Annotated in this window: 97 protein-coding genes, 4 tRNA genes and 1 pseudogene (2 of these 102 running past the window's edge); 64 read left to right on the top strand and 38 right to left on the bottom strand. The window is 62.3% G+C overall.

From position 1 onward, the window contains the following. Both E3E12_RS00745 and E3E12_RS00740 read right to left on the bottom strand, forming a co-directional pair. On the bottom strand, positions 1-454 hold the start of the coding sequence (locus tag E3E12_RS00745; RefSeq protein ID WP_240810523.1) for a DEAD/DEAH box helicase. 2,201 nt of this gene lie to the left of the window's left edge; the window shows 454 of its 2,655 coding nt (coding positions 1-454); its start codon is at positions 452-454; its stop codon lies beyond the left edge, outside the window. Between the two features lie 327 nt (positions 455-781). Further along, the gene (locus E3E12_RS00740; RefSeq protein WP_141442611.1) at positions 782-1,237 is read right to left on the bottom strand and encodes a hypothetical protein; all 456 of its coding nucleotides are present in this window, start codon (positions 1,235-1,237) and stop codon (positions 782-784) included. 298 nt (positions 1,238-1,535) lie between these two features. On the opposite strand from E3E12_RS00740, the gene E3E12_RS00735 reads away from it, so the two are divergent. The 15 genes and pseudogenes from E3E12_RS00735 (at position 1,536) to dnaE (ending at position 21,994) form a co-directional block, all read left to right on the top strand. Next, entirely contained in the window at positions 1,536-3,158 is a 1,623-nt protein-coding gene (locus E3E12_RS00735) for an NAD(P)H-hydrate dehydratase (RefSeq protein WP_240810522.1), read from the top strand. 166 nt (positions 3,159-3,324) lie between these two features. Next, a tRNA-Leu gene (locus E3E12_RS00730) sits at positions 3,325-3,409 on the top strand. 243 nt (positions 3,410-3,652) lie between these two features. After that, positions 3,653-4,999 (top strand): trigger factor, encoded by a 1,347-nt coding sequence (gene tig, locus E3E12_RS00725; protein ID WP_141442610.1) that lies wholly within the window; start codon positions 3,653-3,655, stop codon positions 4,997-4,999. 316 nt (positions 5,000-5,315) lie between these two features. After that, on the top strand, positions 5,316-5,963 hold the full coding sequence (gene clpP / locus E3E12_RS00720) for an ATP-dependent Clp endopeptidase proteolytic subunit ClpP (RefSeq protein WP_141442609.1): 648 nt from the start codon (positions 5,316-5,318) through the stop codon (positions 5,961-5,963). A gap of 76 nt (positions 5,964-6,039) precedes the next feature. Beyond that, positions 6,040-7,284: pseudogene (clpX, locus tag E3E12_RS00715) on the top strand (ATP-dependent Clp protease ATP-binding subunit ClpX); the annotation flags it as partial. Between the two features lie 571 nt (positions 7,285-7,855). Further along, positions 7,856-10,276, top strand: a complete 2,421-nt coding sequence (lon, locus tag E3E12_RS00710) for an endopeptidase La (RefSeq protein WP_240810642.1) — start codon at positions 7,856-7,858, stop codon at positions 10,274-10,276. A 252-nt stretch (positions 10,277-10,528) separates the two neighbouring features. Further along, a complete protein-coding gene (locus tag E3E12_RS00705; protein ID WP_141442606.1) occupies positions 10,529-10,819 on the top strand; it encodes an HU family DNA-binding protein in 291 nt (96 codons plus the stop codon). Positions 10,820-11,041: 222 nt separating this feature from the next. Continuing rightward, positions 11,042-11,117, top strand: a tRNA-Val gene (locus tag E3E12_RS00700). A gap of 5 nt (positions 11,118-11,122) precedes the next feature. Then, a complete protein-coding gene (locus E3E12_RS00695) occupies positions 11,123-11,974 on the top strand; it encodes a biotin--[acetyl-CoA-carboxylase] ligase (RefSeq protein WP_141442605.1) in 852 nt (283 codons plus the stop codon). Between the two features lie 12 nt (positions 11,975-11,986). Continuing rightward, positions 11,987-12,922 carry a type III pantothenate kinase gene (locus tag E3E12_RS00690; RefSeq protein WP_141442604.1) on the top strand — a complete coding sequence of 312 codons (936 nt, stop codon included), beginning with the start codon at positions 11,987-11,989 and terminating at the stop codon, positions 12,920-12,922. Between the two features lie 102 nt (positions 12,923-13,024). Next, entirely contained in the window at positions 13,025-14,995 is a 1,971-nt protein-coding gene (locus E3E12_RS00685) for a ribonuclease J (protein WP_141442603.1), read from the top strand. Positions 14,996-15,082: 87 nt separating this feature from the next. After that, positions 15,083-16,405, top strand: coding sequence for a proline--tRNA ligase (proS, locus tag E3E12_RS00680; RefSeq protein WP_141442602.1), 1,323 nt, complete (start codon positions 15,083-15,085; stop codon positions 16,403-16,405). Positions 16,406-16,441: 36 nt separating this feature from the next. Next, a complete protein-coding gene (locus E3E12_RS00675) occupies positions 16,442-17,692 on the top strand; it encodes a lipoprotein-releasing ABC transporter permease subunit (protein WP_141442601.1) in 1,251 nt (416 codons plus the stop codon). Between the two features lie 52 nt (positions 17,693-17,744). Beyond that, a complete protein-coding gene (locus tag E3E12_RS00670) occupies positions 17,745-18,533 on the top strand; it encodes an ABC transporter ATP-binding protein (RefSeq protein ID WP_141443961.1) in 789 nt (262 codons plus the stop codon). 32 nt (positions 18,534-18,565) lie between these two features. After that, entirely contained in the window at positions 18,566-21,994 is a 3,429-nt protein-coding gene (gene dnaE, locus E3E12_RS00665) for a DNA polymerase III subunit alpha (RefSeq protein WP_141442600.1), read from the top strand. Positions 21,995-22,114: 120 nt separating this feature from the next. On the opposite strand, the gene E3E12_RS00660 is transcribed toward dnaE, so the two are convergent. The 4 genes from E3E12_RS00660 to E3E12_RS00645 form a co-directional block, all read right to left on the bottom strand. Then, entirely contained in the window at positions 22,115-23,011 is an 897-nt protein-coding gene (locus tag E3E12_RS00660) for a hypothetical protein (protein WP_149498208.1), read from the bottom strand. A 104-nt stretch (positions 23,012-23,115) separates the two neighbouring features. Further along, positions 23,116-24,897 (bottom strand): cobaltochelatase CobT-related protein, encoded by a 1,782-nt coding sequence (locus tag E3E12_RS00655; RefSeq protein ID WP_141442598.1) that lies wholly within the window; start codon positions 24,895-24,897, stop codon positions 23,116-23,118. Further along, positions 24,894-25,910, bottom strand: coding sequence for an AAA family ATPase (locus tag E3E12_RS00650; RefSeq protein ID WP_141442597.1), 1,017 nt, complete (start codon positions 25,908-25,910; stop codon positions 24,894-24,896). The genes E3E12_RS00655 and E3E12_RS00650 overlap by 4 nt, the downstream gene beginning before the upstream one ends. A 76-nt stretch (positions 25,911-25,986) precedes the next feature. After that, positions 25,987-26,562 (bottom strand): J domain-containing protein, encoded by a 576-nt coding sequence (locus E3E12_RS00645; protein ID WP_141442596.1) that lies wholly within the window; start codon positions 26,560-26,562, stop codon positions 25,987-25,989. Between the two features lie 282 nt (positions 26,563-26,844). Here E3E12_RS00645 and E3E12_RS00640 point away from each other — a divergent pair, with 282 nt between their 5' ends. Together E3E12_RS00640 and E3E12_RS00635 are read left to right on the top strand one after the other, a co-directional pair. Further along, the gene (locus tag E3E12_RS00640; protein WP_141442595.1) at positions 26,845-27,210 is read left to right on the top strand and encodes a BolA family protein; all 366 of its coding nucleotides are present in this window, start codon (positions 26,845-26,847) and stop codon (positions 27,208-27,210) included. 8 nt (positions 27,211-27,218) lie between these two features. Beyond that, positions 27,219-27,890, top strand: a complete 672-nt coding sequence (locus E3E12_RS00635; protein ID WP_141442594.1) for a LolA family protein — start codon at positions 27,219-27,221, stop codon at positions 27,888-27,890. Between the two features lie 65 nt (positions 27,891-27,955). Here the strand turns inward: E3E12_RS00635 and lipB are convergent, their stop codons facing one another. Continuing rightward, entirely contained in the window at positions 27,956-28,696 is a 741-nt protein-coding gene (gene lipB / locus E3E12_RS00630) for a lipoyl(octanoyl) transferase LipB (RefSeq protein WP_141442593.1), read from the bottom strand. Positions 28,697-28,832: 136 nt separating this feature from the next. Here lipB and E3E12_RS00625 point away from each other — a divergent pair. The 7 genes from E3E12_RS00625 (at position 28,833) to E3E12_RS00595 (ending at position 35,140) form a co-directional block, all read left to right on the top strand. Continuing rightward, a tRNA-Leu gene (locus E3E12_RS00625) sits at positions 28,833-28,919 on the top strand. Between the two features lie 388 nt (positions 28,920-29,307). Then, positions 29,308-30,177: a UTP--glucose-1-phosphate uridylyltransferase GalU gene (galU, locus tag E3E12_RS00620; protein WP_141442592.1), complete on the top strand. Its 870-nt coding sequence runs from the start codon at positions 29,308-29,310 to the stop codon at positions 30,175-30,177. Between the two features lie 45 nt (positions 30,178-30,222). Further along, positions 30,223-31,641, top strand: a complete 1,419-nt coding sequence (gene pgmG, locus E3E12_RS00615; protein ID WP_141442591.1) for a phosphoglucomutase/phosphomannomutase PgmG — start codon at positions 30,223-30,225, stop codon at positions 31,639-31,641. 342 nt (positions 31,642-31,983) lie between these two features. Further along, on the top strand, positions 31,984-32,442 hold the full coding sequence (locus E3E12_RS00610; protein ID WP_141442590.1) for a ComF family protein: 459 nt from the start codon (positions 31,984-31,986) through the stop codon (positions 32,440-32,442). A gap of 50 nt (positions 32,443-32,492) precedes the next feature. Then, a complete protein-coding gene (grxC, locus tag E3E12_RS00605; protein WP_141442589.1) occupies positions 32,493-32,753 on the top strand; it encodes a glutaredoxin 3 in 261 nt (86 codons plus the stop codon). Then, complete coding sequence (locus E3E12_RS00600) at positions 32,740-33,453, top strand: DUF2147 domain-containing protein (protein ID WP_141442588.1); 714 nt, start codon at positions 32,740-32,742, stop codon at positions 33,451-33,453. The genes grxC and E3E12_RS00600 overlap by 14 nt, the downstream gene beginning before the upstream one ends. 418 nt (positions 33,454-33,871) lie before the next feature. Then, on the top strand, positions 33,872-35,140 hold the full coding sequence (locus E3E12_RS00595) for a lactonase family protein (RefSeq protein WP_141442587.1): 1,269 nt from the start codon (positions 33,872-33,874) through the stop codon (positions 35,138-35,140). Positions 35,141-35,283: 143 nt separating this feature from the next. Here E3E12_RS00595 and ubiG read toward each other — a convergent pair whose 3' ends face one another. Continuing rightward, a complete protein-coding gene (ubiG, locus tag E3E12_RS00590; protein WP_141442586.1) occupies positions 35,284-36,105 on the bottom strand; it encodes a bifunctional 2-polyprenyl-6-hydroxyphenol methylase/3-demethylubiquinol 3-O-methyltransferase UbiG in 822 nt (273 codons plus the stop codon). Positions 36,106-36,327: 222 nt separating this feature from the next. Here ubiG and E3E12_RS00585 point away from each other — a divergent pair, with 222 nt between their 5' ends. The 6 genes from E3E12_RS00585 (at position 36,328) to prfA (ending at position 44,070) form a co-directional block, all read left to right on the top strand. Further along, on the top strand, positions 36,328-37,560 hold the full coding sequence (locus tag E3E12_RS00585; protein ID WP_240810640.1) for an aspartate kinase: 1,233 nt from the start codon (positions 36,328-36,330) through the stop codon (positions 37,558-37,560). Positions 37,561-37,563: 3 nt separating this feature from the next. Beyond that, complete coding sequence (locus tag E3E12_RS00580; protein ID WP_141442584.1) at positions 37,564-38,640, top strand: NAD(P)H-dependent flavin oxidoreductase; 1,077 nt, start codon at positions 37,564-37,566, stop codon at positions 38,638-38,640. A gap of 188 nt (positions 38,641-38,828) precedes the next feature. Continuing rightward, positions 38,829-40,145: a helix-turn-helix domain-containing protein gene (locus E3E12_RS00575; RefSeq protein ID WP_141442583.1), complete on the top strand. Its 1,317-nt coding sequence runs from the start codon at positions 38,829-38,831 to the stop codon at positions 40,143-40,145. Positions 40,146-40,510: 365 nt separating this feature from the next. Then, positions 40,511-41,635 (top strand): flavodoxin-dependent (E)-4-hydroxy-3-methylbut-2-enyl-diphosphate synthase, encoded by a 1,125-nt coding sequence (ispG, locus tag E3E12_RS00570; RefSeq protein WP_141443960.1) that lies wholly within the window; start codon positions 40,511-40,513, stop codon positions 41,633-41,635. A gap of 110 nt (positions 41,636-41,745) precedes the next feature. Beyond that, complete coding sequence (hisS, locus tag E3E12_RS00565) at positions 41,746-42,996, top strand: histidine--tRNA ligase (RefSeq protein WP_141442582.1); 1,251 nt, start codon at positions 41,746-41,748, stop codon at positions 42,994-42,996. Positions 42,997-42,999: 3 nt separating this feature from the next. Further along, the gene (gene prfA, locus E3E12_RS00560) at positions 43,000-44,070 is read left to right on the top strand and encodes a peptide chain release factor 1 (RefSeq protein ID WP_141442581.1); all 1,071 of its coding nucleotides are present in this window, start codon (positions 43,000-43,002) and stop codon (positions 44,068-44,070) included. A gap of 39 nt (positions 44,071-44,109) precedes the next feature. Here the strand turns inward: prfA and E3E12_RS08925 are convergent, their stop codons facing one another. Both E3E12_RS08925 and E3E12_RS00550 read right to left on the bottom strand, forming a co-directional pair. Beyond that, complete coding sequence (locus tag E3E12_RS08925) at positions 44,110-44,724, bottom strand: hypothetical protein (protein WP_206338652.1); 615 nt, start codon at positions 44,722-44,724, stop codon at positions 44,110-44,112. Positions 44,725-44,763: 39 nt separating this feature from the next. Further along, a complete protein-coding gene (locus E3E12_RS00550) occupies positions 44,764-45,306 on the bottom strand; it encodes a hypothetical protein (RefSeq protein ID WP_141442580.1) in 543 nt (180 codons plus the stop codon). A gap of 55 nt (positions 45,307-45,361) precedes the next feature. Between E3E12_RS00550 and prmC the strand changes: the two genes are divergently transcribed. Continuing rightward, a complete protein-coding gene (gene prmC / locus E3E12_RS00545; protein ID WP_240810520.1) occupies positions 45,362-46,231 on the top strand; it encodes a peptide chain release factor N(5)-glutamine methyltransferase in 870 nt (289 codons plus the stop codon). A gap of 127 nt (positions 46,232-46,358) precedes the next feature. Continuing rightward, complete coding sequence (locus tag E3E12_RS00540) at positions 46,359-47,036, top strand: DUF4167 domain-containing protein (protein ID WP_240810519.1); 678 nt, start codon at positions 46,359-46,361, stop codon at positions 47,034-47,036. 268 nt (positions 47,037-47,304) lie between these two features. Here E3E12_RS00540 and E3E12_RS00535 read toward each other — a convergent pair. From E3E12_RS00535 to E3E12_RS00525, 3 genes are all read right to left on the bottom strand, one after another. Then, positions 47,305-47,379 (bottom strand) — tRNA-Met (locus E3E12_RS00535). Between the two features lie 102 nt (positions 47,380-47,481). Further along, positions 47,482-49,068, bottom strand: coding sequence for an APC family permease (locus tag E3E12_RS00530; RefSeq protein ID WP_141442578.1), 1,587 nt, complete (start codon positions 49,066-49,068; stop codon positions 47,482-47,484). Positions 49,069-49,217: 149 nt separating this feature from the next. After that, complete coding sequence (locus tag E3E12_RS00525) at positions 49,218-50,075, bottom strand: undecaprenyl-diphosphate phosphatase (RefSeq protein WP_141443958.1); 858 nt, start codon at positions 50,073-50,075, stop codon at positions 49,218-49,220. A 243-nt stretch (positions 50,076-50,318) separates the two neighbouring features. Between E3E12_RS00525 and E3E12_RS00520 the strand changes: the two genes are divergently transcribed. Next, positions 50,319-50,777 carry an MlaD family protein gene (locus E3E12_RS00520; protein ID WP_240810518.1) on the top strand — a complete coding sequence of 153 codons (459 nt, stop codon included), beginning with the start codon at positions 50,319-50,321 and terminating at the stop codon, positions 50,775-50,777. A gap of 103 nt (positions 50,778-50,880) precedes the next feature. On the opposite strand, the gene E3E12_RS00515 is transcribed toward E3E12_RS00520, so the two are convergent. Both E3E12_RS00515 and E3E12_RS00510 read right to left on the bottom strand, forming a co-directional pair. Beyond that, a complete protein-coding gene (locus E3E12_RS00515) occupies positions 50,881-51,984 on the bottom strand; it encodes an ATP-grasp domain-containing protein (protein WP_240810517.1) in 1,104 nt (367 codons plus the stop codon). A 46-nt stretch (positions 51,985-52,030) separates the two neighbouring features. Beyond that, on the bottom strand, positions 52,031-52,597 hold the full coding sequence (locus tag E3E12_RS00510; RefSeq protein ID WP_141442576.1) for a DedA family protein: 567 nt from the start codon (positions 52,595-52,597) through the stop codon (positions 52,031-52,033). A gap of 191 nt (positions 52,598-52,788) precedes the next feature. On the opposite strand from E3E12_RS00510, the gene E3E12_RS00505 reads away from it, so the two are divergent. The 10 genes from E3E12_RS00505 (at position 52,789) to E3E12_RS00460 (ending at position 62,696) form a co-directional block, all read left to right on the top strand. Beyond that, complete coding sequence (locus E3E12_RS00505; RefSeq protein ID WP_240810516.1) at positions 52,789-53,994, top strand: lytic murein transglycosylase; 1,206 nt, start codon at positions 52,789-52,791, stop codon at positions 53,992-53,994. Positions 53,995-54,137: 143 nt separating this feature from the next. Further along, positions 54,138-55,337 (top strand): D-alanyl-D-alanine carboxypeptidase family protein, encoded by a 1,200-nt coding sequence (locus E3E12_RS00500; RefSeq protein ID WP_141443955.1) that lies wholly within the window; start codon positions 54,138-54,140, stop codon positions 55,335-55,337. Then, positions 55,330-56,097, top strand: coding sequence for a dTMP kinase (gene tmk, locus E3E12_RS00495; protein WP_141442575.1), 768 nt, complete (start codon positions 55,330-55,332; stop codon positions 56,095-56,097). Before E3E12_RS00500 ends, tmk begins: the two co-directional genes overlap by 8 nt. Next, complete coding sequence (locus tag E3E12_RS00490; RefSeq protein WP_141442574.1) at positions 56,094-57,050, top strand: DNA polymerase III subunit delta'; 957 nt, start codon at positions 56,094-56,096, stop codon at positions 57,048-57,050. The genes tmk and E3E12_RS00490 overlap by 4 nt, the downstream gene beginning before the upstream one ends. A 100-nt stretch (positions 57,051-57,150) precedes the next feature. Then, entirely contained in the window at positions 57,151-58,824 is a 1,674-nt protein-coding gene (gene metG, locus E3E12_RS00485; protein ID WP_141442573.1) for a methionine--tRNA ligase, read from the top strand. Continuing rightward, entirely contained in the window at positions 58,821-59,717 is an 897-nt protein-coding gene (locus E3E12_RS00480; RefSeq protein ID WP_141442572.1) for a TatD family hydrolase, read from the top strand. Before metG ends, E3E12_RS00480 begins: the two co-directional genes overlap by 4 nt. Positions 59,718-59,824: 107 nt before the next feature. Further along, positions 59,825-60,667 carry an MBL fold metallo-hydrolase gene (locus E3E12_RS00475; RefSeq protein ID WP_141443954.1) on the top strand — a complete coding sequence of 281 codons (843 nt, stop codon included), beginning with the start codon at positions 59,825-59,827 and terminating at the stop codon, positions 60,665-60,667. A 9-nt stretch (positions 60,668-60,676) separates the two neighbouring features. Beyond that, positions 60,677-61,570 (top strand): tRNA glutamyl-Q(34) synthetase GluQRS, encoded by an 894-nt coding sequence (gene gluQRS, locus E3E12_RS00470; protein WP_141442571.1) that lies wholly within the window; start codon positions 60,677-60,679, stop codon positions 61,568-61,570. Between the two features lie 36 nt (positions 61,571-61,606). Then, the gene (locus tag E3E12_RS00465) at positions 61,607-62,047 is read left to right on the top strand and encodes a hypothetical protein (protein ID WP_141442570.1); all 441 of its coding nucleotides are present in this window, start codon (positions 61,607-61,609) and stop codon (positions 62,045-62,047) included. Positions 62,048-62,282: 235 nt separating this feature from the next. Then, complete coding sequence (locus E3E12_RS00460) at positions 62,283-62,696, top strand: hypothetical protein (RefSeq protein ID WP_141442569.1); 414 nt, start codon at positions 62,283-62,285, stop codon at positions 62,694-62,696. 58 nt (positions 62,697-62,754) lie between these two features. On the opposite strand, the gene E3E12_RS08750 is transcribed toward E3E12_RS00460, so the two are convergent. Together E3E12_RS08750 and argH are read right to left on the bottom strand one after the other, a co-directional pair. Continuing rightward, complete coding sequence (locus E3E12_RS08750) at positions 62,755-62,925, bottom strand: hypothetical protein (protein WP_168194333.1); 171 nt, start codon at positions 62,923-62,925, stop codon at positions 62,755-62,757. A 120-nt stretch (positions 62,926-63,045) separates the two neighbouring features. Next, complete coding sequence (gene argH, locus E3E12_RS00455; RefSeq protein WP_141442568.1) at positions 63,046-64,482, bottom strand: argininosuccinate lyase; 1,437 nt, start codon at positions 64,480-64,482, stop codon at positions 63,046-63,048. A 313-nt stretch (positions 64,483-64,795) separates the two neighbouring features. On the opposite strand from argH, the gene E3E12_RS00450 reads away from it, so the two are divergent. From E3E12_RS00450 to der, 10 genes are all read left to right on the top strand, one after another. Next, complete coding sequence (locus tag E3E12_RS00450; RefSeq protein WP_141442567.1) at positions 64,796-65,119, top strand: thioredoxin domain-containing protein; 324 nt, start codon at positions 64,796-64,798, stop codon at positions 65,117-65,119. After that, the gene (locus E3E12_RS00445) at positions 65,116-66,003 is read left to right on the top strand and encodes an N-formylglutamate amidohydrolase (RefSeq protein ID WP_141442566.1); all 888 of its coding nucleotides are present in this window, start codon (positions 65,116-65,118) and stop codon (positions 66,001-66,003) included. Before E3E12_RS00450 ends, E3E12_RS00445 begins: the two co-directional genes overlap by 4 nt. Before the next feature lie 16 nt (positions 66,004-66,019). Then, positions 66,020-66,931 carry a shikimate dehydrogenase gene (gene aroE, locus E3E12_RS00440; protein ID WP_141442565.1) on the top strand — a complete coding sequence of 304 codons (912 nt, stop codon included), beginning with the start codon at positions 66,020-66,022 and terminating at the stop codon, positions 66,929-66,931. Between the two features lie 2 nt (positions 66,932-66,933). Then, positions 66,934-67,608 carry a dephospho-CoA kinase gene (gene coaE / locus E3E12_RS00435; RefSeq protein WP_141442564.1) on the top strand — a complete coding sequence of 225 codons (675 nt, stop codon included), beginning with the start codon at positions 66,934-66,936 and terminating at the stop codon, positions 67,606-67,608. A gap of 11 nt (positions 67,609-67,619) precedes the next feature. Beyond that, positions 67,620-68,324, top strand: a complete 705-nt coding sequence (gene dnaQ, locus E3E12_RS00430) for a DNA polymerase III subunit epsilon (protein ID WP_141442563.1) — start codon at positions 67,620-67,622, stop codon at positions 68,322-68,324. Then, positions 68,324-69,343: a glycosyltransferase family 9 protein gene (locus E3E12_RS00425; RefSeq protein WP_141442562.1), complete on the top strand. Its 1,020-nt coding sequence runs from the start codon at positions 68,324-68,326 to the stop codon at positions 69,341-69,343. The genes dnaQ and E3E12_RS00425 overlap by 1 nt, the downstream gene beginning before the upstream one ends. 127 nt (positions 69,344-69,470) lie before the next feature. After that, a complete protein-coding gene (locus E3E12_RS00420) occupies positions 69,471-70,793 on the top strand; it encodes a dihydroorotase (RefSeq protein ID WP_141442561.1) in 1,323 nt (440 codons plus the stop codon). Positions 70,794-70,875: 82 nt separating this feature from the next. Then, positions 70,876-71,787: a hypothetical protein gene (locus E3E12_RS00415; RefSeq protein WP_141442560.1), complete on the top strand. Its 912-nt coding sequence runs from the start codon at positions 70,876-70,878 to the stop codon at positions 71,785-71,787. Then, positions 71,784-73,247, top strand: coding sequence for a PQQ-binding-like beta-propeller repeat protein (locus E3E12_RS00410; RefSeq protein ID WP_141442559.1), 1,464 nt, complete (start codon positions 71,784-71,786; stop codon positions 73,245-73,247). The genes E3E12_RS00415 and E3E12_RS00410 overlap by 4 nt, the downstream gene beginning before the upstream one ends. Then, the gene (gene der / locus E3E12_RS00405; RefSeq protein WP_141442558.1) at positions 73,240-74,841 is read left to right on the top strand and encodes a ribosome biogenesis GTPase Der; all 1,602 of its coding nucleotides are present in this window, start codon (positions 73,240-73,242) and stop codon (positions 74,839-74,841) included. The genes E3E12_RS00410 and der overlap by 8 nt, the downstream gene beginning before the upstream one ends. 78 nt (positions 74,842-74,919) lie before the next feature. On the opposite strand, the gene ubiA is transcribed toward der, so the two are convergent. Beyond that, positions 74,920-75,846, bottom strand: coding sequence for a 4-hydroxybenzoate octaprenyltransferase (gene ubiA / locus E3E12_RS00400; protein WP_141442557.1), 927 nt, complete (start codon positions 75,844-75,846; stop codon positions 74,920-74,922). A 111-nt stretch (positions 75,847-75,957) separates the two neighbouring features. On the opposite strand from ubiA, the gene E3E12_RS00395 reads away from it, so the two are divergent. The 3 genes from E3E12_RS00395 (at position 75,958) to E3E12_RS00385 (ending at position 79,311) form a co-directional block, all read left to right on the top strand. Then, entirely contained in the window at positions 75,958-76,734 is a 777-nt protein-coding gene (locus E3E12_RS00395) for an RsmE family RNA methyltransferase (protein ID WP_141442556.1), read from the top strand. Between the two features lie 284 nt (positions 76,735-77,018). Beyond that, a complete protein-coding gene (locus E3E12_RS00390; RefSeq protein ID WP_141442555.1) occupies positions 77,019-78,470 on the top strand; it encodes a glutamate--cysteine ligase in 1,452 nt (483 codons plus the stop codon). 70 nt (positions 78,471-78,540) lie between these two features. Beyond that, positions 78,541-79,311, top strand: coding sequence for a LolA family protein (locus E3E12_RS00385; RefSeq protein WP_240810515.1), 771 nt, complete (start codon positions 78,541-78,543; stop codon positions 79,309-79,311). A 152-nt stretch (positions 79,312-79,463) separates the two neighbouring features. Here E3E12_RS00385 and rsmI read toward each other — a convergent pair whose 3' ends face one another. Next, positions 79,464-80,456, bottom strand: a complete 993-nt coding sequence (gene rsmI, locus E3E12_RS00380) for a 16S rRNA (cytidine(1402)-2'-O)-methyltransferase (protein WP_141442554.1) — start codon at positions 80,454-80,456, stop codon at positions 79,464-79,466. On the opposite strand from rsmI, the gene E3E12_RS08920 reads away from it, so the two are divergent. Then, positions 80,438-82,159: a penicillin-binding protein activator gene (locus tag E3E12_RS08920; protein ID WP_206338651.1), complete on the top strand. Its 1,722-nt coding sequence runs from the start codon at positions 80,438-80,440 to the stop codon at positions 82,157-82,159. The two genes, rsmI and E3E12_RS08920, sit on opposite strands and share 19 nt — an antisense overlap. Positions 82,160-82,189: 30 nt before the next feature. Here E3E12_RS08920 and E3E12_RS00370 read toward each other — a convergent pair whose 3' ends face one another. The 4 genes from E3E12_RS00370 to pdxH form a co-directional block, all read right to left on the bottom strand. Further along, positions 82,190-83,149, bottom strand: a complete 960-nt coding sequence (locus E3E12_RS00370) for a lysophospholipid acyltransferase family protein (protein ID WP_240810514.1) — start codon at positions 83,147-83,149, stop codon at positions 82,190-82,192. After that, positions 83,146-84,249 carry a tetraacyldisaccharide 4'-kinase gene (gene lpxK, locus E3E12_RS00365; RefSeq protein WP_141442553.1) on the bottom strand — a complete coding sequence of 368 codons (1,104 nt, stop codon included), beginning with the start codon at positions 84,247-84,249 and terminating at the stop codon, positions 83,146-83,148. The genes E3E12_RS00370 and lpxK overlap by 4 nt, the downstream gene beginning before the upstream one ends. A 12-nt stretch (positions 84,250-84,261) precedes the next feature. Further along, on the bottom strand, positions 84,262-85,728 hold the full coding sequence (locus E3E12_RS00360) for a 3-deoxy-D-manno-octulosonic acid transferase (protein WP_141442552.1): 1,467 nt from the start codon (positions 85,726-85,728) through the stop codon (positions 84,262-84,264). A gap of 79 nt (positions 85,729-85,807) precedes the next feature. After that, positions 85,808-86,458, bottom strand: coding sequence for a pyridoxamine 5'-phosphate oxidase (pdxH, locus tag E3E12_RS00355; RefSeq protein ID WP_240810513.1), 651 nt, complete (start codon positions 86,456-86,458; stop codon positions 85,808-85,810). A gap of 393 nt (positions 86,459-86,851) precedes the next feature. Between pdxH and fabI the strand changes: the two genes are divergently transcribed. From fabI to E3E12_RS00330, 5 genes are all read left to right on the top strand, one after another. Continuing rightward, positions 86,852-87,709 carry an enoyl-ACP reductase FabI gene (fabI, locus tag E3E12_RS00350; protein WP_141442551.1) on the top strand — a complete coding sequence of 286 codons (858 nt, stop codon included), beginning with the start codon at positions 86,852-86,854 and terminating at the stop codon, positions 87,707-87,709. Positions 87,710-87,742: 33 nt separating this feature from the next. Next, positions 87,743-88,867 (top strand): chorismate synthase, encoded by a 1,125-nt coding sequence (gene aroC, locus E3E12_RS00345; protein ID WP_141442550.1) that lies wholly within the window; start codon positions 87,743-87,745, stop codon positions 88,865-88,867. 443 nt (positions 88,868-89,310) lie between these two features. Continuing rightward, positions 89,311-91,260 (top strand): ribonucleoside-diphosphate reductase subunit alpha, encoded by a 1,950-nt coding sequence (locus E3E12_RS00340; RefSeq protein WP_141443950.1) that lies wholly within the window; start codon positions 89,311-89,313, stop codon positions 91,258-91,260. 97 nt (positions 91,261-91,357) lie between these two features. Then, a complete protein-coding gene (locus E3E12_RS00335; RefSeq protein ID WP_141442549.1) occupies positions 91,358-92,419 on the top strand; it encodes a ribonucleotide-diphosphate reductase subunit beta in 1,062 nt (353 codons plus the stop codon). A 211-nt stretch (positions 92,420-92,630) separates the two neighbouring features. Then, complete coding sequence (locus E3E12_RS00330) at positions 92,631-93,662, top strand: polyprenyl synthetase family protein (protein ID WP_141442548.1); 1,032 nt, start codon at positions 92,631-92,633, stop codon at positions 93,660-93,662. 23 nt (positions 93,663-93,685) lie between these two features. Here E3E12_RS00330 and E3E12_RS00325 read toward each other — a convergent pair whose 3' ends face one another. From E3E12_RS00325 to E3E12_RS00280, 10 genes are all read right to left on the bottom strand, one after another. Next, positions 93,686-94,615, bottom strand: a complete 930-nt coding sequence (locus tag E3E12_RS00325) for a glutamate racemase (protein ID WP_240810512.1) — start codon at positions 94,613-94,615, stop codon at positions 93,686-93,688. Positions 94,616-94,681: 66 nt separating this feature from the next. After that, positions 94,682-95,431, bottom strand: a complete 750-nt coding sequence (locus E3E12_RS00320) for an orotate phosphoribosyltransferase (protein WP_141442547.1) — start codon at positions 95,429-95,431, stop codon at positions 94,682-94,684. A 68-nt stretch (positions 95,432-95,499) separates the two neighbouring features. Continuing rightward, positions 95,500-95,880, bottom strand: a complete 381-nt coding sequence (locus E3E12_RS00315; RefSeq protein WP_240810511.1) for a chorismate mutase — start codon at positions 95,878-95,880, stop codon at positions 95,500-95,502. Positions 95,881-96,034: 154 nt separating this feature from the next. Next, a complete protein-coding gene (locus E3E12_RS00310; protein ID WP_240810639.1) occupies positions 96,035-96,739 on the bottom strand; it encodes a metallophosphoesterase in 705 nt (234 codons plus the stop codon). Between the two features lie 235 nt (positions 96,740-96,974). Further along, positions 96,975-97,799: a thioredoxin domain-containing protein gene (locus tag E3E12_RS00305; protein ID WP_141442546.1), complete on the bottom strand. Its 825-nt coding sequence runs from the start codon at positions 97,797-97,799 to the stop codon at positions 96,975-96,977. Further along, positions 97,792-98,733 (bottom strand): hemolysin family protein, encoded by a 942-nt coding sequence (locus E3E12_RS00300; protein ID WP_141442545.1) that lies wholly within the window; start codon positions 98,731-98,733, stop codon positions 97,792-97,794. Before E3E12_RS00300 ends, E3E12_RS00305 begins: the two co-directional genes overlap by 8 nt. After that, positions 98,730-99,335 (bottom strand): rRNA maturation RNase YbeY, encoded by a 606-nt coding sequence (gene ybeY / locus E3E12_RS00295; RefSeq protein WP_141442544.1) that lies wholly within the window; start codon positions 99,333-99,335, stop codon positions 98,730-98,732. Before ybeY ends, E3E12_RS00300 begins: the two co-directional genes overlap by 4 nt. Further along, positions 99,323-100,522, bottom strand: coding sequence for a PhoH family protein (locus E3E12_RS00290; protein ID WP_408869943.1), 1,200 nt, complete (start codon positions 100,520-100,522; stop codon positions 99,323-99,325). Before E3E12_RS00290 ends, ybeY begins: the two co-directional genes overlap by 13 nt. Positions 100,523-100,677: 155 nt before the next feature. Then, positions 100,678-102,132, bottom strand: a complete 1,455-nt coding sequence (gene miaB, locus E3E12_RS00285; protein WP_141442543.1) for a tRNA (N6-isopentenyl adenosine(37)-C2)-methylthiotransferase MiaB — start codon at positions 102,130-102,132, stop codon at positions 100,678-100,680. Between the two features lie 70 nt (positions 102,133-102,202). Next, positions 102,203-103,147 (bottom strand): lysophospholipid acyltransferase family protein, encoded by a 945-nt coding sequence (locus E3E12_RS00280; RefSeq protein ID WP_141442542.1) that lies wholly within the window; start codon positions 103,145-103,147, stop codon positions 102,203-102,205. 395 nt (positions 103,148-103,542) lie between these two features. Between E3E12_RS00280 and E3E12_RS00275 the strand changes: the two genes are divergently transcribed. Further along, complete coding sequence (locus E3E12_RS00275; protein ID WP_141442541.1) at positions 103,543-105,954, top strand: autotransporter assembly complex protein TamA; 2,412 nt, start codon at positions 103,543-103,545, stop codon at positions 105,952-105,954. Continuing rightward, positions 105,951-110,753: a translocation/assembly module TamB domain-containing protein gene (locus E3E12_RS00270; protein WP_141442540.1), complete on the top strand. Its 4,803-nt coding sequence runs from the start codon at positions 105,951-105,953 to the stop codon at positions 110,751-110,753. The genes E3E12_RS00275 and E3E12_RS00270 overlap by 4 nt, the downstream gene beginning before the upstream one ends. A gap of 163 nt (positions 110,754-110,916) precedes the next feature. Here the strand turns inward: E3E12_RS00270 and E3E12_RS00265 are convergent, their stop codons facing one another. From E3E12_RS00265 to hisI, 5 genes are all read right to left on the bottom strand, one after another. After that, entirely contained in the window at positions 110,917-111,714 is a 798-nt protein-coding gene (locus E3E12_RS00265; protein WP_141442539.1) for an SDR family oxidoreductase, read from the bottom strand. A gap of 430 nt (positions 111,715-112,144) precedes the next feature. Beyond that, positions 112,145-112,936, bottom strand: coding sequence for an SDR family oxidoreductase (locus E3E12_RS00260; RefSeq protein ID WP_141442538.1), 792 nt, complete (start codon positions 112,934-112,936; stop codon positions 112,145-112,147). 260 nt (positions 112,937-113,196) lie between these two features. Next, complete coding sequence (locus E3E12_RS00255) at positions 113,197-113,787, bottom strand: CarD family transcriptional regulator (RefSeq protein ID WP_141442537.1); 591 nt, start codon at positions 113,785-113,787, stop codon at positions 113,197-113,199. Positions 113,788-113,880: 93 nt separating this feature from the next. Beyond that, the gene (locus tag E3E12_RS00250) at positions 113,881-114,756 is read right to left on the bottom strand and encodes a bestrophin family protein (protein ID WP_141442536.1); all 876 of its coding nucleotides are present in this window, start codon (positions 114,754-114,756) and stop codon (positions 113,881-113,883) included. 256 nt (positions 114,757-115,012) lie between these two features. Beyond that, positions 115,013-115,343 carry the 3' portion of a phosphoribosyl-AMP cyclohydrolase gene (gene hisI, locus E3E12_RS00245; RefSeq protein WP_141442535.1) on the bottom strand. It continues 179 nt past the right edge of the window, so the window shows 331 of its 510 coding nt (coding positions 180-510); the start codon falls outside the window, past its right edge — the gene reads right to left on this strand; it ends in the stop codon at positions 115,013-115,015.

The following is a 115,343-nucleotide window of genomic DNA, read 5'->3' as shown; positions in this document are numbered from 1 at the left end:
GGGCGCCTTCAGGAGCAGGCGCATCCTCAGCAGCTTTTTTGCGCGTTGTACGGCGCGTGGTGGTTTTGGTTTTGGCTGCTTTGGTGGCCGTGCTGGCTGCGCTCTTGGCGCGGGTGGCACGCTTGCGCGCAGGCTTGGCGGGTGCCTCCGTGCTGGCAGACTCAATCGGGGTTTCTTCAGAAATACTTGCCCCCTCACCAGTCTGGGGCTGGGCACTTTCAGGGGCAGGCGCGTCCTTAACAGCTTTTTTGCGCGTTGTGCGGCGCGTGGTGGTTTTGGTGGGCTTGGGTGAAGAGGAAGCGGCGCTGATTGCGCTTTCAGCGTTGGAACCCTCCCCCTGGGCAGGGGGGGCTTCAACTGTTTCAGACTTGCCGACAACCCCCAATGAAGCTGGTTCCGGATTGATAGTGCTAGCGCGTTTGCGGGTACGGGGGTTCTGGGGTTTGTCTTCCACGCTGATGCCCTTCCTCTTAGGCCTGTAGGTCAGGCGTGGCAGTGTCTGATGTCACATCGTGGCCCTGCAGTGACCGGCCGCCCTTGAAGGGGCCCTGCAGGTTGAAAGCAGACCTGAGCATGACTGCCAGCTTTGAATGTCGTTCGGGATGAATGTTCACCAGCCCTGCTGCACAGGGCCTTCATGCCCTTCATGTAACTGCAAACGCCCTTGAAAACAAGCGTGTGACCGCTTGCTGCCACCCAGTCCACTATTGAGGGGCCCATGCGCGGAACGCTTGCCCAAGACGCTTGCAAGGCCCAAGGCAGCCGTGGCCCGCTGCTGGCATCAAAGTCCGGCCTGGCCCAGCCCACCCATGGTGATGGCAAGTGCCCCCAACAACACCGTCAGAACGGCGAAGCGCCGCATGGCCTTAAAGGAGGCAGGCTGGGGGCGCATGGCCCGCCGGGCCGCACGGTAAGGCCCCATGGCCGTCATGACGAAGAGGATGAACATCAACACCCCCAACGCGCCCATGACATGATAAGGCCAGTCGAGGTTGAGGCCACGGTACATCATCAACCCAACCAAACCTGCCCCTGAAAACAGGGCCAAGGGGGCCACGTGCCACAGCCCGCGCAGAAAACGGCCATAACCCTGAAGCTGAACGGCCTGGGCTGGCACAGCCTCCAGAGCGCGTGTGATGCGCGGCAGCTGCATGCAGTACACTGCCCCCCCCACCCAATAGCTGATGCACAATACGTGGAGGGTCAGCATGGCAGCCCAAATCAGGTTCAAAAGCATGGCCGTCACTCAACTCCTGCAGAAAACGAAAACCGCCACAGCGGGCTTATGATTGGATAATCAAGGCCACAGCTCAAGGCAACCTGTTAAGGTGGGGCTGTGAAAGGGCCTGCCCTTGGCCAGAGCCATGCTGGCGTCCCAAGCCACAGTTAGTGAACAGCACGCACAGCGGAACACCATAAACACACAACTGAGCTTACAAAGAGCCTACAAACATTCAAACTACTGAGCCACGACGACACGAAACACGCGCCAAGGGCTGCGCTTTGCGGTCCACGGCGCCATTGGGGGCACTTTCATGCAAGCGCAAGCGTTGACGAAAAACCAGACCTTGGAAAAAGCCTCCCAGGCCCCAGGCCAAGGCACTTTAAGTCCTTATGCTCTCCTCACCCCCCAGCAAAGCGGCGTGATGGACAAGGCTGCTGGCGCCCTTCTGCCAGCCTTGATGGAGCAGGCTGGGGCGGGGGCTGCGCGCCTGCTGCTTGAGAGGGGGCCTGAATTGGGGCTGGGGGAGCAAGCCAGGGTGGTGGTGCTGGCTGGCCCTGGCAACAATGGCGGTGACGGTTACGTGATGGCACGCCACCTGGCCACAGCAAGGCGTGACGTCACTGTGGTCAGCGCTGGGGAACCACGCACTGAATTGGCCAAGGCTGCCCGCCAAGCCTGGTCTGGCGCGGTGATCCCTTTGGCAAGCTTCCAGCCAGACAGCTTGCTGCATGCTGAAGGCATTGTGGTGGATGCGCTCTTCGGGGCGGGCTTTAAGGGTGATTTGCCAAGCGCCCCAGCCGCTTTCCTACAGGGCTTTAAGCACCGCATGGCACTGGACATGCCCAGCGGGGTGGATGGGCTGAGCGGTGACTGCGCCCCAGGTGTTGCGCCCTGCCAGTTGACGGCAGCGTTTGGGCGTCTGCGCCCTGGGCAGTTGCTGCTGCCAGGCAAAGCGGTCTGCGGTGTCGTCAAGGCAGTGCCCATGACGATGCCGCCAGAGTCCATCCAGGCCATGGAAGACGCCTTCCCCGCTGCTATCCTGCGAACGCCCACTGAACCCGTTCCAGCTGAAGCTGAAGGTTTGTTGCGTTTTTTCCACAATGCGCCTGGGCTGTGGCGGCTGCCGCTGCAAACCCCCCTGGACAACAAATACACCCGCGGCGTTGTGAGCGTCATCGGTGGTGGGGTGATGAGCGGTGCCGGACGCCTTTCCCTGATGGGCGCGCGCCGCAGCGGTTGCGGCCTTGCCCGTGTGGCTGTGCAGGCTCAAAGCGCCATGATCTACATTTTGGGTGCCGCAGGGGCCATTATTGATGAGCTGACCCCAAGCGTTACCCTCCAAACGCTGCTTGAAGATAAGCGGCGCCACACGTGGGTGTGTGGTCCTGGCCTGACCTCCTCTGAAGTCATGGCAAGCTTCCCAGTTCTGCTAGCAGCAAAGCGCCAGGTGGTGGCGGACGCAGGCACGCTGGACTGGGCAGCTGGCGCGCCTGAAAAGCTGCGGGGCGCCGCTGTCATCACCCCTCATGCAGGGGAGTTCGCACGTGTTTTCAACACGCCGCGCATGTTGGGGCTGCTCAAGCGCAACCGTCCCCTCGCCGCGTTGGAGGCAGCGCGCCTCACAGGGGCTGTGTGCGTCCTCAAAGGCAGTGACAGCGTGGTAGCCGCCCCTGACGGGCGTGTGGCCATCAACACCCACGCCTCTGACGGGTTGGCCACTGCTGGCTCTGGTGACGTGCTGAGCGGTGTCGTTGGCACATGCCTGGCTGTGGGGATGGCACCTTGGGAAGCGGCCTGCGCCGCTGTGTGGCTTCACGGGCAAGCAGGCCAGGCGGCCTCAGCGCGTGAAGGCGGCTGGCCTTTGGCTGAAGACGTGGCGGCCGAATTGGGCCGTGCGCGCGGCTTAGCGACCACGCTGCAGCAAGCTGGGTGAGGCAGCCAGCCCACCCCTAACCGCCCTTGGCGCAGGGGGGGCCCCCAGCTGGAACCAGGGTTCCTGGTTGTGGCCTGTGAACCTTCCCAGGTCAGGGGCCTTGTGATGTGCCCCCATCATGCGCTAAAGGGCCATCCCAAGCCCCGGCGCAGGTCAGGGCTTCTCAGCGGGCGTGGTGGAATTGGTAGACACGCCAGATTTAGGTTCTGGTGGCACACGCCGTGGGGGTTCAAGTCCCTTCGCCCGCACCATTTTTCAGGCGGCCTGGGCTTTAAAGCTCATGCGCCTGCCCGGCGCCGTCCTTTCAAAGGGTTGTCCTCCAGCCCCTTGAGATGGCAGCGCACAGCACCACATAATGGTGCAAAGGCCCTTCCCTGGCTGACGCCGGTTGGCATGGGTCGGTGGCGCCCCCAGGCTGCCACCCAATAAATGAAACACGCCCCACAGCCTGCCATGGCCCGGCCGGGGCGGCACTTCAAGGATTGTCCTGAACCATGCAGATTACGCCCAAAGAGAACGAAGGTCTGAAAAAGACCTTCACTGTCACCGTTCCGGCCGCTGACCTTGAAGCCAAACGCGATGAGCGGCTGAAGGAAGTGGGCCGTGATCTGAAGCTGCCTGGTTTCCGCCCTGGCAAAGTGCCTGCAGCTGTCGTCAAGCAGCGCTTTGGGGAGCAGGCTGAGGCCGAGGCCCTCGACAAGGCCCTTCAGGAAAGCTTCAGCAAAATCCTGCAGGAAAACGACCTCCGCCCTGCCACCCAACCACAGGTGAGCGTCTCTGAGGAGAACACCGGTCGCGGCGGCAAGGACCTGACCTTCGACCTGTCTTTTGAGGTTGTCCCAGCCATTGACGTCCCCGACATGAACGGTGTTGCGCTGGAGCGCAAGGTCGCTACCGTTACCGATGACGTCCTCGACAAGATGTTGGCTGACATCGCCTCCCGCCAGAAGCGCTTTGAGGACCTTAACGAAGACCGTCCCGCCACCAAGGATGACGTCCTGAATGTTGACTTCGAAGGCAAGCTGGACGGCAAGCCCTTTGAAGGGGGCGCAGCCAAGGGCGTTGACGTGGAGCTGAACGGCGAAGGCTTCATCCCAGGCTTTGCTGAAGGCATGGTTGGCATGAAGCCTGGTGAGGAACGCACCATCAACGTGAAGTTCCCTGCCGACTACCCAGCCCCCAACCTGGCTGGCAAGGACGCCACCTTCGACATCAAGGCCCATGGCTTGAAGAAGGCCGCTGAAGCCAAGGTGGATGATGAGCTCGCCAAATCCCTGGGTCTTGAGAGCCTGGAGAAGATGAAAGAGCTGCTCAAAATCCGCGCTGAGCACACCCACCAGGAGCTTTCGCAGCAGCGCTTGAAGCGCTCCCTGCTGGACGAGCTTGCCAAGAAGGCGGATTTCGAGGTTCCCCAAGGCCTGCTTGATGCTGAGTTCGAGCAGATTTGGCAGAGCGTTGAGGCCGAACACAAGATGGGCCGCCTGAGCGAGGAGGAGGAGAAGAAATATGGCGAGGACCTGAAAAAGGACTACCGCGCCATTGCCAAGCGCCGCGTGCGCCTGGGGCTGCTCCTTTCTGAGATCGCCCACAAGGAAGGCATTGAGGTCAGCCAGGAAGAGCTGGCCCGCGCTGTCCAGCAGGAAGCCCAGCGTTACCCTGGCCAGGAGAAGCAGGTTCTGGAGTTCTTTACCAAGAACCCCCAAGCCATCGCAGGGTTGCGCGGTCCGCTGCTTGAGGAGAAGGTCATCGACCATCTCCTCAAGCAAGCTAAGGTCGAGGACAAGGAAGTGACCCCTGAGGAACTTTCCGACCTCTCCGACATGGATAAGGAAGCGGCGTAAGTCACGCCAGCCTTTGAAGGCTGCCAAGCAAACCAGCCCCGCTGCGCTTGACGGCGGTTCTGGTGGCAGCGTGCGGTATGAAGGCCCACCCTTTCCAGCAAAGGGTGGGTTTTTAAATCCCCTTCACCTTGGGCGCAGGGGTGGGTGTTAGAGGCTGGTCCCCAGCCGCAGGTCAGCTTGCGTTTGACGAACCAGCCCACCCACCCCATGTTTTACAAAAGCGTTTCATAAAAGCGCCGTGCAGGCTGGGCGCCCTTCACCGGGGGCGTGTTGCTGAAGCGACTTTGTTTCTGGTTTCTGGCTATGAGGATGAAGAATGGCCATCCATAACTCTATGGAGATTTTCGGCAACGCCATGGTACCCATGGTGGTTGAGCAGACCGCCCGTGGCGAGCGGGCGTTCGACATCTATTCACGCCTGCTCCAGGAACGCATCATCTTCCTGACGGGTGCGGTCTACGATGAGGTCGCGTCACTGATCTGCGCCCAGCTGCTTTTCCTTGAAAGCGTCAACCCTGACAAGGAAATCTCGTTCTACATCAACAGCCCAGGCGGGGTGGTCACAGCTGGCCTGGCCATTTACGACACCATGCAGTACATCCGCTGCCCCGTCAGCACGGTGTGCATCGGTCAGGCGGCCTCCATGGGTTCGCTCCTGCTGGCAGCTGGCGAGCCTGGGCGCCGTTTCTGCCTGCCCAACGCGCGCGTGATGATCCACCAGCCTTCAGGGGGCGCGCAGGGTCAGGCTTCCGATATTGAAATTCAGGCGAGAGAGATCCTGCAGGTGCGCAAGCGCCTCAATAACATTTACCATCAACACACAGGGCGCAGCATCCCCGAAATCGAGGAGGCGCTGGAACGCGACAACTACCTCTCCGCTGAGGAAGCCAAGAAATTCGGCTTGGTGGATGAGGTCGTCACCCGTGCTGTTGACGCGCCAGGGCGCCCCGTCCCCGCCCTTTGACCACTGCCTTTGGGCGCAACCAGGCAACCCCAGCTTAACCAAGACGCTTTACCGGACACTACCGCAGGACAATGCCATGAGCGACACCAAAGGCGATGCCACTTCAGGCGACGCGAAGAACAAGCTTCACTGCTCATTTTGCAACAAGACGCAGCATGAGGTGAAGAAACTGATCGCCGGTCCAGGCGTGTTCATCTGCGATGAGTGCATCGACCTTTGCACAGACATCGTGCGGGAGGAACGCAACGCCCGCCCTGCCCGCACGGAAGGCCACGTCCCCACCCCGCGTGAGATCCGCAACGTTCTGGATGATTACGTCATCGGGCAGGAACAGGCAAAGCGCGTCTTGGCCGTGGCCGTGCACAACCACTACAAGCGCCTTGAACGCGCTGGCGGGCGTGATGATGTGGAAATCGGCAAGTCCAACATCCTGCTGATTGGCCCCACGGGCACTGGCAAAACCCTGCTGGCGCAGACCTTAGCCCGCATTCTGGATGTACCATTCGCCATGGCTGACGCCACCACCTTGACGGAGGCTGGCTATGTTGGGGAGGATGTGGAGAACATCGTTGGTAAAGTGCTCCAAGCGGCTGATTACAATGTGGAGCGCGCCCAGCGCGGCATCATCTATATTGACGAGATCGACAAAATCACCCGCAAAGCTGATAACCCCTCCCTGACGCGTGACGTCTCAGGCGAAGGCGTGCAGCAGGCGCTGCTGAAGTTGATGGAAGGCACTGTGGCCTCCGTCCCGCGCCAGCAGGGCGGGCGCAAGCACCCCCAGCAGGAGTACATCTCAGTCGACACCACGGACATGCTGTTTATTTGTGGTGGCGCGTTCGCAGGCCTGGACAAAATCATCGCTGCGCGGGGCAAAGGCAGCGCCATGGGTTTTGGCGCTGAGGTGCGCTCTGAAGACGAGCAACGCGTTGGTGAGCTGTTGCGGCGTGTGGAGCCTGAGGACTTGATGAAGTTTGGCCTCATCCCAGAGTTCATTGGCCGCCTGCCTGCCATCGCCACCCTTGATGACCTTGACGAGCACGCGCTTGTGCAAATCCTGACTGAGCCACGCAATGCGCTGGTCAAGCAATATGCCAGCCTGTTCGCTATGGAGGGCGTGGTGCTTGAATTCACCCCTGAAGCTTTGGAGGCCATCGCTCGCCGCGCCATTGAGCGCAAAACAGGCGCGCGTGGCCTGCGCTCCATCATGGAAAAGATTCTGATTGAACCCATGTTTGACCTGCCAGGGCGCGTGGGGGTGGAGAAGATCCTCATCAACCAGGATGTTGCTGAAGGTAAATGCAGCCCCCTTTACGTCTATGCCCCAGGCCATGGGCCTGACACGGGGCGCCAACCTGAAAACGCCCTTGAAAGCCGCACGCCAACCAAACGGGTTGAGGCTGTAGAGGGTGGTTCTGAAGATGACACCACCCAGGCAGCCTAAGGGGCTGTTTGAGGAAACGGGCAAAGGCGCCCCTGGCTTGAAGTTTGGCAGCAGGTCAGGGGGTAGGGGCTTTGGAAAAGCCCAGCTGGCACGGCGCGGTGGACGTTCTGAAAAAGATTTCAGGCCCCTGCTGCCAAAAAAGAGGACGGAGCCCCTCCCATTTCAGGCTTGCGTCACCATCTATAAAACCCGGAACTTCGGTGAACGGCCCACGCGCCCTTCACCCAGCCGCCACCACCAAAGGTGGCATGGAAGCCAACCTGGCTTCAGATGGCGACAAACACCAAGGCCTGGCCTTGTGGGGTGGCCACCCCTTCACCAGGTCTGAACCGGCAGGTAGCGTTTCATTGCGGGAAGCGGTCCCTGCCTGCTGAAGGACTGAAATATGACTGATCTGCCCACTGGGACTGAAAAAGACATCAAAACCACCAGCGGCCAGGCTGGCACCATGGCTGTGCTGCCGCTGCGCAACATCGTGGTTTTTCCACACATGATCGTGCCTTTGTTTGTGGGCAGGGAAAAATCCATTCGCGCCTTGGAGGCCATGGACCCCACAAACCATGAGATTCTGCTGGTATCGCAGAAAGACGTCAGCCTTGATGAGCCAACCCCTGATGACCTTTACCGTTTTGGCACCATCGCCAAGGTTCTTCAGCTGCTCAAACTACCTGATGGCACCGTCAAGGTCCTGGTGGAGGGCCTCAAGCGTGTGCGCCTTGACGACCTCACCATCAGCCAGGGCTGCTTCATGGCCCATGCCAAAGCTGCTGAGGAGGATAATGCAGGCCAGCTGGAGGCCCTCTCAGCTTCTGTGCGCAAACGCTTTGAAGCCTTCGCGAGCGCTAACAGCAAGCTGGCGCCTGAAATCGTCACAGCCATTCTGCGCCTGAGCGACCCTTCCGCCCTGGCTGACACCATTATTGGGCACCTCAATCTTTCCGTGGAGGAACGCCAGAAGCTTTTGGAGACGCTCTCCGTGGCGGAGCGCCTGGAGAGGACCTTTGCGGCTCTGGAGGCGGAAATCGAAGTCCTCCAGGTGGAAAAGCGCATCCGCGGCACCGTCAAGAAGCAGATGGAGAAGTCCCAGCGCGACTACTATTTGAATGAGCAGCTCAAAGCCATCCACAAAGAACTCAATGATGGCGAGGACGAAGGTGACGAGCTAGCCGAGCTTGGCGCGCGCATTGAGAAAGCCAAAATGCCCGCTGAGGTGGAAAGCAAAGCCAAAGCTGAGCTGCGCAAGCTGCGTGCTATGAGCCCCATGTCCGCTGAAGGTTCCGTGGTGCGTAACTATCTTGACTGGTTGACGGGCGTGCCGTGGCAGGGTCGCACCAAGCGCCTCAAAAACCTGGCCAAAGCCGCCACTGTGCTTGAGGCTGACCATTTCGGTCTGGACAAAGTCAAGGAGCGCATCCTGGAGCACCTGGCTGTGCAGAGCAGGGCGCGCAAAATCAAGGGCCCCATCCTGTGCTTGGTAGGGCCGCCTGGCGTTGGTAAAACATCGCTTGCACGCTCCATCGCGCGCGCAACGGGGCGCAAATTCGTGCGCATGGCCCTGGGCGGCGTCCATGATGAGTCGGAAATCCGTGGCCACCGCCGCACCTATGTTGGCGCCATGCCTGGCAAAATCATGCAGGGCATGAAGAAAGCCGGTGTGCTCAACCCGCTGTTCCTGCTTGATGAGATCGACAAAGTTGGCAGCGATTGGCGCGGTGACCCTTCATCAGCTTTGTTGGAGGTGCTCGACCCCGAGCAGAACGGCACGTTCGCTGACCATTACATGGAGGCCGAGTACGACCTCTCCGATGTTATGTTCATCACCACTGCCAATTCGCTTGACATGCCCCAGCCGCTTCTTGACCGCATGGAGATTATCCAGCTGCCTGGCTACACGGAGGAGGAGAAGCTGGAGATCGCCAAGCGGCACCTCATGGGGCGTCAGGCAGCCCAGCATGAACTCAAGAAGGGGGAATGGAGCGTAGATGATGAAGCCCTGCGCCAGCTCATCCGCTTCTACACCCGTGAGGCTGGCGTGCGTGAACTGGAACGCATGATTGGCCGCCTGGCCCGCAAAGCCACCCATGCCATCGTCACAGGCAAGGCCAAGGCTGTTCATGTAACCCCGGCAAACCTGGTGGAATACGCAGGCCAACCCCGCTACCGCCACGGCAAAGCGGATGAGGAGGCCCAGGTGGGCACCGTCACCGGCCTGGCCTGGACCCAGGTGGGGGGGGAGATCTTGACCATCGAAACCCTGAAAGTGCCTGGCAAGGGGCGCATTCAGCGCACAGGCAAGCTTGGGGAAGTCATGACGGAGAGCATTGACGCTGCCTTCACCTATGTGCGTTCGCAGGCGCCTCAGCTTGGCATTGACCTGAAAGCACTGGAGAAGACGGACATCCACATTCACTTGCCTGAGGGGGCGGTGCCCAAGGATGGCCCCTCTGCTGGCATTGGCCTGACCACAGCCATGGCAAGCTTACTGACGGGTATTCCCGTGCGCGCTGACGTGGCCATGACAGGTGAAGTCACGCTGCGTGGGCGCGTGCTTGAAATCGGCGGCTTGAAGGAGAAGCTCCTGGCGGCCCAGCGCGCTGGCATTCGCAAGGTCCTCATCCCTGAGGCCAACCGTAAGGACATTGCCGAACTGCCTGAGAAGCTGCGTGCTGGGCTGGAGATTATCCCCGTCAGCCACGTGGATGAGGTGCTGAGCCACGCCTTGGTGAAAGCGCCTATAGCGGCCAAAGCCGCCCCTGGGCGGCGCCAGGGCACCAAGTCAGCTAAGCCCCTGGTGCCTGGCGTTGGCAAGCGGCAGGCAGGGCTGCCGCCAGCTGCTGCCCTAAACCGCCCGGCCCAGACCCCTTCCTAAGGGGCCATTCTGCCGCGGCCCCTTACAAGGCTAACTGACAAGGATAGGGGTCATCAGGCCTGAAACTGTTGCATTCAAACAGCATAGAGGAGTTTTTGGCCTGAAACGGGGGTTCTTTTAGGCAACCCCCTGTTGACCTCATGGCAGGCGGTCCATAGTGCTGAAGTGATCACTTAACCAGGGCCGACCTGTTTTGCCGCCTATCAAGGGCGGCCTTCACCAGGCGGCGCCTCCAGACGTGGAAAAGGCATCATGGAGAAACCCCTGAACAAGCAGGAGCTCATCGCTGCTGTCGCTGCTGAGACCGACCTGCCGAAATCTAAAATGACGGTTGTTGTTGAAGAGCTCCTCAAAACCATTGAGCAAGCCTTGGCCAAGGGCCAGGAAGTGCGCCTGGTTGGCTTTGGCAGCTTTGTCACGGCGCACCGCAAGGCTGCTAAGGGCCGCAACCCCCGCACGGGCGAGGAAATCGACATCCCCGCTTCCACCTCTGTGCGTTTCAAGCCTGGCAAGGTCCTTAAGGACGCTGTCAGCAAAAGCTGAAAACGCCCTGCGCCCTGCGCCCTGATAGGGGCCAGGCGCAGCTGGCCTTTTGGGCTCCAGACCTGCTGGTCATGGCTTTTCAGGGGCTGTGCGGCAGGTTTTTTATGGATTGAAACTCACTAATACGCCTTGCCAGCAACCCTTTAAGTGCGCTAAGCAAGCCCACCCGTAAGCTGTGCGTGGCCATTTCAAGCTTTGCGCGCAGGCTTTGAGGGTGACTAAGGGCAATTAGCTCAGCTGGTAGAGCATCTCGTTTACACCGAGAGGGTCGGCGGTTCGATCCCGTCATTGCCCACCAAAATCATGATTGATTCCTCCCCTCCCCCCATAAAATCTTCCCAGGGTGTGTCCTGGCAGCTCACCTGCCATGGGGAGTTGCCCTCCACATCCACTACCTTGATGGCACAGGCCATGGCGGGGGCACCTTCTGGCACGGCTGTTCTGGCGCTGCGCCAAAGCGCTGGCCGTGGCAGCAGGGGGCGGGTTTGGCAAGCGCCTTCTGGCAATCTCAGCTTCTCTTTTCTGGTAGATTTCCCCACTTCCAGCCAGGGCGCTACGCCTGGAGCAGGGGAAGCCTTCCTTGCCATGCTGCCTTTCATGGCGGCTGTGGCGGTGCACCAAGCGCTTGAACGTTTCTGGTCCCACCAGGCAGTAGAGGGGGGCTCTCCTGCGCGTTTGGAAATCAAATGGCCCAATGACATCATGGTGCACCAACAAGGCCTGCCGCCAGCCAAGCTTTGCGGTATGCTGGTTGAGACAGCCCACCGCCCCCAAGCTATGGGAGGGGGACGTTGCGCCGTTATAGGGGTTGGGGTGAACCTCCGCCACGCCCCTGAAGGCACAGGCCGCCCTGTGACCACCTTGGCCGTATGGCTTGGCCAGGAAAGCGCGCCCCGCCCTGCGGACCTGGCCTGGGCCATCATGGAAGCCTTTGGTGCTCTTATGGATGGTTGGGGAACGGGAAAAAGCGATTTTGTGCTGGCTGAATGGCGAAAACGCGCCCATCCGCCAGGCACGATGCTTGCGGTTCAGGGTACGGGCACTTATATCACCGGCATGTTTCATGATGTGGACGCGCAGGGGAAGCTTCTTCTGAAGGATGCTTCAGGCAACCTTGCTGCTGTAATGACGGGTGACGTTCTTTGTCTGGCCTGATGACTGGTGCCCATGCTGCTTGCAATTGATGTGGGCAACACCAATGTGGTTTTCGCCCTTTGCGCTGACAACGTACCAAGCCCAAGCAGCGCCGCCCCTAACCCGGAGCGTTGGCTGGGCCGTTGGCGCTTGAACACCGACCCGCGCCGCACAGCCGATGACTACGCTGCCAGTTTCCTGTGGCTGCTCGAACGCAGTGGCTTTGACAGAGGCGCCATCCATCAGGCCATTATTGGTTCCGTGGTACCTGGTGCAGTTCACGAGATCAGGCGTTTCTGCGAACGTTGGCTGAAGGTGACCCCCCTTGAGGTGACGACAGCGCTTGATTGGGGGCTTGACGTTTTGGTGGACGCCCCTGAGGAGCTTGGTGCTGACCGCAGGCTCAACGGTTTGGCAGCCCACGAACTGTACCGTTCGGAAGGGCAGGGGCTGATAGTGGTTGATTTTGGCACCGCCACAACGTTTGATGTTGTGGATGGGCAGGGGCGTTACCGTGGCGGGGCCATTGCCCCAGGGGTCAACCTTTCCATTGACGCCCTTCATCATGCGGCCGCACGCCTGCCGCGCGTCAGCATTGCAAGGCCCCAGCGCGCTATAGGGCGCAACACGACAGAGGCCATGCAGTCTGGTATTTACTGGGGTTATGAGGGGCTGGTGCGGGGCATCACCAGCCGTTTGGCCGCTGACCTCGTGGCGGAGGGGGAGGTTTCCTCCTGCCGCTTGATCGCCACGGGCGGCCTTGCCCCCCTTTTTGCAGTTCAGCGCCCTGGTGGCGCGGCTGGGGAGGGTAAAAGCCATTTAGGTGCGCGCCAGGGGCTGGTCCACCAAAATGGCGGATGTGATGTGGGTGGGGGAATTTTCGATGTCATCGCCCCTGACCTGACATTGGATGGGCTGCGCCTTTTGGCGCAGCGCAATGAAAAAGAATTCGTTCGCACGCTTCCCTGAAAAGCGGTTGGGTGCGGAAAATCCAGGCTTTCCAGCTTGGCAGACCATTTCCAAGGGCGTCTTCACAGCAAGCCGCCCCTTAATTAAGGACAGACAAACGTCATGACGACCCAAAACGCGCCCGCACCGGTGCAGATTAACATTCCTGCCCACCAGGGCGCTGACAGCCAGGGCACTGCGCCAGCAGCCAGCGCAGCGCCGGCTGCCCCTCAGGCGGAGCAAGCCGCGCCAGCCAAGCAGGGTGGCCGCGCTGAACGCGAAGGCAGGCCAGCACGCGGCAGGGGCCGTTCCGCGCCGCGCGCAAGCGCCCCCCGCAGCCGCCAGGGTTCTGGCGCCAAAGCCCAGGGGGAGCGCCAGGAAAGCCGCAACCGCGCTGGCCAGGCGCCAGCGCGTGGCCGTAAACCCGCCCCCAAGAAGGATGGCCTGTTCTTCGTGCCTTTGGGCGGCACGGGTGAAATCGGCATGAATTTCAACCTCTACAACCTGCGCAAGGACGGCAAGGACAACTGGCTGGCCATTGACTGTGGGCTGGGCTTCTCTGGCAATGACACCCCTGAGGCGGACGTGCTGGTGCCAGACCCCACCTTCATCGCCCAGCGCCGCAAGAACCTGCGTGGCTTGGTCATCACCCATGCCCATGAAGACCACATCGGCGCTGTCGCCCATCTCTGGCCGCAGTTGAAATGCCCCATTTACGCCACCCCCTTCGCTGCCGCCGTCCTGCGCCGCAAGCTTGAGGAGGCGCGCCTGCTGGGCGAGGTGCCGCTGCATGTCATCCAGCCTGGCTCGCGTTTTGAGGTCGGCCCCTTTGACCTTGAGTTCATCCCCATGGCGCACTCCATCGTGGAGGCGCAGTCCGTTGCTTTGCGCACACCCCAAGGCACCATCCTCCACACAGGCGACTGGAAAGTGGATTCAGAGCCCATGGTGGGGCCGCGCACCGATTTCGAGCGCCTGGCCAAGCTGGGCGATGAAGGCGTGCTGGCCGTCATCGGCGACAGCACCAATGCCCTCAAGGAAGGCTCTTCCGTAACGGAGGGCGCCGTCCGCAAATCCTTGACGGACCTCATCATGGGGTTGAAGGGCAAGGGGCGCGTGGCCGTCACCTGCTTCGCCTCCAACGTGGCGCGCATCGAGAGCATCGCTAAGGCTGCCCAGGCCGCTGGCCGCAAGGTCATGGTGGTGGGGCGCAGCCTGCGCAACCTGGAGGCGGCCGCGCGTGAGTGCGGCTACCTGGCTGACGTCCCCCCCTTCCTGACGGAAATGGACGCTGAGGTGAAGAACATCAACGACAACCAAATGTTGATGATCATCACAGGCAGCCAGGGGGAGGAGCGTTCCGCCCTTTCGCGCATCGCCAATGACAGCCACAACACCATCAATTTCGGCGAGGGCGACACCGTCATCTACAGCTCGCGCGTGATTCCGGGCAATGAGCGCGCCGTTGTCACGGTGCAGGACAACCTGACCCGCAACGGCGTTCAGGTCATCACTGACCGTGAGACCCTGACCCACACCTCAGGCCACGCCACCAGCGAGGACATCAGGCACCTCTACAGCCTCATCAAGCCTAAGTTCAGCGTGCCCACCCATGGTGAATGGCGCCACCTGACCGCCCAGGGAGCCCTGGCGCGCGAAGCCGGCGCCGACGTGGTCCTGCTTGAGGATGGCGATGTCCTTGACATCACCCCCGACAAGCTGGAGGTGGTCGACACCGTGCCTGTGGCCAAGCTTGCTGTGGACGATGGGCGCCTGCTGCCCATGACGGGCGGCGTGATGGCCGACCGCCGCCGCATGCTTTACAACGGCGCCGTTCTGGCCAGCTTCGCGGTCGACAACGAAGGCTACGTGATTGGGGAGCCACGCATCAGCGCCCCTGGCCTGCTCGACCCTGAGGACAGCGAGACCCAGCGCATCCAGGCTGATTTCGCCCGCGCCATCGATGAGATCCCCGATGAGTTGCGCGAGGACAATGTCGCCTTCCGCGATGCCGCCCGCACAGCGCTGCGCCGCGCCCTTGGCCGTAAGCTCCAGAAGCGCCCCCTGGTGGATGTCCACCTGCTGCGGGTCTGAAGGCCACCAACCATCCCAGCCCCCAGCCGAAGCCCCTTGTGAAGGGGCGTGGGCTGGGGCGCGCTCCCTGACACGGACACCCAGACCATGAAGCTTACGGAAGCTTTCCAGCCCACGCTCAAGGAAGTGCCTACTGAAGCCACCATCACTTCCCACCGGTTGATGCTGCGCGCAGGCCTTGTGCGCCAGACCGCCGCTGGCATTTACGCTTGGCTGCCCGCCGGGCTGCGCGTGCTGCGCGCCATCTCCACCATCGTGCGGGAGGAGCAGGACCGCATCGGTGCGCAGGAAGTGCTGATGCCCACTTTGCAGAGCGCTGATTTGTGGCGCCGGTCTGGGCGTTATGACGCCTACGGCCCTGAGATGCTGCGCATCACGGACCGCCATGAGCGGGAGCTACTCTACGGCCCCACCAATGAGGAGATGATCACGGATATCTTTGGCGCCGTGGTTAAATCCTATAAGGAACTGCCCCTGACCCTCTACCACCTGCAGTGGAAGTTCCGCGATGAGGTGCGCCCGCGCTTTGGTGTCATGCGGGGACGGGAATTCTACATGAAGGACGGCTATTCCTTCGATGTCAGCAAGGAGGGGGCGGAGCGCAACTATTGGCGCCAAATGCTGGCCTACCTGCGCACGTTCCGCCGCATTGGCGTCAACGCCGTGCCCATGCAGGCGGACACCGGCCCCATTGGCGGCAATTTGAGCCACGAGTTCCTGGTCCTGGCGCCCGCTGGGGAAAGCGGCGTGTTCTATGACGCTGCCTGGGAAGGCATTGACTGGAGCAAGCGCGACCTGGACGCTGACAGCGCCGAGGACCTCAAGGCTGTGCAGGACGTGCTGGCCACCCACTACGCCGCTACAGACGAAAAGCACGACGAGGCAGCCTGGGAGAAGGTGCCAGCAGAGCAAAGGCGCGAAGGCCGCGGTATTGAGGTGGGGCAGATCTTCCACCTTGGCCCCAAATACACTGAAGCCATGGGCGTTACGGTGACGGGGGAGGACGGTAGCCCAACCCACCCTGACATGGGCTGCTACGGCATTGGCGTTTCCCGCCTTGTGGGGGCCATCATTGAGGCCAGCCATGACGATAATGGCATTATCTGGCCAGAAAGCGTGGCGCCGTGGCGGTTCGCGCTTATCAACCTCCGCCCTGGCGATGAGGCAACGGACGCGCTCTGCGCGCGCCTCTACAGCGCTGACCCTGAGAACATTCTCTATGACGACCGCAAGGAGCGCGCAGGCGTGAAGTTCAACGACGCTGACCTGCTCGGGCTGCCCTGGCAGGTCATCATCGGCCCGCGCGGCGCCAAGGCCGGCCAGGTGGAGCTGAAAAACCGCGCCAGCGGCGAACGCAGCGAAATGCCCGTGGACGACTTCATGGCGCGCTTTGGCCTGAAGGCCTCCTGAGGCACTCCCCTTCATCTGCCACCCCTTGGAGGGCGCATGTTCAACGCTTTTGAACGCAAGCTGGCGTGGCGTTACTTGCGCTCACGCAAGGGGGAGCGTTTCGCCTCCGTCATCGCTGCCTTCTCCCTGGGGGGGATTGCGCTGGGGGTGGCCACGCTCATCATCGTCATGGCGGTGATGAATGGCTTTAAGGCAGATCTGATGGGGCGCATCCTGGGGCTGCACGGCGATCTGGGGGTTTACGGCTATGGCCGGCCCATCGATCACTACGCGCCCTTGGCTGAACGGGTGCGCCACGCCCCAGGGGTGACCATGGCCGTGCCGTTACTGCAGGGCACGGTGCTGATGCAGGCTGGCTCCTTCAGCACTGGCGCCATGGTGGAAGGGGTGGCCCCTGCTGACCTGCTGGGTTGGAAGGCGCTCAGCAATGGTTTGGTGGAAGGTACGTGGCATGATTGGGCCAGCGCCCCAGCCAGCGTTGCCATTGGGGTGACCATGGCCAGCCATGCCGGCCTCAATGTCGGCAGTGAAGTCACGCTGCTTTCCCCCAACGGGCGGCCCACCGCCTTCGGCACCATGCCACGGGTGATGCGGGCGCATGTGACGGCGATTTTTGACGCCAACTGGAATGATTACAACAGCAACATCATCCTGATGCCCCTGCCGCAGGCGCAGCGCTTCCTTCTTGCAGGGGATGCTGTAAGCGTGATCCAGGTCAGCACCGCCAATCCCATGGAGGTGCGCCCTGTGGGGCGCGCCGTGGCCCATGTCCTCGATGACCGCCCCCTGCAGGTCCTGGACTGGACGCAAAGCGCCAATGGCTTCCTGGAGGCCGTGACGGTGGAGCAGAACGTCATGTTCCTGATCCTGGCGCTGATTATCCTGGTGGCGGCGTTCAACGTTATTTCCTCCCTCATCATGATGGTGCGCGACAAAGCTGCCGACATCGCCATCCTGCGCACGTTCGGCGCCAGCCGCGGGGCGGTGATGCGGGTGTTCATGATGTGCGGGTTGAGCGTTGGGGTGGCTGGCACCATGGTGGGGACGGCGCTTGGCGTTGGGTTCGCCCTCAACATTGAGCGCATCAAGCGCGCCCTGGAGGCCGTCACGGGGGTGAGCCTGTTCAACCCGCAGGTCTATTTCCTCGCCCACCTGCCAGCGCGCCTGATCTGGAGCCAGGTGTTCGGGGTGGTGGGCCTTTCCCTGGCGTTGAGCTTCCTGGCCACGCTCTACCCCTCCTGGCGGGCGGCGCGCACTGATCCCGTCAAGACCCTGCGCCATGAATGAGCGCCCTGAAATCCTGAAGCCCAGCCCTGAAGCTTCCCCTCGGAACCATGCCATGCCTGAAGCCACGCCAAACCATCAGGGCGTTACCGCGCCTGCGCTCCAGCTTTCCAATGTGCGCCGCCGCTTCACTGACGGCGACCGGGCAGTGGTGGAGGTCCTCAAGAATGCCGACCTCACCCTCCGCCCGGGAGAGATTGTGGCCCTGGTGGCGCCTTCCGGCACGGGCAAGTCAACGCTGCTGCATTTGGCTGGCCTGTTGGAGAGCCCTGACGGTGGTTCCATCGCCATCAATGGCCGTGATGTCTCCAGCCTTGATGACAAGGCGCGCACCAAGGTGCGGCGTGATGACATCGGCTTTGTGTATCAGTTTCACCATTTGCTGGGGGAGTTCACAGCGGCGGAGAACATCATGCTGCCCCAGCTGGCCGCCAATGTGCCCGCTGCCAAAGCGCGCAAACGCGCCCAGGCCCTGCTTGGGCGCTTTGGCTTGGCTGGCAAGGGGGACCGCCGCCCTGGCGAGCTTTCAGGGGGGGAGAAGCAGCGCACCGCCATTGCGCGCGCCATGGCCAATCACCCTCGCCTAATCTTGGCGGACGAGCCAACAGGCAATTTGGACACAGGCACCGCTGAAAGCGTCTTCCAGGAACTGTTGCACGTTGTGCGTGATGAAGGCGCAGCCGCCCTGGTGGCCACGCACAACCCCGCCCTTGCCGCCCGCATGGACAGGATCCTGACGTTGGATGGCGGCGTGGTGCGTGAAATCGCACCGGAAGACCTTGGCGTGGAAGCCAAGCCCGCTGAAGGTGGCTACCCCTTGGCGACAGGGGATGAATCCTGCTGAAAAAGGCAGGCGCGCCATGCTAAGATGGCGCCATGTCACATGCCGGCTTCGTTCACCTGCACAACCATTCCGCCTATTCCTTGAGCCAAGGCGCCATCAGGGTGCCGCAGCTCATCAGCGCCGCTGTGGCGCAGGCCATGCCAGCCGTGGCCTTGACGGACAGCGGCAATCTCTTCGGCATGCTGGAATTCTCCATCTATGCCCGCAAAGCGGGGCTGCAGCCCTTGATTGGCTGCCAGCTGGCCCTGCCCCCCCTCAGCGACAAGCCAGGCAGCCGCTCCATGCCCGTTGTGGCCCTGGCGCGCACTGACGAAGGGCTGACCAACCTGCAGCACCTTTCAACCGCCGGCTACATGCAAGGCGACTCAGCCGATCCAGCCATCCCCCTGGAAATGCTGTGCGCGCGTTCCGAAGGCTTGCTGTTGCTGACAGGGGGCAACAGGGGGCCCTTGAACCAGCTCCTACTTCATGACCGCGATGATGAGGCCAGGACCATGCTGGCAGCCATGCGGGACGCTTTCGGTCCCTACCTGGCTGTGGAGCTCAACCGCCTGGGTGACGCCGCTGAAGCCAAGACGGAACGGCCCCTGGTGGCCATGGCCGATGGCATGGGCGTTCCCCTGGTGGCCACCAATGACTGCTTCTTCCTGAACCCCGCCATGCATGAGGCCCACGACGCCTTGCTGTGCATTGCCCAAGGCACCCTGATGGCCCATGAGGACCGCTGGCGCGTCTCGCCAGAATCCTGGTTCAAGCCTGCTGAGGACATGCGCGCCCTGTTCCAGGACCTGCCCGAGGCCTGCGACAACACCCTTGTGGTGGCGCAGATGTGCGCAACAGCTGCCCCCACCCGCAAGCCCCTTCTGCCCACCTGCAGGAAGGTGCGTGAAGGCAGCAACGAGGACGAGACCCTGCGCGCCATGGCCAGGGAGGGGCTGGCCAAGCGTCTTGAGGTCATCAAGCCCACCCCTGACCTCAAGCGGGAGTATGAGGAACGCCTTGATTACGAGCTTGGCGTCATCGCCAACATGGGCTTCCCCGGCTACTTCCTCATCGTGGCGGACTTCATCCAATGGGCCAAGGCGCACGGCATCCCCGTGGGCCCTGGGCGCGGTTCAGGCGCTGGCAGCCTTGTGGCCTTCGCGCTGACCATCACGGACATCGACCCTATCCCCTTCGGGCTTCTTTTCGAGCGCTTCCTGAACCCTGAGCGCGTCTCCATGCCGGATTTCGACGTTGATTTCTGCCAGGACAGGCGCGATGAGGTCATCCGCTACGTGCGCGATGAATACGGCCCCAGCCGCGTTGCCCAGATCATTACCTTTGGAAAGCTGCAGGCCAAGGCGGCCGTGCGCGACACGGGGCGCGTCCTTGGGCTGCCCTATGGGCTGGTCAACCGCGTTGCTGAACTCATCCCCAACAACCCAGCCAAGCCAACGCCCTTGAAAGAGGCCATCGCCAGCGAGCCGCGCCTGCAGGAGATGCGCGACAGTGATGAGAACGTGAAGCGCCTCCTCACCATCGCGCTTCAGCTAGAAGGGCTGTTCCGCCATGCCTCCACCCATGCGGCGGGCGTGGTGATTGGCGGGCGGGAGCTGGTCGACCTTGTGCCACTTTACCGTGACCCGCGCTCTGACATGAACGTCACGCAGTTCAACATGAAGTTCGTTGAGCAGGCTGGCCTGGTGAAGTTCGACTTCCTGGGCCTGACCACGCTCACCATCCTCAAGCGTGGGGTGGATTTCCTGGCGGGGCTTGGTGTGGAGGTGAACCTTTCCCACATCCCGCTAGACGACAAGAAGACCTTCGACATGCTGGCGCGGGGCGACACGGCTGGCGTCTTCCAGTTTGAAGGCGCAGGCATGCGCGACATGCTGCGCCAAATGCAGGCCAGCTCCATCAAGGACCTAATCGCTGGCGTTTCCCTCTACCGGCCTGGCCCGATGGAGAACATCCCTGATTACTGCCGCCGCAAACACGGGGAGCACTGGGAGGCGCCGCATGAGGAGATCCGCCCCATCCTGGAGGAGACCTATGGCATCATGGTCTACCAGGAGCAGGTGATGCAGATCGCCCAGAAAATGGCGGGCTACAGCCTTGGCGGCGCTGATTTGCTGCGCCGCGCCATGGGCAAGAAAATCGCTGCTGAGATGGACAAGCAGCGCGGCATTTTCATTGAAGGGGCCACCAAGCGCGCCATCGACCCCGCCAAGGCGGCTGAGGTGTTCGACCTCATGGCGAAGTTCGCCAATTACGGCTTCAACAAGTCGCACGCCGCAGCTTACGCGCTGGTCTCCTACCAAACAGCCTGGATGAAGGCCAACCACCCAGTGGCCTTCCTGGCTGGATGCATGTCGCTTGCGCGTGAAAAGACCGACAAGCTCGCTGGCCTCTGCCAGGAGGCGCGGCGCATGGGCATCAAGGTGCTGCCTGTGGACATCAACAAGTCCCAGACCGATTTCTCCATTGAAGCGCAGGAGGATGGCAGCCACGCCATCCGCTACGCGCTTTCAGCGGTCAAGCGTGTGGGCGCTGGCGCCATGGACGCCCTGGTGGCGGCGCGCGGCGGCAAGCCTTTTGCCGACATCACCGATTTCGCCACGCGCTGCGATGGGCGCCAAGTCAACAAGCTGGCCCTTGAGAGCCTGGCCAAGGCTGGCGCTTTTGATTCCATGGGGCTGGACCGCCACGCTGTCTGCGCCAGTGCTGACACCATCATGAAGCGCGCTCATTCAGAATCCCAGCAGCGCGCCATGGGGCAGGGTGGCCTGTTCGGCGCTGGGGAGGAAAGCGCCCTGCGGGAGGTTGTCGGGCTGGAGAAAGTCACCCCATGGCCTGATTTCGAGCGCCTCTCCAATGAGGCAGCAGCCATCGGCTTCCACATGAGCGGACACCCCCTTGACGCCTACGGGCGCATTTTAAAGAAGCTTGACGTCACCCCCCTGGGCTCGCTTGAAGCCAAAGCCCAGCGCGGCGGCGGGCGCGTGCGCCTGGCTGGCTGCGTTGTGGACAAAAAGGAACGCCCCACCCGCAAAGGCACTAAAATGGCCTGGGTGGGGTTGAGCGACCCTACAGGCTCTGGGGAGGTGACGCTTTTCGCAGAAACATTGGGCGCCTGTCGCGACATGCTGGTGGTGGGCCAACCCATTTTGGTGACTGCTGACCTTAAATCTGATGGCGAAGGCTTCCGTTTGACAGCAAGCCATGTGGTGGGGCTGGAGGCAGCGGCAGCGCAGGAAAGCACGGAACTTAATATCTGGATAAGCGGTGCGAGCGCCCTTGATGACCTACAGCCCCTGCTTGAAGGGGCACGTGGGGGGCGCGGGCGCATTGTTTTCCGCGCTGCCCTGGACAAGCAGCGTGATGTACCTGTGACGTTGGCTGACCCTTACCGCGTAACGCCAAGGTTGATGGAGCGGCTGCGCGTCCTGCCTGGCGTCACCCGCCTGGAAGCTGCCTGAGGGCACAAAAAACCCAGCTCCCTTGGAAGGGGGCCGGGCACGTTTTGGCAGGGATGGTCTCAAGGGCTAGTGGCTTGGCACAGGCGGCTCAACCTGCCCCGTGGGCCAGCCAGTGCGCCTTTATTTCCCCACAGCGATGGGGATCTTGATGCTGTTGATGCGCACTTTGCCGTTGTGCAGCGTCACGTCCCAACCCGTTTGGTCGGGGCCTTCGCTTTTGCCCATCATGCGTGCGATGACCAGGGCGCCTGTGGTTGTGGCGGGCACAACATGGCTGGCCTTGTCAATCAATGGGCCAATGTTGGTGATGCTGACGTGCATCTCCCCCGATGAGCTGGGGAAGTTGGAGGCCGCCAGCACATGGCCAGAACCGGTGATGCGGCTGCCATCCATCACGGCGTTCACATGGTCGAAACTGACGTCAAAAGGTGGGTTGGGGTTGGGCGTGAAGGTGAACACGCCGCTGGCCTGGCTGGGCACCAAGGGGTGGTTGGGTTCATGAAGCCCCTGGGCGCTGAAGCGCACCACCATTTTGGGGGTGGTTTGAAGCGTCTCAAGGTGGGCTGAACGCGCCGTCAAGTTGTGACCTGGGCGGTCAAGGCGAATTTGCCCCCACTGCAGGTCAGGCTGGCCAGCCACCAAAAGCGTGACGTTAGGGAAGCTGTGGTGGGCGCAGGCGGCAGGCAGGCCATGGTAATGCGCCACCAGGACGCCATAGGCCGCCGTGGCTTGGATTTTACCCAAATCATCGCCGCCCACATGGCCGCTGGCGTCTTTGAGGGTCACATTTCCCACTTTAAGGGCATAGCCAGTACTGCCGAGCTTGGCTGAGAAATCACGCTCAGTCAGCGTGTTGCCGCTGACATGCGCCTGCCCAGGCTCATAGCTGAAGCAACTGGCGGGCAGATCGCCCAAAGTGTCCGCCAAGGCTGGCGTGACGGCGAGCGCGCCCATCAGGGGCAGCAGCAGGCTGCTTCTGAAAAGGGCTATGCGGTGCTGGCTGGTGGTGCTGGTCATGGTCATGGCTTTGCTCTGAAGAGTGCTCATAGGGTGAATGTGGGGCGCCAAGCCGCGCTTTTCAATTCCGCCACCCGGGGGCAAGCTTGTTTGGGCCCCTGTTTTCATCCCCGTCCCGGCCATTGCCGTGGGCTGCCTTGGGGGGCAAGCAAGGGGGGCAGCTGCTCCACCAAGGCTTGGGCAAGCTGTTCAGGCTGGCGGATAGTCACGGCTTTGCTGTACCAGCGCGTGACGTCATGGCGGATGCCCAGCGCCAAAAGGGAAAGGCGCTGGTCACGTTCAAGCCTGCTGATGACGCTGCGCAAATGGTCGCCCAGGAAGGTGCCTGGGTTGGCGGCATGGGTACTTTCATCCATGGGGGCGCCGTCAGAGACCACAAGCAGGATGCGCCGCTCTGCTGGCCGGGCCAGAAGGCGCTTAGCCGCCCATTCAAGGGCTTCACCATCGATGTTTTCTTTCAAAATGTCGTCATGGAGCATCAAGCCAAGGTTGTGCTTAGCATGCCGCCAGGGCTGGGAAGCGCTTTTGTAAATGATGTGGCGCAAATCGTTGAGGCGCCCCGGCAGCGCAGGGCAGCCTTGGCGCTGCCAGTCGCGGGCGCTCTCCCCCCCCTTCCAAGCCTTTGTGGTAAAGCCCAGCACCTCTGTGCTGACGCCGCAGCGCTCAAAGGTTTGGCACAGGACGTCAGCCGTCAGCGCTGCCATGCGGATGGAACGCCCCCGCATGGAGCCTGAATTGTCCACCAACAGGGAGATGGTAGTGGCTGGGAAAGGGGCTGGGCTTTCACGCCTGAAGCTCAGCGTTCCCAAACGCCCTTGGCGTTCCCCCACTACCACAGCGGGCAGGCAGGCTGGGTCAATGGTGCCCTCATGCGCACCAAAGCGCCACTGCCGTTCCTGCAATGCCATGAGCTGGCGTTGAAGCCGCCTGGCCAAACGCTGCACCAAGGGGCGCAGCCCTTCTGTGCTGCGGTCAAGTTCAGCGCGCAGGGCTGCTGCTTGCGCTGGTGTGCAGAGCTGGCGCGGGGTGATTTCCTCATCATGGATTGGGGTGAACACGTGGTAAGCGGCGCCGCCTTTCTGGTCAGCACTGCCAGGCTGCACCCCACCGCCATGGTTGGCATGGCTGGTTTGGCCCTTTTCCGCAGCGGCACTTGGCGGTTGGGCTGGGGGGGCGCTGTCAGCTTCAGGGTTTTTCCCAACAGGGGCATGGTCTTTCTCAGGCCCAGGGTCAGGCGGCTCAGGTGGTATGAACCCTTCCCCCTGCTGCTGGGGGGAGAGGGCTGGGGTGGTTTCTTCAGCGCCTGGGGGGGAGGATGCCTCCATCCAGTTTTTCATCTCCCCATCAGGTTCGGAGGAATCTGGGGCAAGGTCCTGGTTGATGTAGCTTTGCAACAGGCGCCCAAAACCAGCCTGGTCATGGCGGGACTGTACCATGGCCGCCAGGCGTTGGCGCGCTTGGCGCCCCAGCTGCGGCCACCATGAATCCACCAGCGCTTGCGCAGGTGCAGGCAGGGTCTGGCCTGTTTCCTCCGCCAGGGCAGCGCGCAGCAGCAGCTCACGCCCCATGGGAGATGAAGGGGTGAGCGCACGGTTGGCCCCCTCCCCCTCAAAGCGCCTAAGCAAGTGCTGGCTTAAATTGGCCCTCATGCCAGGCCAGGGGGCGAATGATTCGCAGCGCGCCTGCTCGCAGCGCTGCGCCAGGCTTGAGGGGGCGTCCTGCCCTGCCCCAGAGGGTGCCGTGGCAGTTTCGTGGCGGGGGTTGTGGTGCGCGTTCCACAAGGCCAGTGCGTCAGCAGCGCCACGGCTTTCCAAGGGTTGGGCCAGTTGGCTAGGGGTAAGGGGCGCGTGACCCAGCAGGGCGGCTAGGCGGTGTTGCAGCTTCATGGCACGCTTTGGGAACTTTCAGGCGATGAGCCAAAAACGCGCTGGTAAAGCTCAGCCACCAAGGGCCGTTCCATCTCATCGCAACGGTTGAGGAACGACAGCCTGAAGGCAGTGGCAACGTCATTGAAAAGCGCCGCATTCTCCCCCCACGTGATGAGCGTACGTAACGATGTAACGGTGGAGAGCGCGCCGTCACGGAAAGTCCCACGCACCAGGTTGGCCAGCGCCACCATGGCAGGCAGATTTTCCAACACATTCTTAGGAGCGCTGCCAAAGCGTTGGCGCAGGATGGCCAGTTCAGCTTCAGGGGCCATGTAATCCAGCCTTGTCACGATGTGCCAACGGTCAAGCTGGGCCTGGTTGAGGGTCTGCACACCGTGGTAGAGGCCATTGCTATTGCCAAGCCCCACCGTGTTGGCTGTGGCGAACAGCCTGAAGCCTGGGTGGGGGTGGATGACGCGGCCGTTTTCAGCCAACGTCAGCGCCCCCTCCGCCTCCAGAACACGCTGGAGGACGAACATCACATCGGGCCGTCCTGCGTCATATTCATCAAGGATGAGCGCCACAGGGCGCTGCATGGCCCAGGGCAGCAGCCCTTCACGGAAGGTCGTCACCTGCTTGCCCCCCTCCAGGGCAAGGGCATCACGCCCCAGAAGGTCAGCGCGCGAAATATGGCTGTCCAGGTTCAGGCGCAGGCAAGGCCAGTTCAAGCGCGCGGCAATTTGCGTGACGTGGGATGACTTCCCCGTGCCGTGCAGTCCCTGCACCAGGACGCGGCGGTTGCGGGCAAACCCAGCCAACACGGCGCGGGTAGTGTCAGGGTCGAAGCAATAGTCTTGATCTGCCACAGGCACAGGGGCGCTACCCATGGCTGCCTCCAAAGTTTGGCCGTCCTGTTCGCCAGTATGGCTGGTGGCAAGGCCAGAGGTGAAGCTTGGAACGGCAAAAGGCACGCTGACGCCGAAAAGACTTTCAGTGTCTGCAAAGCTATGGGGGGGGAGGGAGTGTGTCATCAGGGCACCCTAAACCAGTTTGGGGGCAAGCGCAGCTGGTGGCCCGATGGGGGCTTTGCAGCCAACAGATCTTAAATCAGGCTTTGTCAGCTGCAGGCCTAAAATGCGCCTTCAGGCGCTGGTAAGCCTCCCCCACCTGCTTGAAGCGCTGCGCTGCCAAAGGATCGCCTGGGTTGAGGTCAGGGTGGTGGCGGCGCGCTTGGGCGCGGTAGCGCGACTGCACCTCCTCCCAGGTCACGGGCCAATCCAGCGCCAACGTGGCCAGGGGCAGCGCCAGGCCTAGTGGGGTGGCGTCTGGGTTTGGCTGTTGGGTGCGTGCGCGCCCCCCACCGCCCATGATGTCCAAAGGGTCATGGATGGCGCCAGGGTCCGTTCCACCCATGGTGCCAAATTTCCACGATGGCCTGTCCCAGGCGGTGTCGCTGCGCAGGCTCGCCTCCACCTCTGCTGCGGTCATGCCTTGGTAGTAGTTCCAGCGCGCATTGTACTGGCGCACATGGTCAAGGCAGAACCAGTAATAGTCCCGCAGGCGGTCAGGGCCGCGCGGCGCCTTGAAGCCAGCGCGCTCCTGGCAGCCTGGCTGGTCGCAGCATTGGTCAGGGGCCTGGGGGTCTGGGGCGAAAGCGCGTTTGGATGAAGGGGGGCGGGCCATGGCGGAGATATGAAGCCGCCAGCGGAGCTGTGCAAGGGGCCTGGTCAAGGGCCGGGGGTTTCAGTGCCTGGCCGCTTCACCTGCCAGGTGGTTTCATAGTAGGATACAGTACCACAGCAGCCTTCATTCTAGTTTTTAACATTCCCCTGTCTTAGGTCCTACTTTTAGGCCCCACTGCGCCACCACTTTTCAAGCTTCTCTTATCATGGCCTTTGCTGGCTTACGGCAAGGCCTGCCTGACCTCTCCGCCCGTTTACCTCTACCCTTTTGAAGGAGCCTTCCATGGCCACAGCAACACTCACCCCCACACCTGCCAAACCACGGCGCGTGCCAGGGCGCATTGGGCGAATTGACCGCATGAAGGCGCTGTTCGAACGCGCCTTAGCGCCCACCCACCTTCAAATCAATGACCGCACGTTTGACCACATCCTCGACAAGCACCAGCGCAAAGTGAATGAAACAGGCCACGCCCCAGCGCTGCGTCCTGGTAAGCCCAGCCCCATGACCCATTTCGAGGTGGAAATCACCAGCGAGCGCTTCAGGGGCATGCGCCCGCTTGAACGCCACCGCCTGGTTTACCAATTGCTGGAGGAGGAGTTCGGCACAGGCCTTCACTCCATCACTATGAAACTCAACACGCCAAGCTGAGGGGCACTATGGGTTCCACCACGCCAAAAAAAGGTCGCCATACCTCCCCTCAAGCCCTGTTCGGTATGGGGCTTGCGCTCGCCATAGCAACTGTGGTCGGCCTAGGCTTGGGTGGCTGCGCCAGTGGTGGGCTGGAAAACCTGGCCCCCCTTCAGCGCCAGGAACTAGCCTCAGCGCAAGGGGCCTTTGGGGCGCAGAAACCCTTCACAGCCCCCTTCAGGCAGGAAGGGCCAGGGCAAGGCCAAGTCGCTTCAGGCAAAATGACTTACGCGCCTGGCCATCTGCGCCTTGATTACACCAGCCCTGCAGGGCAGGTCCTTTTAGCTGACGAAGGGCGCATCCTTTTAATTGGGGCAGATGGCAGCCGCACCCGCATGGGGCTGGGGCGCAGCCCGTTGGGGCGCGTTCTGGCCCAACCGGTCGACTTCACCCGTGGCACCCAAGTGACCAACATCACCACTAACCCTGGGTGGCTGCAGATTTCGCTGGCTGACGCCCTCCACCCCTCTGATGGCTTGGTCACGCTCGGCTTCAAGCGTACCCCGGGCAAGGGCGGCCTTGACTTCACCAGCTTAGAGGCCGTGGACGGCCGCAGCCATGATCTGCGTGTGGAGTTGGGGCCTAAAACGCCGTTCGCGCCAGGCACCGCCCCAGCACCTGCCTTGTTTGAAAGCCCCTGAAAGGCCAAAGGCTTATGAGGCGTTGAAGGCACCAGGCGCTGACTGCGCCTGCAGCTTGGGGATGGTCAAGCAAGCGGGGGCTGTTCTGGCCCAAACACACCAGGCCAGCTGGCCAGCAAAGCTTCATCGGCAGCGGCCATCAAAGCGGCGGCTGGCAGGGTTGGGTGGAAACGCGCCAAGCTGGTGACGCCGTAATCAGCCAGGCCGCACGGCACAATGCCTGTGAAGTCCTCCAGGCAAGGCGCCACGTTGAGGGAGACGCCATGCCAGCTCACCCAGCGGCTGACACGCACCCCCAAAGCGGCGATTTTACTCTCCTGGCCTGTGGCAGGATCTTGGCACCACACCCCCACCCGCCCTTCACGGGTGAAAGCCACCACCCCAAGGCGCCCCAGCGCAGCCACCAGCCAGCGTTCCAGCCCTTGGACATAGGCCCTGATGTCGCGCGCTGCCACGCTGCCATGGGGGCGCGTTAAATCCAGCATGGCGTAAATGACGCGCTGCCCTGGCCCGTGGTAGGTCCACTGCCCCCCACGCCCCGCCTGGAACGTGGGGTGACGTTGCTGGTTCATGAGGTGCTCTGGCTTGGCTGATGTGCCCGCTGTGTAAAGGGGGGGATGTTCAAGCATCCACACCGCTTCCCCCTGTGGCGCTTGGGTTGGGCCGCGCGTTTCAGCCATGGCGCGGACATGCCTGCCCATGGCTTCCAGGGCGCAGGGGTAGGCAATGGGTTGGAACGCTTTCCACCATAGAGGCCCAGCTGCCGGAGCGATGCTGGGTACTGGGTTGGAAAAGGGGAAAATCATGCTGCGTCCCTTGAAAAGTGCTTGAAAGGCCTTAAGCCATGTTCTATATCATGGCCCACCGCAGCTTTTGAGGGTTGCCTGGGGTGTTAGCCTGTGTTGGCGAACCTCCCCAGGAAGTCATCAACAGCTGTTCACTGCGACCGTGGTGGAATCGGTAGACACGCAAGCTTGAGGTGCTTGTGAGGGAAACCTCGTGGAAGTTCAAGTCTTCTCGGTCGCACCATATCTTCATCAGCGCCCTAGTCTATCCAAGGGCGTTGCTGCCAGAACGCTCCTTGCCATGGGTCAAGGGGCGTTTTTGTTTGGGCATCCGTTTGCTGGGGCAGGATGCGCCCATGACCTATGCGCAGAGGGGGAGGCAGGAATGAATGCGCACCCTCAAGGCCTTTTGAAGCCCTTCCAGCAGGTCATTTCACCGTTTTTCACGGTTTTCATTCCGGGGGCTGTCGGTTTTTGGCCTCATTTGTGCGTTTAACACGTCCAGCCAGCACCAGGGGGGCGCAAGCGCTCCCTTAGCAGGCTTGTTGGTGGGCTTGATCGCGCGGTAGCTCCACACAAACCGCCTGAATTCGAGAAGAGGATTCCAGAGAAGGAATTCCAAGGAGAAACCCATGGTGAAGCCCCTGCGCAAGGCAGTTTTGCCCGTGGCTGGAATGGGAACGCGTTTCCTGCCCGCCACCAAAGCCATGCCCAAGGAAATGCTTCCCGTGGTGGACCGTCCCCTTATCCAATATGCCATTGACGAGGCGCGCGAAGCTGGCATTGAGGAATTCTGCCTCGTCACAGCGCGCGGCAAAGACAACCTCATTGATTACTTCGATGTCGCCTATGAGTTGGAGGAAACACTGCGCAGGCGCGGCAAGCAAAGCGCCCTCAAGGCTTTGGCCGACAGCGAGATTGAGGCTGGCTGCATGGTGGCTGTGCGCCAGCAGAAACCCCTTGGGCTTGGCCACGCCATTTGGTGCGCGCGTGACTTCATCGGCAATGACCCTTTCGCCATCCTGCTGCCTGATGACCTCGTCAAAGGCGAGCGTGGCTGCCTGAGCCAACTTGTGGACGTTTACAACAGGACTGGCGGCAATGTCGTGGCTGTTGACGAGGTCCCGCCAGCGCAAACAGACCGTTACGGCATTCTGGATGTTGGCGCTGACAATGGGCGCGAGGTGGAGGTCAAGGGCCTGGTGGAGAAGCCGCGCCCTGAAGATGCCCCTTCTAACCTCTCCGTCATTGGGCGCTACATCCTGACAGCTGACGTTCTGGAGCCCCTTTCGCACCTCAAAAAAGGCGTTGGCGGTGAGGTGCAGCTCACTGACGCCATGGCTGAACTGATAGGCCGGCAGCCTTTCCACGGCTTGCGCTATGAAGGGGTACGCTATGATTGCGGCAACAAGCTAGGCTTCCTTGAGGCGCAGGTGGCGCTAGCCCTGGAGCGTCCCGACCTTGGGGGGGATTTCAAGGCGATTCTCAAGAAATATGTCTGAACAACCCTCCTGGTACTTTTCCTCCCTCCCCCTGGAAGCACCATCATGAACACCCCCACTTCCCGCTTCACCCATCAGTTCAACCCCACCATCCTGCGTGAGTACGACATGCGCGGCATTGTGGGTGAGACCCTCTTCCCTGCTGACGCCTACGCGCTGGGGCGCGTGTTCGGCACCAAGGTGCGCCAGGGCGGGGGGCGCTGCGTTGCTGTGGGGCGTGATGGGCGCCTTTCTTCAAAGGAATTGGAAAACGAACTGGTACGCGGCCTGCGCGACAGTGGCATCCATGTGCGCCGCATTGGCATGGGGCCAACCCCCATGCTGTATTTCGCCAATGCCGCCACAGGCACGGATGGTGCCATCATGGTGACGGGCAGCCACAACCCAGCCAGCCACAACGGCTTTAAAATGGTGTTGGGGGGCAAGCCTTTCTTTGGCGCTATGATTAAGGAACTGGGGGCTGCCGCCAGCCAAGGCGCCGTGATGGGCGGCCAAGGCAGTGAAGAACGCATCGACCCGCGCCATGATTACGTCACGCGCATCCTGCGTGATTATGACGGCCCCAGCCATGAGGCAGCCAAAGGGCTGAAGATCGTCTGGGACAACGGCAATTCCTGTGCGGGGGAGGTCCTGGGCAAGCTTGTCGAGGCGCTGCCTGGGGAGCATATCGTGCTTTACCCGGAAGTGGACGGCACCTTCCCCAACCACCACCCCGACCCCACCGTGGCGGAGAACCTGGCCGACCTCGTGGCGGCGGTGCGCCAGCACAAAGCCGATTTCGGCGTGGCCTTTGATGGTGACGCCGACCGCATTGGCCTGGTCGATGATGAGGGGCACATCCTCTGGGGGGACCAGATTCTGGCCATCCTGGCCAGCGACCTGCTGCGCCAGCGCCCTGGGGAGACCATCATCGCTGACGTCAAGGCAAGCCAGGTGCTGTTTGATGAGGTCAAGCGCGCTGGGGGTCGCCCCCACATGGAACGCACAGGCCATTCATTGGTCAAGCAGGCCATGGCGGAAACGGGCGCACCCCTGGCTGGGGAAATGTCTGGGCACATTTTCTATGCTGACAAATGGTATGGCTTTGACGATGCCCTCTATGCTGCTGTGCGCGCTATGGGTGTTGTCTCCCGCCTTCAAGGGCGCCTTTCAGACACTCGCAAGCGATTGCCCGCCATGGTCAGCACCCCAGAGCTGCGCTTCCCCTGCGATGACGCCCGCAAATTCGCTGTGGTGAAGGAGGTTGCCGCCCACCTGGCCCAGGAAGGCGCTGACGTCACCACCATTGATGGCGTGCGCGTCAACACGGCTGATGGCTGGTGGCTTCTGCGCCCCTCCAACACGCAGGCTGTCCTCGTGGCGCGCCTGGAGGCCAGCACGGCAGAAGGGCTGGAGCGCTTGAAGGCTGATTTCACCCGCCATTTGGGCGCATGTGGTGTCAAGGCGCCCGAAGTCACCCCCTGACCGCGCAGGCTTGTTTGGTCAAGTTTGCCCGGTGGGGCGGTGAGCGGGGCCGTGCCCTGGCGCGATTGGCTGCACGGGGCGGCCAGTTGGCTTTACCCACCGCGCTGTGCCTGTTGCGGGGTGTTTGTTCAGGCGGTGCGCCAAAGTGGCGTCATGCTTTGCCCGTCTTGCTACAAGGCGTTGCCCTTCATCAGCCATGCTTCCCCACATTTTTCCCCTGGCCGTGAAACCCCCTGGGTTCAGGCTTGGGCGCCTTTTCATTACAAGGCCACGGCACGCACGCTTGTCACCAACCTGAAATACCACCAGCAACAGCCCTGCGCTGGGCTTCTGGGCCGTTTCATGGCCCAAATGCCCCTTTTTAGAGGGGAAGGCACGCTGGGCAGGGGGCAAGGTGGCGCGTTCAGCAAGGCCCTTCTGGTGCCAGTGCCGCTGCACATCCAAGCGCTGCGGCGCAGGGGCTTTAACCAGTCTGCCTTAATAGCCAAAGCCCTGGCCAAGCTCACAGGGGTGGAGCTATGCCTGGACGCCCTGGTACGCTTGCGCCCCACGCGACCTTTGGAAGGGCTGGGGCGACTGGAACGGCAAGCTGAATTGTGCGATGTTGTAGCCACCAGGGCCGCTAGGTGCACTATGCTTCACCAGCGGCCTGTGGTGTTGATTGACGATGTTATGACAACAGGTGCCACGGCAGCCGCCTGCTGCCAGGCGCTGAAAAGTTCTGGCGCAGGCCCTGTGGCTGTCCTGACGGCCGCCAGGGTGACGGAGCCTGGCGCTGCGAAGGCAGATGACAAGCCCTGATGGGGTGGTGTGACCGCGCCCCATCACCACCCAGAGGAGGGAGCCTTCCCATGCCCAAGATTGAGATTTTCACCCAGCCGGGTTGCCCTTACTGCCACCGCGCCGTGGCTTTGCTGCAGGCCAAGGGGGTGCCCTTCACGGAAATCAACGCCCCCCATGGCACAGCTGAACGCGAAGAGGCCATCAAGCGTTCAGGCGGCCAGCGCACCGTGCCGCAGATTTTCGTGGATGGCGTTTCCCTGGGTGGCTGTGACGACCTGATGAAACTTGACCAAACGGGCAAGCTTGACCCCCTTCTTGGCAAGAAGTGAGAACCCCATGGGCGCTGGCATGACAGAATCAGGGCAGCCTGAACCAGGGAAGCCTGGCATGGCTGTGGAAGGGCCGCGGCAACGCCCTGCGGCCAAACCGCGCCTAGGTTATGGTCTTGGCGCCATGGCGGCGCTGCTGCTGGGGGCATGGGGGATTCCTGCCCAGGCTGTGGGGGGTGGCAAGGGTACCGCACCCACCGTCACCACAGTGCAGGGGGCTGTTCAAGCTTCCGTTACGGCCCCGCCTGATGACCACGACGATGATGACGATGAGTCAGATGACCGGGAAGTCAGCTGGCAGGAGGCCATGGACGCTGTGCGGGGGGAGTGGCTGGTTTCCAACAAGGAGGGCATTTTCGATGTTGGCCCTTGCAGCGCCACCGACCGGCGCCTGTGCGGTTGGATCATCGGCTTGAAATACCGCACCCCTCAGCCCCCCCGTGATTACTGGGGGCGTTCTGAATGTGGACTTGGCTTGTTGATGCGCTTCAACAAAACGCACAGTGGGCGCTGGGTGGGGCACATTCTCGACCCTCGCACAGGGCGCATTTACCAAGCGACCGTATGGCGCAACAAAAAAGGCCAGATGGAGCTCCACGGCTATATCGGTCTGCCCATTTTTGGCCAAACCGAAATCTGGACGCGCTTCAAGGGGCCTGAACCAGGCGCCCAATGCAAAATGGACCCCAACATTCACTGACCCACAGGGCCCTGACTATTGCTGGCCCTAGGGAACAAAATCCAGACAAACGCTGGTAATCATTCATTACCATGAGTGCCGTTATTGGCAGGCCAGGGCTGGGGCTTGCAGTGCCACTGCTGTTCTGGCGTTCCTTGTTGGGCTCTCTTTGAGTGATAGGTCCTGGTCTTGGCGCTGTTGGTCTGGGGGTGGCGTTCCCTTTGCAGGCAAAGCTGGCTGATGAAGCCATCACAAAGCAGCGGCAAGGCTTTGGGTAGGGCGGCCATGTGGGGGCTGGGCTGCGTCTGGCACGCTCTCAAGCTGATGTTTGACAAGTTATAAACAGCTTGATGAACAGTTAAAGGTGCCTCAACCCCACGGCCAGGCCCGCTTGCAGGGCAGCCATGGCGGTGGCCCCTGCTTCCATAGGAGTGCAACCATGTCAACAACCGTTACGCGGCGCCATTTCGCCCTGGGCGCTGCCGCCCTGGGCGCCGCCGCCACATTGAGCGCGCAGCCAGCCCATGCTTCTGTGGAGAACATGGAAGACACCAACGTGGAGCCCACAGGCCCTGGGCGTATTATCTGCTATGTTGGTGGTTACACCAAGCATGGTCCGCCTGGCGTGGATGGTTACGGCCTTGGCATTGCCTCTTTCCAGATGGACCGCTCAACAGGCGCCCTAACCCCGCTTGACACCTTCACGGACATTGACAGCCCCTCCTTCATCGTTCTGTCCAAAAACCAGCGCCACCTCTACGCGTTGAGCGAAATTGACGACTTCAACAAGGAAGGCGATGGCTGCGTCACTGCTTTTGCCGTTGACCCCCGCACAGGCGCCCTGACCAAGCAGGACGTTGTCAGTTCAGGGGGGGCAGTACCTGCTTTCATCAGCATTCACCCTTCTGGCAAATATGTTCTGTGCGCCAACTATGTTGGCGGCAGCGTCTCCGTCCTGCCCATTAAGGCTGATGGCAGCTTGGGGGAGGCCACAGACGTCGTGCGCATCACAGGTCCCAAAATGCCTGAACGCGCAGCAGACAACCCCGTGGGCAACTTTGCTGTCTCCGACCACTCAGGGTCTCACCCCCACATGATCGCTGCCACGCCTGACGGCCAGTTCGTCCTGGCGGACGATGCCGGGCTGGACCGCGTCTATGTGTGGCGCCTTGACCTTAAGACGGGCAAGCTCATCCCCGCTGCTGTGCCATTCTACCAGATGCTGCCCGGCTCCGCGCCGCGCCATTTCGTGTTCAACAAGCAGGGCACGCTGCTCTATAATCTGTGCGAGCAGGACTCCCATGTTGTGGTGTCCAAGTTCAACCCGAAGACGGGTGCCATGACGGTCATGCAGCGCGTTATCGCCCTGCCGCCTTACTTCAAGGGCTCTTCCCTGGCAGCTGAAATCCTCATCTCCGAGGATGACAAGCATGTTTACGTCTCCAACCGCCTGGGCGATTCCATTGCCGTGTTCGGCGTCAACCCTGACGGCACCCTGACGCTCCAGGATGAGCTCTGGACCCACGCTGACTATGGCCGCGCCATGGAGTTCGACCCCACAAGGAACTTCCTGTTCGTTGCCAACCAGCGCTCCGACACCGTGACGTCATTCCGCCACAACAAGCGTGATGGGCAGCTGAAGTTCACCAAGCTGTACACGCCTGTGGGTACCCCAACCACCTTGGCGTTCCTCATCACCCAGCCCTAATGGGCTTGATGTGACAGGCAGCGCCTGAATGCGTGAAGCCAGCCTGGGCACTGTCGCTCAGGCTGGCTTCACTGCTTCCAGGGCTTAAAGGTTTTCACAGCTTGGGGTCCCCAAGGATTGGCTTGGTTGGGCGGTGCGCTGGTTCAAGGGGCCGGTTTCTGGAACAGGGTGATGTAATTAACATCAACACCACCGCCAGCGCGCCAGCTGCTGCCATGGGGGTTCAGGCCGCTCATCGCCACCAGGCGCAGGCCAGCCTGGGTGCCCATGGCCTCAAGCTCAGCGGGGGTGATGAACTTACGCCAGTCATGGGTGCCTTTCTCCACCATTCGCAGTACATATTCAGCGCCCACCTTGGCCACCAGGAATGACTTCACTGTGCGGTTGAGGGTGGACAGCGCAACGCAGCCCCCAGGCCGCACTAGGGCAGCCAAGTTCTTGATGAACTGCGCTGGGTTGTTGACGTGCTCAACAATCTCAAGCGCGCTCACTACGTCAAACGTCTTGCCAGCCGCCGCCAGCTCCTCAGCGCTGCCGTGGTGGTAATGGAGGGTGCCGGCCCCCCTACCCAAGGGGTGGCTGGCAAGGTGGGCGCGCGCAGCTGCCAGGGCACTGGGGCTTGCATCACAACCAAGGGTGTCAAAGCCAAGCCTTGCGTAACGTTCGCTGGCCAATCCAGCGCCACATCCCATGTCCAACAAATGCAAGCATTGCCCTCCCTGCTCCTGGCTGGGTGCTGGCTTTAGGTGTTTTTCCACCTGCGCCTTCACCCAGTCGGTGCGCGCTGGGTTCATGGCATGAAGGGGCGCCATGGGGCCTTTAGGGTTCCACCATTCATCAGCCAAGGCATCGAAATGGGCTATCTCCTCAGCGTTGATGCTGCTGGCGTGGCGGGCGCGGGGCGCCCCCCCTTGGCTTGAACCATGATGGCCACCCCCCTGGTGGGCATGCTGGGATGGTGGCATGGCGTTGTCTCCGGTCAAAAGCTGGCCACAGGGGCCAAAACTGGACGAAACCCTGTGCAGCGGCTATGGAACTGCGTTCATTCAAACAGGTTGTTTTTAACAAATCACACCGGAGCGCAAGTCCGCATGACCACGGCACGCCCCTCACCAGCACCTGCTAGCACCCCTGCAACCCTTCCATCAGGGGAGCCTGGCACTGGCGCCACTGCCCCCATCGTGGTGATGAAGTTTGGCGGCACCTCCGTGGCTGACCTGGACCGCATTCGCCATGTTGCCAAGCGTGTTCAGGCGGAGCGCGCCAGGGGTAACCGCGTTGCGGTGGTGGTATCAGCTATGGCGGGCGTCACCAACCAAATGGTTGGCTTCTGCCACGACCTGGACCCCCTCGCCCCAGCGGCGGAGGCGGACGCCGTCGTGGCCAGTGGGGAGCAAGTTACCAGCGGGCTGCTGGCCATCGCGCTCAATAACCTTGGGGTGCCGTCACGCTCTTTCCAGGGGTGGCAGGTGGCGCTGCACACTGACACTGCTTATGGCCATGCCGCCATTGAAAGCGTTGACGGCGAAGCGGTTCTGGCCAGCCTCCAGAAAAACGAAGTACCCGTCATGGCTGGCTTCCAGGGCCTCAGCCCTGAAGGGCGCATCGCGACATTGGGGCGTGGCGGTTCGGACACTTCCGCTGTGGCGCTGGCTGCCGCCATCGGGGCTGCGCGCTGCGATATTTATACTGATGTTGATGGCGTCTACACCAGCGACCCGCGCATTGTGAAAAACGCCCAGCGCCTGCGCCATGTCGCTTACGAGGAAATGCTGGAGCTGGCTTCAGGCGGCGCCAAAGTGCTGCAAACACGCAGCGTGGGCCTGGCCATGCGGGAACGCGTCCTGGTGCGCGTCCTGTCGTCATTCAGTGATGTTGAACCAGGCCGCGACACTGGCACCGTCGTCGCCGATGAGGATGCAAGCGTGGAAAAGAAACTCGTCACAGGCATTGCCTACTCCATTGATGAAGCCAAGTTCACCCTGAGCCGCGTGCCAGACCAGCCCGGCGTAGCGGGGCGCTTGTTCAAAGCCCTTTCAGAAGCCGCTATCAACATTGACATGATCGTCCAGGCCATTGGGGAGGACGGCACCACCAACCTGACCTTCACCGCCGCCCGCAGTGACGAGGCCCGCACCATTCGCTTGTTGGAGGAGCTGCGCGCTGAAATTCCCTATGGCGCGCTGCTGTCATCGCGCAACGTGGCCAAAATCAGCGTTGTGGGGGTTGGCATGCGTTCCAATCCAGGTGTGGCGGCCACCATGTTCAGCACCTTGGCTGAGCGCGGTATTAATGTTCAGGTGATCTCCACCAGTGAAATCAAGGTATCCGTGTTGATTGATGCTGAATACGCTGAACTGGCCATGCGGGCGCTGCACACCGCTTATGGCCTTGACGGCCCTGCTGAGGGGGCGGCCTGAACCATGACCTCCAACCTGTCGCCCACCACAGCCACCCCTGCAAATACCACCCTTGAAAAGCTGGAAAGCAGCCCAGGATTTCAGAAGCTGCAGGCGCTTACAGCCCGTGGCTGCGCCTTCCTAGGTACGCGCTATGCCTTGCTGGGCGGTGCGATGAGCTGGGTGAGCGAACGCAACTTAGTTTCGGCCATCTCCAACGCTGGCGGCTTTGGCGTCATCGCCTGTGGCGCCATGGCGCCAGAGCGCCTGCGCGAGGAAATCCGCGCCACCCGCGCCCTGACCGACAAGCCCTTTGGCGTCAACCTCATCACCATGCACCCTGATCTTGACGCGCTGATTGACGTTTGCGCTGAGGAGGGGATTGGTCATGTAGTGTTGGCTGGCGGCCTGCCGACTGGCGCCATGATTGGGCGCGTTAAAAAGAGCGGCGCCAAGGCCATTGGCTTCGCCCCTGCTCTACCCTTCGCCAAGCGCCTGGTGCGGCAGGGCATTGACGCCATCGTGATTGAAGGCTCAGAGGCAGGCGGTCATGTGGGGCCTGTTTCGCTCAACGTGCTGGCCCAGGAGATCCTGCCGGAAATCAAGGAAGTGCCCGTGTTCGTGGCTGGTGGGCTGGGGCGGGGGGAAGCCATCCTCTCCTATCTGGAGCGGGGGGCGGCTGGCGCGCAGCTGGGCACCCTTTTTGCCGCTTCAGAGGAAAGCATTGCCCATGAGCGGTTCAAGAAGGCCTTCGTGCGCGCCAATGCCCGTGACGCTGGCGTGACAACCCAGCTTGACGAACGTCTGCCCGTGATCCCCGTGCGGGGCCTCGGCAACGAAGCTAGCCGCCATTTCATGCGCCACCAGGCCCAAACCCTGCAGCGCCTGGAGGCGGGCGAGCTGGCGCTGGATGCTGCCCGGCTGGAGATTGAGCATTTCTGGGCTGGGGCACTCAGGCGCGCCGTGATTGAAGGCGATGTGGAGAATGGCTCCGTGATGGCTGGCCAGTCCGTGGGCATGGTCAAGGCCGTGCGCCCTGTAGCAGTTATCATCCAGACATTGGTGGCCCAGGCGGCTGCCGCCCTGGAGGGGCGCAGCTGAGCGCACCCAGCTCCCTGGGTACGCCTGGCCAGCCACCACTGTCCCAAGCTGGCTTGGAGCTTGGGTAAGAAGGTGCCGTGGCCCTTGATTAACCTCTTGGCCAGGCATTGTGCGCTATAGAAGACGTCTTGACCTTCCAACCCTTTAACCCAGAGACTGTTGACCAAGAGTCCAGGCAGGGAAACAGCATGATGAACCGAGAGCAGAATACGGGCCAGCAAGCCAAGGCGGCTGGCGCTGAAGCGCCACCCCAATCCGTGGGGGCCGTGCTGCGCCACAGGCGTGCTGAACTAGGCCTGAGCTTGGATGAGGTCTCCCGTCATTTGCACATCAGGCAAAGCCACCTGGAAGCACTTGAGCGCAACGATTTTGATGCTCTGCCAGGGCGCCCCTACGTGATTGGCTTCATGAAGGCTTATGCTGCTTTCATGGGGCTGGATGGACCTGGCCTGGCGCTTGAGTACTGCAAAAACCACCAGAAAGACCCCACTGAGAAACTCTACATGCCCCAGGTCCGGGATGGGGATGCTGGGCATGTTTCCTGGCCGGCCTTGCTGCTGGTTGGCTGCGCGTTCCTGGGACTTGCCTATGGTGGTTGGTATTTCTTCAACCCCTCCCCCCAGGTTGCCCAAGGTGTCGTCAGCGATACAGTGGCAGCTGCCAATGGCCCTGACGACAGCGCCCTGGCTTCAGCTGAAGGGCCTGTCGCCAGCCCAGCCAGCCCCGTTGCCGCGCACCCTGTCCCAGCGGCTGCCAGCCAGGCCAACCCTTCAGGCCTGCCGCCTGAGAACGGTACAGCGCCGCTGTTCCCCAATGCGCCCACCAGCGCTAGCAACAATGGCAGCAATGGCGTTTCCGCCAGCGACATCCAGAAGGCCAAAGCCACCGCGGACCGCCTGGCTGGCGACCAATCTGGGGCAGCCAACCAAACGGGGGCGATGGCAGACACCCTTGGCTTCAGCCGCCATTATGATCATTTCACGCTTGAGGCCCACGGGCGCAGCTGGGTCTCTGTCCGCGATAAAACCGGCCATGTGCGTTTTGCCCACGTCATGCACAAAGGGGAGCATTGGGTGGGGCCTGCTGAAGGCGCGCCCTACACCATCCGCGCTGCCAATGGCAGCCAGTTCACCCTCAAGGCAGGGGGGGCGGACAGCACGGAGCCTTCAACAGCGCCCCTGACTACGGGTGCAAGCAAGCGCCGCCTCATCCTAACGGCGGAGGCGATTGAGAACGGCACCCTCCAGCAAGCTTTGGATGAGCCAGCCACCACCTCCACGGCAGCCGCTGTGGATGAAGCTACCAACACCGCTGCCACCGCTGCAGCGGTGAGCGCTGAAAGTCACATGCTGCAAAAGGAGAAAACCAAACCCACCCCTGCTAAAAAACCAGCCAAGCACCCCCCAGAACAGCGCAAGCGCGCTTGGCATGTGGAGGAACCAGTCCACACCAAGCCAACGCCTGCCACCCCCACCAATCTGGCCCCGACTGACTTGGCCCCTTAATGGGTTGCCCCAAGCGGGACGCGCAGCGCAGGTGGCGGCCAGCATGCCTGTGCCTGGGAAAACAAGTAGCGGGGCGCAAGCCTCGTGCGGCCCTGGGCAGCTGGCCTGGGAAAGTTCCTGCCAGCTGTGGCAATGCGGAAACGCCGCTTGAAAAGGACCGGTAAAGTCCTCTTGCCAAGCAGCTGGTAGCGCAGGTGGGGCAGAAGCATGGTGGCTTAGGTGCGCAGTCGGCTGTTCCCCCCAGGCGGCGCTTGCCCTATGACCAAGGGGACTGCCCCGACAGGGCCCAGCTTGGCCCGGCGCCCCGCCCTGGTCCTAGCTGGCTGCAACCGCTTTGATGATAAGAGACAGACGAGGTTATGAGCATGAATGGTCTTCGCCCTTACCAGCACATTGAACGCCGCAAGTCGCGCCAGATCCATGTGGGCAAGGTTCCCGTGGGGGGGGATGCGCCCATTTCCATCCAGACCATGACCAACACCTTGACAACGGACGTGGCCGGCACCGTGGCGCAGATCAAACTTGCCGAGGCCGCCGGCGTGGACATCGTGCGCGTTTCCACGCCAGACAAGGAAAGCACCGCCGCCCTGCGCGACATCGTTAAGGCGGTGGAGGTGCCCATCGTTGCCGACATCCACTTCCAGTACAAGCGCGCCATTGAGGCCGCCCAGAACGGCGCGGCCTGCCTGCGCATTAACCCAGGCAACATCGGTAGCAAAGAAAAGGTCAAGGAGGTCATCAAGGCTGCGCGCGACCATGGCTGCGCCATGCGCATTGGCGTTAACGCCGGCAGCTTGGAGAAGCACCTGCTTGAGAAATATGGCGAACCCACGCCAGAGGCCCTGGTGGAAAGCGCCCTTGAGCACGCCCAAATGCTGTGGGACGAGGACTTCTACGAATTTAAAATCAGCGTGAAGGCCTCAGACGTGTTCATGGCCGTGGCCGCTTACAAGGAGCTGGCCAAGCGCTGCGACCAGCCGCTGCACATTGGCATCACGGAGGCCGGCTCCCAGCGCGCTGGCACAGTGCGTTCCTCCATCGGGCTGGGGCAGCTGCTTTGGAGTGGCATTGGCGACACCATGCGCGTCTCCCTCTCCACCCCACCTGAAGAGGAGGTGAAGGTGGGTTGGGACATCCTCAAAACACTGGGCTTGCGCAATCGCGGCGTGAAGATCATCTCTTGCCCCTCCTGCGCGCGCAAAGGCTACAATGTGGTGGAGACGGTTGCAGCCCTTGAGGAGCGCCTCTCCCACATCACCACCCCCATGACGTTGTCTATCATCGGCTGCATGGTCAATGGCCCTGGCGAAGCCTTGATGACGGATCTGGGCGTGACGGGCGGCCCCTCTGGCAAGCATATGGTCTACCGCGCCGGCGCCAAGGACCACGTGACCACAACGGAGGAGATGGTGGACCACATCGTGGAACTGGTTGAGAAGCAGGTTGCCAAAAAACAGGCTGAGGAGGCCAGCCAGAAAGCCGCTTCCTAAAACGCCCTGCCAGCCAGCACAGCTGCGCCCTAGGCAGGCTTCACAGCTTGGCCGTGGCCTGGCATAAGGCTGGCTGATTTCCCCAACCCCATCCAGGCGGAGTACACACCATGGCCATGCGTCCCCCTAGAGGCACCCACGACCTTCTTGGGGCGGAGATGGCCCGCTTCCGCCATGTTGTGGAAACGGGGCGGCGCGTCTTTGCCCGTTACGGCTTCACTGAATGGGAAACCCCCATTTTTGAGGAGACAGGGGTTTTCGCCCGCTCCCTTGGGGAAAGTTCCGATGTCGTCTCCAAAGAAATGTACAGCTTTGAGGACCGCAGCGGTGATTCACTCACCCTGCGCCCTGAGGGCACAGCGGGTATCTGCCGCGCCTTGGTTACCAATGGCTTAACGCAAACGCTGCCCCAGCGCGTGTTCTACCAAGGACCCATGTTCCGCTATGAGCGTCCGCAAAAAGGCCGCTACAGGGAGTTCCACCAAATTGGCGCTGAGTTCCTGGGCGCTGACGATTCCCTGCGCGATGCTGAGACCATCGCCATGGCCGCAGACTTCCTCGAGGCCCTGGGGCTGGGGGATGACGTCACGCTGGAGCTCAACACGTTGGGCAACAAGGCTAGCCGCCAGGCCTGGCGGGAGGCGTTGATTGCGCATTTCTCCCGTTTTGAAAACGACCTCTCCGCTGACAGCCGCGCGCGCCTGCGCGTCAACCCCCTGCGCATTTTGGACAGCAAGCATGAGGGCGACAAAGCCCTGGTGGCGGACGCCCCAGCGTTTGCTGGTTACCTTGATGACGAATCCAAGCGGTTCTGGGATGATGTGCGCCAAGCTTTAAGCGCTTTTGGGGTGGTGTGGCGTGACAACCCGCTGATTGTGCGTGGCCTTGACTATTACAGCCACACCGCGTTCGAGTTCGTCACCGACAAGCTTGGCGCCCAGGGCACCGTCCTGGCTGGTGGCCGCTATGAGGACCTAGTGGCTGAAATGGGCGGTCCCGCCGTGCCGGCCATTGGCTGGGCTGCGGGGGTGGAGCGCCTTTCAGCCTTGATTGAGGCCCCCCACCAATCCACCAGCCCACTGGCCATCCTGCCCATGGGGGGCGCCACCACAGCCAAGGCCGCTGAATTGGCGCGCCAACTGCGCCGGGCTGGTCATGTTGTGCAGATTGAAACGCGCGGCAACATGAAAAAACGCCTTGAACGCACCCTCAAGGCGGGCGCTAAGCTTGCCGTGTTCGTGGGTGAGGAGGAGCTGGCCCAAGGCCAGGTGCAGCTGCGCAACCTGGAAGACCGCACTCAGCAAACCTTGCCAGAGGGCGCCTTGCTGCAGGCTTTGGAAAGCGCCAAGCCTAGGGGCTGATCAATGGGAGAGGAAGCTTTTCACCTTCATTTGGCGCCCATCATCGCCCGCTTTGAGGAACTGCAGGCCATGATGGGCGCTGGGGAGACGGCAGGGCAGGACATGGCCGCTTTGGCGCAGGATTATGCTGCGCTTGAAAAGCCCGTTGCGGCCATCCGTGCTTGGCAGGACGCTTTGCGCCAACATGGGGACGCGCAGGCCCTTCTGCATGATCCGGAGATGGCCCCCCTGGCGCGTGCTGAAGTGCAACGGCTTGAAGGGGCCTTGCCTGCCCTTGAGAAGGCCATGAAGCTGGCCCTGCTGCCCCGCGATGAAACCGATGAGCGCAGCGCCATCCTGGAGGTCCGCCCTGCCGCTGGCGGTGATGAGGCCGCCTTGTTTGCTGGGGAGCTGCTGGAGCTTTACAGGCGCTACGCGGAAAGCCAGGGCTGGCGCTTTGAGGCCCTCTCCCTCACCCCTAGTGAACTTGGTGGCCTTAAGGAAGGGGTGGCCAGCATCACAGGCAAAGGGGTGTTTGCGCATCTCAAGCATGAATCAGGCGTCCACAGGGTACAGCGCGTGCCAGCCACGGAAAGCCAGGGCCGCATCCACACCTCCACTGTGACGGTTGCTGTGCTGCCTGAAGCCTGTGAGGTTGACGTGGCCATAGACCAGCGCGACCTGCGCATAGACGTCTACAGGGCCTCTGGCGCGGGCGGGCAGCATGTCAACAAAACGGAGAGCGCCGTACGCATCACCCACCTGCCAACAGGTGTGGTGGTGGCCATGCAGGAGGAGCGCAGCCAGCACCGCAACCGCGAAAAGGCCATGGCCATCCTGCGCGCACGCTTGTTTGAGAAAGCCCGCAGCACCGCCCATGAGGAACGTGCCAGCGCCCGCCGCGACCAGGTGGGCACAGGCGACCGTTCAGAGCGCATCCGCACTTACAACTTCCCCCAAGGCAGGGTGACGGACCACCGCATCAACCTTACCACGCACCGCCTGCCCCACATCATGGGGGGGGATATGGAGGAGATCATCACAGCCCTGACAGAGCATGACCAGGCCCAGCGCCTGGCAACGCTGGGGCTTTGAAGGCCCGCACTCTTCCTCCACCCTCACCTTAAATTCAGGTCAGGAAAGATCGTTGGGGCAAATGCGCGAAGGGCTGCGCACGTTCCTGTCCATTTCCACGCTGTCAGGGTCATTAGGGTCGAGGAGCTCGTAACGCGTGAACTCCTCATCCATGAAGGCCTCGTAATCACGTCCGTCAGGGTGATGGAGAAGCCCATCGCTGGTGATGCGGTGGGTGGTCACTTTGCCATCGTCACCACGCACTGTGATGGCGCCACAAAGGCTGTAAGGCACGTTCTCGTAACCAGCAGGCACAGCCACCATTACGCGTTCCCGGCTGTGGTTGAGGCTAAGCCTGAACGTGGCCACCAGGCGCCCTGCCACATAAAGCTGCGAAACCTCTGAAAGTTCATTGGGCGCGCGTTCATCCATCACGGTGAAGCTGCCACCGGTGGCGCCGTCAAAGGCGCTGTCCACCATGGTGCCGTCAGCTAAGCGCCGCAGGGCTGGCGCCTGCGGAGCGCTTTTGCCTGTGCCAGTGCTGGTACCAGCACTGGTGGCGGGGGTTGGAGCAGCCATGGCCAGGGGGCACAGCAGTCCCCAAACCAAGGCTGCTATAGCCAGGCCCACAGGGCTGCGGCTGGCAGGGTAGGGGGTGGTCACACGCGCATTCATGAAGGCCTCTCACACTGGAGGGTTGGGCCGGGGCGCTGGTCAGGACAAGTCAGCTGGACAGGCGCTGGATGGGCTTCTAATGACGGTGGCGGCCTCAGGGTCGTCATCGTCCAACAGCCTGAAGTCAGGCGACCCCTTCTCCCCATAGGTTTTGTAAAGGCGCCCGTCAGGATGGTGCAGGATACCATCGCTGGAGATGGGGTAAACCACCACATGGCCCTTGCCGTCACGTTCCTTGATGACGCCGCAGAGGGTGTAGGGCACGTTAACTTCAAACTTGCTGATGTTCACCCGCACTTCCTTGGTTTGGTAAGGTTCATGGAAATGGAAGGTGGCCACCAGGTGCCCTGCCACATAAAGGCGCGTATCTTCTGAAAGCTGCTCTGGCTCTTGCATGTCCAGAACGTTAAAATGCCCTTCCGTGGCCAGTTGCGCCGCCTTGTCGGCAAAGCTTTTGCGGTTGGCGGCATGGGCCTGAAAGGACTGTGGCAACCCAGCCCAGCTGAGCAACCCTACCCCAGCCCACAGTGCCAGCTTCCGCGCCCGCCCCTTGAAGCGTTTTGAAAAGGTCACTGCAATCATATCCCCGCTCTTTGCAGATGTTCTAAGCCCAGATGGCTTTTATTCTACACGCAGCTTGCTTGGCCATGCCACAGTGCGCCTGAAAGTGTCTGGCATTGAAAGCCCAAGCCAGGAGGCGCGCCTTATCCTGGCCTGGGCTGCTGGTTGCGGCCCCATGGGACTTCTGCGCCTTGAAGGGCTGGAAGGCCCCCCCTTAGCCCATTTCATCAGCGCCCTTGGGCAGCGCTGCAGCCATGTCCCTTGGGCTTACGTCACAGGGCAGCGTGATTTCTGGTCGCTGACGCTGAATGTAAACCGTGACACGCTGATCCCGCGCCCTGACAGCGAAACCTTGATTGAGGCCCTTCTAGCGCAGGTGGAAGAATGTTTTGGTGGGGCAGGGGGCGTGCGCACCATCCTGGACTTGGGAACTGGCAGTGGCTGCCTGCTTCTGGCTGCGTTGCGCGAATGCCCCCAGGCCTGGGGCGTTGGGGTGGATATTTCCGCGCGGGCCGCACGCCAAGCCCAGGCCAACGCTGCGCGCAATGGTTTGGCTGGGCGGGCTGCTTTCATGGTGGGGTCCTGGGCAGAGGCCTTGGGCAGGGGGCAGGGTGGCTTTGACGTGGTGTTGAGCAACCCACCTTACATCCGGCAGGATGAAATGCCCCATTTGATGGCAGAAGTGCGCGACCATGAGCCATGGCGCGCCTTGGTGGCGGGGCAGGATGGCTTGCAGGCTTACCAAGAGCTGTGTACTGCCTTACCAGAATTGATGGCGCCCCATGGTTGCGCCATCCTGGAACTTGGGCAGGGGCAGAGGGACGCTGTGAGCGCGCTGGCTGCCCAGCAGGGGCTGGGCGTGGTCGCATGTTTGCGTGACCTGGGCGGGGTGGAACGTGCCCTTGTGTTGCGCCACGCCCACGCAGACCAACCCCAGACCACCTGACAGGCCGCCCCCCTTTGGGTGCTGGGGCGCTGCCTGGAAGTCATCATACATCTTTGCCCGCCAGGCTTGGCAACTGGCCTGTTCATGGGGCGCACTGACAGCGAGGTTGGACACCGAAATGAAGCGCATGAGAACCCGTCATCACCGCAACAACGGCCCTCAAAGCGGGCGTGGGGGCAACGGCCAGGCCCCGATGAACCGCAATCATGTGTTTGAAAGCAACGGTCCCGAAGTGCGCTTGCGCGGCACAGCCCAGCAGCTGCAGGAAAAATACGCCCAAATGGGGCGTGACATGGCCAGCGCTGGCGACCGCATCCGCTCAGAGGCCTGTTTCCAGCATGCGGAGCATTACGCGCGTGTCCTCAGTGCCATCAATCATGCCAGCCAAAACGCCCAGGCCGAACGCGCTGAACGCCAGCGCGGCAATCAAGGCGGCAATCAAGGCCAGAATGGTGAGCGCACTGAGCGCCAGGAGCGAGAGCCAAACGAGCGCCGCGAGCGCCGCCGCCGTGATGAACAGCGCCCTGATCGTGCTGAGCGCGGCAAGCGCAACCGGGATGAAGCCCAGAGCACAGAAAATCAGGACCTAAATCAGGCTGCCCCAGCGCCTGAGCCAACACCTGCCCAACCCAGCCAGGAGAAACCCACCCGCCGCCGTTCTGAAAGCAAAGCGCGCACCAAGGCTGAGACACCTTCTGAAGCAGAACCAGCAACACCACCAGCAGAGGATGAACCTGACATCAGTTGGATGCGCTCTGGTGATGGCAACCCTTCTGATGATGAAGGGCCGCTTCTGGGGGGTTGAAGGACCATGTACCGCCCTCCTTGCCTGTCCCGTTGGGGCAATGGGCCAGCGCCCACGACCTGGTTCCAGGCGTGGTGTTCCTGTTCCAGTGTTTGGCTGAGGAGCGGCAGTACTTGTTCAGCGTCTGGGCCCCAAGTCAGGCACCCAGGGCGCGACCAGGTTGGATCAATTGGCAGGGGGGTAAGAACACAAAAAAGGCAGCCCCAGAAGGACTGCCTTGAATGCTTGGCTAATAAAGCCGTAGGCTTTACGCCTGATGAATTTTTATTGGTAGCGGCGGACGGATTTGAACCGCCGACCAAGGGATTATGATTCCCCTGCTCTACCACTGAGCTACGCCGCCATCATCTGGCAGGTTTTAAATTAATGTCACGCCTGCCGTGATGGGTGCTGTTTAAAGCATTCCGTGGGGCCTTGTCAACAGGAAAATGCCAGGGTGGTTTTTTCAGTCACCATGGCTGGGCGCACCCTCCCCTTCCTGGAAATTCACGTTGCGCCTGTCTGGGTGCATGGTGGAATGGTGGCGCCCATAAAAATGGTAAAGCGCCCACCCACTGCCGACATAGAGCGCTGTGAGCGCAAAGGGGATGGCGTTGCCCTTGCCCAGGGCCTCCAGCATGTTGGCAAGCAGGGGCACCATCATCAACAAGCAAAACAAAATCCCCAACACAGGCACTGTGCCTAGCCAAATCCCTTTGATGGTGACCCCACCCAGTGGCACTTTAAAGGGGCGTTCGCGTTCAGGCATGGTGTTGCGGCACCAAATGACGTTCAGGCACACTTGCGCATAACCCAGCGCAATGCCGATGGAGACTAAATCACCGATGACGTCAATGGGCAGAACTGCCGTCAGCAACGCCACGCCAACGCCAATAATCAGCGTGCCAAGCAAAGGCGTGTGGAAGCGCTTGTTCAAACGCGCGAACACAGGGGGCAGCAGCCCGTCCTGCGCCATGACCATCAAAATGCGTGACTGAGCGTAAAGCAGCCCGAACAGCCCTGTGAAAAGCCCTATGGTGGCAGCGCCTGAAACCAGCAGCCCCAACCAGGGCTTGTTCATAGCGTGAGTGGCCACAGCCAAGGGGTCTGGCACGTTCAAGGCCTGGTAAGGCACCACGCCAATCAGAACGGCGGCCACAGCCATGAAAATCAGCATGCAGACGAAAAGTGTCCCCACAATGGCCCAGGGCACGTCACGCGTGGGGTTGCGGGCCTCCGCTGCAGCGGTGGAAACGGCTTCAAAACCCGTGTAGGCGAAGAACAGGACGGAGGCAGCCCGGAAAACGCCCCCCCAGCCAAACTGAAAGTCCCCCTTGGAGGCTGGGATGAAGGGATGGAAATTGCTCATGTCCACCCAGAAGGCCCCCACCCCCACAAACAGCAGGATGGCCCCCACTTTCAGCAGGACGATGACGTCATTCAAGCGTGATGATTCATGGATGCCCTTCATCAACACCAGCGTTACCACCATGATGCTGCCCAGCCCCAGCAGGTCAAAACGCCAGCCCGCCGTCATGGCCTGCCCACCAGACCCTGGCACTGTCATGAGCGTGGGGTGGGTAAGGAAGCCTGGAAGCTTTAGGTGGAACGTGCCTAAAAGCGCATTGGCATAGCCAGAGAGGCCAGCTGCCACAGCTGTGCAGGAAATGGCGAATTCCAGCAGTGAAAGCCAACCAACCCACCAGGCTGTGCGCTCGCTCATCGTCACGTAGGCGTAGGAGTAAGTGCTGCCTGCCACTGGGAAGAGGGCTGCAAGCTCCCCATAGCAAAGCGCAGTGAACACGCAGGCCAGCGCCGCCACCAGGAAGGCCAGCAACACGCTTGGGCCAGCGAAATTGGCCGCCGCCGTGCCTGTCATCACGTAAATGCCAGCACCCACAACAGTGCCGATGCCCAGCAGCAGAAGCTGCCTGAGGGTCAGCGTGCGCTTAAGGTCAAGGGCCTGCGCTTCAGCGTGCAGCTGCGCCAGGGGCTTGCGGCGGCTGTCTTTGGCCCTGGCAGGGGTAGTGTGGGGTGCGGGGGCAGGGGACATGGGGCCATCAAACGCTGGTGAAAAAGAAGCTTAATGCCCAAAGGGCGCCAGGGTGTAAATGCCAAACGCCCCCAGCTCTGCCCTAGGCTGCGTGGGCTGGCCCCAAGGCGCGGCCTCCAAGTACGGCCCTCAAACGCGGTTGGGTCCCCTCAACGGGGCCAAAGCATGAAGGCGGCAAACAACCCCATGGCAATGCAGTAAAAACCGAAGGGGGCCAGGGCTTCACGGTCGCGTTCCTGGTCATCGCGGTGGAACAGCTTGAGCAGGAATTTGGAGCAGGCAAAAGCCGTGACGCCCGCTACTACCATGCCCACAAAGGATTGCACCAGCACAGGGCCACCCAGATGGGCGTGGCGCAAGTCCCAGCATTCCTTGGCTGTGGCCGCCAGGATGATAGGCTGCGCCATGAGCAGGGAAAAGCGTGCGGCGTTGAGGTTGTCGAGACCGCATGTCAGGCCGCCATTCATGGTGGCGCCAGAGCGTGAGAGGCCCGGCAGCAGTGCCAGGCACTGCCAGCAGCCAATGATCAGTGCATCCTTTGGGGAGAGGGCGTCCAGCTTCTGGTCAGGCCTGAGGGGCGTTTTACGGATGAGCCATTCAAGGCCGATCAACATCACGCCATTCAACGTCAGGAAGCCAGCCACCAGCAGGGGGCTGCCGAACAGGGCGCGCAGCTTGTGCTCAAACAACCCCCCCAGCAGAACGGCGGGGATGGTGGCTAGAACAAGCAGGGTGCACAGCCGCCGGCTGGCCATTTCACCCTCATGGCCACGCCTGCCGAGCAGGCCCAGGAAGATCGCTTTCCAATCCCCCCAGAAAACACGCGCCAGCGCCAGCAGCGTGCCAGCGTGGAGCATAGTCAGGAAAGGCAGGAACAACGGCCCGCGCTCATCAATATTCCAATGCAGCAACGCTGGCAGAAGCACGGCGTGCCCCAGGCTGCTGACGGGGAAAGGCTCTGTGATGCCTTGAACGATAGCAATCACAATGGCCTGGAAATAGGTCATGGGCAGAGCGGGGGTCATGGCTCTCCTTTCTCAAGGGGGTAGGGCGTGGCTGTGGGAGTGGTGTTGCCTGCCCGCCACCTTGCCTGGGCGCGCACTGGCGTGTTGGCGTAGGGGGCGGTATGGTTGGAGTGCCTGTGAAGCTAACGGCAAATGACCGGCCCTGCCAGTGCGGGGCGCACTTAATGGTTATGGCGCCCAGGCAAGAACCACACCACTAACCAAGGCATGTTGAGGAGAGGCGCAGTGCGTGAGGGAACAGGGGGAGGGGTGGCCTCTTATCTGGCCAGTGCGGCCGTGCTGGTTTTCACAGGGGCGTTCGTTGTGTACGCCCTGACGCTGCGCACAGGCCCTGGTGGCCCCCAGACCCCTTACAAGGCGGTGTTCTTCTCCGCCAATGGGCTCGACAGTGGCGACAACGTCATTTTGGATGGCGTTGTGGTGGGGCGTGTGGACAGCATTACCCTGGACAGGGCCAATGACGTTGCCAATGTCGACTTCACAGTCAACAGCGGCTTGAAGCTGCCCAGCGACACGGCAGTGACCATCGCCGCCCCTAGCCCAACGGCCGACAACGCCCTGGCATTGCTGCCTGGCAAAGCCAAAACAATCCTGAAGCCAGGCACCACCATCACAGACGCCAGGCCCCTTCTGTCGCTTGAACAGCAGATCAGCAATTTCATTTTTGGTGGCGGCAAGCTTTGAGGCACTGATGGGGCCACAGGGCCCCTACCTCTGAAGGCTGGCTGTGCCAGGCCAGGCAGTTTTCAGGGAGCCACTGCGCCTTTGGTTAAAATCCACCTGGCCTTCAGTCATTGGGGGGGTAATGGGCTGAAAGGCGCTTTTGGTGCAGCCATGCCCACAGCATCTTGAAGGCGCCAGCTGATTTCCAGCCTGCTTTACGGTTCTGCCGTCCAATCAGGAACGCTTGGCGGTAATGCCAGAACTGGGCCTTGTAAGCTTCACGCAAGGTAGTGTTCTTGTCCCAAATGTGGATGGCTTCAGAACCAACGCCATTGATTTCAATCAATTGCAGCCCTTCACCACGCCGCAAAGCCGCCACGGAAGGGGCCTTGAGGTCGACACGGCCAAAGTGGAAGTCGGGGATGTCACCCAGGATAGTTTCCATGGCCTTTTCAAGCTCTGGTGTGATGTCAGCGCGCCCATCGCGAAAAACCGCCCCTTTGCAATGGTTTCCTGCGAAAACCAGCGTTTTCTTCACGCCTTTGGGTAGGATTTCATCAGCTTGGCTGCCCCAGCGCGGCAGGTAAAGGTGGGGTAGCAACCCCATGCGGGGGTCTGCCATGACCAACTCACGCAATGTGCGCTGGCCATCCCCCACCACAAAAGGGGTTTCCTTGTAAGTCAGCGATGTGATGCGCCCCCGCGCCGCCCCAGGGCTGCGCACATAGAATACGCCTGCCTCAAGGGGTTCGGTCAGGAGTTTCTGCACCATCAGCTTCACGCCTGGGCGGAACTGGCCCACCACGTGGGCCAGCGCTGCCTCATTGTCCACGCGGCGCACGCCAACGCCATTGCACCCCACGTCTGGCTTAACCACCACAGGGAAACGCAGCCCTGCGCGCTGCATGGCTGAAAGGGCGTGCCCCACCCCATGGGGACCAGCCTGGAAAAGGCCCCATGGCGCAATGGCCGCCCGTGCCTTCAGCCCTGCCAGCGCCAGCACGGCGCTTTTGCTTTCCCCCACCAGGCCGCCTGTGAAAATGCGCGGGTTGGCTGCTGTCAGCGTGGCCAGGCCCCCATGGCGGCAGGCAAGCCACGCCCAGTAAAGCGCCACGGGGGCATAGAACAGCTTGTCTGGCCAGAACTCGAACAAGGAGAGCTGGCGGCTGCCCACCCCCCCTTTGGGGGAAGGCTGGGTGGGGCGGGCGTTGGATACCGTCTGAGGCATGGCGGGGTGAAGCCTGGAAAGTTGGCGGAAGGGTGGCGCGATGCCTTCAGCGGCTCAAACGCTGAAGGTGAGCGATAAGGCGGTTGACGGCCAGGATTGCCACGATGAAACCAATAATGCCAACCCAGCGCCACTGCCCTGCATGGGCCAGCAGCCAATGCCCCACCTGCATGGAGAGGAAGAACAGGATCGTGGTCCAGGCCAGGGTGGCTAGGGTGGCTGTCAGGGCGAAAGGCAGGAAAGGAGCATGAAAAAAGCCGCACGCTGTGTAAAGGGGCAGGCGCGCGCCAGGCACAAAGCGCGATATAGCCACGATTTTGACCAGGTTGGCACTGAACCATGCAGCTGTTTTGTCTTTGCCAGGCAAGGTCAGGCGCTTGGCGAGCCATGGCCAGAAGGACCCCAGCAGGCCAACGCCATAAAGCCCCATATCCCCCACAGCCACGCCTGCGTAAAGCGCACCCAGCGCAAGCCCCATGCTGACATCGCCAGCCTGCACCGCCAGGGCGGCCAGAACGGTGGCGACATCTTCCAGGATAAACGTGCCAAGGACAATCAGCGCCGCTTTGAGCCACGCTGGCTGGGAGGCCGCCAGGGTGGGGAGGCTCATCATGCTAACCTCCCCCAATCCAGCGCCCCTAGGCGTAGCAAGTAGGGTGGGCGCGCCAAAATGCGCTGGGCATGATGGGCTGCGCATGGAAAGCATGATAAGGTCTGGGGCGCTGCAGGGGTCATGAGGCTAACTCTTGCATGGTCTGGGCACTGGCCGCAATCATGGGCCCAACCACAGGGCCCCCATGCCCCATGGCCGCGTCAAGGCCTGATGAAGGCCCTGGGCGTGGCCTTGAACCAACAGGGGAAACAGTGCTGGCGGCACACCCCAAGCAGGAGAGATTTATGGTGCGCCCACACCCACAATTGTCCACTTTCCCTGAAAAACCCACTCCCTCCCACAACCAGGCCATGGGGGGCAGGCGTGGCTTCCTCAAGCAGGCAGGGCTGTGGGGCATGGGGGTGGCAGCCACTATAACGCTGCCTGGCGCAGCTTTGGCGCGCCCACGGCACCAAAGCCACAGGTCAGCTGCTGGCCGGCAGAGCTGGGAAGCCTATCTTGGCCATGTGCGCGCCTTGGCGCTGGCCAACGGCATCCCAGCCAGCGTCATCAACGCCGCCTTGGCCATGGCCGCAACGCCCAACCAGGCCATTATTAAGCGCGACCATCACCAGCCTGAATTCACTATGACGTGGGCGCAGTATAAAGCGCGTGTCGTCAACCCTAACCGCATCAGCCAGGGTCAGCAGGCCTGGGCGCAGTACAATGCCACCTTCAACGAGGCCGTGAACCGTTACGGTGCTTCCCCCGTGCCCATCCTGGGCATTTGGGGCCTGGAAAGCGGCTTTGGGCGCGTCCAGGGCAAGTTCAACGTCATCTCCGCCCTGGCCACCCTGGCCTGGGAAGGGCGGCGTGCTAAGTTCTTCACTCAGCAGTTGCTGGACGCGCTCCGTATGGCTGCTGGGGGCGTGAACCCCGCCACCATGATGGGCAGCTATGCTGGCGCCATGGGGCAGCCCCAGTTCATGCCTTCAGCCTACCTGCACTACGCCACCTCCATGAATGGCCAAACCCCTGCCAACATCTGGACAAGCGTGCCTGACGTCCTGGCCTCCGTTGCTAATTACCTGGCCAAAAGCGGCTGGCAGGCCGGTATGCCGTGGGGGTGGGAAGTCACCGTGCCACCAGCACAGGCGGCGCTGCCTGGCGTTGGCACAGGGTGGCGCAACAGCATGGCGCGCCCTGTTTCAGCGTGGGAAGGCATGGGTGTGCGCCCTGTGGGCGGCTTGCCAAGCGGTGTCTCGGAAGGGACCGTTGTGAAGGTCATTCAGCCAGACGGACCTGGTGGGCAGGCTTACGCGGTCACTTCCAACTTCAAGGCCATTCGCGCATATAATCCCTCAGACTATTATGCACTGGCCGTGGGTATTCTGGGGGATTCATGTATCACGCGCTGACCGCACGCCCATCGGGCGCCACCACAGTTGCCACCACAACAGTTGAAGGGGGGCAGCCCACCGCTGCTTCCGCAAGCCAGGCCGCGCCAGCCCTCTTGGGGCGGCGGCGCGTTTTCAAAGGTGCTGGTGCGCTTGGCGCCACCATGCTGGGCAGTGCCCTGCTGGTGGGCGCCCCAGGCCAGGCCCTAGCGCGCCCCCACAGAAGGGGCAAGGGAAAGGGTGCTTCAACGGCAGCTGGCGCAGGCAGCCTGGATGTAGCCACAACGCCGCTTGGCACCATGCCCACCTCTGCCCGCTGGGCTTACATCGTGGACAACAACACAGGCACCGTCCTGCTGGAGAAGAACGCTAACGAGCGTATGCCACCCTCATCGCTTACCAAGATGATGACGGCCTATGTGGTGTTCACTTTCCTGGCGGCGGGGCGCCTTTCCCTGGACCAGAGTCTGCCTGTGAGCGACCGCGCCTGGCGCCTCCAGGGCAGCAAGATGTTCGTCCCCCAAGGGGGTTCGGTGAAGGTTAGCGACCTGATCCAGGGCATGGTGGTGCAGTCTGGCAATGACGCCTGCATTGTGCTGGCTGAAGGCATCGCTGGTTCTGAGGAACGCTTCGCCGCCCTGATGAACCAGGCCGCCCAGCGCCTTGGCATGAACGATACCCATTTTGTTAACGCGACCGGCCTGCCCTCGCCGGAGCATTACATGAGCGCGCGCGACATCAGCGTCCTGGCCAGGGCGCTGCTGCATGACTTTCCGCAATACTACCACTTCTTCGGCGAGAAGGAGTTCACCTTCAACGGCATCACGCAGGGCAACCGCAACGTCCTGGTGCTGAAGGACCAAGCGGACGGCTTCAAAACAGGCCACACGGATGCTGGCGGATTCGGGCTATGCGCCAGCTCGGAACGGCCCAATGGCCAGGGCGGGAAAAGCCGCATGATCATGGTTATCAACGGCACGCCCTCCACCAATGCCCGCGCCCATGAGGGCGAACGCTTGATGAGCTGGGCCTTCGCTAATTTCTCTGACGTGCCGCTAGCCCAGAAGAACCGCCCTGTGGTGCCAGCTGCCCCGGTCTGGATGGGCACCAGGCCCACAGTGCCGCTGGAACCGGGGGTTGATTACAGCGCCACCCTTCCCGCTGACTGGCGCGGCATGGTTTCTTTGAAAGCCCATTACGACAGCCCCCTTGTGGCCCCCCTTACGGCGGGGCAGCCATGCGGCAGCATGGATATCTTCATCAAGGGGCAGCTGGTCAAAACAGTGCCTTTGGTAGCTGCTGAGGACGTGCCGCGCGCTGGCCTTCTGGAGCGCGCGATGAGACGCCTGCGCGGCCATGGCTGAAGCTGACAAGCCAGCCGGCTGCGACTGTGCCGCAGCGCAACCCCCCGCCAGGCGCTGGCCTGGGCTGTTCATCACGCTGGAGGGGGGGGAAGGGCACGGTAAAACCACTCAAGGGCGCTTGCTGGCTGAACGCCTGCGGGGGCGCGGCTATGAGGTTGTGCTGACCCGTGAACCAGGCGGTACCCCTGGCGCTGAGGCCCTGCGCCAGTTGATCCTGTTCAACCAGGCCCCCCTCTCCGTGCGGGCCCAGGTCATGGCGCACATGGCAGCACGCGCTGACCACCTGGACAATCTCATCCTGCCAGCCTTGGCCCGCGGGGCTGTGGTGGTGTGCGACCGCTTCCACGATTCAACGGAAAGCTACCAAGGCCATGGCGTGGCTGGGGGGGATGAAGGGATACTTGACTTCATCCAGAAGCAGCGCAGCCTTTTAGGCCATGAGCCTGACGTCACCTTCTTGCTGGAGGTGGACGAGGCTGAGACCATGCGCAGGTTGCGTTTACGCGCAGCTGAACGGGCAGCTGTCAGGGCCGGCATGAAGGCAGACCGTTATGAGCGCTGCGACCATGATTTCCACCAGCGTGTGGAACAGGGCTTCAAGGCTATTGCGGCGCGTGACCACACCAGGGTGGTGAGGGTGGACGCTACCCCAGCCCCAGAGGAAGTGTGTGCTGTGCTGTTGGGCACGCTTCAAGGCGATGGCTTGCTGCCCCAGCCTGGTCAGCTTCCCTGTGGTACTGGCAAGGCTGCCCAACCATGACGGCGTCTTTGACAGCGTTGGTTCCCCCTGCCCAGGCCAAGCGGGCACTTGGCCATGAACAGGCACTGGCCCTGTTCAAGCAGGCCCTGGTGGATGGCCACCTGGCCCATGGGTGGCTGCTGACTGGGCGTGAGGGGATAGGCAAGAAAACCCTTGCCTACCAAATGGCGCGCCTGGTCCTGGGGGCAGATGACCACGAAAGCCCAGCTGGGCGGCGTGTCAGCGCTGGCGCCCATGGCGACCTGCTTGAACTCGCCCCAGCGGAGCCCAAGGGCCAGGGGCGCAGCGGGCCCGTTATCAAGGTGGACGATGTGCGCGCCATGCGCCAGTTCCTGCGCCGCACACCCATTGAGGCAGGCTGGCGCGTGGTGATTGTGGATGGGGCTGAGCACCTCAATCTCAACGCTGCCAACGCGTTGCTCAAAACCTTGGAGGAACCACCACCACGCACGCTGATTCTGCTGCTCACTGCCCAGCCGGGGCGGTTGCTGCCCACTGTGCGCAGCCGCTGCCGCACGCTGGCGCTCAGGCCCCTTTCTGAGCAGGCGATGGCAACCTTGCTGCCAGGGCTTGACCAGCGCTTGCTCAGCCTGGCTGAAGGTTCCCCTGGCCAGGCGTTGGCCATGGCAGCCCCTCCCAGCCTTGCTGCGCTTGAACGTGCTGAAGCCCTGCTTGACCCTGCCACCTGGCAGGCTGGTGCCTTTGACCGGGAAAGCTGGCAGGCACTGGCCACCATGGGCAAGGACCAGGCCCAGCGCCAACTGCTGTGGCGGGTGTTGGGGCACCACATGGCGCTGCGCGCGCGGGCGGCGGCGCAGGCTGGCCACCTTGCGGCAGCGGCTGCAATGGCCCAAAAAGCCACTCAGCTTCGCCAGCTCCAGGAGGACGCGGAACGCTACAACCTTGACCCGGTCCAAGCGCTGCGCCAGGGCTGGGCAACCCTCCATAGCTGATGGGGCACCCCTGCAGGCCACAATTCATAAATCACCCCATTTGATAACCACCCCTTTGACAAACCTTCAAAAACGCCAACCAGGGCCAACGGAAACCACCATGAACACCCCCACCCAACCTTCCCCCGAAAAGCCGCGCGCCACCATCACGACGCCGATTTTCTACGTCAACGGCGCCCCCCACATCGGCCACGCCTACACGTCCATCGCCTGTGACGTTCTGGCGCGCTTCAACCGCCTGAACGGGCGCGATGTTCTGTTCGTGACTGGCACTGACGAGCACGGCCAGAAAGTGGAGCAAAGCGCCGAGAAAGCAGGCATCCCCCCCCAGGCATTCGCTGACCAGGTCTCCGACCAGTTCAGGGCTATGCAGGCGCGCATGAATGTCAGCGCTGATGCGTTCATCCGCACCACGGACCCACAGCACCACAAGGCCGCCCAGGCTTTGTGGAAGAAAGTAGCTGACAACGGCCACATCTACCTGGGCGCTTATGAGGGGTGGTACTCCACCCGCGATGAGGCCTATGTGGGTGATGACGAAATCACCCTCCACCCTGATGGCAGCCGCACCTCCACCACCACAGGCGCGCCCTTGGAGTGGGTGAAGGAGCCTTCCTATTTCTTCAAGCTTAGGGATTTCCAGGAAAAGCTCCTGAAGCTTTACGCTGACAACCCCGACTTCATCGGCCCCCACGGCAGCAAGCGCGAGATTGAGAGCTTCGTGCGCCAAGGCCTGCGCGACCTTTCCATCAGCCGCACTGGGTTCAGCTGGGGTGTTCCTGTGCCAGGGGACAGTAAGCATGTGATGTATGTGTGGTTTGACGCCCTGGCCAATTACCTGACCGCTGTTGGCTACCCTGATGAAGGCGACCCGCGCTTTAAGCGTTTCTGGCCTGCTGACGTTCACGTGATCGGCAAGGAAATCGCGCGTTTCCACTGCGTTTACTGGCCAGCTTTCCTGATGGCGGCTGGGCTGCCACTGCCTGCCCGTGTTTTCGCCCATGGCTGGTGGACGGTAGAGGGGCAGAAAATGTCCAAGTCCCTGGGCAATGTGCTTGACCCCGCTGCCTTGGCTGATGAGTTCGGCCTCGACCAGCTGCGCTATTTCCTCATGCGGGAGGTGCCGTTCGGCAATGATTCCAACTTCAGCCGCCAGGCGCTGATTTCACGCATGAATGTGGAGCTAGCCAATGACCTGGGCAACCTCGCCCAGCGCACCTTGAGCCAGATTGCCCGCAACCAGGACGGCGTCCTGCCCCTCCAGCCCACGCTCACAGAAGCAGACAAGGCCATTCTGGAAGCGGCTGCGCGCTTGCCAGCCACCATGGCTGCCCAGCTGGAACGCCTGGCCCTTTCAGAAGCGCTTGAGGAAGTGTGGAAAGTGGTGCGCGCCGCCAATGCCTATATCGACCACCAGGCCCCCTGGAAGCTGAAGAAAACGGACCCTGAACGCATGGCCGCCGTGCTGCGCGTCTTGGTGGATGTGCTGCGCGCTTTGGCCACCGTTCTGCAGCCTTACATGCCTGAGACCATGGCCAAAATGCTGGACCAGCTGGGCGTTGGGGAGGAGGAGCGCGATTTCGCAGCCCTCGCCACCCCACTGCCAGGCGGCCGCACGCTGCCCCAGCCACAAGGCCTGTTCCCGCGCTTTGTTGAGGAAGGCGCTGAGACCCCAACCTCCAAGGCCTCTAAGGGCAAGAAGCCCTCAAGCCAAGGGGGCAAAGAGGGCACGAAAAACAAGGCTGCTCCCGCTCCAAAGGCCCCCCAACCATGAGTGGCAGCCACGCTCAGGCTGGTGGGGCTTTCACCCCGCCGGTCATCGCCACAACCTTGCCAGGGCTGGTCGACACCCACTGCCACTTGGACATGGTGGGGCGCGGCCATGGTGGCCGCAAAGCGGAACCAGCCCCCGCAGATGAAAACGCGCGTACTGAGGCCATCCTCCAGCAAGGCAGGGAGGCAGGCCTGGCTGGCATGGTCACCATCGGCACCCGTTGGAGCCGCCGCCACCAGCAGCATGAATGGGTGGCGCGCAGCCACCCCAGCCTGCCCATCCACGCTGCTTTGGGCATCCACCCCGACCATGTGCTTGAGGAGGAACTGCCAACGCTTGATGAAATGCTGGTTGAGCTGGACCGCCCAGGCATCGTGGCCATTGGCGAAACGGGCCTGGATTATTTCCACAACAGCGACCCAACTACCCATGAGCGGCAGAAAACATATCTGCGCCGCCATATCGAAGCCTCACGCCGCACAGGGCTGCCTGTGGTCATCCACAGCCGCAACGCTGACGCGGACACCGTTGCCCTGCTGCGGGAGGAAACGGCCAAAGGGGCTTTCCCCTTCCTCATCCATTGCTTCGCTGGCGGTGTGGAACTGGCCCAGGGCGCGTTGGCGCTTGGGGGTTATCTGAGCTTCTCAGGGTTGGTGACGTTCCCCAAATGCGCCACCATCAGGGATGTGGCAGCCACCGCCCCGCTTGAGCGCATCCTGGTGGAGACGGACAGCCCCTATCTGGCCCCCGTTCCCCACCGCGGCCATGGCAATTGGCCTGGCCATGTTGTGCACACTGCAACGGAAGTGGCCAAGCTGCGCCACATGGCACCAAAAGACCTGGCAAGCGCCACCACCGCCAACGCCAGGCGCTTGTTCAGCCGCATGGCCTGAGGGGGCGCAAGCAAGGTCCTTGGTAGTGCCAAGGGTTGGCGGGGTTGCTTCTGGCTGGCAAGGGTAGTTCTGTGGGACTGGAACAGGTATCCAAGGAGGGCGGCATGATGAAAGTGACCATTCTGGGCTGTGGCGGCTCCGCTGGTGTTCCTGTGCTGGGCGCCGCTTCTGACGAGCCTGGCCTAGCGGGGCGCTGGGGCACTTGCGACCCGCATGAGCCCAAGAACCGCCGCACGCGTGCCTCCGTCCTGCTGGAAAAACCCTTTACCAACCCCCAAACGGGTGTGACGGCGCCTTTCCGCCTCATCATCGACACGGGGCCTGATTTCCGCCAGCAGCTTTTAGCGCAGAACGTGCCCCGCATTGACGCTGTGCTTTACACCCATTGCCACAGCGACCATGTGGCTGGCCTTGATGAGCTGCGCGCCATCAACCGCGTTCTCGGCCACCCTGTGCCGGTCTATGGCACGGCTGAAACTTTCCTGGAACTGCGCCAGCGCTTCAGCTACGCCTTCAAGCCCTGGGAAGGGGGTACTTTTTACCGCGCAGCGCTGGACGTGCATGAAATCCCCCTGGAAGGGCCGCTCACCATTGGGCCATTCAGTGGTGTGACCTTCGACCAGATACACGGCAACATCAGCAGTCTTGGGGTGCGTTTTGGCGGTTTCGCCTATTCAACTGATGTCGCAGATATGCCAGCCCCATCGCTGCGCGCCCTTGCTGGCGTGGACAGTTGGGTGGTGGATTGCTTCCAGTATGAAAGTCATTTCTCCCACGGTTGGCTAGGGCAGGTTCTGGCGTGGCGCGATCTTATCAAGCCGCGCCGCACCATCCTGACGCACATGGGCCACAGGATGGACTACGCCACCCTTAAGCGTGAACTGCCAGCGGGGGTGGAGCCAGCTTTTGACGGCATGAATTTTACAGTGCCTGACCCAGCGCTAGGCTGACCATTGACCATGCCAAGCGCTATGAAAAGCGACCCCCCGTCTGGCTGGGTGACGCGCTTCGCCCCCAGCCCCACAGGCAGACTTCACAAGGGGCATGTGGCCTCCGCCCTTCATGCGCGCACGCTGGCTGCCCCCCACGGCCGCTACCTGGTGCGGCTGGAGGACATCGACCAAGCCCGCTGCACTGAGGAAAACGTGCAGGGCGTTCTGGATGATTTGGCTTGGCTTGGCCTGCTGCCAGAACCGCCAACTTCCATCAGGCGCCAATCACGCCATAAAACTGATTATGACGCTGTTTTGGACACTCTCCGCGAGCGCAGGCTCATCTATCCCTGCCTCTGCAGCCGGGCTGACATCAGCCATGCCGCAGGCACTGCTGGCGCGCGCGCGCCAGATGGCAGCCTGCGCTACCCTGGCACCTGCCGCCCCCAATCTGGCTGCCCCCCAATTATGACCAAAGGGCACCAACCAGCGTGGCGCTTGGACATGCACAAAGCGCTTGAAACCCTTGGGGGCAACCCCACTTGGCTGGAGCTGACAGGCGACAACACATTCCAGAAAAGAACAGCAGATGCCGCATCCTGGGGCGATGTTGTTTTAGCGCGGCGTGACGCTGGCCTTTCCTACCATTTGTGCGTCACCCATGATGACTGGTTGCAGGGGGTAACGCTTGTCACGCGCGGGCAGGACTTGGAACCCCTGACAGTCATCCACCGTGTTCTGCAGGAACTCATGGGCTGGCCAGCGCCGCGCTACGCCCACCATCCCCTCATCATGGGGGCTGACGGTCACAAGCTCTCCAAAAGCCGCAACAGCCCAGCTGTTAGGGAGGATTTTTATTTCGAGAAAGGCCTATCCAAACAAGAAATTCATAATATGTTAAACAACATCATTTTAGGGTAAAATAATGTAGTCTTATTCAAATTTTGGATTGCTCGAATGAACAAGAAACAAAAAGTTTTAAAGGCAGTTGACAGCGCCCTTAAGGGGGCAAGTGAGCTTGGATTTAATTCACCTGAAGCCCAGGTACATTACGCACAATTGTATTTAGAATCTAAAAAGCAAACTATGCGTGACAATACCTCATGGGAGTTTTGGACTTACCTTATTAGTATAATGACGGGGCTCATCTCGTTGATAACCTTAATATTAACCGTTCAAACAGCGTTGTCAGGGAACAAATTGTCTAGTCACCAGGCATTTGTTTTCATTTTTGGGTCTAAATTTTTGGCTAAAATTTATATAGGCATTACAATGTTAAGTGTTTTTGGATGGATATACTATAACATTCGTTCGTTTAGACGAATGCCTATTTTAAATGGTGCTCTAGTGTTCCTGGGCCTTTCTCCTGAGGAACAGAAACGTTACCGCACTGAATAAACTCGCTCACTTCCTGTTTCTCAGCCCTTAACTAAAGCACATCTCTGAAATCAGAAATTGGTTTAAGATATCGCTTTAAGGGTTTGTGTTTTCTTTCTGGAAACCTGTGGAGACCATTCACGGGCTATAGGGAGTTTTGGTGGCCTAGGGTAAAATTGCCCTTGAGGTGGAACGTAAAACAACGTTTTGTTGGATTGTTCTTAAAACCCCCTTAGTGGGGGTGGGAGGCGGACTTATGTCATCCACAAACATGAAACCAGCCATCAGCCGTGAAGAAGCCCGCCAATGTGCGCAGAACGCCTTGGAGAAAGCGGCAAAGGATGGTTTTGAAGGCTTTTGGCAACAGCACCACGCCATGATTTCCCTCCGCAACCAGCAGCTTGAGGTGGAACGCAGGGTTCAAGTGTTCAAAACGCTTGCGTACTGCCTGATTGTGGTGATGACTGTAGGTAATGTCAGCCATCTGGCCCTTTATAAAGGCGTGGGATTCCCTGGTGGGGCAGCGTGGCTCAGCCAGTATGACATAGGGTATAACCTGCTGCTTTCAGCCATCAGCATAGCAGCGGTTGTGTTCTGCTTCCTGGGCCTCAGGCCCAGCCCCAGGCTGGAGAAGCTCAGGGCAGCCAGTGCTCTGTTGGCTGAACGCTGAAGCTAAGGATGAAGGGTTCTTTCCCCGCCCTGAGTTCAGCTTTTTCAGACCCAGCCCCTCAATCAGGCGGGTAAGCGCGAGGGTAGGTAATTTCATTGGCCGGCCCTGGCGGCTGGGGGTCGCCTTCCTTACCGCAGGCGGTGAGGCTCAGCGCCATGGTGGAAACCATCACGCCCAGCATAAGGCGGCACAGCCATAGGGCGATCTCACGGCGTTGTCCTGGCTTCATAGCGCTTACGCTTTCCTTGCTCTGGTGAAGGGGGCGCAAGGGTGAGCCCTTGTCTAGCCCCCTCAAAGGCCTGGGCAGCAGAATGCCAGGTCATGACTGCTGGGGGAACCCTCCCCCACTTCAGGCTTGGTTAAGGCGCGCCAGCCATTCCTGGGCAGCACAGCGCACGTTTTCAGGCGCCGTGCCGCCAAAGCTTGTGCGGCTGGCCAGGGAGGAATCCACATCCAGAACGCTGTAGATCCCTTGGTGGATGCGTGGCTCCACTGTGCGCATATCTTCAAGGGGGAGCTGCTCCAGCGCCACGTCGCGTTTTTCCGCCATCGCTACCAGCTGCCCGGTGACGTGGTGCGCTGTGCGGAATGGCACTTTCAATTCCCGCACAAGCCAATCAGCCAGGTCTGTGGCGGTAGCGAAGGCAGCACCAGCCATTTCCCGCATCCGCTCCCTGTTGGGGGTGATGTCAGCCACCATGCCGTCCATGGCCGCCAGGGAAAGGGTGATGGCGCGCACAGCGTCAAACACCGGTTCCTTGTCCTCCTGGCTGTCCTTGGCGTAGGCCAGGGGAAGGCCCTTCATCACCGTCAGCAGTGCGATGAAATCCCCCGTGATGCGCCCTGTTTTGCCGCGCACCAGCTCGGCCGCATCCGGGTTGCGCTTCTGCGGCATGATGGAGGAACCCGTGGTGAAGGCGTCAGAAAGGCTAGCGAAGTTGAATGGGGTGGACGTCCACTGAACGATTTCCTCCGCCAAGCGGGAGAGGTGCATGGCCTGGATGGACAGCGCGCCCAGGAACTCCAGCGCGAAGTCACGGTCTGAAACGGCATCAAGCGAGTTGCGCGTGGGGCCATCAAACCCCAGGGCCTGCGCTGTCATATGGCGGTCGATGGGGAAAGACGTTCCAGCCAGCGCAGCCGACCCTAAGGGGGATTGGTTGAGGCGCCTGCGCCCATCCAGCAAGCGGGAGCGGTCGCGGCCTAGCATCTCCACATAAGCCAGGAGGTGGTGGCCAAACGTTACAGGCTGGGCGATCTGCAAATGGGTGAAACCCGGCATGGGTTGGCTTGCGTTCTCCAGCGCGCGCTTGGCCAGGGTGGCCATGAGGGATTCCGTCTGCGCCACCACGCCATCGATGGCGTCCCGCACCCAGAGGCGGAAGTCGGTCGCCACCTGGTCATTGCGTGAGCGCGCCGTGTGCAGGCGCTTGCCGGCTTCGCCAATGCGTTCGGAAAGGCGGGCCTCGATGTTCATGTGGATGTCTTCAAGGGCATCAGAGAAGGGGAAGGTACCTTGCTCGATCTCGGCAGCGATCCCAGCCAGCCCCCCCTCAATGGCCTTGAGGTCATCAGCGCTGATGATGCCGACCTTGCACAGCATGGCCGCATGGGCCAGAGAACCCCTGATATCCTGCCGCCACAGCGCCTGGTCAAAGCTGATGGAGGCGTTGATCTCATTCATGATGGCGGCGGGGCCAGCAGCAAAACGTCCACCCCACTGCATGTTGGCCTGAGCGCCTTTGCTGGCCTTCGGGGAGGAAGGGGAGGATTTGTCGATGCTCATGGGGGGTTCACTGCCTGCTGGGGGTGGGGGGAAGGTTTGTGCCCTCAGAAGTGCGCTGGCCAGGGCCGTTCTGGTTGGCTGCCTTCTGAGGGGTGTCTGGGGCTATTCCTACCACCCCGCCTGCGCCGCGCCCAGTGGGCCGGCGGTCCCGGCCGCGCTCGCAGGGCCACATGGCCAGAAGCTGCCGCTGCCACCCACCGCCCCGCGTGGGAACAGACCAGCTGTGTGGTACCTGCACCTATGGGCCACATGGTGCCCAGCGTGCATTCTTGAACTGCCGCACCTGCAGCACTTCAAGGAGCGCTGCCCAGGTGTGCAGGTCGTGACCGCCGCCATGGACAGCGGTGCCCCAGCCAAAGTGGCGGCGTGGCTGGGCGCCCACCACCTTTGGCAGCCTAGCCAGACTGGGCAGGCCATCACGCCCTGGGTGATGGATGACGCCACGCTGGAGAGGGTTTTCCCCAAGGCTGCCCAGGAGGAGGAACTTGATTTGCCAACGACGCTGGCTATTGATGGCAAAGGCCACGTTCTGGCTTCGTCAGGGGGGGCCTTGAACTGGAACGGCCCAGGCTGCGCTGTGGACTTGGCGCTGCCAAGTGCCGCCAACCCCCACCACCATGCCAAGGCAATGCCATGACCCAAGCTGTGACAAGCCCTCTGGCCACACCAACGCCCCAGCAGGGCCACCAACCCCTGCTGACGGAGCGCGACCCTACCCCCTTCACCCATTGGCCAGAGACGCGCCCCACAGACATCGTCCTGGTGTGTGATCATGGCGGGCGCGCCATCCCTGAAAAGCTCGGCACCATGGGCCTGTCTGAACAGGACAGGGGGCGCCATATCGCTTGGGACATCGGCATTGCCGCCGTGGCCAGGCGCCTGCAGGGGCGCCTTGGCTGCGCTTTGTTGCTGCAGAACTATTCGCGCCTTGTAGTGGACTGTAACCGCGCCCCCCACCACGCCACTTTGATGGCGCCTGTCAGCGACCACACAGCCGTGCCAGCCAACCAGGCCTTGAGCTCAGCGCAACGCCAAGCCCGCCTGGACGCCATCTACCACCCTTACCATGAAGCCATCGCGCACTGTCTGGAAGGGCGCGCACGCCAGGGGCGCCCCACCTTGTTCGTCTCGCTCCACAGCTTCACCCCTGAGATGGATGGCTTCAAGCGCCCTTGGCACCTTGGGCTTCTCCACCACCACGACCCCCAGAGCGCCCAGACGATGGCGGCCCTGCTGGCAGGAAAACAGGCCATGGATGGTGCGCCGCTGGTGGTGGGCAGCAACCAGCCTTACGCCCTTTCACCTGAAAGCGAGTTCACGACCATCCACCACGCAGCCCAGCGCCAGCTGCCCGCGCTGGAAATCGAGCTGCGCCAAGATTTGCTGGCTGGTCAGGCCGGCCAGGCGTTCTGGGCGGACATGCTGGCTGAGGCGCTGCCCCGTTTCCTGGCAGAGCGCGCCCTTGACCAAGGGGCCTGCTCAGAGCACCCCACACCAAACGCCACCCACCATGAGCCATGAAGGGAGGGCCTGATTGATGGCCAAACCGTTTTCCATAAACGCCACCACCAAGCTGGCCGGCGTCATGGGGGGGAGTGTGACGCATTCGCGCTCCCCCCTCCTCCATCAGTTCTGGCTGCGGCAGCTGGGTGTAAACGGGGCCTATGTGCCTTTGCCTGTGGCACACCCGGCCGGGTTTGAGGAAGCCGTGCGCGGTTTGGCCCAGGCTGGATTCCAAGGGGCCAATGTCACCATCCCCTACAAGGAGGCCGCCTGCGCCCTTTGTGATGACCTCACCCCCGTTGCGCGGCGCGCAGGGGCTGTGAACACACTGCAATTCACGCGTGGGGACAATGGCGCGCTGCGCATCCTGGGCGACAGCACTGATGGGGAGGGCTTCCTGGCCAGCCTGGAACGCCATGGCGTTTGGCTGCGCCCCGGCGAGCGCGTTCTGGTGCTGGGGGCAGGGGGGGCAGCGCGCGCCATCACGGCTGCCCTTCTGGAACAAGGGCTTGATGTGCTCGTCAGCAACCGCACGCTTGAACGCGCCCAGCAGCTGGTGGCCCCTGTTACGCGTGGCGGCGTGGGCGGTGGCCAGGTAGTGCCCTGGGACGCCTGGCCAGGCTGCCTTTCTGGGGAGGGGGTCAGGCCTGTGCGCGTTCTGGTTCAGGCCACCTCACTTGGCATGAAGCCCGGCGCCCAGCCAGACTGGGCGGGCGCGCTGGCGGTAGCACCAGCTAACATGGTGGTGGCTGACATCGTCTACACGCCGTTGCAGACTCCGCTGCTGCAAGCGGCGCTGGCGCGCGGCCTCAAAACCGTGGATGGCCTTGGCATGTTGATGGAGCAGGCCGTGCCAGGGTTTGAGCGCTGGTTTGGCCAACGCCCTGAAGTAGACGCCACCACGCGCGCCCTCCTGCTGGAGAGCCTTGAAGGTCACAGGGACTGAAAATGCCCCAAGCCCTGAACGAACGGGCCAAAGCCACCCCAGCGCAGCAGGGAAGCCTGGCCAACCATCATGCAGGCACTTTGGTGCTGGGGCTGACAGGCGCCATGGCGGCTGGAAAAAGCACTCTGGCGGCCTGGTTCAAGGCCCGCCATGTGCCTGTGTTCGATGCTGACGCCACCGTCAGGGCGCTGCGCACCCCAGGCCAGCCAGGTGCTTTGGGCGTGGCCAGGATCTTGCCTGCTGTAATGGCGCCTGGGGGCGGGGTGGACATGGCGTTGCTCCGCGCCCACCTCAAGGCGCATCCGGAAATGCTGCCCCAGCTGGAAGGGATCTTCCACCCCCTGGTCGCCCAAGCGCGGCGGCGCTTCATCAAGCGCTGCGTTGGGCAGGGCGCTAAGCTGTGCGTCCTGGACATACCCCTTTTGTGGGAAACGGGCGCCGACAAGGACTGTGACGGCGTGATGGTGGCTGACGCACCCTTGGATGTGCGCCTGGCGCGCCTGGCCCAGCGCGCTGCCCAAGGGGGCATGGCCGTTGACCAGGCCCGCGCTCTGATGGCGCGCCAAACCAGCCCGGCCGAAGCCCGCGCCCGCGCCAATTGGGTGGTGGACACAGGGGGCAGCGTTGCCCATGCTGGCAGCCAGCTGGAAGCTTTCATGAACGGGCTTTGCAACTAAGGGGGCTGACCATGGCTGGTGGCATCATCTTCGATACTGAGACGACAGGCTTCGACCCTGATGACGGCGACCGCGTTATTGAGATTGCGGCGCTCAAGCTCAATGAAGACGACATGCCCCTGGAAGGGGCCACGTTTCATGTGGTGATCGACCCTGAACGTGACGTTCCGGCGGAATCCACCCGCATTCACGGCTTCCGCACAGAGGATGTGCGCGGCAAGCCCTTGTTTGCCGACATCGCGCAAAGCTTTGTGGATTTCGTAGGCGATGCCAAGCTCATCGCGCACAATGCGAGCTTCGATTTCAAGTTCATCAATGCCGAGCTGACACGCTGTGGTATGCGGCCCTATGATTATGCAAGCCGCGCTGTGGACACACTGGCCATCGCCAAAAGCCGCTACACAGGGCCTGTGAACCTGGACGCCCTCTGCCGGCGCTTTGGCATCGACCTTTCAGCGCGCACCACCCACAACGCGTTGCTAGACTGCCAGCTTCTGGCCCAAGTCTATGTGGAACTACAAGGCGGGCGCCAACGTGGCCTTGGCCTGGGGGGGGAGGGAGCAGGGATAGCCAGCCCCCTGGCGCGCAGCCTGCGCCCCGAACCTGGGCGTTACGCTGGCCGCCAAGCCCGCACATGGGCTGTGCCAGAGGCTGACAAGGCCCGGCATGAGGCCTTTTTGGAAAGCGTCACAGACCCTTTGTGGCGCCGCGCTTAATGAAAGCAGCCGCGCCAGCTTTTGGCCAAAAGGGCGTGGGGCAAGGCACTGCCACCAAATCTGTTCTGTTCATCACAGGTCACCGTCTTGGCGACGTTGTGATGTCCACAGCGGCGTTAGCAGGTTTGGCCAAGGCGTGGCCGCAGGCGCGCTTCACCGTGGCCTGCGGACCAGCCCAGGCGGCGCTGTTCGCCCACACCCCCTTTGTGGAGGCGGTTCTGCCTTTCAGCAAGCAGCCGCGCAAACGGCACTGGCTGCATTTATGGCAGGCCACGCGCCACACAGCCTGGCATGGGGTGGTTGACCTGCGCTCCTCCCTCCTGCCGTGGTTTTTGAAGGCGCGCCACCGCCACAGTTTGCGCGGTGGGCGGCGTGGTGGGTTGCGCATTCACCAGCAATTGGCTGACTTGGGGCTACCTTTGGGAATATTGCCAGCGGTACATTGGTCAAGCGGGGATGGGGTGGCAGCGGCAGGCCTGCTGCCCACGCTGCCCCCAGGGGAGGCGTGGCTGGGCCTTGGCCCCACAGCGGGAACCGAAAACAAAGTGTGGCCTGCCCCCTGGATGGAACGCTTCCTGCGCCTCCTCAACCAGCGTTCTGGCGCCGAGGGCAGGCTGGTGTGGCGCCCCGTGCTGTTCCACGGCCCAGGCCAGCGTGAGCGTGTGTTGGCTGCCCCCCTGCGCGCCCTCCTGCCAGGGGCGCTGCTTTTCCCCTGCGCTGAGGTGGCCCTGACGACAACCGCTGCCGCGCTGCACCGCTGTGGGCTTTATGTGGGGCCTGATTCAGGACTGATGCACCTGGCGGCTGCAGCTGGCACGCCAACGCTTGGCCTGTTTGGGCCCAGCTGCGCCAGCCAGTACGCCCCCCAGGGCCTTTGCGCGGCAGCATTGTGCGCGCCTGGGGCGGAGGGGGCGGGGCTTGTTAGCGACATCACCCCAGAGCATGCAGTGGAGGCTGCGCTGGCGCTGCTGGCACAGAACAGCTCCCCTGGCGGACCGCTGGCAAACCACCCCTGGTGAACCACGGCGGTGGGTGAAGCGGCTGGCCTTGTGGGGCGGGAGGCTTTATGTCCTGAAAGCATGACATTCCACCGGCGCCTAACGTGCCGGAAACCGCCCAACATCGCGTGAGGAGCACGAGGAAGCCATGGCGCACTATGACCTTATCATCCGCAATGGCCTGGTCTACTTGCCATGGGGCCGGGTGGAGACATCGCTGGGGCTGAGGGGGGGGCGCATCGCCAACCTCAATGTCAGCGTGCGTGACGAGGCGGACGAAGTCATTGACGCTCACGGCCTTCACGTCCTGCCAGGATTGGTGGATGCCCACGTCCACCTGCGCGAACCTGGCAAGGAGGAGGCGGAGACCATCGCCACGGGAACGGAGGCCGCAGCCCTGGGCGGCATCGCCACCGTGCTGGAGATGCCCAACACCAACCCCCCCGTGGTTGATGACGCCACCTTGGCCTGGCAGCGCCAGCGCATTGCGGAAACTGCCCATGTCGATGTGGGCATCTATGTGGGGGCCACCCACCAGAACACGCCTGAACTGGCACGGCTGGAGCAGGCGCCAGGGGTATGCGGGGTCAAGGTGTTCGCCGGTTCCTCCACAGGTACCCTGATGGTGGCTGACGATGCCGGCATTGAGGCCGTACTGCGCTCTGGCCACCGCCGCGTCTCCTTCCATGCGGAAGACGAGGAACGCCTGCGTGAGCGCAGAGGTCACTTCCACCCAGGCCAGCCCTATGGCTGCCACGCCCAGTGGCGCGACCCTGAATGCGCCCTGCGCGCCACCAAGCGCATTGCGGCGCTGGCGCGCAAAACGGGCCGACCCGTTCATATCCTTCATGTCTCCACTGAGGAGGAGACCGCTTTCCTGGCTGGTGAGCGCGCCCTTGTCAGCACGGAAGTCCTGGCAAGCCACCTCACCCTCACAGGGCCTGAATGCTATGAGCGCCTGGGCGGTCGGGCTGTGGTCAACCCGCCCCTGCGCGACCAGCGCCATGCGGAGGCCCTTTGGAAGGCCATCCGCTGCGGGTTGATTGACGTTGTCTCCTCTGACCACGCCCCCCATGAGGCCGCCCTCAAGAACAAGCCTTGGCTGGAGTGCCCATCAGGTCTGACGGGGGTGCAAACCTTGCTGCCGGTCATGCTGAACCACGTCAACATGGGCCGGCTTTCCATGCAGCGCCTGGTCGACCTGATGGCCACTGGCCCAGCCCGTCTTTACGGCATGGCCACCAAAGGGCGCATCGCGCTGGGGCAGGATGCTGACTTCACCTTGGTTGACCTGGGCCGCTCCTGGCGGATTGAGGACAGCTGGATCGCCAGCCCAGCTGGCTGGACGCCTTATGATGGCATGGTGGTGCGCGGCGCCCCCATTGCCACCATCGTGCGGGGGCAGGTCGTCATGCAAGATGGCGCCTTGCGTACCCCCAACAGGGGCAGCGTGGTGCGTTTTCTGCCTTGATGAACTATGGTGGTCTCCCTTGCCGCCCCACCCGCAGCCATGCAGCTGCCCAACGCCAGCTGAGCTATGAGAGAGCCCGGACGTGCCTGAAAACCCAGCCGAACCCCTGAACCAGGAAATCAAGATCCTTGACCGGGAACTGAAAAGCGAACAACCGCTGCAGAGGAAAATCTTCTGGGGCGCTATGCTGGCTGGCGCGCTGACGGTGGCCGGCGTAGCTTTTGGTGGGTGGTGGACTTGGCACAGCAGCCACAGCCACCAGGCGCGCCTTGCGGCCTCTGACCGTTTCTTCCAGGCTGAAGGGCTTTTGGCCGCTGTCGCTGATAGCAGGGAAGCCCAGACTGCCGGGCAGGATGGGGCCGTTTCAGGTAGCCTGGATGCTGGCCAGCAGCAAGCCAAGCTTGACCAAGCCACCGCCATCCTGGCGGGTTTGGCCGCCCCCCAGGCGGGTGATGCTGTGCCAGACGGCATCCGTGATTACGCCGCCATGCACTTAGCTACTCTCAAAGCTCAGAATGGGGATGGGGTAGGGGCCATGGGGCTATGGCGCATGGTGGCGCGCGATGTCAACGCCAATGAGGCCTTGCGCGGTCTGGCTGCGTGGCTGCTGCTTGACGGCTCCGCCCACGGCCTGCCAACCCGCCCAGGTGCCGCGCCAGCCACGCCTGCAGAACTGCGCCGCGGTTATGATGCCCTCATCCAGAAAGGGGGCGCCTTCGCAGCGCTGGGGCGTGAAGGATTGGCTGCGGTCGACCTTGGCCCCGGCACCACGCCTGACCAGCATTTGGAGGCCAGGCGCCTTTTAGCTGACGTGGCTTCAGCTGCCACCACAAGCGCTGCCCTGCGTGAACGGGCTGGCTTCCTGCTGAACATCCTTGAAAACGAAACCGTTGAAAGCGCAGGGAGCGCAGGGGATGTTGGCCAACCTGCCGCCCTAAGTCCTGCCAGTCCCCTTCCCCCAGCAATCAAACCAACCCAAGGCCCTGCCCGATGAGCGCACCAGCCAAGCGCATCCAGCCCTGCCCCCCTGTCGCCACAGCCACCTGGCAGGCCCCTTCCCGCCGTGCCTTGGTGCGGGGCCTTGTGCGCACTTTGGGAGCGGCTGGCGCTGCGGCCGCGCTGGAAAGCCTGGCTGGCTGCGGCATTTTTGAATCAGCCAACAAAAAGCAGCCCTTGCCTGGGCACCGTATTGATATCCTCTCCACAGGGGAGGGGCTGCAGCCAACCCCCCTGCCCAAGGGGGAGCCACCCTTGGTGGTGAACCTGCCAGCCCCAGCCCCCCTGCGTGACTGGACGCTTGACGGGCGCGTGGCTGACCACACCGCTTTCAATGGCGAATGGGCGGGCACAGGTAAGGAACTGTGGTCACACAGCATCGGCGCTGGCAGCAACCCCTTTGACTTGCTGGCCATGGTGCTGATGATCCCCAACAACCGTGGCGCCATCCAATCGCCGCCCGTTATTGGCCAGGGGCGCATTTTCACCACAGACGCCCAAGGGGTGGTGCGCGCCTGGACATGGCCCAACATGCATGAGCTGTGGCACCGCCAGCCTGGCAAGCATCTGCCCTCCACCAACATCGGCGGTGGTGTGGCGCTGGATGGCGACACCCTCTACATCGTTGACGGCGTGGCAACCGCCCTGGCCGTGGACGCCGCCACAGGCAAGCCCAAATGGGTTGTCCCTACCAAAACGCCAGGGCGTTCAGCCCCCACCATCAGCAATGGCATGATGGCTTTTATCACCATTGACGAACGCCTCTATGTCCTTGACGCTAAGTCAGGCCGCCAGCTTTGGACCCACCAGGCGCCTGACGTGGGCACCGTCATTTTTGGGGAGGCGGCGCCAGCCATGGTGCCAGGCGTTGTTCTGGCCGGCTTCGGCAGTGGTGAGCTGGTGGCGCTGCGCGACACCACGGGCGAAATGATCTGGAGCGACAACCTCAGCGGTGGCAATGGGCGCGGCGCGCGGCTGGATTTCGCCTGCGTGCGTGGCGCCCCCGTCATTATGGGGCGCACGGCTTACGCCATTTCCATGCTGAAAGTGCTTGTGGCCATTGACGTGCGCTCTGGCCGCAGGCTGTGGGAACGTGAGGTCAGCGGGCAGAATATGCTTTGCGTGTGCGGTGACTGGCTGTATCTGGTTTCATTGGACCAGCAGCTGGCCTGTGTGCACCGCATGTCGGGCCATGTGAAGTGGGTGCGCCAACTACCGCGCTTCAAGAATGCCAAGAAGCAGCGTGGCGCCATTGAATGGGTTGGCCCTGTCCTGGCGGGCAGTAAGCTTGTCTGCTTCTCGTCCGTGCCTAAATACGGCATGGCTGTTGTGGATGCCCTTTCAGGTAAGCTCATCCACATGGGCCAAACATCATCACCGTGCCAGGTGGCCCCCATTGCCTGCGATGGCAGGGTGCTGGCCGTAACGCAAGACGGAGTGCTGCACGCTTATGGCTGACACGCAGAAGCCTTCGGGCAAAAGGCCCCCCACCCCCCAACGCTCGCCATTCAGCAGTGTGGCGCTGCCAGGGCGTGGCCTGCCTACCGTTGTGGTGGCTGGCAGGCCCAATGTTGGCAAATCCACCCTGTTCAACCGCCTTGTAGGGCGGCGGCAGGCCATCGTCTCCGACCAGCCAGGCGTCACCCGTGACCGCAAGGAGAGTGAAGCCATGCTGCGCGGGCGCCGCGTGCGCTTGGTGGACACGGCTGGGCTTGAGGAATCAAAACCTGAAACCCTAGCTGGCCGCATGACGGCCTCCTCCACCCAAGGGGTGGACGGGGCTGACGTGGTGCTGTTCTGCATTGACGCGCGCTCTGGCATCACCCCCGCTGACGAGCATTTCGCCCAATGGCTGCGCAAGCAGGACGTGCCCGTCATCCTGGTAGCCAACAAGGCGGAGGGCAAAGTCGGCACTGAGGGCGCCTATGACGCCTTCAGGCTGGGCCTTGGCACGCCTGTGGCGGTTTCAGCCGAACATGGGGAAGGGCTCGCCCACCTGATGGGGGAAATTGCTGAACACCTCCCCCCAGAGGCCAAGCCATCTGGGGCGGTGGACGCAGGCTCTGCTGAAGGCGCGCCCAGCGATGAACCCCATCAGCCGCTAGCGGGGGAAGGCGCCGCCCACCTTGAGGATAGTGAAGCCCCAACTGAAGCCGTGATTGAGGAACGCCCCCCAGGCCCCCTGCGCCTGGCCATCGTGGGGCGGCCTAACGCTGGCAAATCCACCCTCCTTAACGCATTGCTGGGGGAGGAGCGCATGATCACGGGGCCAGAGGCGGGGCTGACGCGTGACGCCATCAGCGTTACCCTGGATGACCCTGAAGGCCCTGTGGTGATTGTGGATACAGCCGGTATGCGCAAACGCGCCCGCGTTCACGATGGTCTGGAGCGCATGTCCGTCTCCGCTTCCATTGAGGCCATGAAAATGGCGGAGGTCGTGGTGCTTGTGCTTGACGCCACGCGCGGGCTGGACGAACAGGACCTGCAGCTCGCCCGCTTGGTGGAGCGCGAAGGCCGCGCCTGCATCATCGCCCTTAACAAATGGGACGCTGTGGAGGACCGCACCTTGGCGCGCAAGCGCATTGACATGCGCCTTGAAACATCGCTGGCGCAAATGAAGGGCATTCCCGTGGTGACGTTCTCCGCCCTCACGGGGGCTGGGGTGGGCAAAATCATCCCCGCAGCGCGCCGCGCCGCCATGGTGTGGAACGCCCGTGTGGGCACAGGCGCCCTCAACCGCTGGTTTGAGGAAATGCTTGAGCACCACCAGCCACCTTTGGTGGATGGGCGCCGCCTAAAGCTGCGCTACATGACGCAGGTCAAGTCACGCCCGCCCACTTTCGTGCTGTTCGGCACGCGTGTTGACCAGCTGCCAGACAGCTACAGGCGTTACCTGGTCAATGGCCTGCGGGAAACCTTCAATCTGCCAGGCGTGCCCATCAGGTTGCAGACAAGGGCACCCAAGAACCCCTTTAACCCCGACAAAAAACCGGGGGAGCGCAAAGCGCCTGACCGCCGCAAGGAGCATGAGCGCCCCACCCGCAGCCACTGATTGGCAACAGGGCGCCAGCCGTGGCGCCACGCACCACGCGCCCTGCAAAGGGGCCTTCAGCTAGGCCAGTCAGACCCCTCAAAGCAGGCGCCCTGCAACAAAGCCCAGCGCCAACACCATGCCCAAGGTGATGTTGGCCTGGAAATCATGCAGGCAGCGTTGGGGGTTGGCTGGCTGCAGGCCCCGCACTTGGCCTGCCAGCATCAGCGCGCCCAGAAGCCAAAATGGCCAGAAGGCCCACCCCACCTGCCCTATCAGGGCTGCCACCGCCCAAAGGGCCACGGCCACAGCGTAGCAGCTGCCCACGAAAGCACGCGCCTGCCCCACCCACAGGCGGGAGGTGGACTTCACGCCAACGCGGGCGTCATCCTCCAAATCTTGGAAGCCATAGATGGTGTCAAAGCCCAACTGCCAGGCGATGGTGGCACCATAAAGCGCAAGCCCAGCCCAGCCAGGCCAGAAGCGGCCGCTGGCTGCGGCTACTCCCATGGGCGCGCCAAAGCCGAAGGTGAACCCCATCACCAATTGCGGCCACCACGTCACCCTTTTGGCCAGGGGGTAGAGCGCCACCAGCAGAAGGGCCAGGGGGGCCAGTTCCCAACAAGCGGCGGGCAAGCACACAAGCACACCAAGGCCGCCTAGCAGAAGCAGCGCTAGGCACAGCATTCCCTGGCGCACGCTCAGCGCGCCTGAAGCCAGCGGGCGCCCTTTGGTGCGTTCCACCTGGGCATCGATGTCGCGGTCCCACAAATCATTGATGACGCAGCCAGCTGAACGCATCAGCACGGAGCCCGCAGCAAACAGCGCTACCAGCTTCAGCCTATGGGGGAAGCTGACATGCTGCGGCAGGAACACGCCCCACACCCCTGGCAGAAACAGCAGCCACGTGCCCACAGGCCGGTCAAGCCGCATGAGGAGGAGCCAGGGCTGCAGCTGCGCTGGGCAATGAGCCAGCCAGCCATCACTGCGGATATCGGTGTGGGGGGGATGGGTACTGGTGGGCAAAGTCTGTCCTTCACAAAGCAGGGGATGGTCACAAAGGGGGAAGGGGCGTTGCCCTATAGGCTAGCTTGAAGATGCTTGAGTTGCAGGCAGTGGCGTGATTATTTCGCCTTCATGAGCAGAAGTGAACCACGGCTTTTCATCCCCCCCGCCCAGCGCCTGCATACTGGGGCGGAAATTGCCCTCGACCCCGCCCAGGCCCACTATCTGGGTGCTGTTATGCGCCAGCAGGCAGGCGCTGGGCTGACGCTTTTTAACGGGCGTGATGGTGAATGGCACGCTACCTTGGCCGACATGCGCAAAAAAGGCGCCACTGCCCAGGTGGAAACCTGCCTGCGCCCCCAGCCGCCCCAAGGGGCTGCCCCTGGCGTACCGGAAGGGCCTGAACTCCTCTTCTCCCCCCTTAAGCGGGACGCCACAGAAACGGTCATCCGCATGGGGACTGAATTGGGGGTGAGCCGCTTTAGGCCTGTGGTGTGCGCCCGCACCAACACGCACCGCCTCAACCTGGAACGCCTGGCTTTGATCGCCATTGAAGCTAGCGAACAGTGCGAACGCCTGACCGTTCCCCCCATCATGCCCCTTGAGCCGCTGACTGTGGTGCTGGCGCGCTGGCCACGGCGCCGCACCTTAGCTGTGGCCCTTGAACGCGAAGGGGGCAGCCCGGCCTTGGTGGCGGCAGATGCTTTGTTGATTGGGCCTGAGGGCGGCTTCGCCCCAGAGGAACGCGCGCGCATGATGGCCATGGATTTTGTGCGGCCGCTTTCACTGGGAGCGCTGGTGCTGCGCGCTGACACGGCCGTGGCCTCTGGCCTGGCCAGGCTTGAGGCCGCCCAAGCAAACCAAGTGACTTCGGGCCAGTCGGATTGCCAGCCTGCTGTCTTAGGTTAATTGTCCAGAACCCCTACAAATCACGTTCCAAAAACGTTGATTAATGGGTTCCTGAACGCTCCTCAGGCGCATAGTGCAAAGCGCGGCAGAGCGCCCTTCAACCGCATTCATGGGGAGTGGGATGGGGGGCAGGTTATTTTTCCACACCCTTTTAAGGGGTTTTTCTGCCCCCGTGCCCTTGCCGTCTAAGGGCCAATGGTGTGCAGTTGTCACAAACAGACCAAGCATCAGACCCGTTGTCCGGCTTTGGGCCGGACAGCCTGACCAAAGAGAGTTCCCGCCCCATGTCCACTCCTGGCCTCAGCAATGCCACCCCCCTCACCAGCACAGACCAGCTGGCAGGCCTTCTGGCGGCTGGCAGCAAGCCCAAGGGGCAATGGCGCATTGGCACAGAGCATGAGAAGTTCGGCTTTGTCGTGCCAGGGAACGCTGCGCGCCATCCAAATTTAGGTGCCCCCCTGCCTTACGCCGCCCCCACCTATAAGGGGTGGCGCAACGCCCAGAACCCGCAGGACCCAGGCGGTATTGAGGATGTCCTGAAGGGCTTCGAGGCTACCTCCACTGAGAGCGCTGGGTGGAAGCCAGCTTATGACCAGGGCAAGGTCATCGCCCTCTCAGGCACGGGCACTAACAAGGGCGCTGCCATCTCGCTGGAGCCGGCAGGCCAGTTCGAACTTTCAGGCGCGCCCCTCAGGACAATCCATGAAACCAAGGCTGAACTGGAAAACCACTTCAACCAGCTGCGCCCTGTGGCGGCCAGTCTGGGGCTTGGATTCTCCCCCCTTGGGTTCCAGCCCCTTTGGCGGCGTTCTGAACTGCCTTGGATGCCCAAAAGCCGCTACGCTATCATGCGCGCCTACATGCCCAAAGTGGGCACCATGGGGCTGGACATGATGCAGCGCACCTGCACGGTCCAAACCAACCTGGACTTTGGCAGTGAAGCTGACATGGCGCGGAAAATGCGCGTCTCCCTAGCACTGCAGCCACTGAATACGGCGTTGTTCGCCAATTCTCCCTTCCAGGAGGGGCGCTTGTCCGGCTGGACAAGCAGGCGCGCTTTGAGCTGGCTCAGCACGGATGACGCGCGTAGTGGCATTGTGCCCAGCTTCTTTGAGGATAATTTCAGCTTCGAGGCCTACGTGCAGTGGGTTCTGGATGTGCCGATGTATTTCATCATCAGGGAGGGGCGCTATATCAACGCAGCCGGCTGTTCCTTCAGGGCGTGGCTGGCTGGCGCTGACCAGGCGCCCTTGCGCGGCCACCGCCCCACGGTAGGTGATTTTGAAGACCACCTCACCACCGCGTTCCCCGATGTGCGCTTGAAGACGTTCCTGGAAATGCGCGCGGCAGACGCTGGCAGCCCCGCCATGATGGTGGCCCATTCAGCCTTGTGGACAGGCCTGCTTTACGATGAACCAACCCTCATGGCTGCGGAGGCCCTGGTGCGGGAGCAGCCGTGGCACATTTACAGCCAAATGCGCAATGACGTGCCTTATTTCGGCATGGATTCACGCTTGGGCCGCAGTGGCCAACAAAGCCTGCGCCCGCTGGCCCAGCGTGTTGTGGCCTTAGCGCGCGAAGGGCTGAAGGCGCGCGGCCTTGGTGAGGAACGCTACTTGGAACCGCTTGAGGCCATCGCAGCTGGTGCCCCCACCCAGGCGGAATGCTGGATGGAACTTTTCGAAGGTGAGTGGGGGGGGGACGTGCGCCCCCTTTTCCAAGCCAGCGCCATCTGAACTGTTCAAGCCTGCCCCAATCGCCATGCTGGCCACCAACCCAGTTCCATCATGCCTGCCGGAGAAACCCATGCCCCTAACAACACCCCACCCCAAGGCTGCCTCACCCCACCGCCCTTGGGGTAAAGCGCCGCTTTTGGTTGCGCTGGCTGGTTTGGCGGCCACCATGGCAGCTGGTGGGCCAGCTTGGGGGGCGCAGGCAAAGCCGCTCAGCCTGGTGCCAGGGGCACTGCAGGCGCCTGCGCGCCAGCCAGCGGCCACCCCCTTGACCCCTGTTGAGAAAGGCTGGCTGCGCCGGCTGGAGGACGTCCTGGCTGCCACCCACACCGTCAAGGCGCACTTTGTCCAGCAAGCCTGGGATGGGCAGAACCACCAAAGCACCAGCACAGGGACGCTGTGGCTGGAACGCCCTGGGCGGATGCGCTTTTCCTATGACCCAGAACCTGGGAAGGGGGACAAAAAGGAAGCGCCCGTCACCATCACGGCCAATGACGGCAAGCTTGTTTATATCGACCCGTCCATTGACCAGGTAACGGCTATGCCCCTTGACCACTCCCCTTTGGGGCTGCTGCTGCGCGCCCAGCCCCGTTTTTCGGGTGACGTTACAGTAACGGGCTTCGTGATGGGACCAGGGCAGAAAAGAATGGCTGTGGCGCTGGTGCGCACGGCCATGCCTTCAGCGGGCACCTTGACGTTGCAGTTCAATGCTAGCCCGCTGCAACTTCTGGGCTGGAGCGTACGTGACGCTTCAGGCAAGACCACCAGCCTTTCGCTGGAAGACGTCCACACAGGCATGGAACTGCCAGCAGGGCTTTTCAAGCTGCCCCGCCAGGCCCCTTGAGCGCTTGAAGGCCATTTAATCTTAAAGGGTTTGGAACGCAGACGTGAGTTGGCTCCCTTTTGTAAACCCTTGTGTAAAACCTTAGGCCAGCGCGCCCCACGCAAAACGCCAAGCGCTTAGCAAGCCGCTCAGGGTTGGGGGTCCGTCCCCGCTCAGTCTCCCCCCTGCCCCTGGGTTGTTGTGGTTGGGTCAGATTCCGCCTTGCGCGCTGCTTGCAGTTCCAGCGCGCGCGCATAGACGGCGCGTTTGGGCAGGTGGGCTATTTCAGCCACCATAGCGGCGGCGTCCTTGAGCGACTGCGTGCCAGAAAGGGCATCCGCCAGAAGGCGGTCAACATCACCAGCGCCGGCTTCAGCCTGTTCTGCTGGCCCCATGAGGAGCACAATCTCACCGCGGGGGGGTGTTTTCTCAAAATGGTTTTTGAGTGTTGAAAGCGTGCCACGCACCGTCTCCTCGTGGAGCTTGGTCAGTTCACGCCCCACTGCCGCTGGCCTATCCGGCCCGAAGACTGCAGCCAAGTCGCTAAGCGTCCCCACAAGGCGTTGGGGGGATTCGTACCACGCCACTGTGGAGGAGAAGCCCGCCCCCTCCAGCGCCTTCAGCTGTTCAAAAGCGCGCAGCCGTGCTGTGCCGCGCAGCGGAAAACCCATAAAAGTAAAAGGTGCGGGCGGCAGGCCTGAAAGGCTCAGCGCCGTCACGGCGGCATTGGCGCCAGGAATGCCAACCACCTTCAAGCCAGCCTGGCCAGCCGCCTGCACCAGGCGGTAGCCAGGGTCTGAAAACACAGGCGTGCCGGCGTCTGAAACCAGCGCGAGCCTCTCCCCTCTAGCGATGCGTTCCAGGGCCAAAGGGGTCTTGGCGCGTTCATTATGGTCGTGAAACGCTACCAGGGGCTTGTCAATGCCGTAATGGCGCAGCAATCTGGTAGTCACGCGCGTGTCCTCGCACAGGATGGCGTCTGCCCCCTTCAGTACCTCCAGGGCGCGGGGGGTGATGTCACCCAGGTTGCCAATCGGCGTTGCCACAAGGGCAAGCTCCCCCTCAGCAGGGGACGCTTGCGTGGCGCTGCCAGGGGGCGCACCATCATGATCATTTTCACCATGCGGCCTGGAACGGGATTGCCTGTATGATGCACTGCCAGTCATTTGATGAAGCTCCTGTCGTCCCTGGGCGCGCTGACCGTGGCCATGGGGTGGGCACTGAAGCGGCGCCTTGCCAGCAGCACTCACTCCTGCCAAAGGGCGCTCTGCAAAACAAGGCCCGCAAGGGCCTGCTGCGCCGGGGCCTTGCCTCCTCCTGCGCCTTGATGGCAGCCATGGCCTTCCTGCAAGGCTGTAGCACGCTTTCAGGCAATAAAGAGGCGGAGACGGGCACTGTTGTGCCACAGCCAGGCCAGACCACGACAGCTGGCACGGCCACTGGCACCGCAGCTGGTGCTGGGCGCCCCCATGTTGCCCTGGTGCTGCCGCTGGGCGGGCCTTACAAGGCCATCAGCAGCCGCATGAAGGCGGCAGCCTTGCTGGCGCTGCCCACTAAAGGCACAGGCGCTGTGCTTGACATCTACGACAGCGCCTTCCCCAAGAATGCGGCCCAGAAAGCCATCGCTCATGCCGACCGCGCCGTTCTTGGCCCGCTGACTGGCCAGGCCACGCAGTCCGTCAGCGCTGGGTTGCAGTCTTCAGCCGTGCCTGAGCTTTCCTTCACCAGTGATGCCGCTGAGGCCCGCCCTGGCACATGGGTCATGGGGCTGACGACCGAACAGCAAGTCAACCGCCTGGTTCAGGTGGCCGCTGCAGAGGGGCGGCACCGCTTTGCGGCCTTCCTGCCTGACAACGCCTTTGGCCATGCCCTTGGCGACAGCTTAATCAAGGCCTGCCAGGGCGCTTCCCTGACGCCGCCTGTTGTGGCCTACCACAGTGACAGCGCTGAATCGATCGCGGACGGCATGGCGGAACTCTCAGCCATTGCCCAGCGCACCGCAGGCGCCAGTGCGGGCGCTGACCCGCTTGGCCAGGCAGTGGCCAACGTCACAGGTGAAGGCGCCGGTGCTGAAGCCAACAACGCAGCACCTCCCTTTGACGCCCTCCTGCTGGGGGACACGGGCACAAGCCTGAACCGCGTTATGGCGGCCCTGAAGGCCGACCAGGTCTCCATGCCGCAGGTGCGCATCATGGGGCCTGCGCTCTGGGCTGGCATCAGCCGCCATTTGGCTGACATCTCTGGCGCTATCTACACGGGGCTGGACCTCAGCCACCGCGCTGGCTATGTGCGGCTGTACAGCAACGCCTACCACCAGGCCCCTTCCCCTGTGACGGACTTCGCCTATGACAGCGCAGCCCTTGTAGGCGCGCTTCTGCGCACAGGGCGCCTGAACACCCAGGGCCTGACGCAGGAGAACGGCTTCACAGGTGTGGATGGCTGGTTCCGCCTCCTGCCGGATGGCCACGTCCAGCGCCGCCTGAACGTTTACGAAATCCTGCCTGCTGGCGGTGCGCGCTTGATGCTGCCTGCCAACGCCCAGCCTGGGCAGCCCGTCAACACCCACAGGCACAGCGCCAAGGTGGATTCACCATCCACAGCTGTGAAAGCCAGCAAAAAAGCTGCCGCTTCAAGCGCTTCAAGCGTGAGTGCCCACGCGGCCGCCCCAGCTGCCAAAGCTGTGCAAACTGCTAGCGCCGCTGGCACAGCCACAGCGCAAACGGTGGAAAGCGTGCCTGTTGCCGTAGCGGCCACACCTGGCCTTGCCGCGCTGAATAAAGCCCAAGCAGCCCAGGCGGCCAATGCCGCAGCGACAGCGACCAAAACCCAGGGTGCAGGCGCAGCCTTGAAGGACGATTCGCGCTTCTGAACGCCGCCTTCAAGGGGCGCTTCAAAGTGCTTAAAGGTGAAGGCGCTGGTAATATCTTTTTTCCCAGCGCCTGTGCAGCCACAGCCAATCTCCAGGGCGTTGGCGCACCCATCCTTCAAGCCTGTCGTTAAGGGCCTGCGTCAAGCAGGCCACACGTTCCTGCTGGTTGGTGGTGGCCAGGGCGCGCGGGTCGAGCGGCCTGTCCACATGCAGCGTCAAGCAGGCTGGGGCTGTGCGCTCAACATGGCCCGTGATGATCAACGCATCAAAGCGCAGCGCCAGTGCAGCGGCAGCTGGTGCCGTCATGGTGTCGCGTCCAAAGAGCCTGGCCTTGATGCCGTCATTCATTTTCTGGTCGCCAAGCACCCCTACATGGCCGCCTGAAGCCATGTAGCGCAAAGCCAGGGCGGCACCGCGGCGCCCTTTGGGCAGCAAAGGTGGCGGGGAACTCACCCCTGCCTCCATCAGGGCGCGTTGGCGCCAAAAACATAGAACGCTGTTAGCGTGTGGATTGTTGGGGGCGCGGTAAAAAGGGGCGAAAGCCAGCCCATGCCGCGCCACCAACGGGGGCAGCAATTCCCAATTGCCCACATGGCCTGAAAAGAACACCACATTGCGCCCACTGGCTAGCGCCTGCCGCAGCCAGGGCGCTCCCTTCACCCGGGCTGTCGTGGCCGCCAATCTGCCAATATGGGGGAACTCCCCTAATGTTGCACCCAGGTTGCGCCACATGGCGCGCCGCATTTGGGCACGCCAGAAGCGCCCCTTCCCTGGGAAGGCCAATGCCAGATTGGTGTCAGCCACTGCGTTGGCGCCAGGCAGCACCTGCCCCAGCACCGCTCCAGCCATGGCCCCACAGCGCGAAGCCACGCCAGGCGGTATGGCGCGCAACAGGCCAAGTGCCCCAGCAAGCGCCCACCCCCCCCATTTGTCGTGCCAAGGGCGCTTGCGCTCCAAAGGGGGCTGCGCCTGCGTAGGGGGCGCCTTCACGGCTTGGTCATGGTCAGGAGGGGTTCCATTGAGGCAGGCCGTGCTTGGGGCGCTTCTGGGGTGGTTTGGGTGGCTTGCTGGCCTTGCAAGCGCTGATGGGCGCGTTCCAGAAAGCCGTCAAGAAGCTTTTCAGGCGTTGTGGGGGCGTCCCAGCGCAGTTCAGTGCGCAGCACATGGACATTGTCTTTGAAGGTCGGCGGCAAGCGCGCAGCGTCCTTGGTGGTGGTGACCAAAGCTGTGCCCACAGGCCGCCCAAGGCGTGAAAGCACCTGCAGTTCAGCCCAGCTGTAAAGGTGGTGGTCTGCAAACGCCACGGTGCGGACGGTTTCAAGCCCAGCTTCAGTTAAGGTTTCAAAAAACTTTTCAGGCCGCGCCAGCCCCGCGAAAGCGATCAAGCTGTGGCGGGAAAGGGCCTGGACATCCCCCGGCAGTGGCTCGTAACGCACCTGGTGAAAAGGCAGGCTGGCTGGGGCCATGGCGGCAAGCTTGCCCAGCAGGCCAGGTGCGGGGCGCCCCGTCACCACAACGGCGTGGGCACGCGCCAGGGCGCTTGCGGCACGCTCGCGCAAGGGGCCAGCTGGCAGCAGGCGCCCATTCCCCAGCCCTGTGGCGCCATCCACGGTCAGGAGGGCAGCGTCAACATGCAGCCCCCTGTCCTGGAAGCCATCGTCAAGCACTAGGCAATCAGCGCCGGCAGCCACAGCACGCCAGGCATTTTCAAGCCGCTTCCGCCCAGCCCAGGTGGGGGCGAGGCGCGCATGAAGCAGCGCCTCATCGCCCACATCGCGCCCGCTGTGGTCAGCGGTGACGGCAATGCCGTGCCGCAGGGCGCGCAAACGCCCGCCATAGCCGCGCGTCAGCACATGGGGGTTGAGGCCGCGTGCCTTCAACCGCGCCACCATGTCCAGCGCCAGAGGCGTTTTGCCACTGCCCCCTACGCTGATGCCGCCACAGCACAGGACTGGCACAGGCAATTCAACAGGCACTCGGCTGGCGCGGCGGTGGGCGCCCCACAGTGTCACAGCGCTGAAAGGCGCAAAAAAGCGCGCCTTCCATGAAGGCGTTTCATCGGTCCAGAATGAAGGGGCGCGCAGTTTCATCACCCGCCAACCCTAGTGCTGGATTGTGCCCATAATGAGACGGCACAGGGCACCCACCCCAGGCCCCTTTTCAGCCCCTACCAAAGGGTCTGCAGCCTGGGGAGCGGGGGGGTGCAGCATGAAATGCGCAAGCCCTTTCAAAAAGGGGGAGGAGCCTTTTCGGTTAGCGCTGTTGCTTCTAGCGGTGTCGCCATGCACCCAAGCGCCCCCCACCTGGTGCAGGTTGGGTGGCCATGGATCCAGCACCTCCCCCCAAGCGCCAAGCCAAGGCCCCACCAGAACAGGCAGCCCAAGGGATAATGGTTCGTGGACATTGTGCCCTTGGCCTTGGGGGGTCCATGTGTTGCCCATGATAACAGCCTGGGCCGCACGCAGAATGGCGCCAGTCTGGCCCATGCTGTCCACAATCCACAGATTTTGGTCTGGCTTGGGGACCTCATGACGGCTGTGCAAGGGGGCCTGCAACGCCTTGGCCAGGGCTGGGCCGCGCTTGGGGTGGCGTGGCACCAGCACAAGCAGCAGCTTGAGCGCCTGTGGATTTCCCTTTTTCAACCCGGCTGCCCAAGCAGCGGCGCGCGCTAAAAGAACCTCCTCCCCCCCATGGGTGGAAAGGGCCACGATGACATGGCGCCCCGCGCAGGCGCGTTTGAAGAAGGCCCGTTGTTCTGGCGCAGCAGGGGGCGGCGGCATATGCGCTTTGAGGTTGAATGCCGGCAGCAGGCGGCCTGCGCCAAGGCTGCGCAAACGATGGGATGAAGGCTGGGTGGCTGGCTGCACCCATGCCATGGCCGCCAAGGCGGGGCTAATCAGCCCAGGCAACCATGACCACCGCTTGGCCGACCGCGCTGAAAGCCTGGCGTTGACCATCAAAACAGGCACATTATGGGCCTGAACCATTCCCAGCGTGGTGGGCCAAATCTCATTTTCCACCAGTAAAAGGGCGCTTGGGTGCCAGTGGCGCAGAAAGCGCCCCACCCAAGATGCCACATCCCAAGGGGCAAGGGCCGTGTGGAACCGCTTGCCAGCTTTGTGACGGCAAGCTTTGTGGCATGCAGCATTGGGAGCGGGGTTATTGTGGTGCCCCAAGGCGCGTTCAGCGCAGGCTTGGCCGTTTAAGGTGGCTGTGGTCACAAGCACGTTGAGCGTGGGGTGAGCCCCAAGCAGCGTATCCAAAATAGGCAGAAGGGCTGTGACCTCCCCCACGCTGGCGCCATGGCACCATAGGAGCGGACCATCCCCTTGGGCCAAAAGGCTTTTGCCACCCCCCCAGCCCAGCCGTTCCTTGAGGGAACGCAGGCTTTCACGGCCCTGCAGCAGGCGCCCAGCCAGCAGTGCTAACAACAAAGGCCGCAGCACCAGCCCAGCCACCTGCCAGTGCCGCTGACTGACGCCAGCAAGTAAGCGCGCCACCACGCGCTTTGGCGTGTGCCCAAGCAAGCGTCTGCTAATGGTGGGGGCAGGGGAAGCAACTGGTTTCACGGCGCTGTTCTAACCCAAACGCGCCTCTAGCGCACCTTGGCAAGCTTTGATGCTGCCGTGGTGACTGCAGGGGGTGTTTTCAGGGATAGAGGCGCGTCACAGACCACGGGGTTTGCTGCGCCACGCCTGCAGGGCGGCTCCACTGGGCGCGGTCATGAAGGCGGTGGGGGCGTTCCTGCCAAAACTCCATAGTGGCTGGCAAAACGCGGTAACCTTTCCAGATGACGGGGCGTGGAATGGCCTCCACCCCTTCAAAGCGGCCTTCCACCTCCTGGTAGCGCTGTTCAAACACGCTGCGCTCCTCAAGGGGGTGTGATTGCAGCGAAGCCAACGCCCCCAAGCGGGAGGCCCGTGAACGGCTAGCGAAATAGGCATCGGCCTGTTCAGCACTGACAGGCTCCACAGGGCCGGTGATGCGCACTTGCTGGCGCTGCGACTTCCAGTAGAATAGCAGGCTGGCTTGGGGGTTTTCAGCCAGTTCCCGCCCTTTGAGGCTGTCAGCGTTGGTGTAAAAGACGAATCCGCGCTTGTCCCAGGCTTTCAACAAAAGGATGCGCACTGAAGGCAGACCATCCTTAGTAGCTGTGGCCACGGCCATAGCGCTGGGGTCGTTCACTTCGCTTTTCTCAGCGGCCTTATACCACTGGCCGAACAGATCGAACGGGTCAGCGTTCAGGTCAATCAAAGGGCGCACGGGCACAGGGGAGGGGCTGTTCATTTCAGAGGGCATGGTGGAACCTTGGTTAAACGTCACAAGCTGGGGCGGGGCGCCGCACCCAGAACAATAAGGGCATGATAGGGCCTTTGCCCTGTCTTTGTCCCTGCGTGCGCATTAAGCTGGGTTAAGTAAGGACGCTGGGGTTAAGCAAAGCGCCGTCCAAGCTTACGGGGCAAGGCCCTGGAATGGCAGGTTTGGGGGTGTGCTCCCTACCCAAAGGGCCCCCTTCACCAACCGGCCCTTGTGGTGAAAGCCAAACCATGCGACCAAGGGGGCAGTATGCCACTTGAAAATAGAGGGCACGCATGTGCACGCTGGGCCATGAATGGCCCAACCCAGGGCCAGCCTGGCAGCGCATGCTGAAATGTGCTGTGAACTCTGTAATTACCGACAGGATGCTGAAGCATGTCTGAAAATGAGGGCAAGACGGGCTTTCTGCCAGAAGGGCGCCTTATGGCGGGCAAGCGTGGCGTGGTGATGGGGGTTGCCAACCGCAGCTCCATCGCCTGGGCCATTGCCCAGGCCTGCGCTGCCCAGGGGGCTGAGATGGCCTTCACTTACCAGGGGGAGGCCCTTGGCAAGCGTGTGCGCCCCCTGGCTGAAAGCATTGGCTGCGATCTGGTCATTCCATGTGACGTCAGTGATGACGCCCAGATTGACGAAGCCTTCAGCGTAGTTGAAAAGCGCTGGGGCAAAATCGATTTCGCCGTTCACGCCATTGGCTGGGCGGACAAGCAGTATCTGCGCGGGCGCTATATCGACACCCCGCGTGACGCCTTCCTGAAGGCCATGGACATTTCCTGCTATTCCTTCACGGCCATGGCGCGGCGCGCTGCTGCCATGATGAACCCTGGCGGCTCCCTCCTGACCTTGACCTACCTGGGGGCGGAGCGCGTCATGCCCCATTACAACGTGATGGGCGTTGCCAAGGCCGCGCTTGAAACCAGCGTGCGCTACATGGCCGTTGACCTGGGGTGTGATGACATCCGCGTCAACGCCATTTCAGCAGGCCCCATCATGACGCTGGCCGCCAATGGCATTGGGGACTTCCGCTACATCCTGCGCTGGAACCAAATCAACGCGCCTTTGGGGCGCAACGTCACCCAGAAGGACGTTGGCAGCGCTGGCCTGTTCCTGCTCTCCGACATGGGGAGCGGCGTCACGGGGGAGGTCATGCATGTTGACTGCGGCTACAACATCATTGGCATGAAAAACCCTGAGGCCCCCGACCTGACGCTGCCAGCTGACCGCCAAGCCAACTGAAGGCAGGACGCACCAAGGCAGGCAAGGAAAGCCATGTCCGACAACACCTTCGGCACGCTGCTGCGCGTCACCACATGGGGGGAAAGCCACGGCCCCGCCATTGGCTGCGTGGTGGATGGCTGCCCGCCCCGCATACCCCTCTCTGAAAACGACATCCAGCCCTGGATGGACAAGCGCCGCCCTGGCCAGTCGCGCTACACTACCCAACGCCAGGAGGCGGACAAGGTGCGCATCCTCTCAGGCGTGTTTGGGGGGCACACCACAGGCACCCCCATCAGCCTGCTGGTGGAGAACACCAACCAACGTTCGCGCGATTACAGCGATGTGGCGCGCTACTACCGCCCAGGCCATGCTGATTACAGCTATGACCGCAAATATGGTTTCCGCGATTACAGGGGTGGTGGCCGCTCCAGCGCGCGTGAAACAGCCATGCGCGTGGCCGCTGGCGCTGTGGCGCGCGCTGTGCTGCGCCACTTGGTGGGGCCCCAGCTGCGCATCAGGGGGGCACTTGTTCAGGTGGGGCAGCTGGGTGTTGACCGCGCCAACTGGGATTGGGCGGCTTGCGACCAGAACGCCTTCAACTGCCCTGACCCTGCCATGGTGCCCCGTTGGGCAGACTTGGTGGAGGGGGCGCGCAAGGGCGGTTCCTCCATTGGGGCTGTTTTTGAGGTGGTGGCTGAGAACGTCCCCCCAGGGTTGGGCGCGCCTGTCTATGGGCGTTTGGACAGCGACCTGGCAGCAGGCTTCATGGGCATTAATGGCGTTAAAGGTGTTGAGATCGGTGAAGGTTTCAACGCCGCCAACCTGCGGGGGGAAGAAAATGCCGATTCCCTGCACAGCACATCTGATCCTGGTGTCGCGCGTTTTGGCGCTAATCATGCTGGCGGCATCCTGGGGGGTATCAGCACTGGCCAGCCTGTGGTGGTGCGGGCGGCTATCAAGCCAACGAGCTCGATTCTCACCCCCGTGCCCAGCATCGACCGGGCAGGGCATGAGCACGCCATGCATACCAAGGGGCGCCATGATCCCTGCATTGGCATCAGGGCTGTGCCGGTGGGGGAAGCCATGATGGCCTGCATTCTGGCGGACCATCTGCTGCGCCACCATGCCCAGTGCGGCTGGCCGCTGCCGCCTGTCACCGTGCCGCCCCCTGCGTGAGGGGCCGTGCCAGCACCCAGCACAGGCCAGCACCAACCCATGGCCCCCTCTTAGGTCCACCAACGCTTCCCCCTGTAGCAGTGATGATGGCTTGATGCTGGCTAGGGGGGTGATGACTTACAACCACCAGCCTAGGGGGTAGCCCACCTTGACAAGCCTCAGCCCAGGGCTGGCCTTGGGTTGTGGCTTCCATGGGCCCTCCTGACCCCTGACACAACATGTAGTTGTGAGGGGGCCATGACATTAACTAGATGTTGTGTTGCGCCCCTGTCACGATGGGCCAATTTTCTGTTCTGTCAAGATTGTTTCAGACTCAAAATCCAGTGATGTTGGCTCCAACAGGGCACCTGGTGACAGGCACCCACCAAGTGACATTTCACACTTTCCCAAGGGGGACGGGCATGGTTTTGAAAGAAGCGCCGGAATTAAGCAGCCAGGAGGCCATGGCCCCATCACTGGACCTGGCGAAGGATTCCAGCCAGGAAGCCCATGCCCCCACCCAGCCTGCTGACGCCACGCAGGAGGAGGAGCTTTTTGAACGCCCCGTGCAGATGCCAGGGCGCCACGCTGTGCGAATCGACCACAGCCGTGACGACCGCCTGACGGCCTTCGGCAAAGCCACGCTGGCCCACCGCTACCTGCTGCCAGGTGAGGGCAACCAGGACTTGTTTGCGCGTGTCGCCTCCTACTATGGCGCTGACGAGGGGCACGCCCAACGCATCTACGATTACATGAGCAAGCATTGGTTCATGCCGGCAACGCCTGTCCTTTCTAACGGGGGAACCAAGCGCGGCCTGCCTATTTCCTGCTTCCTCAATGAGGCCAGCGACAGCCTGGAGGGCATCGTTGGGCTTTGGAACGAGAATGTCTGGCTGGCGGCCAAGGGGGGCGGCATCGGCTCCTATTGGGGGAACCTGCGCTCCATCGGCGAGAGCATCGGCCATAATGGCCGCACAAGTGGCGTCATACCCTTCATCCGCGTGATGGACAGCCTGACGCTGGCTATTTCACAAGGCTCCCTGCGCCGTGGTTCGGCAGCAGTCTACCTGCCCATCTGGCACCCGGAGATCGAGGAGTTCATCGAGCTGCGCAAGCCCACTGGCGGCGACCCCAACCGCAAGGCGCTGAACCTGCACCATGGCATTTTGGTGACGGACGACTTCATGCGCGCTGTGGCTGCTGACGAGGACTGGGCGCTGACCTCCCCCAAGGACCACAGCATCATCCGCAAAGTTTCAGCGCGCGGGCTGTGGATCCGCCTGCTGACGGCGCGCATGGAGCAAGGCGAGCCTTACATCGTCTTCTCCGACACGGTGGCGCGCGCCCAGCCAGAACACCACCGCCTGGCGGGGCTGGAGGTCAAAACATCTAACCTCTGCGCTGAAATCACCTTGCCAACGGGCATCGACCACCACGGCAAGCAGCGCACCGCTGTGTGCTGCTTGTCCTCAGTCAACCTGGAATACTGGGACGACTGGCAGGACAACCCGCGCTTCATCGCTGACATCATGCTGTTCCTCGACAACGTCCTTCAGGACTTCATCGACAACGCCCCAGACGATATGGCCAACGCCAAGTACGCTGCCATGCGCGAACGTTCCGTGGGGCTTGGGGCAATGGGGTTTCACTCATTCCTGCAGGCCAAGAACGTGCCGTTCGCCTCCGTCACCGCCAAATCCTGGAACAGGAAAATCTTCAACCACATCTCTGAGCAGGCCGCCCAGGCCTCACGCGATTTGGCCAAGACGCGCGGCCCCTGCCCAGACGCCGCCGATTACGGCATGGAGGAGCGATTCTCCCACACCATGGCTGTGGCGCCGACCGCCAGCATCTCCATCATCGCTGGTGGCGCCAGCCCTGGCATCGACCCCATCAGCGCCAACGTCTTCCTGCAGAAAACGCTTTCCGGCTCCTTCACGGTGCGCAACCGCCACCTGGCCAAGGTCCTGGAGGCCCATGGCCATAATGATGAGGCGACCTGGTCTAAGATCACCTTGGACAAAGGCTCCGTCCAGAAGCTGGACTTCCTCACCCCCCATGAGAAGGAGGTGTTCAAAACAGCCTTTGAGCTGGACCAGCGCTGGGTGGTGGAACATGCGGCCGACCGCGCGCCGTTCCTCTCCCAGTCGCAGTCGGTCAACCTGTTCCTGCCAGCGGACATCCACAAGCGCGACCTCAACCTCATCCATTACGAAGCCTGGAAGAAGGGCGTGAAGTCCCTCTACTACTGCCGCTCCCTTTCCGTCATGCGTGCTGACACCGTCTCCAACGCAACGGAAAAGCGCGACATCATGGAAGGTGATGACGACCACCTGCCGCAGGCCTCCGCCAGCACGTCTAGCGGCACGGGCGCTGATGGCGGCAAGTATGAGGAATGCCTCTCCTGCCAGTGAGGGCGCCTTGGCTGCGCCTTTGTTGAACGCGCGTTAATTGACTTGATTAACTTAATTAACGTCCCCACCTGCCCCACCCCACCAGGAGCAACCGCCCATGAGCGCCCATGAGACCAACCACCCCCAGCCACTGCCCTTCCGCGCTTCCGAACACCTACCGAGCGAGGAGGAGCTTAAAGCGGGCGGCCTTCTGGCTGGCAGTCCCATTTACAAGCCCTTCCGCTACCCTTGGGCTTATGACGCCTGGCTGACGCAGCAGCGCGTCCACTGGCTGCCTGAGGAGGTGCCGCTGGCTGATGACGTCAAGGACTGGCACCGCAAGCTCAATGACGCCGAGCGCAATCTCATCACGCAGATTTTCCGCTTCTTCACCCAGACTGACATTGAGGTGAACGGCGTTTACATGAAGTACTACGCCCAGGTGTTCAAACCGACTGAAGTGCTGATGATGCTCTCGGCCTTTTCCAACATCGAGACCATCCACATCGCAGCCTACTCCCACCTGCTTGACACCATCGGCATGCCTGAGGCCGAGTACGCGGCCTTCCTCAAATACCGCCAAATGCGCGACAAGTACGATTACATGCAGTCGTTCGATGTCAGCAACAAGCACAATCTGGCGCTGGCCATGGCCGCTTACGGCGCCTTCATGGAGGGGCTGCAGCTCTTCGCCTCCTTCGCGATCTTGCTGAACTTCCCGCGCTTTAACAAGCTCAAAGGCATGGGGCAGATCATCACTTGGTCGGTGCGTGACGAGACGCTGCACTGCCTGTCCATCATCCGCCTGTTCCGCACCTTCATCCGCGAGAACCCAGAACTCTGGACCCCCGCCTTCCAGGAGGAAATCAGGGAGGTCTGCCGTACCACTGTTGCCCATGAGGATGCCTTCGTTGACCTGGCTTTTGAAATGGGGCCCGTGGAAGGGCTGAGTGCTGATGACGTCAAGCGCTACATCCGCTTCATCGGTGACCGCCGCCTGACGCAGCTCAGCCTCGACCCGATTTTCGGGATTGAGCAAAACCCCTTGCCCTGGGTTGACGACATGCTCAACGCTGTTGAACACGCCAACTTCTTTGAAAACCGCGCCACTGAATATTCCCGCGCCTCCACCCAAGGCACGTGGGAGGAGGCCTTTGAAAGCGGGGTTTTCACCTCCTAAAAGCGGCTGCCAGGCAAGGTGCGCCCCCTTGCCTGCAAACCAGTGGGTTGACCGGCTGGCGGTGGTTGCACATAGTCCGCACCAAGCGCCTGCGGCGTTGTCTGGGGATGACCGACTATCTCCTGACTGCAGGGCGAAAATGGAGTGACGACATTTGAACCCCGGCCAGCCCGCACCTGAAGCAGCCCCCCCAGCGCAGCCAGCCCAGGCCATGGGCGGCGAAAACGCCCTCCAGGCCCTGACCGCATGGCTGGGGGAGGACATGAAGGCCTGCAACCAGGTCATTATGGACCGCATGGCAAGTTCCGTGCCCCTCATCCCCCAGGTGGGCGCTTACCTGGTTTCTGCTGGCGGCAAGCGCCTGCGCCCGCTCCTCACCTTGGCTGCGGCGCGCTTGTGCGGCTATGGCGGCAAACCGGGGGAGGACAGGCACGTGCGCCTGGCGGCGTGCGTGGAGTTCATCCACACAGCCACCCTCCTTCATGATGACGTAGTCGATGAAAGCCTCCTGCGGCGCGGCCATGCCTCAGCCAACGCCTTGTTTGGCAACCAGGCTTCTGTCCTGGTGGGGGATTTCCTGTTCTCGCGCTCATTCCAGCTCATGACTACGGATGGGTCCCTGGCTGTCATGGGGATTCTAGCCAATGCCTCCGCCACCATCGCTGAAGGCGAGGTGCTGCAGATGACCACGCAGAACGACCTCTCCACCCCCGTGGACAAGTACTTAGAGGTCATTCACGGCAAAACCGCAGCACTCTTTGCTGCGGCCTGCCGTGTGGGGGTGGTGGCGGCCAGTGGCACGCCTGTGCAGGAGCAGGCCCTTGAACGCTTTGGTGAAGGCCTCGGTATGGCTTTCCAGCTGGTGGATGACGCCCTGGACTACGTGGCTGAGCAGGAGACGCTTGGTAAAACGGTGGGTGACGACTTCAGGGAAGGAAAAATCACCCTGCCTGTGCTGACGGCCTGGGAACGCGGCACAGAGGAGGACAGGGCCTTCTGGCGCCGCGTTATTGAACGCCAGGGCGCGGGTGCAGATGCTACCAACCTTGATGAAGCGGCCCAGAAGCGCGACCTTCACCATGCCATGAAGCTGATCAAGCAAACAGGCTCCATTGAAGCTACCCTGGACAAAGCGCGCACTTATGCTGACCAAGCTTTGGCGGCGCTAGCCCAGTTCCCTGAAAGCGAGTTGAAGTCACTTTTGGCCCAAACGCTGACTTACACGGTCAACCGCGCGCGCTGAAAAGGCCCAGCCCCAGCTTTGGTTCAGATTGGGGTGAAGGGACGGTTAGCGCCAAAGCCCAGTTCTGGCAGGCGCTTGGCCAAAGCTTCATCAGGCAAAGCACCTGTAGTGTGGAAGCAATTCACCCCTTGGCCTGCCTGAACCGCAGCTAGGGTGGTTGGCGCCTGTTCCTGCAAGCGCCGCAAGGCTTGGCGCGCCACAGCGGGGGCTGGGTCAAGCCACATCAGGCGCGCAGCCCTTTCAGCGCCAAGCAAGCGTTGAGCAGCGCCTTTCAACTGCGGCAGAATGAAAGCATAATGGGTGCAGCCCAAACCGATGACGTCTATGGGGGATGTTGGGGTTGCCATAGCCAGAAGAGCGGCTAGTTCACCCTCTATGGCTGCGCTGTCCACCTCCCCTCCTCTGAAGGCCTTTTCAGCTTGCCCAGCCAAAAGGGCGCTGCCATGGACGTGAAGCGCACAATCAGCAGCATGGAGGTCGCGCAACTGCTGCACATAGCCCCGCCGGGCCGTGGCAGGCGTGGCCAGCAGGCCAAGGGTGCGCGTTTGGCTGACCTTCGCCCCCCAGCGCACAGGGGGCACGCACCCTACTACAGGCACGTTCAGCACAGCGCGCAAAGGGGCCAGGGCCAAGGTGCTGGCTGTATTACAGGCCACAATGACGACCTCTGGCTGCAGCTGCGCCACAGCTTGTTCCAAAAGCGCCACAATGCGCGCACGCAGCAGGTCGTCTGGTTTGTCGCCGTAAGGAAAAAAGGCGTTGTCAGCCAGGAAATCCACTGCCAGCGCTGGCGCCTGGGCGCGCAGGCTGGCAACGGTGCCCAACCCTCCAATGCCTGAATCAAAAACCAGCACACGCCGCCCCCGGCCCTCTTCAGGCAGGCTGGGCGCTGGCTGGCTAGCGTGGCCAGGGGCCTGGTCATGATCGGCGTTGTCACAAATAGGCATGAGCATGGGAAATCCCCTGGCGTTGGGCCCAGAAGCGCCCAGGGCGCCCCAGGAACAGGCGGCTGGCTGTGGTCAGTCCTTCTTGAAGGCCAGGGCCTCCTCAAGGCTGCCTACGCCACCATGCGCCTTCGACCAGCCGCAAGGATCATCAAGGAAGCGGCGTACAGCGGCGCTGTCGCTGTCAGAGAAGTGGCGCCCACCTGAGCAGGCCTCCAAAACGTCCCACCAGGTACACAGCGCATGGAGGGTAATGCCCATGTCCGCCAGGGATTTCTGCGAACCTGGGAAAACGCCGTAGAAGAAAATCACGAAAGCATGGTTGATGATCGCGCCAGCATCGCGCAAAGCATGGGCAAAGCGGATTTTGGAAGCGCCATCAGTGGTTAAGTCCTCCACCAGCAGGGTGCGCATGTCCAAGGGCACGTCACCTTCAATCTGGGCATTACGGCCAAAGCCCTTGGGCTTTTTGCGCACATAGGCCATAGGGGCCATCATGCGGTCTGCCATCCAGGCAGCAAAGGGAATGCCTGCGGTCTCCCCACCCACCACGGCGTCAATGCTTTCAAAACCAACATGGCGGTTGATTTTCTCCACCGCCAGCTCCATCAGCTTGCGCCTGGCGCGGGGAAAGAAAATGATTTTGCGGCAATCGATGTAGACAGGCGACTTCCAACCAGATGTCAGGGTGTAGGGGTCGTCAGGGCGGAAGTTGATGGCCTTGATCTCCAGCAGAATGCGCGCCGTGGTCAGGGCGGCGTCCCTGTCCCAGGCGGTGCGCTCGGCTGGCTGGTGGTTGGAGGGGGCGTGGGGATGGTCACTCATGAAGGCTCTCTCATCAATCATCTAGGGGTGGTGGGCGTTGAAGGCATTGGCGGCAGGCGCGCCAGCCGTCAGGCGGGCTTGGCTGGCGGGGTGGCTTGTTGGGTGCGCGCGGCAATCTCACGGTGGCGGCGCACGGCTTCCGTGGTCATGTAGCGGAACAGCCCTTCCACAACATCTGGTGAAAGACCTGCTTCAGCGGCAAGTTTGGCCAGGCGGGCCTTCTGACGGCCTTCGCGGGCCTCGTCAACGGGGGGCAGGGCTGCGCGCGCCTTGATGGCGCCAATTTCCCCCGTGCAGCGGAAGCGCTCAGCCACCATGTAGACCAAGGCAGCGTCAATACAGTCTATCCCATGGCGGAGGCGGTCGATCTCCGCCAAGGCCTCCTCACGGGAAAGTGGCTTGGCCATGGGTGAATGGGGGTGGGGTGGTGTTGGCTTAATGGTGTTCATGTTTGTGCCCCTGCGTGGAACCATGACGGCCAGGTAAGGTTTACAACGCTTGTTGGCTTGGTGATGTGCCCCCCTGGTTTAAGCCAGGGGTTCAGATGGCATCAAGGGGCTGGGGCTTTTTGCGTGGCCTGGAAAACCTTAAGCTTGGAAAACCTTAAAGCGTGTCCAGGTCGACCCAGGCCAGGTGCCCACCTTTGCCAGCCCCCAAATCCATAAAGACGGCGCGCCCGCCAAGGCGCCCTTTGCGCGCCCAGGGCCGCCCATCTGTGGAGCGCCGGTCGTGGCCCACATAAACCGTCAGCCCAGGGGGAATGCGGTTGATCCAGTTCAGGCGCCGCTCCGGATAGCCGTCAGGCTGCATGCGGCCTGTCGTCTCGCCAAACAGAGCGCGGGAGAGGGGTGGGTTCATCTCGCCCAGCGGGTTTTCCGGGGGCGGGACAGCCAGCATGGCTGTGTGGAATCCGCCATGGACGAACATGCTTGAACCAATGCGTTGCCAAGCAGGCGCTGTGCTGATGGCGGCATGGACGCGCTCTGGCAGGCCTTCAGTGCGGTAACGCATGATTTGGCGCAGCGTGTCCTCAAGCGGCCCATCGCGCCGCAGGCGGCGCCCAGCCAAAGCGCGGCCCAGCTTGCGGTCGTGGTTGCCAATCACGAACATGCCGCGCTGGTTGCCCAGCAGTTCAAGGATGAGCTCAAAAACGCCAGCGCTGTCTGGCCCATGGTCGACCAGGTCCCCTAATTGGATGACGTAGCGTTCCGTGGCGATGGCATGGCGGAAGGCCGCGATGTCGCCATGCACATCCCCCACCACACGCACGCCGTGGCGTGTGATGCGCTGGGCTGCCACATCATTCAAGGCAGGTTCGGCAAGGGTGGCAGCGACAGACAGATGCGTGACTTTCACATAAACGGCAAAGCTGCCCAAGGGGCAGCCACGGCTTCAGGACGGGGCGCGGTCACACCCCACCAGCCCACAGGCGGCCAGAATGTGCCCTGCCTGTGGGAGCATAGCAGATTATGCAAGCGTCAGCCATTCCCCGCCCCACCCTCTTTGGTGGAGTGCCCATGGCAGGCGGGGGTGCTCAGGGCGCTTAAGGCGTTTTGAGGATGTCCTTGCGGGCCTGGTCGGCAAGCTTGCCGTCCTTCTTCAAAACATCCATGGCTTTGTCGACCATCTCCCCAAATTTATCGATGGAGCCAGGATCTTGCGCCAAAGCGATGTTATTGAAGCGGAAGTAAGGCGTGCCTTTGATGTCGTAGAGCTTGGTGGCGGCCTGGTCTGTGTTGTAGATGGCCTGCGCCAAGGCCTTGTCATTGCGGATCTCTTCAAAATGCCCTGCTGAGACGCCAGCCAGCGCAGCTTCCTGCTGCAGGTTTTTCAAAGGGTCGCCACCACCGAAGGCCCATTTCATCTGGCGCGAGAACAGCGAATCAATGAAGGGCAAGTAGCGTTCCGGCGGCAGAGAACGCGCCACCATGGCCGCCACCAGCCCAATGCGGTCAAGCGGGTAATCCCAGAACTCAAAACGCACTTTGCCGGTATCGATGTAATCCTCCTTGACCTTGGGGAAGACATCCAGGGCGAAATGGGCGCAGTGGACGCATGTCAGGGAGAACCACTCGCACACGGTGACGGGGGCATTGGGGTTGCCAAGCGCCCGCACTGACAAGCGCGGGTCAATGGGGCTGGCGAAAGCAGGCTTGCCCAGCACCACCCCAGCATTGGCCGCCACCACAGCTTTGGGGCTGGCAGCCCACGCCAGGCGCTGTGGCAGAAGCGCGCCCAGGGCCGCCCCACCCATCAGCGCCCCGCCCATGGCCAGCACGCGCCGCCGCCCAGGTGCGGGTGCGCTTTGGGGGGCATTGGCCCCCACGGTGGCTTTCGCCTGATTGTTGTCAGCCCCAAACTCAACCATTGTCAGAACGATCCTCTTCAAGTCGGTCGGGGCTGGCCCCGGCCGGTTTCCAGCCTTCAGGTTTGCGCATCCTCAAGGCACGAATATGGCGTGCGTCAGCATCTGTCACGCGAAATTCCAAGCCGCTGGGGTGGGTCAGCACTTCGCCACGCGCAGGGACATGCTCAGCCAGGTGGAATATCAGCCCGCCGGCGGTTTCAATTTCCGCGTCTTGCTCGGCCGGGGTCAGCACAGCGCCACCAAGGCGCTTCTCAAGGTCTTCCACAGGCATACGGGGATCAATGTCCACCGTGCCATCAGGCCGCTCCCGCCAAGGGGAGACGACAGGGTCGTCATGCTCGTCTGAGATGTCGCCCACGATGGTTTCAATCAAGTCCTCAATGGTGACGAGACCGTCAATGCTGCCATATTCATCAATCACCAGCGCCATGTGGGTGCGGCGCTGGCGCATCTGCAGAAGCAGGTCAAGGACAGGAATGGTAGCAGCGATGAACAGGGGCTGGCGCAGCAGGGCCGCCAGTTCGAAAGGCTTGTCCTGCCGCAGCGCCCCCACCAGGTCCTTGACGTGCACCATGCCCAGGACGTCGTCCAGCTCCTTGCGGTAGACGGGCAGGCGGGAGTGCTGCTCGTCCTGCATCAGGGTCAGGGCTTCATCAAAGGTGATGTCATGGGCCATGGCCACGATGTCAGCGCGAGGCGTCATCACGTCCCCCGCCGTAACGTTGCGCAGGTGCAGGACATTCATCAGAAGGGCGCATTCCTGCCTGTCCAGCGCTGGTGTCTCCCCCGGGACGGGATTGAGGTGGGCTGCCGTGCTGACCAGGGCCTCCACCTGCTCACGCAGGTTGTGCTCGCGTCCTTTACGGCTGAAGAGGTTGAAAAGCGTGGGGCGTTCAGCACGCGCGCTGGTGGCTGGTTGGGAAGGGTCCGTCATGGTTGGCCGCCCCGCCTGGCGGTGCTTGTGACTAAGCTTGACGCTTTCCAGGGGTTGGCATGGCCCAAAGCACGCATGACGCGGCTTTCCTTGCCTTCCATGAAGGCGGCCTCCGCTGGGTGGTGGTGGTCCAGCCCAGCCAGGTGTAGGCAGCCATGGGCCAGCAGGTGCAAGCAGTGCTGGTGCATGGTCACCCCTTTGCCCCTGGCTTCACGGGCCACTGTGCCCCAGCCCATCACGATGTCGCCACCACAGCCGTTGGCGGCTGGGAAGGTCAGCACGTTGGTGGGCTTGTTCAGCCCCCTGAACTGCCTGTTGAGGCGTTTCATGGTGCGGTCGTCCGTCAGTAGGAGGTTGAGCGGGCCAGCCAGGCGCAGGGCAGCGCCCCTGTCAGCCTGGGCTGCAGCCAGGACAGTGCGCCACAGCAACGCCCCAAGCCTGGCTGGGCTTGCCCCCACACGCCCCAGCAGGCTGTGCCAGCGCTGGTCGTCCACCTGAAGGGCAAGGGTGCTGCGCGCCGTTGGGGAAAGGGCCGAGCGCCCAGCCTGCGGCCCAAGGCCCCCCTTGGCGGGCAGGGTTGGGGGGACGGTTAGCTGCGCCATCCGTCCTGTTCCCCGCGGCGGCTGTAAGTGTGGTGCCCATCGTCACGCTCAGGCAGGCTTGAGCGGCTATCGTAGGCATCCACAATGCGGCCCACCATGGGGTGGCGCACAACATCGCCGGCATTCAGCCACGCTATGGCCACGCCAGGCACGCCCTCTAATGTGGCCAGGGCGTCCTTGAGGCCAGACGTCAGCCCGCGCGGCAGGTCAACTTGGCTGACATCACCCGTGACGGCCATGCGCGTGCCGTGCCCCATGCGGGTGAGGAACATCTTCATCTGTGCGGGCGTGGTGTTCTGGGCCTCGTCAAGGATAACGAAAGCATGTGAAAGCGTGCGCCCCCGCATGAAGGCCAAGGGTGCAACCTCAATTTCGCCAGAGGCAAGGCGGCGCTCAATCTGGCCAGGGGGCATCATGTCGCCCAAAGCGTCATAAAGGGGGCGCAGGTAAGGGTCGATTTTCTCCTTAAGGTCGCCAGGCAGGAAGCCCAGCTTCTCGCCAGCCTCCACAGCGGGACGGGAGAGGATGATGCGTTCCACTTCGCCTGAAAGCAGCATGGCGGCAGCCTGGGCCACAGCAAGGTAGGTTTTGCCTGTGCCTGCAGGGCCAATGCCAAACACCAGTTCCTTATGGGCCAAGGCGTCCATGTAAGCCGCCTGCCCGTGGGAGCGGGGGCCGATCACCCCTTTGCGGGTGCGGATGGCCGGCATACCGCCACGGCCTAGCGGGCGTGCTGCGCTGTAAGGATCGTGAAGAGCGCGTTCGCGCGCGGCTACGGCACGCTCGAAAGCGGCATCCTGGCCATAAAGGCCATGGCTTGAAGCATTGTGGCGTGTGGGTGGGGCGTCCTCCTCAGGGGGGTAGGGGTAAGCAGATTGCGTAGCTTCTGCCTGGGCGCTTTGGGGCAGCGGTTGGCGCAGCCCTGCAGGGGCGCGGAATTCAGGCATGCGCGTGCTGGCAGGCCTGGGCTGCACAGGCCCGCGCGCGTTCCTGCGGCCCTGGGGGGCGTTCTCAACGTCCCCTGCTGGGCGGTGTGGCTGGCTTGGCGCGGGGGCGTGGCCACTCATGCGGATGGCGCCGCGCACCCGCCCCTCGTCCATGTCCGCCCCTTGGGCGGCCTGGCGGTAAAGGGCGCTGATGGCGCTTTGCGCCTGCGTCACCGCAAAGGGCGCGCCTGTGATGGCCATGCGGTTGCCACGGCAGGAAAGACGCACATCCAGCCCCTCCTCCAAAAGGGGGAGGTGGCGGTCATGGTCACCCAAAAGGCGCTGCAAAAGGGCGTTGTCCTCAAAACGCAGCACAACGGTGCGCGTGGCTGGACTGGAACTATCTGAATGGTTGCTCAACGGGCCCCTGCCTCCCCAAGAAGCGTGCCCGCCAAGGAATGCGAGACGCATTTGTCGATATGTACCTTCACCATTTTGCCCACCAGCCCAGCCTCACCAGTGAAGTGAACGGGCTGGAGGTAAGGTGAACGGCCAGTGAGCTGGCCTTCCTTGCGGCCTGGCCCTGAAACCAGGATGTCCTGAACTGTTCCTACCATGGATTCATTAAAAGCGCGCTGCTGCTCCTCAAGCAAGGCTTGAAGCCTGGCTAGGCGCGCTGTTTTGACATCTTCCGGCACTTGGTGGGGCAAGCTGGCTGCAGGCGTGCCAGGGCGGGGTGAATATTTGAAGCTGTAGGCAGAGGCAAAGCCAACTGAACGCACAAGCGCCATGGTGGCCTCAAAATCATCATCGCTTTCCCCAGGGAACCCCACGATGAAATCAGACGACAGCGCCAGGTCAGGCCGGGCTGCGCGCAGCCTCTCCACCAAGGCTGTGTAGTCCGCAGCACTGTGGCCCCTGTTCATGGCCTTGAGGATGCGGTCAGAGCCGCTCTGCACAGGCAAATGCAGGAAAGGCATCAAAGTGGGGTTGGCGCCGTGGGCGGCAATCAGGCTTTCGCTCATGTCACGCGGGTGGGAAGTGGTGTAGCGGATGCGCTCAATGCCATCGATGGCCCCTACAGCCTCTGCCACAGCGGCCAGGTCGTGGCTGTTACCGTGGCTGTCTGGGGCAGTGAGGGCATTGACGTTCTGCCCAAGCAGGGTGATCTCACGCGCCCCTGCCCCAGCCAGGCGCTTGGCCTCTGCCAGGATGGATTCAAGGCTGCGGCTTGTTTCCATGCCGCGCGTGTAGGGCACAACGCAGAAAGTGCAGAACTTGTCGCACCCTTCCTGCACGGTCAGGAAAGCTGAAAGCTGGCCTTGGTTCTCAGGCGCCAGGGCGTCTGGCAGGAAATCGAATTTGGTGATGGCGGGGAAATCAGTGTCCACAGCGCCGCCCCCAACGCCCCCTGGGCTGCTGCGGGCCACACGGGCGACCATTTCAGGCAGGCGGTGGTAGGTCTGCGGCCCCAGGACAAGGTTCACCCAAGGGGCACGTGCGATGATCTCCTCCCCCATGGCCTGGCCCACGCAGCCAGCAACAGCGATGAGGGTGGGCTTGCCTGTGCGCTCCTGGCGCGCTTCAGCCACCTGGCGCAGGCGCCCCAGCTCTGAAAACACTTTTTCGGCGGCCTTCTCCCGGATGTGGCAGGTGTTGAGGATGACCATATCCGCCTCCTCAGGTGCCTGGGCTGGACCATAGCCCAAGGGGCGGAGGATGTCGGCCATGCGGGCGCTGTCATAGACGTTCATCTGGCAGCCCCAGGTGATGATGTGAACACTGCGCGGGGCCTGCGCCAGAGCTGGGGACGGGTTTGCACGGCGTTGGGCAAGGGGGATGGTGGCTGGAGTGGGCTTGAATGACGTCATGGCGCAGCCAGGTTCCTGAAAGCGGGTTTGGTGGGCAAGTCTTGGATGGAGGTAGGGTGCTGGGGGTCGCTCAGCTGCTGTGGGGCAGGCGCTGCTGGCGCAGTGTTTCGCTGCCACTGGCGATGATGGCTTGGGCTTCCGCAGCCAGCTTCTTGCGGGTGGGGAAGGTTTCAGGGTCCAGCGGCGCATGGAACATGACGCTGGCGCGCATGGCGCGCCACGCGCTCAGTTCTTTGAAGTGCGGCCCAAACTCCATGTCCCCGTACCAGGAGAACACAGAGGAACGCCGGTTGCGCCCTGTGGGCAACCCTTCCAGCTGGTCATAGACCAGGCTGACGGGCTGGACGAGGGGGCGTGGCGCGTCCTCGTCTGGGGCGCTTGCAGCTGTGCGCGGCGGCTTGGCAATAGCGAACAGCGAGGAAAGGAACGGCAGCACACCAGCACCATCTGACGTTGTGCCTTCCGGGAAGAAGGTGATGTCGTACCCTTCGCGCAGGCGGGCGCTGATTTCGCTGATTTCGGCGCTGGCCGTCTGGGGGGTGCGGGTGACGTAAAGCGTGCTGCCCAGTTTGGTCAGGATGCCGACCAGGGGCCAGTGGCGCACTTCGTCCTTGGAGATGAAAATGGTGGGCATGATGCTGCCCAGAACCGCGATGTCCATCCAGCTGGTGTGGTTGACAACATAAATGACAGGCCGGCGTTTGCGTGCCGCCGTGCTTGTGGCGGCTGGCTTGCCGAGGACGCGCACCTTCATGCCCATGATGCGGCACACGCCGCGCCAGAACACCCGTGGCCAGCGCAGGTGCATCCAGCCAGGCAGGGCCATCAGCGGCACTTGAATTGAGCAAGAGAAAGCCCCCCACCCCAGGAGTGCTGCCAAGCGCCCTGTGGCACGCAGGCGCCTGGTGCGCGTGCGCGGCGTTGTGGGCCGTTCGCTTGGGAACAGCGCTTCAGGGTCGAAGCGGGGCCGGCTGTTGGTGCGGCGTGTGGCGGCGGGTTTGTGTTCAGCGCACATGGCCTAACGTGATAGGCATTTTGCAGGCCGGGCACAATCCTGCCTCCGTGCCCAGGGCGCGCTATAGGACCTGGTATTGTACGGCTGCCATATTGTTTTTGCGGCTTGTTTTGGCGCCTGCCTTAAAAACGCCCTGGCTTTGCTGTGCATCTGTTGGCGTGGACAGCCAGCTGATGGGCGCGGTAACCTGACCCTGCCCTAAGGCATGACGCAACCCACCTGGTGGGACTGTCTGAGTGGGGCTGTCTGATAGGAATGCTTTGGGCGCGGCCTGAAAGCTGGTGACGTTTGCAGGCTTTGCCCCCACGCTTGCGCCCAACGTACAGCTGATTGAGGGTTTGGCATGGTGGTGCTGAGCCATGCCAACCCCATGGATAATGGATGACTGACTGAACGTGCCCACACCACGCCCAGACCAGCCTGCGCGGCCTTTCCCCCACCACCAGCCGTTAGGCAGGGCATGGGGGCTGCGCGCCCTGCCCCTGGCGTTGCTGGGGTGGTGCGTGGAACCAACCTGGGCCTTGGGTGGGGCAAGCACCCCAGCGCCAGCTACGCCAGGCACCACTACTCCTGTGATGGAGAACGCCCCCCAAACCACCCCCCAGCAAGGAACACTGGCAACAGGTCCAGCTAAGGGTGCTGGCCAGGATAGCGGCGGCAAGGACACTCAAAGCGGCAAGGAAAAGGCGCAGGAAAAAGCCAAGCCCAACCAGCCAGCCCCTGACGCTGTGCGTTACAAGCTAGTGATGAAGCCAACAGGCAACGCAGCCCTTGACGGGGCGCTCCAGGCATCATCTGAACTCAAAAGCCTGTTAACAGCCCCCCCTGTGGGCCCTTTCGCCTTAGCAGGGCGCATCAGAGAGGATTACGGGCGGCTTGATGGCGCGCTCCATTCAGAGGGGTATTACAGCGGCACCATTACCATGACCATTACAGCGCCCAAGCCCCCCCAAGGTGGCAGCGCCCCTTATCATGCGCCCAGTGTGGATGGACGCGATCCAGCCCTTGCCATGTTCCTAGCAAGCCTGCCCCATGGCAGCACGGTGACCATCACCATTGCCGTTCAGCCAGGGCCACTTTACCACATCAGCTCCATCCTGGTGCTGTCCAAGCCTGCCACAGTGGCAGGCGCTGCGGCAGCAGGGGCGGCAGGGCTGCATGGGTCTGAAGGGGCTGGGGGCGCTGCGCCAACCACCCTCTACCCATCCAGCGGCGCCAGCGCCCAAGCGCCCCGGCCACCCTCCAAAGCCGCCCAAGCCGCAGCAGCAGCCCGTCAGGCAGCCCAACGCCAGGCGGAGACCTGTAAAACGCTGGAGAGCATCCATCCCGTCACCCTCACCCCGCTGGAAGCCAAGGCGTTCCACTTGAAGGTGGGCGAGCCAGCCAAGGCGGGGGAGATCATCGCCGCCCGCACCAGGTTGCTGGCCTATCTGCAGAATGACGGCTACGCCTTAGCTGAGGTGACGGTGCCTGAAGGCATCCTCCACCCCGCCACCCATGGCCTGACGGTGCGGCTTTTCATGGATCGGGGGCCACGGCTCATCATTGGGCCCATCACGCTGGAGGGCAACAAGGATGTGCGCTCCAGCTACGTGCGGCGCATCATGGGGCTTCATGAAGGGCAGCTCTACCAGGCTGCAGCCATCGATCAGTCGCGGCTCAACCTAGGGGCCACGGGGCTGTTCAGCTCCATCATGACATCCAACAACCCCCCTTTGCTGAGCGTCCCCCCTAAGGACAGCGCCGTGAAGGGCCTGACCACCGCCATGCCGTTGAAGATTACCTTCAAGGACGCCAAGCGCTACCATGTCTCTGGCGAGGTGGGCTATTCCACCGATTTGGGCGGGCGCGCTGGCGTGCACTGGTCAGACAAGAACGTGCTTGGCGCTGGGCAGCGCCTCAATCTGGCGGCCATCGCCACGGGGCTGGGTGGTTCGGCCCAGCAAGGGCTTGGTTATGATATCTACGCCGATTACGACGTGCCCAATTACGGCATGATCAACCGCACGCTGAATTTCCGCGTTGAGGCGCTGCGCCAATGGCTCTACTCCTACCACCAGACGGCATGGTTTGCGAAAGCGGGCTTCAGTCAGCCCATCAACGATGACTGGAGTGTTGACGATTCAGCCATGGTGGAGCGCGAAAGCATCACGCAGTTTGGCAAGAAGCGGGGCTATTTCATCGCTTTCCTGCCTTTGACGGCCACGTTCAACAACACAGACAACAAAGCCAACCCCATTGAACCAGCCACGTCAGGCATCAGGGCCACGCTAGGGGCCACGCCTGCCGTCTCCATCCGCCGTGGGGCGCAGTTCTATTTGCCCTTGATGGGGCAGGCGGCCACTTACTTTGACCTCAACAAGCTTGGCATCGCACCACCTAAGCGCAGCATCCTGGCGTTTCGCGTGACGTTAGGGTCCATCCTGGGGGCCAATGTGTGGCAAATCCCGCCTGACCAGCGTCTTTACGCAGGTGGTGCCGGCACAGTGCGCGGCTTCCGCTACCAGGGGGTGGGGCCGCAGTGGAAAAACACCAAATATGCCATCGGCGGCACCTCCATGGACGCTGGTACAATTGAGTTCCGCCAGCGGCTGTTCAAGAAATGGGGCTTCGACCTGTTCACCGATGCTGGCCAGGTGAGCGAACATGCCACGCCAGGCCATGGCAAGGTGCGTGTCGGCGTTGGCGGGGGGCCGCGCTACTTCACCCCCATTGGTCCCATCCGCGTTGATGTCGCTGTGCCGCTTGACCGGCCCCACCGTGGGGACCATTGGGAACTTTACATCGGCTTGGGAGAAAACTTTTGACTACCCACCCCTCCAGCCTGCCAGGGAATGCAGAAGCGCCCCAAGCGCACCCACCCCAAAAAGGGCATTTGTGGCGCGCGCTGGGGCTGGGGGTGGCCGTCCTGTTTGGCGTGCCGCTGACTTTGGCTGGCATGGCGCTGACAGGGGTTCTGGTGGCCATCAACGTGCCGGCGGTACAGCACTGGGCAGCGCAGAACGCTGGGCGCTTCACAGGGGGCATGGTGGAGCTTGCGGGCCTTTCAGGCCACCTGCCATGGGACATTCACCTTGGCAAGCTTGTGCTGCGTGACGGCAAGGGCCCCTGGCTGGTACTTGAACAGGCCCACTTGCGCTGGAACCCCCTGGCCCTGGTGGGGCTGGACGCAAGCGTGGACACCCTTACAGCGCGGGAGCTTGATGTCATCCGCCTACCTGCTTCAGACCCAAACGCCAAACCAACACCCCCTAATCCCAATCCACTGCCAGCAATCAGCGTGCATGTGCGCCACCTTGCCATCAACCATTTGGAACTGGGCAAAGGGGTGGGGGGTGTCGGGTGCACTGTTGCAGCGCGTGGCCATGTGGCGTTGAGCAGCATCGCCCATTTCAGGGGGGGACTGAGTGCAGACAACTTCCCAGCGACCCAGCTCGCCCTCACCCTCAGCAGGCTTGACCGCCCAGGGCGGTTGGGGCTTGATTTCAATCACAGCACCCATGGGTCCAAGCCTTGGCAAGGTCATGTGACGTTTGAAGATGGGCAGGATGGCTTCGCCGCCATGGTACCCGTGGTGCCTGGCCTTGACCCGCTGCGCCTTGATGTTGATTTCCATGGCCCGCTCACGGCGCTTGATGTGGCGCTAGCCCTCCATGCCCGCAGCGGCACGCAGGCGCCAGCTAGCCAAAAGCCCGCTAACACGGTGCCCAAACCCCAAGCCCCAGCAGCGCCCCAGGGAGTGCGGCAAGGGGTTGCGCCAGCGCCAACCAAGACCATAGCAGGACAAGGAGCGGAACCTTTGCTGCTGCACGTGGCAGGGCAGGTGGATGTGGCGGGGCAGCGTTTCCATGCCATGCGCATCCAGGCCAGCTTGCCAGAAATCCACATGCGCCGCGATGGCCAGCTGATGGGCTGGAACAGCTTGGCGTTGCAATTAGCGCTGAATGGCCCTTGGGCCATGCCTGAAGGCCAGGGCAGCCTTGTGGTGCAGGGTTTGTCTGGGGCTGGTGTGGCCGTAGGCAGCATTGCGCTTAATTTCAGCAACCCCACCGTCCTCCCCCCACCTGTTGGCCAGAAAACCGCCCAGGAGAACACCCAGAAATCCACTGCTGTGGAACCACTTTTTTCACTGCAGGGGGTAGCGCGTGACATCATGCTGCCAGCTGGCGCTGGTGCTGGGCTGCTAGCGCAAGCGCCCTTAAAGCTGGGACTGGCCATTAAGCCCCAAGCGCCAACCCAACCTTACGCGCTGAATGTCAACCATCCCCTGCTGCAGCTAAAAGCCAATGGCAGCTTAAAAGGCCGCACCCTTCAAGCAACCATGGCCCTGCCTGCCCTCGCCCCGTTAGCGGCCATCGCCCACCAGGCGCTTTCAGGCAGCCTGACGGCTAACCTGGCAGCTGCAGCCCCCCCTAGCGGCGTGATGAAGGCGGCCCTTGACGGCACGCTGCACCTCACCCCACCAGGGAAAGCGGCTTTGCGCCCAGCGGCTGCCCACCACAAGGGCAAAAGGACCACCACCCCCCAGCGCCGCCCACGCCGCCATGGCGCCGTTCCAGCGCCCAGGGCTACCAGCCAGGCCAGCGCGCTCCAAAGTCAGCTCTGGGGCCTGCTGGGGGCGGAGAGCCACTTCAGCCTCAAAGCATCCAAGGACAAAACGCGCACCACCCTTGAAACACTCACGCTTAAAGGGAGCGCCATCAACCTTACTAGCCAAGGCAGCTTGACCGAATCTGCCACACCCCTGGCAGCCTCTCTTAAAACCAGCACGCCCCAAGGCAAAGGGCACAAAGCCCCCCCGCCCTTGCTCAAAGCGGCAGCCACCCTCATTTTGCCAGACCTTGGGCGCGCCGCCCCCCAACTGGAAGGCCACAGCACCATCAGGCTGCAGGCCTCAGGGCCATTGGATGACTTTGCTGCCCAGCTGGGGATGGATGGTGCTTTGGGTGCCCATGCAGGGCGTGTTCACTTAGCACCCGGCCCCTTGGCATTGCAGGTGACTGCAAGCCACCTGCCCACAGCGCCCCAAATTGCCCTTCACCTCAACGGTACGCTCGACCATACCCCCTTGCTGGCTGAAGCCCAGTTCAGCCGTGGCAAATCAGGCGACATGGCCGCCACTATCCAGCGCCTTTCCTGGAAGGCCCTAAACGGGCAAGGCAAGCTCACCCTGGCGGCTGGTCACAAAGTGCCGCTGGGACGTTTTGACCTGACCATGGGCAACCTTGACTTAGTGCAGGCACTGACAGGCATGACGTCACGCGGGCATGTGGCCCTTCACCTCAACACGACTGACGACCGCACGCCACCGCCACTTGGCACACGCCAAACCCTGCATGTGGCGCTGGACGGTGCCGCCCAGGTGGGGCCATGGGGCCTAGGCAGCCTGGCGCTGAACGGTAGCGTTGCGCAGCTGCCAGACGCCCCCACCATTATGCTGAACGCCCAACTGCGCCATGTGGCCGCCATGGGGGTGAGGGGGGACATGGCTTTGCGTGCCCAGGGGCCGCTTTCAGCCTTAATGTTCCAAAGCGGCGGGCAGTTCCAGCATGTGCCGCTCAATGGCGCTGCCGCTGCGCGCCTTAAAGGGCCTGCACCCCAAACGGTGGCTGCCCTATGCGGCGTTAACCTGGCAGGTCTTGGCGGGCTGGAACCCCCTGCCCAAAGCAGCCAAGGCAAAGCTCTTTACGGCCCAGCCAGCTTTGACGTGGCGGGGACCTTGGCCCTGCCTTTGGGGGGCAAGGCAGCCCAGAAAACCGCCCTCAAAGCGCCAGCAGCCAAGGGTACTGCAGGGGGGGGTGCATTGGCGCTGCAACGCCTGAAGATTGACGTGGCAGGCGACCATGTGCGCTTGCGCAACCCAGCGCGCATCACTTGGGGGGCACGCACAGCAGTGGAGGGGCTGAACCTAGAGCTGGCCCCTCCCAAGGGCGCGCCAGCTTTGTTGGGGGTGGCTGGTACCATCAAGCCTGATTTGGCGCTTGATGTGGGTCTACGCGACCTCACTCCCGCCCTGGCCAACCCCTTCCTGCCAAGCTTGCGCGCGCAAGGGCGGCTCAACGGCCATGCCCATTTAACAGGCACGCTTGAGGCCCCTTCAGGCAGTGTGGTGCTTGATGGCGGTGGCCTGCGGCTGCTCAGCGCCAGCACGGAAGCCATGCCGGCCATCGCCCTGGCGGCACATGCTGACCTCAAGGCGGGGCGGGCTGTTTTCAAAGCCCACGTCCAAGCTGGCCCCAAAGCTGAGGTGACGGCCCAAGGCCAAGCCAGCGTGAAAGGGGATGGTCCCCTGGATGCCCGCTTGACGGGCCATGCCGACCTGGGCCTGGCCAACGCCATCCTGGGGGCTTCGGGCATGGCGGCCGCTGGTATGCTGAACCTGGACGTGACCGCACGCGGCACCACCCAGCACCCTTCCCTGGGGGGGCAGGTCACGCTGCGCCATGGTTCATTCAACCAGTACGCGCTGGGCGTTGACCTTACGGCCATCACCGCTGACATCCTGCTGCAGGACAAAAACGTGGTCATCAAGGGTGTGACCATCAAAGCTGGCCGTGGCTCCATGGGGCTGCATGGGCAGGTGGGCGTTCTGGAACCCGCCATGCCGCTTGACATGTGGTTTGTGATGAACAACGCCCAGCCCCTCCACAGTGACCTGCTGACCATCACGCTGGATGGGAAAATCCACATCTTCGGGCAGGCGCGCACCTTGCTGAATGTGGATGGCACTGTCACCATCCCCACAGGGACGGTCAACATTCCCTCCTCCATGCCAGCTTCGGTGCCGCAGATTGCTATCGTCAAGCCTGGCCTTGCCCCAACGCCGCCTGCGCCGCCAGCTGTCACAGTGAACTTGAATGTCAATGTCGTCAGCCCTGGGCAGTTCTTCGTGCGCGGCGATGGGCTCTACGCTGTGATGGCAGGCAAGCTCCACGCTGGCGGCACCGCTAATGCCCCTGTGCTGCAAGGCGGCTTCGCGCTGCAGCAAGGCACATTCAACCTGGCTGGCGTCAATCTGAACTTCAGCAAGGGGGAGATCTCCTTTGGGGGCACAGGGGTGGCGCACAGGCTTGACCCAACGCTGGATTTCCGCGCTGACCGCAACGTGGAAGGCACCCTGGCCACGCTGAGCGTGACGGGTTACGCCAGCAGCCCCAAAATCAAGTTCTACTCCACCCCGCCATGGCCCCAGGACGAGGTGCTTTCCATGTTGTTGTTCGGCAGCATGAAAAGCAGCCTTTCACCAGCCCAGATGGCGTCACTAGGGTTGGCGCTGGTGCAGATTGGCGGCGGCAGTGCCTTTGATCCCCTCAACGCGCTGCGCCAAGTGCTGGGGCTGGACCAGCTCAATATCGGTGGCGGCACAGGGGTGGACAATGGTGGCGCCGTGATTGAGGCCGGCAAATATGTGGCCCCTGGCATTTTCGTAGGGGCGCGCCAAGGCCTCTCAGGCGGTGGTGGGTCGCAGGCTGAAATCAAGATCGACCTCACCAAGCACTTGGTCGCCAGCACAACGCTTGGCACGGGTGGGCAGGTGAATGGCTTTACCACCCCTGAGAACGACCCTGGCACCAGCGGCAGCCTCTCTTACGGAACAGATTACTGAAAAAAGCGTTTAACAGGGCGCCCGTACCGGCCCCGAAACAGCCGCAAGTCATAAAAAAACCGCCCACCCCATTGGCTGGAGCAGGCGGTTCAACCCTTTAGTCTGAAAGCTAGCTTGGTAGCTGGCCTTCAGCCATGGGGGCGGTCGTCACAGGACTGGCTGATTACGATGACCAGTTGTGGGCGAAGCTCGGGAAGAGCGTCAGCCCGCCGTCAACATAGATGGTCTGGCCTGTGATGTAGTCAGCTTCCTTACCGGCCAGGAAGCCGATGACGCCAGCGATTTCCTCGCTGGTGCCAGCACGGCCCATGGGGATGTGGCTGCACACAGAGGCGCTTTTCTTGGGATCGTGGATCCAGGCGTCATTGATGGGGGTAATGATGGCGCCAGGTCCAACAGCGTTCACGCGGATACCGCGGTCGGCATATTCAAGCGCCAAGGTGCGGACAATGTTGCCCACAGCGCCCTTGGAGGCGGAGTAGCCGATGAAGCCGGGCTTGGGAATGGCCTGGTGAACAGAGGACGTCACCACGATACGGCCTTTGATGTTGTTGGCCAGCCAGTAGCGCAGTGCCTCACGGGCGGAGAGGGCAACACCAAGCACGTTCACGGTCAGGACGCCCATGAAGTCCTTGACTTCGAATTTGTCGGAATCAGCGCCAACCTGATAACCGGCATTGCAAACCAGCACGTCCAGGCCGCCGAGCTTGCTGATGGCGTTCTTGACCACGCCAATAATGTCAACGTCCTTGGAAAGGTCACCGACAACGCTGACATGCTGGCCTTTGCCGTCTTTGTTCAGGCGGGCGACAGTCTCTTCCAGGGCCTTTTCCTTGTTGGGCAGGTCGTGGATGGCAACGTTGGCACCGCGGGCGGCGAACCATTCAGCCGTGGCCAGGCCAATACCCTGGCTGGCACCGGTGACGAGCACTTTCTGGCCCGTAAATGTGTTATCACTCATGTGGCGTATCCTTGTTCACGCGACATCAGCGCCTTGTGATGAAAGCGCGCTTGTCAACCCCGCAAGGCGTTGTTCAAGGCGCTTTCCCGTGCGCTGTTCTGGTATAGGTTTGTCGGCCTTGGGAGCGGGAATGTCCAGCTTTTTGAGGTTGTGTCAGGTGGATGGCTGCCTTGAGCCTGGCGGCCGTGCGTCTTGACACCAAAGAATGTAAAATGTTTTTTACAGTCCTCAACTCCAACCGCGATTTGACCCTGCTTTGGGCGCACCGTGAAAGCGCGCAAAGTGCGCAACGCCTGGAGGCAACCAGTCCTGCACCCGCCACCTGCGCCTTGACAAAAGGGGCCAGCGCCTGGTGGCACGGGCCCCTTTTGGGTGCAACCTTCAAACCCCAGCCTCCCCTTGGTAGGTAAAGGCCGGGGATGGGGGCTGGTTACGATGACCAGTTGTGGGCGAAGCTCGGGAAGAGGGTCAGGCCACCGTCAACGAAGATGGTCTGGCCTGTGATGTAATCAGCTTCCTTACCGGCCAGGAAGCCGATGACACCAGCGATTTCCTCACTGGTGCCAGCACGGCCCATGGGGATGTGGCTGCAGACGGCGGCGCTTTTCTTGGGGTCATGCACCCAGGCATCGTTGATGGGGGTGACGATGGCGCCAGGCCCAACAGCATTCACGCGGATGCCGCGGTCGGCATATTCAAGCGCCAAGGTGCGGACAATGTTGCCCACAGCGCCCTTGGAGGCGGAGTAGCCGATGAAGCCAGGCTTGGGGATGACCTGGTGAACGGAGGAGTTCACCACGATGCGGCCTTTGATGTTGTTGGCCAGCCAGTAACGCAGCGCCTCGCGGGCTGGCACCACAACGCCAAGCACGTTCACGGTCAGGACGCCCATGAAGTCCTTGACTTCGAACTTATCGGAATCAGCCTGCACCTGGTAGCCAGCGTTGGCGACCAGAACGTCCAGCCCACCGAAGGCCTTGATGGTCTCAGCCACCATGGCGCAAGCGGCCTCAGCATTGCCAACGTCAGCTTCAACAATGGCATGGGGGCCAGCGGCAACGGCTGGCAGCTTAGCCAGGACTTCCTGCAGCTTGGCGGCTTTGCGGCCATTGATGGCAACGCGCGCGCCCTGCTGGGCGAACCACAGGGCGGTGGCTTCGCCAATGCCCTGGCTGGCACCGGTGACGAGCACCTTCTGGCCTTCAAACATTTTACCTGACATGTCAGCTCCTGAATTGCTGGGAAAGGACACAAAACAATCCGGCCAACCCCCGCCTGGCTAGCCTGCCAAACCTAAGCGCAGGTCTGGCTGCCGTTGGGCCTTGGGCGGGGGTACGGACCCTTTTCTTTGCTGTCTTCAAGTCCTAACGCCCCCCCACAAGCTGTGCAAGCGCTGGGGGTCAAGGCCTGTTCAAGGCTGCCTTGTGCACCCGCCCCCTTGAAGGTGGGGGTCTTTCAACAGGGGGTTGCCCCCTCTGGCCATCAGGCCTTTTTCATCACCGCCACCAGTTCAGCCTGGACGGTTTCAGGGTCGCGGTTTTCCAAAACGGCCAGTTCAGCCACGAAGCGCTCCTGGGCAGCTTCAAATAGCTTGCGCTCTGAAAAGCTGCCGTCCAGGCTGTCCACATTGCGGCGCAAGTCGCGCAGGACCTCAGCGATCTGCACCAGGTCGCCTGAATTGATCTTTTCCTGGTAAGCAACAGCGCGGCGCGCCCACATGCCCTTGTTGACATGGGGCTTGCCCTTCACCACCGCCATGGCTTTATCCACGATGTCGCGGCTGGCGATTTTGCGCAGGCCGGACTTGCGCGCTTTCGCCAGGGGGATGCGCAGCGTCATCTGGTTGCCGGGGAAGGAGATCTGGATCATCTCAATCATGGTGCCGGCGATCTCATCCTCCCCAATGCGGTCCACCCGCCCAACGCCATGGGCGGCGTAAACGATGGCGTCCCCAACCTTGAAGGGGTCGCGCGCTTGCTCCGGGTCGGTCTGGGCAGCGGTGCGCTTGGCGGCGTCACGCGCCATTTCCTCTGTCACCCCGCCCTTGGCTGGGGTTTTGAAATTCGTGTTCATGGGGCCCATGGTAACAGAAAATGCCCCCTTTGTCCCCAAAACATTGCCCCAGGGCCAGACAGCGCAGCCAGCCTTCCCCTGGGCAGCCTGGCCTTAAGGCAGCACCCCCTTAACAGCTGGGGGGACAGGGCGCGCTTGCTGCCCCACCTGCTGAAGCAGGTTGGTTTCAATGGTGTGGGCCATAACACCCATGGGCAGGGCGTGGGGGCTTGGCTTGAATGGCTCCTGCAGGTCGCTGCCGCTGCGATCAAGCATCTGGAACAATACGCCGATGATGCTGGAACCGAACGGGGTGAACCACCCCATGGGCTCCACAGCTGAAAGCGGCAGCAACAGGCAGAACAAGTGCGTGACGATGTTGGGCAGGAGGGCATATTGAACAGGCAGTGGCGTGTTAGCGATGCGCTCCAGCCCGCCCTGGGCGTTGGCTAGCTCCGACAGGATGTTCTCAGCGCCTGCGTGGGCAGCACCGTCCACGCCGCGCTGGGCTGCGATGCGGCGCAGCCCCAGCCCGATTTCATAAAGGATGGCGTCAGCCTTGTTCAGGCTGGCTTCAACGCGCGGGCGCATGGCGGCGGGTAGCAGGGCGGTTGCACCTTCGTCCACTGGTGTGCGTGAAAGCGCTGCCGCCAGGTAGTGGGGGTAGGCCGCCATGGCGCGCACAAGCTCTGGGGCGCCGTTGAAAAGGGTTGCGGCCTCACGGCCGAAATTGCGGCAGTTGTTGGTCAGCCGTCCCCAAAGAGAGCGTGCCTCCCACCACCGCCCATAGGCCGCGTTATTGCGAATGCCGAGGAAAATCGCCAGCGCCGAACCGATGAGCGACATCGGCAAAGCTGGCTGGTCAAGCCAGGCGATGTGGCCAAGCTGGTAGAGCACCATCACCATCACGTCCCAAAGCGTGAACAGGGCAAGCGTGGGCAGCGTTTCGCGAAACAGAATGCCAAAGCCGTGTGAATGGCGGATGATCACAAGTGGGTGCTCCCAAGGTTTGCGGCGCCAGGAGGGTCTGCTGCCAGCGCCATGGCTGGTGGCGGTGCTGGGGTTAGCCCGGAGGTTAGTCAGGATTCAAAGAAGGGTTTCCCCCAGGGGATTTTAACGCAGCGGGTTTCCAGAGGGTAAGGATGGCCCATAGTCATGGCGAAAATAGGCCAAACTCGCCTGGAGCAGGGCGGCCCCGCTCTCAGACCGCCCCAACGTGCGGCTTCAATCCTGGGCTGGGCCGGCTTCAAGGGGCTGCGGCAGCCCCGCCCACCGTGCCATAGAGTTCACCAGGGGTGATGAGGGGGCTCTCGCTCGGGTGCAGCCCCTGGGGAGTGATACGCTGGTGAAAGCAGCTGCGCCTGCCCGTGTGGCAAGCCACGCCCCCAGTGCCCTCTTGGCCCCCATGTTGGCGCACCGTCAGCAGAATGGCGTCCCCATCACAATCCAGGCGTGCGTCAAGCAGGCTTTGGTGCTGACCTGAACTCTCCCCTTTGCGCCACAGCTTCTGGCGGGAGCGTGAGTAGTAGCACACACGCCCTGTGCTGAGCGTTTCTGCCAAGGCCTGCCTGTTCATC

The sequence above is a fragment of the Formicincola oecophyllae genome, assembly GCF_006542395.2.
In the GTDB taxonomy this organism is placed as follows: domain Bacteria; phylum Pseudomonadota; class Alphaproteobacteria; order Acetobacterales; family Acetobacteraceae; genus Formicincola; species Formicincola oecophyllae.
This window is presented reverse-complemented; position numbering and strand designations above follow the sequence as displayed.

Excerpts from the sequence above, each read along its gene's own strand:
- E3E12_RS00740 (WP_141442611.1), bottom strand. The coding sequence starts at position 1,237 with ATGCTTTTGAACCTGATTTGGGCTGCCATGCTGACCCTCCACGTATTG.
- E3E12_RS00735 (WP_240810522.1), top strand. The coding sequence starts at position 1,536 with ATGCAAGCGCAAGCGTTGACGAAAAACCAGACCTTGGAAAAAGCCTCC.
- tig (WP_141442610.1), top strand. The coding sequence starts at position 3,653 with ATGCAGATTACGCCCAAAGAGAACGAAGGTCTGAAAAAGACCTTCACT.
- clpP (WP_141442609.1), top strand. The coding sequence starts at position 5,316 with ATGGCCATCCATAACTCTATGGAGATTTTCGGCAACGCCATGGTACCC.
- lon (WP_240810642.1), top strand. The coding sequence starts at position 7,856 with ATGGCTGTGCTGCCGCTGCGCAACATCGTGGTTTTTCCACACATGATC.
- E3E12_RS00705 (WP_141442606.1), top strand. The coding sequence starts at position 10,529 with ATGGAGAAACCCCTGAACAAGCAGGAGCTCATCGCTGCTGTCGCTGCT.
- E3E12_RS00695 (WP_141442605.1), top strand. The coding sequence starts at position 11,123 with ATGATTGATTCCTCCCCTCCCCCCATAAAATCTTCCCAGGGTGTGTCC.
- E3E12_RS00690 (WP_141442604.1), top strand. The coding sequence starts at position 11,987 with ATGCTGCTTGCAATTGATGTGGGCAACACCAATGTGGTTTTCGCCCTT.
- E3E12_RS00685 (WP_141442603.1), top strand. The coding sequence starts at position 13,025 with ATGACGACCCAAAACGCGCCCGCACCGGTGCAGATTAACATTCCTGCC.
- proS (WP_141442602.1), top strand. The coding sequence starts at position 15,083 with ATGAAGCTTACGGAAGCTTTCCAGCCCACGCTCAAGGAAGTGCCTACT.
- E3E12_RS00675 (WP_141442601.1), top strand. The coding sequence starts at position 16,442 with ATGTTCAACGCTTTTGAACGCAAGCTGGCGTGGCGTTACTTGCGCTCA.
- E3E12_RS00670 (WP_141443961.1), top strand. The coding sequence starts at position 17,745 with ATGCCTGAAGCCACGCCAAACCATCAGGGCGTTACCGCGCCTGCGCTC.
- dnaE (WP_141442600.1), top strand. The coding sequence starts at position 18,566 with ATGTCACATGCCGGCTTCGTTCACCTGCACAACCATTCCGCCTATTCC.
- E3E12_RS00660 (WP_149498208.1), bottom strand. The coding sequence starts at position 23,011 with ATGACCAGCACCACCAGCCAGCACCGCATAGCCCTTTTCAGAAGCAGC.
- E3E12_RS00655 (WP_141442598.1), bottom strand. The coding sequence starts at position 24,897 with ATGAAGCTGCAACACCGCCTAGCCGCCCTGCTGGGTCACGCGCCCCTT.
- E3E12_RS00650 (WP_141442597.1), bottom strand. The coding sequence starts at position 25,910 with ATGACACACTCCCTCCCCCCCCATAGCTTTGCAGACACTGAAAGTCTT.
- E3E12_RS00645 (WP_141442596.1), bottom strand. The coding sequence starts at position 26,562 with ATGGCCCGCCCCCCTTCATCCAAACGCGCTTTCGCCCCAGACCCCCAG.
- E3E12_RS00640 (WP_141442595.1), top strand. The coding sequence starts at position 26,845 with ATGGCCACAGCAACACTCACCCCCACACCTGCCAAACCACGGCGCGTG.
- E3E12_RS00635 (WP_141442594.1), top strand. The coding sequence starts at position 27,219 with ATGGGTTCCACCACGCCAAAAAAAGGTCGCCATACCTCCCCTCAAGCC.
- lipB (WP_141442593.1), bottom strand. The coding sequence starts at position 28,696 with ATGATTTTCCCCTTTTCCAACCCAGTACCCAGCATCGCTCCGGCAGCT.
- galU (WP_141442592.1), top strand. The coding sequence starts at position 29,308 with ATGGTGAAGCCCCTGCGCAAGGCAGTTTTGCCCGTGGCTGGAATGGGA.
- pgmG (WP_141442591.1), top strand. The coding sequence starts at position 30,223 with ATGAACACCCCCACTTCCCGCTTCACCCATCAGTTCAACCCCACCATC.
- E3E12_RS00610 (WP_141442590.1), top strand. The coding sequence starts at position 31,984 with ATGGCCCAAATGCCCCTTTTTAGAGGGGAAGGCACGCTGGGCAGGGGG.
- grxC (WP_141442589.1), top strand. The coding sequence starts at position 32,493 with ATGCCCAAGATTGAGATTTTCACCCAGCCGGGTTGCCCTTACTGCCAC.
- E3E12_RS00595 (WP_141442587.1), top strand. The coding sequence starts at position 33,872 with ATGTCAACAACCGTTACGCGGCGCCATTTCGCCCTGGGCGCTGCCGCC.
- ubiG (WP_141442586.1), bottom strand. The coding sequence starts at position 36,105 with ATGCCACCATCCCAGCATGCCCACCAGGGGGGTGGCCATCATGGTTCA.
- E3E12_RS00585 (WP_240810640.1), top strand. The coding sequence starts at position 36,328 with ATGAAGTTTGGCGGCACCTCCGTGGCTGACCTGGACCGCATTCGCCAT.
- E3E12_RS00580 (WP_141442584.1), top strand. The coding sequence starts at position 37,564 with ATGACCTCCAACCTGTCGCCCACCACAGCCACCCCTGCAAATACCACC.
- E3E12_RS00575 (WP_141442583.1), top strand. The coding sequence starts at position 38,829 with ATGATGAACCGAGAGCAGAATACGGGCCAGCAAGCCAAGGCGGCTGGC.
- ispG (WP_141443960.1), top strand. The coding sequence starts at position 40,511 with ATGAATGGTCTTCGCCCTTACCAGCACATTGAACGCCGCAAGTCGCGC.
- hisS (WP_141442582.1), top strand. The coding sequence starts at position 41,746 with ATGGCCATGCGTCCCCCTAGAGGCACCCACGACCTTCTTGGGGCGGAG.
- prfA (WP_141442581.1), top strand. The coding sequence starts at position 43,000 with ATGGGAGAGGAAGCTTTTCACCTTCATTTGGCGCCCATCATCGCCCGC.
- E3E12_RS08925 (WP_206338652.1), bottom strand. The coding sequence starts at position 44,724 with ATGAATGCGCGTGTGACCACCCCCTACCCTGCCAGCCGCAGCCCTGTG.
- E3E12_RS00550 (WP_141442580.1), bottom strand. The coding sequence starts at position 45,306 with ATGATTGCAGTGACCTTTTCAAAACGCTTCAAGGGGCGGGCGCGGAAG.
- E3E12_RS00540 (WP_240810519.1), top strand. The coding sequence starts at position 46,359 with ATGAGAACCCGTCATCACCGCAACAACGGCCCTCAAAGCGGGCGTGGG.
- E3E12_RS00530 (WP_141442578.1), bottom strand. The coding sequence starts at position 49,068 with ATGTCCCCTGCCCCCGCACCCCACACTACCCCTGCCAGGGCCAAAGAC.
- E3E12_RS00525 (WP_141443958.1), bottom strand. The coding sequence starts at position 50,075 with ATGACCTATTTCCAGGCCATTGTGATTGCTATCGTTCAAGGCATCACA.
- E3E12_RS00515 (WP_240810517.1), bottom strand. The coding sequence starts at position 51,984 with ATGCCTCAGACGGTATCCAACGCCCGCCCCACCCAGCCTTCCCCCAAA.
- E3E12_RS00510 (WP_141442576.1), bottom strand. The coding sequence starts at position 52,597 with ATGATGAGCCTCCCCACCCTGGCGGCCTCCCAGCCAGCGTGGCTCAAA.
- E3E12_RS00505 (WP_240810516.1), top strand. The coding sequence starts at position 52,789 with ATGGCCGCGTCAAGGCCTGATGAAGGCCCTGGGCGTGGCCTTGAACCA.
- E3E12_RS00500 (WP_141443955.1), top strand. The coding sequence starts at position 54,138 with ATGCTGGGCAGTGCCCTGCTGGTGGGCGCCCCAGGCCAGGCCCTAGCG.
- tmk (WP_141442575.1), top strand. The coding sequence starts at position 55,330 with ATGGCTGAAGCTGACAAGCCAGCCGGCTGCGACTGTGCCGCAGCGCAA.
- E3E12_RS00490 (WP_141442574.1), top strand. The coding sequence starts at position 56,094 with ATGACGGCGTCTTTGACAGCGTTGGTTCCCCCTGCCCAGGCCAAGCGG.
- metG (WP_141442573.1), top strand. The coding sequence starts at position 57,151 with ATGAACACCCCCACCCAACCTTCCCCCGAAAAGCCGCGCGCCACCATC.
- E3E12_RS00480 (WP_141442572.1), top strand. The coding sequence starts at position 58,821 with ATGAGTGGCAGCCACGCTCAGGCTGGTGGGGCTTTCACCCCGCCGGTC.
- E3E12_RS00475 (WP_141443954.1), top strand. The coding sequence starts at position 59,825 with ATGAAAGTGACCATTCTGGGCTGTGGCGGCTCCGCTGGTGTTCCTGTG.
- gluQRS (WP_141442571.1), top strand. The coding sequence starts at position 60,677 with ATGCCAAGCGCTATGAAAAGCGACCCCCCGTCTGGCTGGGTGACGCGC.
- E3E12_RS00465 (WP_141442570.1), top strand. The coding sequence starts at position 61,607 with ATGAACAAGAAACAAAAAGTTTTAAAGGCAGTTGACAGCGCCCTTAAG.
- E3E12_RS00460 (WP_141442569.1), top strand. The coding sequence starts at position 62,283 with ATGTCATCCACAAACATGAAACCAGCCATCAGCCGTGAAGAAGCCCGC.
- E3E12_RS08750 (WP_168194333.1), bottom strand. The coding sequence starts at position 62,925 with ATGAAGCCAGGACAACGCCGTGAGATCGCCCTATGGCTGTGCCGCCTT.
- argH (WP_141442568.1), bottom strand. The coding sequence starts at position 64,482 with ATGAGCATCGACAAATCCTCCCCTTCCTCCCCGAAGGCCAGCAAAGGC.
- E3E12_RS00445 (WP_141442566.1), top strand. The coding sequence starts at position 65,116 with ATGACCCAAGCTGTGACAAGCCCTCTGGCCACACCAACGCCCCAGCAG.
- aroE (WP_141442565.1), top strand. The coding sequence starts at position 66,020 with ATGGCCAAACCGTTTTCCATAAACGCCACCACCAAGCTGGCCGGCGTC.
- coaE (WP_141442564.1), top strand. The coding sequence starts at position 66,934 with ATGCCCCAAGCCCTGAACGAACGGGCCAAAGCCACCCCAGCGCAGCAG.
- dnaQ (WP_141442563.1), top strand. The coding sequence starts at position 67,620 with ATGGCTGGTGGCATCATCTTCGATACTGAGACGACAGGCTTCGACCCT.
- E3E12_RS00425 (WP_141442562.1), top strand. The coding sequence starts at position 68,324 with ATGAAAGCAGCCGCGCCAGCTTTTGGCCAAAAGGGCGTGGGGCAAGGC.
- E3E12_RS00420 (WP_141442561.1), top strand. The coding sequence starts at position 69,471 with ATGGCGCACTATGACCTTATCATCCGCAATGGCCTGGTCTACTTGCCA.
- E3E12_RS00410 (WP_141442559.1), top strand. The coding sequence starts at position 71,784 with ATGAGCGCACCAGCCAAGCGCATCCAGCCCTGCCCCCCTGTCGCCACA.
- der (WP_141442558.1), top strand. The coding sequence starts at position 73,240 with ATGGCTGACACGCAGAAGCCTTCGGGCAAAAGGCCCCCCACCCCCCAA.
- E3E12_RS00395 (WP_141442556.1), top strand. The coding sequence starts at position 75,958 with ATGAGCAGAAGTGAACCACGGCTTTTCATCCCCCCCGCCCAGCGCCTG.
- E3E12_RS00390 (WP_141442555.1), top strand. The coding sequence starts at position 77,019 with ATGTCCACTCCTGGCCTCAGCAATGCCACCCCCCTCACCAGCACAGAC.
- E3E12_RS00385 (WP_240810515.1), top strand. The coding sequence starts at position 78,541 with ATGCCCCTAACAACACCCCACCCCAAGGCTGCCTCACCCCACCGCCCT.
- E3E12_RS08920 (WP_206338651.1), top strand. The coding sequence starts at position 80,438 with ATGATGCACTGCCAGTCATTTGATGAAGCTCCTGTCGTCCCTGGGCGC.
- rsmI (WP_141442554.1), bottom strand. The coding sequence starts at position 80,456 with ATGACTGGCAGTGCATCATACAGGCAATCCCGTTCCAGGCCGCATGGT.
- lpxK (WP_141442553.1), bottom strand. The coding sequence starts at position 84,249 with ATGAAACTGCGCGCCCCTTCATTCTGGACCGATGAAACGCCTTCATGG.
- pdxH (WP_240810513.1), bottom strand. The coding sequence starts at position 86,458 with ATGCCCTCTGAAATGAACAGCCCCTCCCCTGTGCCCGTGCGCCCTTTG.
- fabI (WP_141442551.1), top strand. The coding sequence starts at position 86,852 with ATGTCTGAAAATGAGGGCAAGACGGGCTTTCTGCCAGAAGGGCGCCTT.
- aroC (WP_141442550.1), top strand. The coding sequence starts at position 87,743 with ATGTCCGACAACACCTTCGGCACGCTGCTGCGCGTCACCACATGGGGG.
- E3E12_RS00340 (WP_141443950.1), top strand. The coding sequence starts at position 89,311 with ATGGCCCCATCACTGGACCTGGCGAAGGATTCCAGCCAGGAAGCCCAT.
- E3E12_RS00335 (WP_141442549.1), top strand. The coding sequence starts at position 91,358 with ATGAGCGCCCATGAGACCAACCACCCCCAGCCACTGCCCTTCCGCGCT.
- E3E12_RS00330 (WP_141442548.1), top strand. The coding sequence starts at position 92,631 with ATGGGCGGCGAAAACGCCCTCCAGGCCCTGACCGCATGGCTGGGGGAG.
- E3E12_RS00325 (WP_240810512.1), bottom strand. The coding sequence starts at position 94,615 with ATGCTCATGCCTATTTGTGACAACGCCGATCATGACCAGGCCCCTGGC.
- E3E12_RS00320 (WP_141442547.1), bottom strand. The coding sequence starts at position 95,431 with ATGAGTGACCATCCCCACGCCCCCTCCAACCACCAGCCAGCCGAGCGC.
- E3E12_RS00315 (WP_240810511.1), bottom strand. The coding sequence starts at position 95,880 with ATGAACACCATTAAGCCAACACCACCCCACCCCCATTCACCCATGGCC.
- E3E12_RS00305 (WP_141442546.1), bottom strand. The coding sequence starts at position 97,799 with ATGGTTGAGTTTGGGGCTGACAACAATCAGGCGAAAGCCACCGTGGGG.
- E3E12_RS00300 (WP_141442545.1), bottom strand. The coding sequence starts at position 98,733 with ATGACGGACCCTTCCCAACCAGCCACCAGCGCGCGTGCTGAACGCCCC.
- ybeY (WP_141442544.1), bottom strand. The coding sequence starts at position 99,335 with ATGGCGCAGCTAACCGTCCCCCCAACCCTGCCCGCCAAGGGGGGCCTT.
- E3E12_RS00290 (WP_408869943.1), bottom strand. The coding sequence starts at position 100,522 with ATGGCCATCACAGGCGCGCCCTTTGCGGTGACGCAGGCGCAAAGCGCC.
- miaB (WP_141442543.1), bottom strand. The coding sequence starts at position 102,132 with ATGACGTCATTCAAGCCCACTCCAGCCACCATCCCCCTTGCCCAACGC.
- E3E12_RS00280 (WP_141442542.1), bottom strand. The coding sequence starts at position 103,147 with ATGTGCGCTGAACACAAACCCGCCGCCACACGCCGCACCAACAGCCGG.
- E3E12_RS00265 (WP_141442539.1), bottom strand. The coding sequence starts at position 111,714 with ATGAGTGATAACACATTTACGGGCCAGAAAGTGCTCGTCACCGGTGCC.
- E3E12_RS00260 (WP_141442538.1), bottom strand. The coding sequence starts at position 112,936 with ATGTCAGGTAAAATGTTTGAAGGCCAGAAGGTGCTCGTCACCGGTGCC.
- E3E12_RS00255 (WP_141442537.1), bottom strand. The coding sequence starts at position 113,787 with ATGAACACGAATTTCAAAACCCCAGCCAAGGGCGGGGTGACAGAGGAA.